The following is a 115343-nucleotide window of genomic DNA, read 5'->3' as shown; positions in this document are numbered from 1 at the left end:
CTGCGTCAGGCAGAGTTGGTTCGATCAAGGTCCGCCTTCATCGTACAGGGGTCAACGGCTGGTGCACCTGTGAAAACGAGCACCCTGGGCCTGTTCGCCTGTGATTGACGGCGGTGTGAACCGTATGAAACACACCCTTAACGCTCCGCCCCGGCGCCGTTCACGCCCAGCCAGCCCGCCAGCTTGCCGCCGCGGCCCACCGCGCGCAGTCGCCGCTCCGCCGCGTCCCGGACCGGATCCGTGGCCACCACGAGGAGTTCGTCGCCGCGCTGCAGCACCGTCGTGGGCAAGGGCACGAAGGATGTGCCCTCCCGCACGACGAGGGTGACCGCGGCTCCGGCCGGCAGCCTCAGCTCGTTGATCTCGACTCCGTGCATCTTCGACTCGGTGGGGATCGTCACAGAGAGCAGATGCCCGCGCAGTTGCTCCAGGGGTGCCGATTCGATCCCGAGGTCGGCGGCCCCGGACTCGTCGCCCAGGTGGAGTTTGCGGGCGACCCAGGGCAGTGTCGGCCCCTGGAGCAGGGTGTAGACGACGACCAGGACGAAGACGATGTTGAAGATCCGGTCGCTGTCCTCGACATCGCTGACCACGGGAATCGTCGCCAGGATGATGGGCACGGCGCCGCGCAGCCCGGCCCAGGACATGAGGGTCTGCTCCCGCCACGGCACTCGGAACGGCAGGAGGCAGAGCACGACGCTCAGCGGGCGGGCCACCATGGTCAGCACGAGCCCGATGACGAGCGCGGGCACGATGTCGTCGCCTATCTCGTGCGGGGTGACCAGCAGACCGAGCAGGACGAACATGCCGATCTGGGCGATCCAGCCGAGCCCGTCGGCGAACCCGCGCGTGGCGGGCCAGTGCGGGAGCCGTGCGTTGCCCATCACCATGGAGGCGAGGTAGACGGCGAGGAAGCCGCTGCCGTGCGCGAGCGCGCCCGCCGCGTACGCCGTGACCGCGATGGCCATGACGGCGATCGGATAAAGGCCGGAGGCGGGCAGGGCCACGTGTCGCAGCCCCCACGAGCCCAGCCAGCCCACCGCGAGACCGATGGCCGCGCCGATGGCCAGCTCCAGCGTTATCTCGCCGATCAGCACGTACCAGTGCTCGATCGGGCCGACGGCGGAGAAGGAGACCACCAGGATGACGACGGGAGCGTCGTTGAAGCCGGACTCGGCCTCCAGCGTGCCCGTCACGCGCGCGGGGAGCGGGATCTTCCGTAGTACGGAAAAGACCGCCGCCGCGTCCGTTGAGGAGACGACCGCCCCGATGATGAGCGCCTGACGCCACTCCAGTCCGACGAGATAATGCGCGGCTGCAGCTGTGATTCCGACGCTCGCGGCGACCCCGGCCAGAGCCAGCGAGGTCGCGGCCGGCAGGACCGGTTTGATCTCCTTCCACTTCGTGCCCAGGCCGCCCTCGGCCAGGATCACCACCAGAGCCGCGTACCCGATGACCTGGGTCAGCTCGGCGTTGTCGAAGTGGATGCCGCCGATCCCGTCCTCGCCCATGAGGACGCCGATGCCCAGGTAGACGAGCAGGCTGGGGAGCCCGCTGCGCGAGGAGATCCGGACCGCGGCCACGGCGACGAGCAGGACGATCGAGCAGACGAGCAGGAGCTCATTGAGGTCGTGGATACTCAGCGGCCGTTCCCTTCCCTGGTGCAGTTACTTTGTTACCTTACCTAACTCTTGACGATTTCTTGACGCTTGCCAGGGCAAGATCGAACGTCCGTCCGTGCTGGTTCCCCAGTCCGCGTCAAGGCCCGTCGGGCCCTGCGCCTATGGTTGCTCCAGCGCTCATTCAAAGTCACAGCCCGACCTGCCGCTCGCGTTAGGACAGCAAGGACAGCGATGCCCCCCAACACCACCGCTCCAACGGGTCAGCAGCCCGGCAAGTCCGGCAGGAAGAAGGGGCGCAAAGCCCGTCTTATCGTGCTCGTGCTGGTGCTGGCCGTCGTCGGCGGCGTCGCGGGCGGGGCGTACTGGTCCGTCAGCACCGTCCGTGCATCCTTCCCGCAGACGAAGGGTTCGATCACGCTGGACGGCCTGTCCGGGCCCGTCGACGTCAAGCGGGACGGGCATGGCATCCCGCAGATCTATGCCTCCTCCGACGAGGACCTGTTCATGGCGCAGGGCTTCGTCCAGGCGCAGGACCGGTTCTACGAGATGGACGTACGCCGTCATATGACCTCCGGGCGTCTGTCGGAGATGTTCGGCAAGGACCAGGTCGACAACGACGAGTTCCTGCGCACCCTGGGCTGGGACCGGGTGGCGAAGGAGGAGTACGACACCAAGCTGTCCGCCGCCACGAAGAAGTACCTGCAGGCGTACGCCAAGGGAGTCAACGCCTACCTGGAGGGCAAGGAAGGCGAGGACATCTCCCTGGAGTACGCGGCCCTCGGCTTCGCCAACGACTACAAGCCGCAGCAGTGGACGCCGGTCGACTCGGTCTCCTGGCTGAAGGCGATGGCCTGGGACCTGCGCGGCAACATGCAGGACGAGATCGACCGCTCCCTGATGACCAGCCGCCTCGGCCCCCAGCAGATCGGCGAGCTGTACCCGCAGTACCCGTACAGCCGGAACCAGGTGATCGTCCAGCAGGGCCAGTACGACGAGCTCACCCAGACGTTCGACGGGGGCGACGACGCCGACGGCGGCTCCACGGACGGCACGGCCGCCGGCAGCGGTGCCGCGGGCGGGACTGCCTCGTCGGCGCTGCAGAGCCAGCTGTCGGGCCTCTACGAGGTCCTGGAGGACGTCCCGACGGCCGTCGGCGTGAACGGCAACGGCATCGGCTCCAACTCGTGGGTCATCGACGGAGCGCACACGATCACCGGCAAGCCGCTGCTGGCCAACGACCCGCACCTGTCGGCCTCCCTGCCGTCCGTCTGGTACCAGATGGGCCTGCACTGCCGCACGGTCTCCGACAAGTGCCAGTACGACGTCTCCGGCTACACCTTTGCGGGCATGCCCGGCGTGATAATCGGCCACAACCAGGACATCTCCTGGGGCATGACCAACTCCGGCGCCGACGTCACCGACCTCTACCTGGAGAAGCTCACCGGCGACGGCTACCTGTACGACGGCAAGGTGAGGCCCTTCGACTCCCGCGAGGAGACCATCAAGGTCGCCGGCGGCACCTCGAAGAAGATCGTCGTCCGGGAGACCAACAACGGCCCCCTGCTCTCCGACCGCGCCGACGAGCTCGTGAAGGTCGGCAAGAAGGCCACCGTCGACACCGCCGCCCCCGACCGCGGCGACGGCTACGGCATCGCCCTGCGGTGGACCGCGCTGGAACCGGGCACCTCCATGGATGCCGTCTTCGCGTTGAACAAGGCGGCCGACTGGAACGACTTCCGCGCGGCGGCCGCCCTGTTCGACGTGCCCTCGCAGAATCTCGTCTACGCCGACACCCAGGACAACATCGGCTACACGCTGCCCGGAAAGATCCCCACGCGCGCGAAAGACCACGACGGCTCGATCCCGGCCCCGGGCTGGGACGCCAAGTACCGCTGGACCGGCTACATCGACCAGGACGAACTGCCCTACGAGTACAACCCGGACCGCGGCTACATCGTGACCGCCAACCAGGCCGTCGTCGGCGAGGACTACCCCTACACGCTCACCACGGACTGGGGCTACGGCGCCCGCAGCCAGCGCATCGCCGACCTGATCGAGTCCAAGATCAAGGGCGGCGGCAAGGTCTCCACCGAGGACATGCGCCAGATGCAGCTGGACAACTCCAGCGAGATCGCCAAGCTGCTCGTGCCGCAGCTGCTGAAGATCGACGTCGGTGACAAGGACGTCCGCGAGGCGCAGAAGCTCCTCGAGGGCTGGGACTACACCCAGGACGCCGACTCCGCGGCGGCCGCCTACTTCAACTCGGTCTGGCGCAACGTCCTCAAGCTCGCGTTCGGCCACAAGCTGCCCAAGGAGCTGCGCGTCAAGGGCCAGTGCCTGTGGGTCGAGCCGGTCGACACCACCGGTCCCGTGGACGAGGAGCGCCGGGTGCGCGAATGCGGGGCGCGTGACGCCGACCAGGCGCAGCCGGACGGCGGCGACCGCTGGTTCGAGGTCGTGCGCAGCCTCATGGACGACGAGGACAGCGACTGGTGGAAGACGCCCGCCTCGCTCACCCGCCCCGGCGCCGACAACCGCGACGACCTGTTCAAGCGCGCCATGATCGACGCCCGCTGGGAGCTGACCGCCAAGCTCGGCAAGGACATCGACACCTGGAGCTGGGGCCGGCTGCACCGTCTGTTCCTGAAGAACCAGACCCTCGGCGCCGACGGCCCCGGCTTCCTGCAGTACGCCCTCAACCGCGGCCCCTGGAAGCTCAGTGGCGGCGAGGCGACCGTCAACGCGAGCGGCTGGAACGCCGCCGGCGGCTACGGCGTCGTCTGGGTGCCGTCGATGCGGATGGTGGTCAACCTCGACGACCTCGACAAGTCGAAGTGGATCAACCTCACCGGAGCCTCGGGGCACGCCTACAACGCCCACTACACCGACCAGACGAGCAAGTGGGCCAAGGGCGAGCTGCTGGACTGGTCCTTCTCCCGGCAGGCGGTCGACGAGAGCACCGGCGACACGCTCGTACTGAAGCCGTGAGCCGCTGACGGCGAGCGACGCCAAGGGCCCTCCACGCGCGCGTGGAGGGCCCTTTCGCCTGACGATTGCTACGAGTCGCCGGTGAAGCGGCGGACCCCCGACGGCGTCACCACCGCGTGCACCGGCCGGTCGTGCGCCTGAGCGGGGACACGCTCGACGACCTCGGAGTCGTACAGGAGCACCACCAGCGCCGGCCGGGCGCCCGCGTCCTCCAGGCGTGCGAGCACGCGGTCGTACGAGCCTCCGCCGCGCCCCAGACGCATCCCGCGGGCATCGACCGCGAGCCCCGGCAGCAGGACGACGTCGGCGGCGGTCACCGCGTCCGGTCCGAGGCGCTCACCGACGGGCTCCAAGAGGGCCATTTTCCCGCCGTGTTGGACGCGCGCGAGGGAGCCCTCCCCGGCGTATGCGCCCCAATCCAGGTCGTTGTCGGGCAGAAGCACCGGAAGCAGGACACGTACGCCCCGGGAGTGCAGGGCGTCGAGCAGGGCGAGCGTTCCGGGTTCGCTCCCCACGGAGACGTACGCCGCCACGGTGCCTGCCTGCGCCAGTTCGGGCAGATCCAGCGCACGCTGGGCCAACGCGGCCGATACCGCCTGTACGTCATCCGCAGGCAACCTGCTTCTCACTGCGAGGATTTCTCGTCGCAACGTTTGCTTGTCAGGCTCGGCCGCACGTCCGATGTGACTCATGAGTTGCTCCCGTACCGTCTTCAAAGTGCCCATATGAGAGCCAATTAACCGGAGCTACAGATTCCGCACAAAGGCACCGGATATGGTTGCGGGCATGACTCAGTCGCACCTCAGGATCAGCAAGGCCGTCATTCCCGCAGCAGGCCTCGGCACCCGCTTTCTGCCGGCCACCAAGGCCACTCCCAAGGAGATGCTGCCGGTTGTCGACAAGCCTGCGATCCAGTATGTGGTCGAGGAGGCCGTGTCGGCCGGTCTCGACGACGTTCTCATGATCACGGGCCGCAACAAGCGTCCCCTTGAGGACCACTTCGACCGCAATTACGAACTCGAGTCTGCTCTGCAGAAGAAGGGCGACGCCGGGCGGCTCGCCAAGGTCCAGGAGTCCAGCGACCTCGCGACGATGCACTACGTGCGCCAGGGTGACCCCAAGGGCCTGGGACACGCCGTCCTGTGCGCGGCCCCGCACGTGGGCAACGAGCCCTTCGCCGTCCTCCTCGGCGACGACCTGATCGACCCGCGCGACCCGCTCCTCAAGCGGATGATCGAGGTCCAGGAGCAGCGCGGCGGCAGCGTCATCGCGCTCATGGAGGTCGCGCCCGAGCAGATCCACCTCTACGGATGCGCGGCCGTGGAGACCACCGAGGACAGCGACGTCGTCAAGGTCGGCGACCTGGTGGAGAAGCCGGACCCGGCCGACGCCCCCTCCAACTACGCGATCATCGGCCGGTACGTCCTCGACCCGCGCATCTTCGACGTCCTGCGCAAGACCGAGCCCGGCCGCGGTGGCGAGATCCAGATCACCGACGCCCTCCAGCTGCTCGCCCAGGACGAGAAGGTCGGCGGCCCCGTGCACGGCGTCGTCTTCAAGGGCCGCCGCTATGACACCGGCGACCGAGGCGACTACCTGCGTGCCATTGTCCGACTCGCGTGCGAACGTGAAGACCTGGGCCCGGACTTCCGGACCTGGCTTCGCAGTTACGTCACCGAGGAGATGTAGCCACCTTGAGCACCGCCGCGCCCCGCGCCACCGGCCAGGACCACCTGTGGTCGGTGGACGAACACCTGGAGGACATCCTCGAGACCGTCCGCCCCCTCGAACCCATCGAGCTGCAACTCCTCGACGCCCAGGGCTGCGTCCTGGTCGAGGACGTCACGGTGCCGGTCTCCCTGCCGCCGTTCGACAACAGCTCCATGGACGGGTACGCGGTGCGGGTCGGGGATGTCGCGGGCGTGAGCGAGGAGTTCCCGGCCGTCCTCGAGGTCATCGGGGACGTCGCGGCCGGCCAGGCGGACCTGCTCCAGGTGGGTCCCGGCCAGGCCGCCCGCATCATGACCGGCGCCCCGCTCCCGCCCGGCGCCGAGACGGTGGTCCCCGTCGAGTGGACCGACGGCGGCCTCGGGGAGGGCCCCGTCACCGGGATGCGGGCGCGCAGCCTCGCCCCCGAGGGCGCCACCGGGCACGTGCGCGTGCACCGGCCGGCCGAGGCACGCGCGCACGTACGCGCGAAGGGCAGCGACGTGAAGGCCGGCGACCGCGCCCTGGAGGCCGGCACCATCCTCGGCCCGCCGCAGATCGCCCTGCTCGCCGCCATCGGCCGCGGCACGGTACGCGTACGCCCGCGCCCGCGCGTGGTCGTGCTGTCCACCGGCAGCGAACTCGTCCAGCCCGACGAGGAACTGGGCAGCGGCCAGATCTACGACTCCAACAGCTTCGCCCTCACCGCGGCCGCCCGGGACGCCGGCGCCATCGCCTACCGCGTGGGCGCCGTCGCCGACGACGCCGAGACCCTGCGCACCACCATCGAGGACCAGCTCGTCCGCGCCGACCTCATGGTCACCACCGGCGGCGTGAGCGTCGGAGCGTACGACGTCGTCAAGGAGGCGCTGTCGCACGTCGCCGACGAGGACGAACCGGGCAGCGGCATCGAGTTCCGCAAGCTCGCCATGCAGCCCGGCAAGCCGCAGGGCTTCGGCTCCATCGGCCCCGACCACACCCCGCTGCTGGCCCTCCCCGGCAACCCGGTGTCGTCGTACGTCTCCTTCGAACTGTTCGTCCGCCCCGCGATCCGCACCCTCATGGGGCTGGAGGACGTCCACCGGCCCAGGACCCGGGCGACCCTGACCGCGGACAAGGCGCTGACCTCGCCGAAGGGCCGCCGGCAGTTCCTGCGCGGTACGTACGCCGACGGCAAGGTGACCCCCGTCGGCGGCGCCGGCTCCCACCTGGTGGCCGCCCTCGCGCACGCCGACGCGCTGATCGTGATCCCCGAGGACGTCGAGTCCGTCGCGCCGGGCACCGAGGTCGAGGTGATCCTGCTCGGCTGAGCGCCCCAGGTTGGCGGTACCGTGTCGCGCACAGCAGGCCCGTGCGCTGCACCGCGACGGGCCCGGACCGGGAGCGCCACACCATGACCGTGCCTTCCCGGGGGGAGACCCCCGGACCCCCTCAGGACCGACTGACGCACATCGACGACGCGGGGGCCGCCCGCATGGTCGACGTGTCGGACAAGGACGTCACCGCGCGCACCGCGCGCGCGAGCGGACGCGTCCTCGTCTCGCCCCGTGTGATCGAGCTGCTGCGCGGCGAAGGCGTGCCCAAGGGCGACGCCCTGGCCACCGCGCGGATCGCGGGCATCATGGGCGCCAAGCGCACCCCGGACCTGATCCCGCTGTGCCACCCGTTGTCGGTGTCGGGTGTGACACTGGACCTGTCGGTCGCGGACGACGCCGTGGAGATCCTGGCCACGGTGAAGACGACGGACCGCACGGGCGTCGAGATGGAGGCCCTCACCGCGGTCTCCGTCGCCGCGCTCACCGTGATCGACATGGTCAAGGCGGTCGACAAGGGAGCGGTCATCACGGACGTACGGGTGGAGGAGAAGACGGGCGGCAAGTCGGGCGACTGGAGCCGGGCATGACGTATCGCGCTCTTGTGGTCACCGCCTCCAACAGGGCTGCCGCCGGCCTGTACGAGGACAAGGGCGGCCCGCTGATCGCCGAGGGCCTCAAAGGCTTCGGGTTCGCGGTCGACGGACCGCAGGTCGTCCCCGACGGGGACCCCGTGGAGGCCGCCCTGCGCGCCGGTGTCGACGCCGGGTACGACGTGATCGTCACCACCGGCGGCACCGGTATCTCGCCCACCGACCGCACCCCCGAGGCGACCCGCGCGGTGCTCGACCACGAGGTGCCGGGCATCGCCGAGTCCATTCGCGCGTTCGGACGGGAGAAGGTACCGACCGCCGCGCTCTCCCGGGGGCTGGCCGGGGTGGCGGGGCGGACACTGATCGTCAACCTGCCGGGCTCCTCCGGCGGGGTGCGGGACGGACTGGCCGTCCTGGAGCCCCTCCTGATCCACGCCGTCGACCAGCTGCGCGGCGGCGACCACCCCAGACCCAGCAGTGGGGGTGCGAGCTGAACAGCCCGTCCTGGCCCGTCGAACTGGTGGAGGGCGATGTCGTCCTCCGGCCGATAAAGCTGCGCGACCAGCGGGCCTGGCGTGAGGTCAACCGGCGCAACCGTGACTGGCTGCGCCCCTGGGAGGCGACCATTCCGCCGCCCGCCCCCGGCGGGCCGGTCGCGCACCGGCCGACCTACCGCCAGATGGTGCGCCATCTGCGCTCCGAGGCGAACGCGGGCCGGATGCTGCCGTTCGTCATCGAGTACCAGGGGCGGCTGGCCGGGCAGTTGACGGTGGCCGGGATCACCTGGGGTTCGATGTGCTCGGGGCACATCGGTTACTGGGTGGACGAGTCCGTGGCCGGACGCGGTGTGATGCCGACGGCCGTGGCGCTCGCCGTGGACCACTGTTTCCGGACCGTCGGGCTCCACCGCATCGAGGTCTGCATTCGCCCCGAGAACGCACCCAGCCGCCGCGTCGTGGAGAAACTCGGATTCCGCGAGGAGGGCCTCAGGCCCCGTTATCTCCACATCGACGGAGCCTGGCGCGACCACCTCGTCTTCGCCCTCACCGCGGAAGAAGTGCCCGACGGACTGCTGAGCCGCTGGCGGCGGAACCGGCTGCGGAACACGGGCGAGAGCGGGCAGAGCACGCCGCGCAACCCGCAGAGCCTGCCGTGGAACCCGCAGAACGCCCCGGGCAATCACGCGTAACCCCGGAATTGAATAAATGTTCGAAAATGATCGGACGGTGACCACTCCGGGGCGTTGAATTCGCGACCTCGGTGACCTACTGATCGCATCGCTCACAAAAAAAGCTCGAAATATCAGCCAGATCGTGCGACACACCGGCCCAATTGGCAGATGGCCTCACGCAAACCCCTCTACCGTGTGAGGCGTGAGCAGCAGCGGCCTCATCTACGCAGTCATTGTCGGGGCCTGGGCCGCCTACTTGGTGCCCATGTGGCTCCGTAGGCAGGACGAGCTGAACGAGGCCCGTCCGACGGAGCGCTTCAGCACCGCCATCCGGTTGCTGTCCGGACGGGCGGCCATGGAGCGCCGGTACGCCAAGGACCTGCAGGCGCGCTCCACCGACGAGGGGGAGCCCGACCCCGACGACCCGGACGCCGTCACCGACTCGGTGGACGTCCGGGCCTTCGCTGTGTCTCCGGCCAGGCCCCGGACGCAGGCGACGGTCCAGGCGCAGGGCGCGGAGCAGACGCAGCCGGCACGCGAGCCCGCGGGCGCGTCCGCGCGGGAGCCGGACACTGTGCCCGCGCGGAAGTCCGGTGACGCGCCCGCGCACGCATCAGGAGCCGCGCCCGCCCGCGAGGGTGCCTCGGCGTCGACGGGCGACCGGGTGCCGTCCGCCCGGCGCGGGCCCGCCGCGGAGGCGGCCGCGGCGCGCGCCCAGCGCTCGAAGGTGCTCGCGCGCCGCCGGCGTACGACAGTGGTGCTCTTCTTCGCGTTCACGCTCGGCGCGATCGTCGCGGCCGTGGGCGGGCTCGCCTTCCTGTGGGCGCCCGGTGTGCCCGCAGTGCTGCTCAGCGTGTACATCGCGTATCTGCGCACCCAGGAGCGCCGCCGCTTCACCTACCAGATGGACCGCCGCCGGGCGGAGGCCGCAGCGCAGCACCTGCGCGAGCGGGCACGCCAGCCCCGTCGGCAGGCGGCCGCCGAGATCGACGCCGGCGACTCCGACGAGGGGCCCGAGCCGGAGGCCGACCCCGGGCTGTCGGCGCTCGCGGCGGACCGGCGGGCGCTCGTCGAGCAGACCGATCACGCGGAGTGGGTCGACCAGCAGCGGGAGCGGCAGCGCGGGCCGGGGCGGGGTGAGAGCTGGGAGCCGGTGCCGGTGCCCCTGCCGACGTATGTGACGGCGCCGGTCGCCCCGCGGGCCACGCCCGATGTCGATCTGGGGGCACCGGACGCGTGGAGTTCGGCGCGGTCGAGCTCCGTCGCACGGGACCAGGAGGCCGGGGACGGGGTCTCCACGGCCTCCCCGGAAGGCAGGGAGACGGCGGAGCCGGACGAGACGGCGGACCGTACGGACGGTGACGACCGCAGCGACGCCCGGCGCGCGGCCTCGGCCCGCCGGGCACGGGAACGAGGGCGTACGCCCCTGTTCGACCAGTACGAGGACGGGGAGCGACCGCGGGCGGCCAACGAGTAGGGCGCCTCGGCCCTCACGGCAACGGATTTCCGAGCAGGCCGATCGGGGTGCTAAAGTTTCACTCGTTGCAAGGGCCTGTGGCGCAGTCCGGTAGCGCACCTCGTTCGCATCGAGGGGGCCAGGGGTTCAAATCCCCTCAGGTCCACGCAGCTCAAAGCCCCTGTTGGTGATTACCAACAGGGGCTTTGGCATGCCGTACAGCAGCGAAGTACAGCAACTACTTCCGATCTTGCTTCCCAAGGTGCTTGCCGAGCTTGCGAAGTGCCCGGCGGGTCGCCTCGGACGGGACGTGCGTGTACACCTCCATCGTCACCGCGATCTTGCTGTGGCGAAGGATCTGCATCGCGATCCGGGGGTGTACGTCGAGAGCGGCGAGCAGCGAGCCGCACGTGTGCCGGGTGTCGTGCAGACGGATACGGCGGACGCCCGCCCGCTCCGATCGAGCGACGAACAGCCGGTTGAAGTTGCGGGGTTCGTACGGCGTGCCGTAACGCGTCGTGAACACGAAGTCGGATTCCGTCCACAGCTCACCGGCGGCTTGCTTCGCCAATCCCTGTTCTTTCAGCCGGAGTTGGAGCGCCGTGACGCAGATCTGCGGCAACGGGAGCGTGGCCGTGGACGCCTCGGTCTTGGTCTCGTCATGAACCAGGCGCCGGTTGATCCGCTGTAGCTGCATCTGCACCGTGATCTCTCCGGAGTCCAGGTTCACGTGCTCCCAAGTGAGGCCCAGCACCTCACCGCGCCGGAAGCCCAGCACCAGGATGAGCACGTAGGCCGCGTACAGCGGGTCACGGGCCGTGCTGGCCGACTCAAGGAACTGGCGAGCCTCTTCCACGGACCACGGGTGCCGCTTCTTCTTCCGCGCCGACCGCACCTTGACCAGACCCGCCACGTTCTTCGAGATCAGTTCTTCCGTCATGGCGTTGGTCAGGGCCGACCGCAGGACCGCGCGAGCATCCTGCACCGTGCGACGTGACGGGATGCGCTCGCAGCATTGGCCGGCGGCGCAGCAGCGCGGTTCGTCCCGATTCGCGTCCAGGCCCTGAGCGCAGCACTGGCACTGATCCAGGAGGGCGTTGACCCAGTTCCGCACGTCGCGCACGGTGAGCTTGTCGAGCCGCTTCGAGCCCAGTCCCGGCACGATGTACAGCCGGACATGCATGGCATACGTCTCGGCGGTCTTGGGCTTCAGGTCGGGCCCCACGACCTCCTTCAGCCACCGCGCGAGGTACTGGGCCAGGGTCGGTGTCGACGTAACCACCGGCCCTTCCTTGGCCTCAGAGTGGAGTTTGATCCACTTGTCGTGAACCTCGTCACGGGTCTTGCCGTAGACGTACTTGCGCTTGCGGTTGCCTTCCGGGGTGGTGACCCAGACGTACGCGGCGAAGCCGTTCTTGTATGGGTAGATAGAGCCCTCGCCGTTGCCGCGCTTGCCACTCATGCCGACCACCCCTGTTCGGCTTCCTGGGCACGGCGTTCGATGTACTCGTCGACGTAGCGGGGCAGGATGCGGCGGTTGCGGCCGTCCTTGATGGAGCGGATCTCCCCGGTGAGGATCAGCATCTTGGTCTTGGAAAGGCCATAGCCGAGCATCTCAGCGACCTCCCGCGTGGTGTACCACTTCCGTTCGATCACTGTGGTGGTCATGCTGCGGCTCCTTCCAGGGCGAGTTGGTCTTGCAGGGCTTCGCGAGCGGTTTCTCGGTTGAGCTGGAGATCTCGGGCGATCGATGCGGCGAGGGCGGATTCGCCGGGGGTGTGGCCGTGGCCGGCGTACTGCCAGTCGGCAAGGACGAGCACGGTGTCCGGCTCGTGTTCGTCGAGGCCGCGGGAAGCGCGTTCTTGGGCGGCGCGGTAGTCGGCGCGGGCCTGGCGGAGGGCGCCGAGGGTGGTGGAGTAGCGGCGCGACTTGGAGCTGAAGTGGCCGCGGAAGCCGAGCATGTGCGCCCAGGCCCACAGCCGCCGGTCCGGGTAGAGCGGGTCGAGGTCGCGGCATGCGGTGATCAGGCGGCGGGCGTGGTCGGGGACGCCGTGGCGGTCGAGTTCGGCGAGTTCGCCGATGCGGCGGTCGAGGGTGCCGGTGTTCTCGGCTGCTTTGGTGGCGTACTTGGCGACATAGGCGGCCACCTTCTGTTCTGTGATGTCGGAGCGGTCGCCGAAGGCCTTCACGGGCCGGATGTCGAGCTGTCGGCCCCAGCGGAAGACGCGAGCAGGTTGGTCCCCGGCGGCGGGGATGCTGACGGTCGTGTACGGGTGGCAGGCGGCGGCGCGGATGGCGTCGGTGAGCAGGCTCGTGCTGGCCCAGGACGGCGGCGGCGAGTCGGGGCCGTCCGGGCCGTCGAGACGGATCACGGCGTGGAAATGGATGGCGCCCCGCTTCTGGAATTCGGCGACCTTGCCGTACGACACGCGGCAGGCGTCGGCGAGTTCCCGCTGTGTCAGCCCGGCACGCTTGGCGATCTCGCGGCGGAGCCGGTTGACGAGGCGCACCCACAGCTCGCCCGCATGGTTGTTGAACAGCACCGCGCCCGCGTAGTCGTACGAGGCGGGATCGAGCGCAGTGCCCAGGGCGGGATCGTCAGCGGTGTGCCGTACCCCGCAGCAGCAGACACCACGGTCGGGCCGGTTGTGGACCGGGCCGAACGAGGGGGCGGTGAAGGTGGCGAACACCCGGGGGTGATCCTGCACGGTGGCGGGGATGTCCTTGCCTGGGTCTCCGGCGAGTCCGGCGCGGATCAGGTGGTAGGTGTCCCCGGCGTAGGTCCAGGCGCAGGCCGGGCAGCGGGAGGCACGCCGGTTGCCGCACGCGACGCGCAGGCGCCCGCCGGGCTCATGTTCGGTGGAGTAGTGGTGCAGCAGTTCGCCGGTCGTCTTGTCTTTGTGCAGGACCCAGCCGCGCAGGTGGATGGGGTCGGCGCAGCCGCCGGTGCGGCGGATCTGGTCTTGCCAGCGGTCAAAGCCCGAAGACCCGGCCACCCGCAGCGCGTCGCCGAGGGTGATCGGGTCTAGGCCCGCGAAGGTCGCGGTGTCGGTCACGCGGCACCCTCCTGCATGGCGGCTGCCATCTGGTCGAGGACACGGGCGGCTTCGTCGGCGGCGCGGGCGAGGGTGCGCAGGGCTTCGGAAGTGCCGGGGCGGGCGATCAGCGCGATGTCGACGAGGTCACCGCCGAAGCGAAGGCTGACGAAGCATCCGCCGCGGTCGGTGTTGCCGAAGACGTCGACGCGGCAGCGGGTGTCCGGCTCGATGTGCGCGGAGGTGGTGAGGCTCTTCACGCGGCTACCTCCCATGCCGTGGCGGGCAGCCGACGCACGGGCGTGGTGCCGGTGCCGTGGCAGACCGGGCAGTGAGCGGTGATGGTGCGCAGGTGGCCGCGGGCATCGCGTCCGCCAAGGGTGACCTTGACGGCGGCGAAGCCATCGCAGTTCGGGCAGATCCGCGCGTTGCTGGTAGTAGCCGGGTTGGGGCCGGTCATGATGGAGGTCCTTCCGGTTCAGTGGATCGGACAGGGACGGCGCCCGGGCGGCGGAGACTTGGCGGTTTCAGGGCCGCCCGGGGGCCGGTCAGCGTCGCTTGCTCTCGGAGGCGAGCAGGGAGCGGAGGACCACGGCGCAGATGGCGACCGAGGCGCCGGTGATGGCGACCGCGAGGAGCATGGAGACCAGGACGGCGCCGACGACCAGGACCACGGCGGTGCCACCGCCGACGAGGGCGAGCGCGGTACCGGGCGTGAGCTGGACCACCGGCCCGGACTGCGCAGCGGACGCCGGGGCAGGCGGCGGGGTCTGGACACTCGGGACGACGGCGGTCGGCTCGATGACGGCGGGCGGGGTGACGTGGCCGGTCGGGGTGGGCATGGTGGGGATCTTCGGGCGGAGCATCGGTGATCTCCCCTCTGGGATGGGCTACTTGACGAAGGTGTTGATGGCGGGGGCCAGGACGCTGTCGGCGAGGAGGAAGCCGCCGAGCAGGAGCACCGCGATGAGCCAGGCGGGCGGGCGGATGAGCTTGACGCCGAGGTAACCGACGACGAGCAGGGCGAGCCAGAGCGGGACTTCCATGGCGGTGGCCTCCTAGCGGACGCGGCAGCGGTGGGTGCGGGCGGCGAGCTGGGCGGCGGTCTGGCTGGTGTAGTCGGCGGACCAGCCGCAGCGGTCGGCGGTGCATACGGCGGCGTGCTTGGTCTGGCCGTGGCGGTCGCGGTGGGTGCCGATCTGCACGGGGCCGATCTGCATCAGCGAGTGGAAGTGGTCGCGGGCAGACATGGCGGGTGGTTCTCCTCTCGGGTCAGGCGAGTTGGGCGGCGATGGCGTCGGCGAGGTGGGGCGGGATGCCGAGGCGGGTGCGCAGGGTGTCGGTGTCGATCGGGGTTCCGGTGCGGGCCTGGTGGTCGGCGGCGACCTTGCGGGCGTGCTCGACCAGTGCGGCCGGGACCGGCGGAGCAGCGGGAGCCGGAACAGGCTCGACGGCCGGAAGGGCCGGCGTGTCGTCGACAGCCGGGACCGGCTCAGGCTCCGGGTCGGACGCGGGGAGCTGCTCGGGGTCCGGTTCGGTGGCCGGGTCTGCGGATGCCGGCGGGTCCGGCACCCGGTCGGTGGCGGAGTGGGCGAGGAGCGTGCCGCCCATGAAGGCCAGCGCGGGCCAGGCGGCGACGAGGATGCGCAGCCAGTCCGGGACGTCGGTCAGGTCGAGGAGTCCGGCGGTGGCGACGTTGGCGCCGAGGGAGGCGACCAGGGCGACGAGGAACCAGCACCAGGCCAGCCGGGACGGCCCGTCGGAGCGGAGCCGTCGCCAAGCGGCGACCAGGAGCAGGTCCACGCTGATCGGGTAGGCCCAGGCTTTCCAGCCGGACTGCCCGGCTGCGGCGGCGAGGTCGTGCAGGTGGGCGAAGGACAGGGCTCCGGCGATGACGGCCTGGACGAGGACGGCATCGGGGCGCAGGCGTCCGGTGGGCCGGGTCATGCCCGCCTCCGGGGAGCCCGGCCCAGCGCACGGGCCACGGTCTCGCAGTCGGCCGGGGTATAGGCGGTGCGAACGCCGGAAATTGACAGTCCGGCCGCCTCAGCCAGCGAGGCCAGCGTGTACGGACGGGGACCGGTGAACTCCCGCGCGTAGGCCAGGCAGGCACGGATGTGCCGATCGATCTGTTCTCGCTGATCCCGCAGGGCAGCGAGCTGACGCAGGAAGTCATCCGCAGTGAGATCGTCCAAGGCAGTCAGCGGCTGAGACATGGTGAGGCGTCTCCTTTCTCGTGATCGGGCCGGGGCCGGAGTGGGCGGATCGGTGTCCGGCCGCCCACCCCGGCGTTGTCTAGTCGGCGGGGGCTTCGCCGGTGCCCCAGCAGGTCAGGCACACGGCGGTCTGCTGGTCAGCGGTGGCCCGGTGCTTGCGGGCGCCCACCCGGACGGCTTCGGTGATCTCGCCGTTGCCGTCGCAGTCCGGGCACTTCGCGGCCGCAGGCTTGGCGGTCTTGCGGCGGGTGGCGGGCCGTTTCGCGGTGGCCACGGTCACCACCCCGCGCCGGGGTACTCCGGGCCCTCGTTCGGGTCGTAGCCCGGCGGGAAGGTGCCGGGAGGCGGCTCGGGCAGCGAGGCCGCCAGGCACGGGCCCACGGTGTCGATGAAGTCCTGGTCGGCGCCGGTGGTGTCGGCGTAGAGGGCGAGTTGGCCGAGCATCACCACAGTGCGGGCGAAGTCTTCGCAGTCGGGGCACATGGCGGGTGATCTCCTTGTTTGAGGCATGGCTCGGGTAGGGACCTGGCGCGAAGGCGGTCACGCCGACCGGAGAGCGGGAGTGATCAGGTGGTGGCCGGGATGGACTCCACGGCCGGGGCATCCGCAGGCTTCGGGATGCCGAGCGCGGGCCGGAACGGGGCCAGGGCGGGCAGGTCCGGGGTCAGGTCGGCGTACCGGTTGCAGGTGTTGACGGCCTGCCGCAGGGACGTGTGCGGGGCGCGGATGCGGGCCCAGCCGCCGGTGGAGTCGCCGGTGATGGCGACGCCGGGCATGTCGGTGGGGATCTGGATCGCGGCCAACACGGCATCGGGGGCGATGTCGGCGAAGGCCATCTTGGCGGAGGACTCGTCGTTGACGCGGTGGGCGGTCCGGCCGGTGAGCTGGGCGCGGAGCATGGTGATGCCGTCTCCGAGTTCGGAGCCGAAGCGCTGCCCGCAGATCTCCAGGTAGATCCCAGCGGCGCGGCCGAGCTGGGCGAGGCGGACCAGGGCCTTGACGATCCGGTCCCGGCGCGGGTCGTTCCTCTTGGCGCTGAGCGTGAGTTCGGCGACCTCGTCGACCAGGACCACGATGGGCACCGGCCGCAGGTCTTCGGGCAGGTTCCAGATGTCGGCGGCGATCTCGGCATCCGGCACGTCCGCGGTGATGCGCTGCTCGGCGCGGATGAGCTGGTAGACGTCCTGCATGTGCGCCACGAGCGCATCGAGCAACTCGGCGGCGGTGTCGGGGTTGTCGGCCAGCGCGGAGAACCGGCGGGCCAGCGGGAACAGCTCCACTCCTTCCTTGCAGTCGATGCCGACCAGGGCGACCTTCTGTGAGGCGAGCGCGGCCACCAGGTTGCGCTGGTAGACGGACTTGCCGGACTCGGTGGCGCCGAGGGTGAGGGCGTGCGGGACGGCGCGGTAGTCGCGGTAGTGGATGGCGCCGTCTTCGCGCAGGGCGACCGGGACCCGCATCGGGCAGGTGTCGGTCTTGGCGGGCATCTGCACCCGCTTGAGCACGTCGTAGCCGGTCATCCGCACCTCAACGACGCCGGAGCGCAGTTCGCGGGAGGTGACGCCGTACAGGGCGAACGAGTGCCGCAGCCGGTCACACGAAGCGGCGACGTCGAAGGCGTCCTGACCGGGCCGAAGCCCCAGCCGCAGGACCAGGCCGGTCCGGGTCGGCCGTATCCGCAGGATCCGCGGCGCGCGGGGGCCGGGGGCGGGACGGTTGGCGGCCCGGGCCAGGGCCAGGCGCCAGCGGGAGGGCGGGACGGTCAGCCCGCAGGCGTCCATGACGGAGGCGTAGCGGACCAGGACCCGCAGCGTGGCGAGGGTGACGCCGAAGGTCATCCAGTACCAGGCGGGGCGGCGCCACCGCAGGAGACCCGCGGTGACGACGACCAGCAGCAGAGCGACGGTTAACCAGGTCACGGCTCAGGCTGCCTTCGGCGTCGAAGCACCAGCAGCCAGCGACGTGACAGCGATCGCGCGGAAGCTGATGCCGTGCCGCTTCTGACCGTTGAACTCGTTCTCCCACGGCCGGGCGACCAGGCCGGTAATCGCGATCGGGGTGCCCATCTCCAGGTCACCAGAGATGTCCGGCTCGGCCACAGTCACGGTGACGACCTCCGCGTTGCCGTTCATCACGAACAGCACATCCACCGTCACGAGGGTCTGACCAGTGTCGGTGTCGGTGGCGATCACGCCGTTCCGCTTGTCACGCATCTTCGTCTGCGGAGGCTGAGCAACCATCAGGGTGGCGCCGGAGGTGTCGACGGGGATCTGACGCATGATGGAGTCTCCCTTTTGGGATGAGCCCCGGGCTGCGTTGTGATCTTGGCGGATGGCACGCAGCTCGGGGCGGCTTGTTGGTGCGACACTATCGAAGCTACTCGCAGAAAAACTGCGAGTCAACAGAAAAACTGCGACTAGTAGGGGAACTCCGAGTCTGGGAGACTGAGTGCGACAAGAAGGAGGAAGGAATGGGCAACTATGGTCTTTTTGTCCGCTTCACGCTGCGCGCCGGGGCCGGCGAGGCGTTTGACGCACTGATTCGAGAGACCGCCGCAGGGATCCAGGCACACGAACCCGGGACGCTGGTCTATGCGTGCCATGAGGTCGAGGGCGCGCCCAATGAGCGGATCTTCTTTGAGCTGTACGCCGATCGCGCTGCCTTCGAGGAGCACGAACGTCAGCCGCACACGCGTCACTTCCTGGCCGAGCGTTCCAAGTACGTCGAGAAGACCGAGGTTGACCGCCTTCATCCGTACGTCGGCAAGTACCCCACCGGAGCCGAAAAGTGACGGTGTCCGAGACCAAGACCGTTGGCCAGCGGGTGAAGGAGCTGCGCCGCGCCGGAGGCATGTCACAGAGTGACCTTGCTGCCGCGATGGGGCGCTCTGAGAGCTGGGTGTCGCAGGTCGAAAGAGGCGTACAGCCTGTCGAGCGGCTGTCGGTTCTTCAAGCGCTTGCCGATGCGCTCAACGTGCCTGTGCGCGAGCTACGGCTGGATGCTGCTCCGGCGGAGGAAAGCGAGCCAGAGCAGCAGACGAAGAGCAACGACCTCGATGGTCTACGGGTAGCTCTTACAGGTCACCCCGCGCTCGGCAGCCTCTTCCAGCAGCCCCCGGCTGAACCGACTCCATCGCTTGCCGACTTCCGTCAGCAAGTAGACGAGGCGTGGACTCTCGTGCATGCATCGAGCTACGCGGCGCTGAGCGATCATCTCGCCAAGCTTCTCCCGAGCATTGAGGCCGCAGTACGCCATGCACCAGCAGGCGAACGCGCACAGCTCCACGCCCTGCGCGCCAAGGCGTACCAGGCGACCGCGGCGAGCTTCACCCGGCAAGATCAGGCGGATGCGGCGTGGGTCGCCGCCGACCGAGCACTGCAGGCGGCCGAACTTGCAGGGCAGCCGTTGGAAGTCGTCGCAAGTCTGTTCCGAATGGCGCACGCCTTCATGCGGCAACAGCACATGGAGCAGGCCGAGCAGGCAGCACAATCCGCTGTGACCGTCATGGGTCCGAGGACGGAGGCCCCGGCGTGCCCCCCGGAAGAGCTCTCGCTCTTTGGCGCCATGAACCTCGTCCTTGCAGTGATCAACGCAAGGGAGGGCAACCGAGGGCGGACCCACGAGCACATCGACCGAGCACGCGGAATCGCAGCGCGGTTGGGCGGGGACCGCAACGACTTCGACACCGAGTTCGGGCCGACGAACGTCGAGATCCACGCCGTAAGTACGGCAGTGGAGTTGGGAGACGCAGGACATGCCCTAGAGGTGGCCCAGCATGTTGACGCATCGGGCCTTTCGCCAGAGCGGCAGTCACGTTTCCTGCTTGACGTGGCGCGGGCACACGCGCAGCGGCGACACGTCGGCGAGGCCACAGCCGCACTCATGGAGGCCGAGGCCCTGGCGCCTGAACAGATCCACGACCACCACTTGGCCCGCGAGGTCATCCGCGACTTGATCCAGCTTTCGGACCCTCGCATCCCCGAGTCGCTGCGCAACTTGGCCGAGCGAAGTGCCGTCATCTAGGCACCCGAAGCCCTCTGCGGTGGAAGTTTCCCTACATCATCAAGACCCCGCGCACGGCGCGGGGAGCGCGCCGCCTTTGCGGCGCGGCCTGCCTCCTGTCTTCGCCCCGGCTGGCCGCGCCCGGCGGCGCGCCGCGTGCAGGGGGCAGGTGGGAGCAACCCGTACAGCCCATGGAGAGGGGCGGCATCGCTGAGCGGTTTACGTGGCACGAGCGCCGCCGACTGCGGCCAAGGCCGTTGTGCTGTCGATCAGGCAAGCAGCGGAAGGGGTGGCGCCGGGGCCGGGCGACCAGGCCGGGCAGAAAAGGCCGGCGTAACCGGGCCGCCGTACCGCCGCCGTCACGGATGCGACAGCGTGAACGGACCAGCGCCGGGAGATGGGTCGAGGGGGAGCAGCTGCTGCCGCGATGTGGCCGAGCCCGTCATGGGCGCTCCGCTAGATGCACCACCATCGTGGCTAAGCGTTCGGCTGTCGGGCCGTCCCTGAGCCGCACCGGGCCGTTCTCACTGCTCAGACTTCCTGCGTGCGGATCGACGTCCACCAGGCGGTGAGGCGGTCCGCCATTCCATCCACGTCGTAAGGGTGGCTCAAGCCGAAGTGCTCCGTCAGCTCGCTGCGCTCGCGCGACGGCGTTCGGGAGCTCCCGCCCGCCGCGTGCTTCCGGGCCGACTCAGACCTAGCCTGCCCGACGGGTCGGCACAGTCCCTGCGACTCTCCCGGCCACGCTCGCGCGGGAGCGCCCCGCAGCGCGTGGCTGCGGGGCGCCTTGTGGGGTTTAGTCGACCGCCTGGCCGTCGTATATACCGCCCACGCAGGGGTTGCCCGGCAAGTCGATCCGGGGCTCTCCGCCGCCCTGCCTGCACTGCTCAGGGCTGACGACGGATGGGGCACCCTGTGCGGTGGCGGCGGTGGCGGTGGCGGCGCCTGTGAGGCCGAGTCCGGCGAGGGCTGCCGTGGCGATGACGGTGGCGAGGATTCGTCGAATGCGCATTTGGTTCGCCTTTCACGGATTGCCTCGGTTGGGGCACTAATCAGCTTGATGTTCACCCATATGGGTGGCACGTCGTGTTGGGCCATTCGGGTGACATGACTGTCGGGTGCGGGGTCGGTGACGCGACCCGTCGGACAGGCCCTAGTCGAGCCTCTCCCCGTTGTGCGTACCGCCCTCGCAGGTGCTGTCCGCCAGATGGGGCGTTCCGCCGCCCTGCTGGCACTCAGAAGGGGTGACGTCGGATGGGGCACCCTGTGCGGTGGCGGCGGTGGCGGTGGCGGCGCCTGTGAGGCCGAGTCCGGCGAGGGCTGCCGTGGCGATGACGGTGGCGAGGATTCGTCGAATGCGCATTCGGTTCCCCTCTCACGGATTGCCTCGGTTGGGGCACGAGTCAGCTTGTGCCTCGCCGAACAGGTCGGCCGCTCCGCGCACGGCGAGCCGCTGTTCCGCCTCGCTGGCAGCGACTCTCCCGGCTACGCTCGCGTGGGAGCGCCCCGCAGCGCGTGGCTGCGGGGCGCCTTGTGGGGTTTAGTCGATGAGGAACCGCCCGTCGTACGTACCGCCCTTGCAGGTGAAGTCCCTAAAATCGGGCGTTCCGCCGCCCTGCCTGCACTGCTCAGGGCTGACGGGGTTTGGCTGTGCGGTGGCGGTGGCGGCGCCTGTGAGGCCGAGCCCGGCGAGGGCTGCCGTGGCGATGACGGTGGCGAGGATTCGTCGAATGCGCATTTGGTTCGCCTTTCACGGATTGCCTCGGTTGGGGCACTAACCAGCTTGATGTTCACCCATATGGGTGGCACGTCGTGTTGGGCCATTCGGGTGACAGTGCTGTCGGGTGCGGGGTCGGTGACGCGACCCGTCGGACAGGCCCTAGAACGAAGAGACCACCCCGGCCGGATGGGTGGTCTCTTCGTTGTTCCGAAGGGGGCAGCGCACGCAACCGGCCCAATGCTATGAGCCGTGTTGACCTGCGGAAACGCGCCCTTTGTAGCGGAGGGTGGCCGGACGCTGCGGGACGCTACACATTCTGTTTAGCGTCCGCCAGCGAGCCGCATACCCGGCCCTTGGGCGGCCGGAAGGAACTCCTCAAGCGGTGGTCAGCATGGTTGCTGTACAGCACGGAAGTACAGCAACCACCGCAACCAGCCCCGAACACCAACGGCCCTGAGTGACCGTCTGACGTGCCGTCCAGACCTCTGCGACCACACTGCCCATAGTTCGCATCGAGGGGGCCAGGGGTTCAAATCCCCTCAGGTCCACCGCAACAACTGCCCCGGGGAAACCCGGAGTCGGTTGACAGGAGCCCGCCCGATCGGTTGATCGGGCGGGCTCCTTTTTGGTGCCTGCCCCCGGCCCGGCTGATGCCGGGTCAGGCGAGGGGCTTCGCGTAGCAGCGGCTGTTCTCGTGGAAGCGGTAGTAGCCGAACTTGGTGCACGGCTCGTAGCCGCTGGAGGTGTAGAGGGCGATGGCCTCCGGCTGCTCTGTGCCGGTCTCCAGGACCATGCGGACACGGCCTGCCGCGCGGGCGTCGTCCTCCAGGGCGGTGAGCATACGGCGGGCGAGGCCGCGGCCACGCAGCTCCCTGATCACGTACATCCGCTTGAGCTCGGCGTCGCCGTCCTCGTTGCCCTCGCCGTTCCGGTCCCGGCTGCGCCAGCCGCCGGTGGCGACGGGGCGGTCGGACTCGTCGTAGGCGATCAGGTAGACGCCGTTCGGCGACCGGAAGTCCGACGGGTCGAGGACGGTGGCGTCGCCGCCGTCGCCGTAGCGCTCGTGGTACTCGGCCTGGACCTCGTCGTTGAGCTTGACGGCGTCGGGGTGGTCGAAGGGGACGCGGCGTATATTCATGCTGGTTATCGTACATCTATGCGGTAATCGAATCCGGACTTTCTCCAGTGTGCCGGTATCGTGCCCGGGTGCTCACTGTGACCTCTGTGAACGTGAACGGGTTGCGGGCCGCCGCGAAGAAGGGCTTCGTGGAGTGGCTCGCCGGAACGCAAGCCGATGTGCTCTGTCTGCAGGAGGTGCGCGCCGAGCCGCAGCAGCTGCCCGAGCAGGTCCGCGCGCCGGAGGGCTGGCATGTCGTACACGCCCCCGCCGCCGCCAAGGGGCGCGCCGGCGTCTCGCTGTACAGCCGGCGTGCGCCGGACGCCGTCCGCATCGGATTCGGGTCGGCCGAGTTCGACGACAGTGGGCGCTACGTCGAGGTCGACCTGCCCGGTGTGACGATCGCCTCCCTCTATCTCCCCTCCGGCGAGGTCGGGACCGGACGGCAGGACGAGAAGGTCCGGTTCATGAGTGAGTTCCTCACCCATCTGAAGGGCCTGCGCGAGCGGGCCGCCGCCGACGGGCGTGAGGTGCTCGTCTGCGGCGACTGGAACATCGCCCACCAGCAGGCCGACCTGAAGAACTGGCGTGGCAACACGAAGAACTCCGGCTTCCTGCCGGAGGAACGGGATTGGCTGGGGCGGGTCTTCGACGCCGGGGACGGCGGGTACGTCGACGTGGTGCGGGCGCTGCATCCGGACGTGGCGGGGCCGTACACCTGGTGGTCGTACCGGGGGCGGGCCTTCGACAACGACACGGGCTGGCGTATCGACCTGGCGGTGGCGACGCCCGGGCTCGCCGGACGCGCCGTCAAGGCGGTCGTCGAGCGGGCGGCCACGCACGGGGAGCGGTGGTCGGACCATGCGCCGGTGACGGTGGTCTTCGAGCACTGATCGAGCCTGCGGCTACGGCTTCTTCCGCAGCCGCCGGTCCATGGCCAGCGACAGCTCCGCCTCCACCACGCTGCGGGCCAGCGGGCGCAGGCGCGGCAGGTCGTCCTCGGTGGCGTGGCGCAGGACCAGGTCGGCGAACAACTCCGCCAGCGCGTCGGCGTGTTCGCGGACCCGTTTGCCCGCCGCCAGGACCTCCGCGAGCGGGATGCCCTCACGCACCAGTGCGGCGGACACCTCCAGCAGGCGGCGGCTGATGTGGACGATCTCGTCGCCGTCGGTGCCGAGGTAGCCGAGTTCCATTGCGGCGGCGAGGTTCTCGGAGGTGGCCTGGCCCGCGAAGTGGTCGGCGAGTTCCTCGGGGGTGAGGCGGACGGGGGTTTCCTCGGTGGGGGCGCCCAGGCCGAGAAGGTCGCCGACGTCGCGGCCGTTGTCGAAGGCCTCGGCCAGTTCCGCTATGCCGCTCAGGGTGTGGCCGCGTTCGAGGAGCGCTCCGATGGTGCGCAGCCGGGCCAGGTGGTGGTCGTCGTACCAGGCGATACGGCCTTCCCGGCGCGGTGGTGGGATCAGCTTGCGTTCGCGGTAGAAGCGCAGGGTGCGCACTGTGATGCCGGCCAGCCGGGCCAGCTCCTCCATGCGGTACTCACGCTTGTCTGCCACGAACGCACCCTAAGTCGTACTGCCGGTAACTTTCCTGACGCGCGCCCCCTACCCATCAGTACGGAGCTGCCCTACCCTCCCATTGCGCCAGTGTTCACTGGCGGAGTCGCGAGCGAAGCGTGGAGGCGGAATGGCCGAGCACGAGCACGAACATGTGCGGGTCGCGGTGGTCGGGTCCGGGTTCGGCGGGCTCGGGGCGGCCGTGCGGCTGCGCCGGGAGGGGATCACCGACTTCGTCGTCCTGGAACGGGCCGACAGCGTCGGCGGCACCTGGCGGGACAACAGCTATCCGGGATGCGCGTGTGACGTACCGTCGCATCTCTACTCGTTCTCCTTCGCGCCCAACCCGGACTGGCCGCGCACCTTCTCCGGGCAGGAGCACATCCGCGCCTACCTGGAGCGCGTCACCGATGTCTTCCGGCTCCGCCCGCACCTCCGCTTCAACTCGGAGGTGAAGAAGATGACCTGGGACGGCCAGGAGCTGCGCTGGGAGATCGAGACCAGCTCCGGCCGGCTCACCGCCGACTTCGTCGTCTCGGCGACCGGCCCCCTGTCCGACCCGAAGGTCCCGGACATCCCCGGCCTCGACACCTTCCCCGGCAAGGTCTTCCACTCGGCCCGCTGGGACCACGACTACGACCTGCGCGGCAAGCGGGTCGCCATGGTCGGCACCGGCGCCTCCGCCATCCAGATCGTGCCGGCCATCCAGCCCGACGTGGCGAAACTGGTCCTCTTCCAGCGCACCCCGCCCTGGGTGATGCCCCGCATCGACCGCGCCATCAGCGGCGCCGAGCGCCGGCTGCACCGCGCCGTTCCGCTGACGACCCAGCTCCGGCGTGGACTGCTCTGGGGGATCCGCGAGTTGCAGGTCCAGGCCTTCACCAAGCACCCCGACGAGCTGGGCCTGGTCGAGCAGTTGGCCAAGCGCAACATGGCCCGAGCCATCAAGGATCCGGCCCTGCGCGCCAGGCTCACGCCCGACTACCGCATCGGCTGCAAGCGGATCCTGCTGTCGAGCGACTACTATCCGGCGCTCGCCCGGCCCAATGTGGACGTCGTTGCGAGCGGGCTCAGCCGGATCGACGGCTCGAAGGTCATCGCTTCCGACGGCACCGAGGCCGAGGTCGACGCGATCGTCTTCGGCACCGGCTTCCACGTCACCGACATGCCGATCGCCGAGCGGGTCGTCGGGGCGGAGGGCCGGACGCTTGCGGAGGTCTGGAAGGGCGGCATGGAGGCCCTGCGCGGCGCCTCCGCGGCGGGGTTCCCCAACTGGATGACGATCATCGGGCCCAACACCGGCCTCGGGAACTCGTCCATGATCCTGATGATCGAGTCCCAGCTGAACTACATGGCCGACTTCGTACGGCAGTTGGACGTGCTCGGCGGACGTGTCGCCCTCGACGCCCGCCCGAGCGCCGTGCACGCCTGGAACCGGCGGGTGCAGGAGCGGATGAAGCGCACGGTGTGGAACACCGGCGGCTGCACCAGCTGGTACCTGGACGCGGCCGGCCGCAACACCACCATCTGGCCCGGTACGACAGGGGAGTTCCGGCGCGCGACACGGCGGGTGGATCTCGCTGAGTACGCGGTGCTGCGGCCCGGAACCGAGGTCAGTACCGGCGAGCAGGACACCGTGGAGGCCGCCGTATGAGCCGCCTGATGCACGTCTCATCCGGCCCCTACGCCCCACCCGTCCCCGCCCGCGAACTGACCGTCACCTCCGCCGACGGCTCCCGCCTGCACGTCGAGGTGCACGGCCCCGAGCAGGCACCGCCCGTCGTCCTGGTCCACGGCTGGACCTGCTCCACCGCCTTCTGGGCGGCGCAGATCCGGGCCCTGGCCGCCGACCACCGGGTCATCGCCTACGACCAGCGCGGCCACGGACGCAGCCCGGCGAGCCCGGCGTGCAGTACCGAGGCGCTCGCCGACGACCTCGAAGCCGTGCTCGCCGCGACGCTCGCGCCCGGCGAACGGGCGGTGATCGCCGGACACTCCATGGGCGGCATGACGGTGATGGCCGCGTCCGCGCGCCCCCGCTTGCAGGCGCACGCGGCGGCCGTCCTGCTGTGCAGCACGGGCAGTTCACGGCTGGTCGCCGAGTCGACGGTGCTGCCGCTGCGCGCGGGCCGGCTGCGCACCGCGCTGACGCGGCGTGTCCTCGGCTCCCGGGCGCCGCTCGGCCCGGTCACGCCGCTCGCCCGGCGGATCCTCAAGTACGCCACGATGGGTGCCGGTTCGGCCCCGCACATGGTGGAGGCCTGCGCACGTATCGTGCACGCCTGCCCGCGCAAGGTGCGCCACGCCTGGTCGCACGTACTGGACCTGCTCGACCTCGACCACGGGGTACGGGAGTTGGCGGTACCGACGGCGGTGGTCGTCGGGTCGCACGACCGGCTCACTCCGCCGGTGCACGCGCGGGCCCTGGTCGCCGCACTGCCGCAGTGCGTCGGGCTCACCGAGCTGCCCGGGCTCGGGCACATGACACCGGTGGAGGCGCCCGAGCTGGTCACCGGCAGGATCCGGGAACTCGTCACCACCTACGTGAACAGCGCGGCGGACACCGACGTCAAGGAGGGCGCATGAGCAGGGTGAGCCTGCAGGGGCAGGTCGCGGTCGTCACCGGGGCCGCGCGGGGCGTCGGTGAGCTGCTCGCCCGGAAGTTGTCGGCGCGCGGCGCCACGGTGGCGCTGGTCGGGCTGGAGCCGGACGCGCTCAAGGAGGTCTCCGCGCGGCTGCACGGCGACAGCGACCACTGGCACGCCGACGTCACCGACCACGAGGCCATGGCGAGGGTGGCCCGCGAAGTCAAGGAACGCTTCGGCAAGGTCGACATCGTCGTCGCCAACGCCGGTGTCGCGACCGGCGGTCCCTTCGTCGACTCCGATCCGCAGGCGTGGCGGCGGGTCATCGAGGTCAACCTGATCGGATCCGCGGTGACGGCCCGGGCGTTCCTGCCCGTGCTGGTGGAGAGCCGGGGCTATCTGCTCCAGATCGCCTCCCTCGCCGCGATCACGCCGGCGCCGATGATGACCGCGTACTGCGCCTCCAAGTCGGGCGTCGAGGCGTACGCGCACAGTCTGCGGGCCGAAGTCGGGTACCAGGGTGTGAAGGTGGGCGTCGCGTATCTGTCGTGGACCGACACCGACATGGTGCGTGGGGCCGATCAGGACGACGTCATGCGGGAGTTGAGGCAGCGGCTGCCGTGGCCGTCCAACAAGACGTATCCGCTGGGGCCCGCGGTTGACCGGATCGTCGCCGGGATCGAGCGGCGGTCGAGCCATGTGTACGGGCAGTGGTGGCTGCGCGGGATGCAGGGGGTCCGCGGGTATCTGCCGGGAATCATCGGGACGGTGGGACAACGGGAGATGCGGCGGTTCGCGGACCGGCTGCAGGGGATGCGGACCGGGCTCGTCGGTGCGGGCGGCGCCGCTGATGAACAGGCCCGCGCTACACAGCGTAGTTGATCGAAATGCGTGCTTAGTCCGTCCGTGTAAATCTGGTCGAGGCCCGATCCCCTCACCCACAACGGGAGTGAATCTCATGGGCATGAAGGACCAGTTCCAGGACAAGGCCGAGCAGATCAAGCAGCAGGCCAAGCAGAAGCGCGGTCAGCAGGACGAGCGTGAGCGCGAGCGCGGCGAGCGCGGCGAGCCGATGGGCGAGCGCAGCCGGCGGGAGACGGAGCGCGAGCAGCGCGAGGCGGAGGACCGCTTCGACCAGGACTACGACGTGTGACGTCCGTCAACTTGTCCTCGGCCTCGGCCGATTGACGCGGGGTGCCCTGGTGAGGGCGCCCCGCGTTCCTTCGTTCACGGGGGCGGCGCTCAGATCCGCGGCGGGAGCTTGGGGCGGGAGCGGTCCGGGATGTCGCCGTGGTCCGGGGGTGTGGCCGCCGGATTGGTCGTCAGGAGTTCCAGGGCCAGCCGGACTGCGTCGTCGAGTTGGGCATGACGGCCCTCCGCCCAGTCGAGGGGGGTGCGCAGTGCCTCCAAGTCAGGGGCGACACCGTGGTTTTCGACGGACCAGCCGTAGGCGTCGAACCAGGCCGCGTTCATCGGGACCGTGATGACGGTGCCGTCGCCCAGGCGGTGCCGGCCGGTCATGCCGACGACTCCGCCCCAGGTGCGCTGCCCGACGACCGGGCCCAGGTTCAGGAGTTTGAAAGCGGCCGTGATCATGTCGCCGTCCGAGGACGTGGCCTCGTCGGCCAGCGCCACCACCGGCCCGCGGGGCGCGTTCGAGGTGTACGACACCGGCTGTGCGTTGCGGGTGAGGTCCCAGCCGAGGATCGTGCGGGTCAGCTTCTCGATGACGAGTTCGCTGATGTGCCCGCCGGCGTTGCCGCGCACGTCCACGATCAGCGCGGGCCGCGAGACCTCCATCCGCAGGTCGCGGTTGAACTGGGCCCAGCCGGAGCCGCCCATGTCGGGGATGTGCAGATAGCCGCAGCGGCCGCCGCTCAACTCCCGTACCACCGCACGGCGTTTGGCCACCCAGTCCTGGTAGCGCAGCGGCCGTTCGTCGACGAGCGGGATGACGGCGACCCGGCGGGAGCGTCCCTCGCCCCCGGACGGGGTGAACGTGAGCTCCACCGTCGTACCGCCGGCGCCCGCGAGGAGCGGGTAGGGGCCGGCCACCGGATCCACCGGGCGTCCGTCCACATGGGTCAGGATCGCCCCCTCCCGGATCCCCGAACCGGCGAGCGGGGAGCGGGCCTTGGAGTCGGAGGAGTCGCCCGGCAGGATCCGCCTGACCGTCCAACCGTCGTCCCGGCGCACGAAGTTGGCGCCGAGCAGGCCCTGCCAGCGCTGGTACTGCGCCGGCCCCTCGTTGCGGCGGGCGGCGGAGACGTAGGCGTGCGAGGTGCCCAGCTCGCCCAGCACTTCGCGGAGCAGGTCGGCGAACTCGTCCGGCGACGCCACCCGGTCGACCAGCGGCCGGTACTGCTCCAGGACCGCGTCCCAGTCGATGCCGCACATCCCCGGGTCCCAGAAGTACGCGCGGATGAGCCGGCCCGCCTCCTCGTACGACTGGCGCCACTCGGCACCCGGATCCACCTCGTGCATGATCCGGCGCACGTCGATCCAGGTCGTCGTGTCGCTGTCGCCGGACTCCGTGGACGGCACCGCGCGCAGGTCGCCCTCGTCGGCCACGACGAGCCGGGTGCCGTCGCCGCTGACCGCGAAGAGGTCGAGGTGCTGGACGAGTTCGGACTTCTTCGCCTTGGTGATGTTGAAGTACTCGAGGGTGGGGCGGCCGCTGGTGTCGTCCGGGTTCACGAACGTCTCGCCGAGCGCGCCCGAGATCGGCCAGCGCAGCCAGACCAGTCCGCCGCCCGCGACCGGGGCCAGCGCCGAGTACTTGGAGGCCGCGACGGGGAACGGGGTCACCCGGCTCTCCAGGCCCTCGATCTCCACGGTCACCGCGCCGGCCTCGCCGGGCTCCTCCTCCTCGACCGGGTCCAGGCCCCCGGCGGCCGGGCGGCCGTCGGGGCTCAGGGCGAAGGGGGACGGCGTGGCGGAGGAGAGCGGGACCAGGTACGGGCGGCAGCCCAGCGGGAAGGAGAGGTCACCGGTGTGGACGTCGTAGACCGGGTCGAAGCCGCGCCAGGAGAGGAAGGCGAGATAGCGGCCGTCGCGGGTGAAGACCGGGTTCTCGTCCTCGAAGCGGCCGTTGGTGACGTCGACGATGAAACGGTCCTTGATGCGGGCCATCTTGATCTGGCGCAGGGTGCGCCCGATCCCCGGGTGGGACCAGGTCAGCCACGCCCCGTCCGGCGAGAACGCCAGGTCCCGTACCGATCCGTTGATCGACCGGATCAGCTCGGTCACTTCACCGTTCGAGTCCTCGGTCGCATCGATCAGCAGCAGCCGGCCGTCGTGCGCGGCGATCGCGAGCCGCTCGCCCTGCGGATCGCAGACCATCTCCAGGACGCGTCCCAGCTCGCCCTGTGCCAGCCGCCGCGGCTCGCGGTCGCCGGTGGCCCGCGGCAGATAGGCGATCTCGATCGCGTCCTCGCCCTCCGCGTCCGTGATGTAGGCGACCTGGCCGCCCGAGCCGAGCATCTCCGGGAGCCGGACCCGTACGCCGGGCGTGTCGGTGAGCGTGCGCGCCGGTCCGTCCCGGTGCGTCAGCCAGTACAGACTCCCGCGTACGACGACCGCGCTCGCGCGGCCCGTCTCGTCGACGGAGATGCCGTTCACGTGCTGGGCGGCGGGCACCTGGTACGTACGCCGGCCCGCGCGCGGCCCGCTCAGGCGTACGTCGAGACGGCGCGGCGCCGAGTCCGCGGCCAGGTCGTCGACGATCCACAGGTCGCCCGCGCACTGGTACACGACCCGGGTGCCGTCGCTGGAGGCGTGCCGGGCGTAGAAGGCGTCGTGGTCGGTGTGGCGGCGCAGGTCGGAGCCGTCGTAGGCGCACGAGTAGAGGTTGCCGACGCCCTCGTGGTCGGAGAGGAAGGCGATGCGGCCGCCGACGAACAGGGGGGAGTGCAGATGGCCGTTCAGGTCGGCGAGCAGGCGTTGCCCGTGCAGCCACAGCCGGCCCGTCGCCCCGCCCCGGTAACGCTTCCAGGAGGCCGGTTCGTGGGGTGGGGTGCCGGTGAGGAGAAGTGTCCTGCGCTCCCCCTCGATGTCGGCGACCTGGATGTCGGAGACCGGCCCCCAGGGCAGCTTGCGGCCCGGATCGCCGTCGGGGGAGACCTTGTAGGCCCAGGTGAAGTGGGAGAAGGGCTCGCCGTGCGAGGCGACGGCGAGGATGTCGCCGTCCGGGGTCCAGCCGCAGACCTGGGTGTCCGCGCTGCCCCAGTAGGTCAGCCGGCGTCCCGCACCGCCCTCCACCGGGACGAGATGGATCTCCGGGACGAGGCTGCGCCAGCTCGTGTACGCGAGGTGGCGGCCGTCGGGCGAGAAGCGAGGATGGCCGATCTTGGTGCGGTCGACGGTGAGCCGCCAGGCGCGGCCCGGGCCGTCGAGCGGGGCGAGCCAGAGGTCGTCCTCGGCGACGAAGCACAGCAGGTCACCGCTGAGGTGGGGCAGACGCAGATAGGTCACCTTTCCATGCTTTGTCCGGGAACCAAACGGAGCAAATCGTGAAAAACTGACGGTACGTGATGCAGGACACGTACGAAACGGTTTCGTTTCGTAGATGGGCTGCGCTATCTTCGTCGTGTACGAAACCGTATCGTTCGGAAGTCGGTTCAATGTGTCGTTCGGGACAGGAAGGTGAGCGGAATGGCTGAGGTCGCAACGCCGCGGCGCAGTCGTATCACTCCCGAGCGCGCGGCCGAGTTGTACGAGGCCGTGCTCGACCTGCTCCGTGAAGTCGGCTACGACGCCCTCACCATGGACGCCGTGGCCGCCAGGACACGCTCCAGCAAGGCCACGCTCTACCGCCAGTGGGGCGGCAAGGCCGAGCTGGTGGTGAAGGCCATCCGGCACAACAAACCCGGTTCCTTCGCCGGCGTCGACACCGGCTCGCTCCGGGGCGACCTGCACGCCCACATGGAGCTGGCGGACGACTGCCAGATGGAGCAGAACGCCGCGCTCATGCGGGGTCTGGCCATGGCGGTGCACAACAGCCCCGACCTGCTGCGGGAATTCCGGGAACAGCTCATCGAGCCGGAGATGACGGAGTTCCGTCGCGTGCTGCAGCGTGCCATCGACCGGGGTGAGATCCGTGCGGACAACCCGGCGCTGGAATTCGTGGTGCACATGATGATCGGCGCATTCGTCACCCGGGGGCTGATCGAGGATCAGCCGCCGACCCGGGCCTTCCTCACCTCGTACATCGACGCCGTGGTCCTCCCCGCCCTCGGCGCGCCCACCACCTGAGCCGCATCCCCCTCAGTCAGTACCCGACCAGTACCCCACCAGTACCTGACGCGACCGCTCACGTCGTCGGGCCGATCACCCCTGCCACCCACCGGGTTGATCAACCCTGCCCCTGAACACCCCACGACCTGACCGGGAGACGCCCTCGTGGCCACGTTCCTCTACAAACTCGGCCGGCTCGCCTTCCGGCGACGGCATTTCGTCGCCCTGATATGGGTGGCGTTGCTGACGCTCGCCGGTGTCGGCGCCGCCAGTGCCCCCGCCGCCGGCACCACCTCCTTCTCCATCCCCGGCACCGAGGCCCAGAAGGCCTTCGACCTGCTGGAGGACCGCTTCCCCGGCATGAGCGCCGACGGAGCGACCGCCCGGGTCGTCTTCAAGGCGCCCGCCGGCGAGAAGATGACCGACGCCGAGAACAAGGCGACCGTCAAGGAGACCGTCCGGGAGCTGTCCGACGGCTCCGAGGTCGCCTCCGTCGCCGACCCGTACAAGGCGAAGGCCGTCAGCAAGGACGGCACGGTCGCCTACGCGGCGGTGAGCTACGACGTCTCCGGCATGGAGCTGGCGGACTCCACCAAGGAAGCCCTGGAGGAGGCCGCGCAGAACGCGCGGGACGCCGGGCTGACCGTGGAGGTCGGCGGTGACGCGCTCCAGGCCACGCCCGAGACCGGCACCACCGAGATCATCGGTATCGCGGTCGCCGCGGTCGTCCTGGTGATCACCCTGGGCTCGCTGGTCGCGGCCGGACTGCCGCTGCTGACGGCGATCATCGGCGTGGGCATCGGCGTCGCCACCATCACGGCCCTCGCCAACACGCTCGAACTCGGCTCCACCACCTCCACGCTGGCCATGATGATCGGCCTCGCCGTCGGCATCGACTACGCGCTGTTCATCGTCTCCCGCTACCGGGCCGAACTCGCCGAGGGCCGCGACCGCGACGAAGCGGTCGGCCGGGCGGTCGGCACGGCGGGCTCCGCGGTGGTCTTCGCGGGCCTGACGGTCGTGATCGCCCTGGCCGGTCTCGCGGTCGTCAACATCCCGATGCTGACCAAGATGGGCCTCGCGGCGGCCGGCACGGTCGTCATCGCCGTACTGATCGCCCTCACCATGATCCCGGCGCTGCTCGGCTACGCGGGCCGCAAGATCCAGCCGGCGGGTGCGAAGAGCAAGCTGCTCGGCGGTGGCCGTAAGTCTTCCAAGGACCAGAGCACCCAGAACAGCCAGCCCAAGCCGAACATGGGCACGCGCTGGGCGAGCTTCGTCGTCCGCCGTCCCGTCGCCGTCCTCCTCTTCGGCGTCATCGGCCTGGGCGCCGCCGCGGCCCCGGTCGGCTCGCTCGAACTGGGCCTGCCCGACGACGGTTCGCAGCCGACGTCGACGACCCAGCGCCGCGCCTACGACCTGCTGTCCGAGGGCTTCGGGCCCGGCTTCAACGGTCCGCTGATGCTGGTGGTCGACGCCAAGTCCAGCGACGATCCCCAGGAGGCCGCCGCCACGGTGACCGACGAGATCAAGGACCTGGAAGGCGTCGTCAGGGTGACCCCGGCGGTGCCCAACAAGGCCGGTGACACCTACACGATCACCGTGATCCCGGACTCCAAGCCCTCGTCGACCGAGACCGAGGACCTGGTCCACGGCATCCGTGACGCGGGCGCGGACATCAAGGCCGACACGGACGCGGAGGTGCTGGTCACCGGCACCACCGCCATGAACATCGACTTCTCGCAGAAGATGAACGATGCGCTGATCCCGTACCTGGCGCTGGTGGTGGGCCTTGCCTTCCTCCTCCTGATCGCGGTCTTCCGCTCGATCCTGGTCCCCCTGAAGGCGGCCCTCGGCTTCCTGCTGAGCGTGCTGGCGGCGCTGGGTGCCGTGGTCGCGGTCTTCCAGTGGGGCTGGATGGCCGACCTGATGGGCGTCGAGGAGACCGGCCCGATCATGTCGATGATGCCGATCTTCATGGTCGGCGTGGTCTTCGGCCTCGCGATGGACTACGAGGTGTTCCTCGTGACGCGGATGCGGGAGGCGTACGTCCACGGTGAGAAGCCCAGCCAGGCGGTCGTCACGGGCTTCAGGCACGGCGCGCGGGTGGTCACGGCCGCGGCGGTGATCATGATGGCGGTGTTCGCCGGCTTCATCGGCTCCAGCGAGTCGATGGTCAAGATGATCGGCTTCGGCCTCGCGATCGCGGTCTTCTTCGACGCGTTCATCGTCCGCATGGCGATTGTCCCGGCGGTGCTCGCCCTGCTCGGCAGGAAGGCCTGGTGGCTGCCGAAGTGGCTGGACCGCGCCCTGCCCAACGTCGACGTCGAGGGCGAGGGGCTGCGCACCAAGTCCGACGACGACCGCAAGGACGCGGACCCGGACGAGGAGCGGCAGCTGGTACGCGTCTGACGCGACGGCTTCCCTGAAGACCAGCCGGTGAGGGTTCCGTGGGGACGGGGCTGCCCTCACCGGCTTCCTTCGTGCAGCGTGTGCGTGCGGTCGCTGTCCGGCGTTTGTCCCGTGCTGTCCCGGCTGTCTTGGGAGTTGTACGGGTACGAGTGCGCGTCGGAGGTGGGTGGCCGTGAACGACGGTGTGGACGAAGCGGGTTGGGACGTCGAACCGGGGGACGAGATCGAGCCGGTGGTCCAGGCGGTGGGGCGTCTGCTCAAGGTCTGCCGGGAGGGGGCCGGGAGGGGGCCGGGAGGGGGCCGGCGTAGGTCCGGCACTGTCCTCGACGCACCCTTCGACGTGACCGTCGGGGCCGCCCGCTTCTTGGTCAGTGTCGTGCTTCCGCGAGCCGAGTAAAGGGCGCTTCGCGTCGGCTGCGCCGATCGGCCTGCGGCCGACCCTTGACTCGCCTCGCTCCAGCACGGGTGAGAAGCGAGCGAGCGGCCCGGAAAGGCGGGTGGCCGAGGCAGGCGGTCACCTCCGTCGGCTGCGTCGGCGTCCGGGGTCGGCGGGCGCGGTCGCGCCTCGCATGCACGCCGGGCGGGCTTGGCGGCCTGCGGGTGGTGGGTGGTGGGTGCGCATCGGCGCGGCGGGGAGGCCGGGTGGGTTTGGCGGCTTGCGGTCGGTGGGTGGCGGGGTGGGCGTGTCAGCGGGGTGGTGGCACGCCGGGCGGGCTCGGCGGCTGGCGGTGAGTGGGTGGCGGGGTGCGCCAGGTTGTCCGGTTTGCCGGGTGGTGGCACGCCGGTCGGTTCGGCGGCCATGGCGCCGGGGGGTGGCGGTGGTCCGCCCTCGGATTGCTCCGATCACGGGCAAGGAGCAGTGAGTGGAGGATTTGTGCCACCCACCGGGAGAAAGCCCAGGTCGTGGGTGCCTGCTAGTGGCACAAATCCTCCAATCACCTGCAGGAGTGGGGTCGGTGAGGCTCGTGTGCCAGTGATGTGAGTTGCGTGGCCTGCCCCACCAACCCGCCGCCTCCACCCCCGCCATCCACCCACCGACCGCGAGCCGCTGAGCCGGCCCGGCGTGCCCCCATCCCGCTGACGCGCCCGCCCCCGCCATCCACCACCCGCAGGCCGCCGAGCCGACCCGGCGTGCATGCGAGGCGCGACCGCGCCCGCCGACCCCGGCCCGCTCCGCAGCCGACGGAGGTGACCGCCTGCCTCGGCCACCCGCCTTCCCGGGCCGCTCGCTCGCTTCTCACCCGTGCTGGAACGGACCGAGTCAAGGGTGGCCCGCAGGGCCATCGCCGAAGGCGACGCGAAGCGCCCTTTACTCGGGCCGTGGAAGCACGACACTGACAAAGAAGCGGGCGGCCCCGACGGTCACGTCACCAGCCGACCTGGCCGCCAACCCCGGCACACCGGCACCCCGCCAACCCACCAAGAACCGGCCCCATCCCATCCCCCGTAACCCAGTCGCATGCCCCCTACACCCACCGCTAGCGTGCCCTGCATGACGAATCCCGCCACTGACCTCAAGGACGACGGCTCCGAAGCCCACCCCCGTTTCGCCGAGGCCCTCGATGCGCTGGGGATCGGTGAACTGCGCGGTCGTGTCCGCCGGTTCCCGGAAGCGACCCGTACCGCCGCCGAGGCCGCCGCCGCTATCGGGTGCGAGCTGAGCCAGATCTGCAAGTCGCTGGTCTTCGCGGCGGATGGGGTCCCGGTGCTCGTCCTCGTGGACGGGGCGTCCCGGGTCGACGTGGAGCTCGTGCGGCGGGAGCTCGGAGTCGAGAAGGTGACGCGGGCCGGCGCCGATGTCGTAAGGGACACGACGGGGTATGCCATCGGGGGCGTACCGCCGTTCGGGCATCGGACGGCGACGCGGGTGCTTGCCGATCGGTCACTGCTCGATCACGACGTCGTGTGGGCCGCCGCCGGGACGCCGTACACCGTGTTCCCGATGGAACCGAAGGCCCTGATCGCCCACGCCGGCGGCACCCTGGTGGACGTGCGCGAGCGGGCTGCGTGACGCCGCTGGTCACCGCGGCCGTGCTGTTGGCCGCGATCACCCACGCGAGCTGGAACGCGATCGCGCACCGCATCACCGACAAGCTGGTAGGGTTCGCGCTCATCTCGGGCGGAGGTCTGGTCATCGGGCTCGCGCTCGTGCCGTTCGTGGCCTTCCCGGCTGCGCGGGCGTGGCCGTATCTCTTCGCCTCCGCCGCCATCCACATCGTCTACTACGCGCTGTTGATGACGTCCTTCCGGCTCGGTGACTTCGGGCAGGCGTATCCGATCGCGCGCGGCAGTGCGCCCCTGGCCGTCACCGTGCTCGCCGCCGTCTTCGCACACGAGGTGCCGAACGGCTGGGTCGTGGCCGGTATCGCGCTGAGCTGCGCGGGGCTCACCGGCGCCGCGCTGTGGGGGCTGCGCGAGCGGCGGCCGGACTGGGCGGCGATCGGGGCGGCGCTGGCGACCGGGCTGTCGATCGCGGTGTACACGGTGGTGGACGGGCTGGGGGTGCGGGCGTCCGGGTCGCCCCTCGGGTACACCGCGTGGCTGATGGCGGTGCAGGGGGCGGTGATTCCGGCGTACGCCGTGTACCGCTGGCGTGCGCAGACGCCCGCCCGCCTGCGGCCGTTCCTCGGGCTCGGACTGCTGGGCGCGGGGCTGTCCGTGGGGGCGTACGCGCTGATCCTGTGGGCGCAGACCCGCGCGGAACTCGCACCCATCTCCGCACTGCGCGAGTCCTCGGTCATCGTCGGCGCGGCCATCGGAGCGGTGGTGTTCAAGGAGCGGTTCGGTACGCCACGGATCGTGGCCGCCGGGCTGCTGATGGCCGGGATCGGGTTGATGCTGCGGTGAGTTGAGGGTTGATGCTGTGGTGAGTCGAGGGTTGATGCTGTGGTGAGTTGAGGAGGGTAACCGGCCGTTCGGTCTTGTTCGTCGGTCAGTGGTGTCGGCCTGCGGCTCAGGCCGCGGTGAGCCGGCCCGTCGCCGGGTCCCGGGGTGCCGGGCGGGTGATGCCGGACAGGTCGTGGGCGCGGACGCTGTTGCGGTCGGTGACCGAGCGGCCGAGCGCGTAGTGCGGCCACAGCCCGCCCGCCACCCGGCGGCTGCGTTCGGCCCAGGCGCGCGCGGGGGCGTCGCGGGGCGTGTAGTGGTTGAGGGCGTAGCCGCCGGAGTGGAGCCGGAGCAGGCTGAAGCCGCCCGGGTAGTCCTTCACGGCACTGACCTCCTGGAAGGTGACATGCGGGGCCTGCGGCAGCACCGTGCGTTTGTTGCGGTGGGTGTGGCCGGCGTGGTGCAGGAAGACGCCGCGCGCGCCGGCGTACGCGGTGAGGATCGCGCGCGCCTCGCGCCGGGACAGGCGCTGGCCCGCACTCACCGGGAAGAGCGAGTCCCGCACGGTCAGCGGATGGTGGCCGAAGACGAGCGTCGGCTGTTCCCTCGCCTCCCGCAGTCGCGTCCGCAGCCATGACAGCTGTTCCGCGCCCATCCCGCCCGAGTCGGCGCCGGTGCCCGCCTTCGTGTAGGTGTCGAGGCCGATGATGCGCAGTCCGCCCAGGGCATGGGCGAAGTAGGGGAGGCCGGGGAAACCCGTCCGGAACGTGTCGCCGTCGGGTCCGGAGCGGTCGTGGTTGCCGCGTACGACGAAGTAGTCGCGGCCGAGGACGCCGAAACCGTCCAGGATGCGGCGGGCCGTGGCCAGGTCGCGGGGCGCGCCGCCCGCCGATATGTCCCCGGCGGCCAGCAGGAGGTGCGCACCGCGGCGCTGTGCCTCCGTCACCACCGCCCGGGTCGTGATCTCCGGGTACGGCGCTCTGCCCGGGGCCTGGGAGACCCCGCGCAGCAGGGGCAGGCCGGCCACCAGACCGGCCGTGGTCTCGCCGAGGTGAAGGTCGTTGCAGAGGGCCAGGGAGAGCAGGTGGCGGCCGGGCGGGGGCTGGGGAGTGGTGAAGGAGTAGGGGCCGCCGGGGGAGCCGAGGCCGTGCCGGGAGGTGCCGACGGCGTTGCCGCCGGTCAGGTGGAGCGGGGTGGGTGTGGCGGCGACGCCCCGGGAACGGGCCTGGTAGTAGTACGTCTGGCCGGGCTCCAGGCCGGTGAGTTCGACGTGATGGTGGGCGGTGGGGCGGTCCTCGCCCGCGACCCGGTTCAGCCGCGCGGGATGGGTGCCGTACACCACCTCGCCCTCGGTGATCGCCGGCACCATCCGGCCGAGGCTGTCGTCGGTGCCGGGCACGCCGGTGAACCAGGTGAGGACGGCGTGGTCCTCGGTGAGGGTGACCAGTTCCAGGTGGACGGCGGCGACGGCGTCGGGGTGCCGGGCGTGGGTGGGGGCCGGGGTGCGCAGGCCGTGCAGGAGGACGGGGGTGAGCAACGCGGCGGAGCGCAGGACGTGATGGGGAGCGGGGAGCGCAGACAGGGCGGACAGAGCGGAGAGGCAGCAGCGCATGCCGTCCTCGTGCCCTACGGCAGTGAACGGCGGCCGTGGTCACGGCGGCGGCATCGGGTCCGGAGCGCGGCAAGTGCGATGGAAGCGCGACAACTCGGGCATCGAAGGGGCACCCTGGAAGCAGCCCTGGAAACACGGGTTCCGGAGGAGATCGTCATGATGCACACCGCTGTGGGATGGCATGTCGAGCTGGAGTTCCAGGAGGACGACACGCACACGAAGGCAGCCGCGTTGGTGCGCTTGCCCGACGGAAGTGAGGTTCGGGCCCACGGGCACGCCAGCAGGCACCACACCGACCCTAATCAGCCGAGGGTGGGCGAGGAGATCGCTGGGGCGCGGGCGCTCAACGAGCTCGCGATGCAACTGCTCACCAAGGCGCACGGCGAGATCGACTCGGTGTCCGGGCGGACGTCGCACCCGATTCACGTCTGATCGCCGTACGTCCTAGTCGTACGTCTCGGCGGTTACGTCCTGACCGTACGCACAACCGGAGGTGGCCGTCAGGTCGCCCGACCGGGGGAAAGGCCTGGTCAAACGGGCTCAGGGCGGTTCACGAGAGGCGGCGACGCGGCACGATCGGCGCATGACGCAACAGCCTCTGAGCCGACGCCGTGCGCTCGGCACCGTCGCCGCCACCAGTCTGGCCGCCCTGTTCACCGCCGGTGCCCCCCGGGCGGCGGCCGCCACGAGCCGGCCGGCGCCCCTGGCCGGCGGGACCTACACCATCGCCAAGAACCCCGGGCAGCTCCTCACCGCCCAGGGCGTCGACGAACCCCTCGTCATCCTGCCGCCCGGTGCGGCGCCGGGCGCCCAGGAGTGGGAGGTGGTGCGGCTCACCCACGGCAACATCGCCCTGCGCAACATCCGGCAGAACACCTACGTGGGCCATCAGGGCACGTTCCGGCCGCACCGGTTCGCCGTGACGACGAGCACCCCGTACGAGTGGGGGCTGAGCCCGGCGCTGCACACGGGCAGGGGCTTCCTCGCCTTCCACCTCCAGGCTCCCGACAGCGAACTGGTCCTCGACCGGAGCCCGTTGGCGGTCTACCCGCCCCGCGTCGACCTTCAGCTCCCCCGGAAGGGCGACGTGCGTCAGGCGTGGCAGTTCCGGGCCGTCACGAAGTGACCCACCAGTGGTCGCTACGCGATCGCCTGGCGTACCGCGCGTACCAGTGCCTGGGCCCTCGGGTCCGCCGTGACGCTCTTGCGGAAGCCGTTCGTGACATAGCCGAAGGCGATGCCGGCCTCCGGGTCGGCGAAACCGAGGGCGCCGCCGCGGCCCGGGTGGCCGAAGGAGGCCGGGGAGAGCAGCGGGGAGGCGGCGCCGTCCAGCATGTAGCCGAGGCCGAAGCGGGTGGTGACGACGAGGGTGCGGTCGGGGCCCGCGGACTGCTCGGCGCGGGCGAGTTCGGCCGTCTCCGGGGTGAACAGGCGCTGTCCGCCGTCCACGTTGCCGATCAGCGCGGCGTAGAAGCGGGACAGGCCCTCCGCCGTGGCGATGCCGTTGGAGGCGGGGAGGGCGGCGGCGCGGTAGGCGGGGTCGTTCTCGTCGGGCAGGGGCGTGATCGCGGCGAAGGCGCGCCGGGTGAGGGACGCGGGGTCGGCGTAGGCGTCGGCCACGGCTCGTTTGGGGCGCGTCTTCAGTGCGCCGGCCGCCTCCGGGGGCGCCACCTGCCCGACGCGTCCGACCCGGGCGGCCCGGTCCGCGGGGAGCCCCAGCCACAGGTCGGCGCCGACCGGGCCCGCGATCTCGTCCGCGATCCACTCACCGACCTCACGCCCGGTGACCCGCCGTATCAGCTCGCCGACCAGCCAGCTGTACGTCTGCGCGTGGTACCCGTGGTCCGCTCCCGGCTCCCACACCGGCGTCTGCGCGGCGACCGCCGCGGCGCCGAGGTCCGGGTCGGCCGCCTCCGACGGGGTCAGCGGACGGTCCAGGACCGGCACCCCCGCGCGATGGGTGAGCAGATGCCGTACGAGGGTCCGCTCCTTGCCGGCCGCCTTGTACTCCGGCCACCACTCGCCGACCCGCGCGTCCAGGTCCAGCTCGCCGCGCTGGTGCAGCAGCAGGAGTGCGGCGGCGGCGACGCCCTTGGTCGCCGAGCGCACGATCTGTGCGGTGCCCTGCTCCCACGGCTCACTGCCGTCGACGTCCTTCGTGCCGCCCCACAGGTCGACGACCTTGTGCCCGTCGCGGTGGACGACCACGGCCGCGCCGCGGTCGCCGAGCGCCTCGAAGTTCCGTACGAACGCTGCCCTGACCGGCTCGAAGCCCTCGGCAACCGTGCCGTGCACATCCACGTCCGTACTCCGTTCACTCACGCCTGTGACGGTGGGTCCAGCGCGGACGTACGGCCTGCGATTCCCTGGTTCCGGGTGGTTTTCGTCACCCCATTCGTCATCCCAGCAGAATCGTGACGTCGATGTTGCCGCGGGTCGCGTTCGAGTACGGGCAGACCTCGTGGGCGGCGTCGACCAGCTTCGTGGCGATGTCCGCGTCGAGGACGGGCAGGGAGACGCTGAGCGCGACCGCGAGGCCGTAGCCGCGCTGCTTGTTGGGGCCGATGCCGACCTTCGCGGCGACCGCGGAACCCGTCAGGTCGTAGCCCGCCCGACGGCCGACCAGGACCAGCGCGTTGTGGAAGCAGGAGCTGTAGCCGGCCGCGAACAGCTGCTCCGGGTTGGTGCCGTTGCCGTCGCCGCCGAGTTCCGGAGGCATCGCCACCTTCAGTTCGATCTGGCCGTCCTGACTGGTGACATAGCCGTCCCGGCCGCCGTGCGCGGTGGCCTCGGCGACATACATGATCTTCGTCGGGCGGGTGTCGAGGACGGTGTCGACGGCGGTCTCGACAGCGGTGTCTTCGGTCACGGCAGGACCTCCCCCAGAGCGGACACAACGGCAGACAGCACAGCAGCGTGCAAGTACATCGTGCACAAGGTACTGGCGGGTAGGGCTTGTTGGGCTACTGGGGGGTAGTGACCGGAGGTAACACCGTGCGCGGTGCGCTGTGTGCGTCGTCAGCGGGCGCTCTCGGCCGCCGCTCCCGCCCGCTGCGCGAGCTGCCACAACTCCTCGCGCAACCGTGCGACCTCCGCCGCGCCGAGCCCCGTCGTCGCGAGCAGCGCGCCCGGCACGCGAGTCGCACGCTCCCTCAGTTCCTCCGCGCGCTCCGTGCAGGCAACCAGCACCGAGCGCTCGTCGTGCGCCGCACGCTCCCGGCGTACGAGCCCCGCCGCCGCAAGCCGCTTGAGCAGCGGTGACACCGTGCCGTAGTCGAGCCGGAGCGCCGCCGCCAGCTCCTTGACCGTGGTCTCGCCGCGCTCCCACAGGACGAGCAGCACGAGGTACTGCGGGTAGGTCAGACCGAGCTCGTCGAGGAGCGGGCGGTACGCGGCCGTCACCGCGCGCTGGGCGGCGTACAGCGCGAAGCACAGCTGCTCGTCCAGCAGCAGCGACCCGGCGTCCTCGTGTTCCGTCACGCGCCCATTGTCACGGACGCCGGGGGACGGCGGTCACGGAAACGCGTCACGCGGGCCCCGACCCGGCCGGCACCGACCGTGGGTCGAAGCCGAAGGGCAGCTCCAGACGGTGCGCCCGCATGAGCTCGTCGTCGCCGAGCAGGTCGCCGGTCGGACCGTCGGCGGCGATGACGCCGTCGCTCAGGATCAGCGAGCGCGGGCACAACTCGAGGGCGTACGGCAGGTCGTGGGTGACCATGAGCACGGTCACGTCCAAGGAGCGCAGGATGTCGGCCAGTTCGCGACGGGAGGCCGGGTCGAGGTTGGAGGACGGCTCGTCCAGGACGAGGATCTCCGGCTCCATGGCCAGCACGGTCGCGACGGCCACCCGGCGCCGCTGCCCGAAGGACAGATGGTGCGGGGGCCGGTCCTGGAAGCCGGCCATCCCCACCTGTTCCAGCGCCCGCTGCACGCGCGCCTGGAGTTCCGCCCCCGTCAGCCCCGCCGCGGCCGGCCCGAAGGCGACGTCCTCGCGGACGGTCGGCATGAAGAGCTGGTCGTCCGGATCCTGGAAGACGATGCCGACGCGGCGCCGGATCTCGGCCATGTTCTTCTTGCCGACGGGCAGCCCGGCCACCCGCACCGAGCCCGTGCCGCCGCTCAGGATGCCGTTGAGGTGCAGCACCAGCGTGGTCTTGCCGGCCCCGTTCGGCCCGAGCAGCGCGACCCGCTCCCCGCGTTCGACCCGGAAGTCCACGCCGAACAGAGCCTGGTGGCCGTCGGGGTAGGCGAAGGCGAGGCCCGAGACCTCCAGCGAGGCAGAAGCAGTCACAGCACCCATCCCAGCAGACAGACGACAAGAGCGGCACACGGCAGCGCGAGGGCGTACGACCACTGTGCCCGGGACGCGGTCACCTCGTCGATCACCGGCATCACACCGGCGTAGCCACGGCTGACCATCGCGAGATGCACGCGCTCACCGCGCTCGTAGGAGCGGATGAACAGGGCCCCGGCGGACTCCGCCAGCACCCCCCAGTGCCGTATGCCGCGCGCCTCGAAGCCCCGTGACTCCCGCGCGATGCGCATCCGCCGCATCTCGTCGGTGATGAGATCGCCGTACCGGATCATGAACGAGGCGATCTGCACCAGCAGCGGCGGCAGCTTCAGCCGCTGCAGGCCGAGCAGCAGCTCCCGCAGTTCGGTGGTGGAGGCCAGCAGCACGGACGCGGCGACGCCCAGCGTGCCCTTGGCGAGCACGTTCCAGGCGCCCCACAGTCCGCTGACGCTCAGCGACATGCCCAGCACCTCGGTGCGCTCGCCCTCCGCGACGAACGGCAGCAGCACGGCGAACGCGACGAACGGCACCTCGATCAGCAGCCGTTTGAGCAGAAAACCGGCGGGCACGCGCGCGACGGCGGCGACGACGCCCAGCAGCACGGCGTACGCCCCGAACGCCCACATCGCCTCCCGCGGTGTGGACACCACGACCACGACGAAGGCGAAGCCGGCGGCGAGCTTGGTGTGCGGCGGCAGGGCGTGCACGGGTGAGGACCCCGCCCGGTAGAGCTTGTGGGCGTGGCCCGCACCCATGTCAGACGCCCGTGTTCGTGTTCGTGGGTGAGGCGGGCGACACGTCGGTTCCCTCGTCGCTGCGCCGGCGGCGCACCGCCCAGAAGATGCCGCTGCCCGCGACGACGGTGACGCCGACGCCGATCACACCGGCGAGACCGCCGGACAGACGGGCGTTGTCGATGTCCTTGACGCCGTAGTCGGCGAGCGGGGAGTCGGCGATGTCGTGTTCCTCGGCGGACTCGGCGAAGCCCTTGTCCTCGGCGACCTTCTCCAGGCCGTCGGGGCTGGCGGAGGCGTAGAAGCTGACGAAACCGGCGAGGACGAGGGAGGTGACGAGGCCGGCGAGCCAGACCTTGCGGTGAGAGCGCGCGGCGACCGCGACCGGTTCCGCGGCGGGCGCGTCGACGAGTTCGCCGCCGACCCGCAGCTTCAGCGGCCGGCGCAGGTCACGGGCGCCGTACACGAGGTCCGGCCGGACGGCGACGACGGCGCCGACGGTGAGCGCGGTGATCGCGGCCTCGCCGATGCCGATGAGGATGTGGACGCCGACCATGGCGGTGGTGACCTTGCCGATGGAGACGTCGGTGGTGCCGCCGATCGCGTAGAGCAGCGTGAAGGCGAGGGCGGCGGCCGGCACCGACACCAGGGCGGCGACGAAGGAGGCCGCGGTGATCGAGCGCCGGCTGTGCGGCAGCACCTTCACCAGGCCGCGGAAGACGACGTAGGCGACGACGACACCGACGATCGCCATGTCGGTGATGTTCACGCCCAGTGCGGTCAGGCCGCCGTCCGCGAAGAGGATGCCCTGCATCAGCAGGACCACGGATATGCACAGGACGCCGGTGTAGGGGCCGACGAGTATCGCGGCGAGGGCGCCGCCCAGCAGATGTCCGCTGGTCCCGGCCGCGACCGGGAAGTTCAGCATCTGCACCGCGAAGATGAACGCCGCCACGAGACCGGCCAGCGGCGCGGTGCGCTCGTCGAGTTCGCGGCGCGCGCCGCGCAGACTGACGGCGACGGTGCCCGCGGCGACGACGCCGGCCACGGCGGAGGTGGGGGCGTTGATGAATCCGTCAGGTACATGCACCGTTCGATGATAGTGGCCTAATGCGAATGCCTTGCAAGAGCGAGTCGGTCTCCTGTTGTTCTATGCGTGCGCATGGGACATCGCCCGTCCGGCGAGCATAATCCTGAAAATATGGCACATTGGGGGTGGAAGCGGATTCATAGCTTTCGCACAGCTCACGCAGGGTGAAGGGGCCGTCCGATGTCTGTAGTCGAACAGTACGCGCGAGCCCAGATCGTCACGGACGAGGACGTCCAGGTACTCGAGGAGAAGGGAGCGGTTCCGGTCGTTCTGCGCTACGACCCCGACATCGACCCGCGCGCGGTCCGCATACGTCTGCCCGGCCCGCACGAGTGGTCCTTCTCCCGGTCCCTGCTCGAACAGGGCCTGCGCGCACCGGCCGGCGACGGCGAGGTACGGGTGTGGCCGTGCGGGCGGGTGCAGGCCGTGGTCGAGTTCCACTCCCCGCAGGGCACGGCGGTCGTGCGGTTCGAGATGAAGACCCTGATCCGCTTCCTGCACCGGACGTACCTGGCGGCTGCGACGCCGGTACACAGCTGAGCAGGTCGGGCGGAGTGCCCTGAAGGGGCGCGGGGCACTGCGCGACCAGCCACGAGGGCGCCACAGACGACCGACGGCCCATGCCGGCACTCCCGGCGGAGCGCTTGCGCGTCAGCCGCCCTGCTTCAGCAGCGCCGCCACGATCGGTCCGGCCGTCTCCCCGCCGTGCCCGGCCGACTGGACGACACCCGCGGCGGCCAGGTCACCCCGGTACGCGGTGAACCAGCCGTTGGGCTTCTTCTGACCGTCGACCTCGGCGGATCCGGTCTTCGCACCGACGTCACCGGTGACTCCCGCCATCGCCTCCGCCGCCGTACCGTACGCCGCTGTGTAGGCCATCAGCTCCCGCAGCTGCGACAGGGCGGACGCGGACAGCGTGCGCGAGGCCGTGGCCAGCTTGCGCCCGTCCACCGACGGGGCGACCAGGTACGGCTGGTGGAAGACGCCCGACTTGATCGTCGCCGACACCGACGCCATGTTCAGCGGGTTCATCCGCACCCCGCCCTGACCGATGAGCGACGCCGCCATCTGGGCGTCGGACTGCACCGGCACGGCACCGTCGAAGGTCGGTACGCCGACCGACCAGTTGTTCTGCGACAGGCCGAACACCTGCTGCGCCTGCTTGGTCAGATCGTCGTCGGCCAGTTCGGGCGCCTGGCTGATGAACGCCGTGTTGCAGGACCGCGCGAAGCTCGCCTTGAACGTCCCGCCCTTGATCTGGAACTTGTCGTCGTTCTGGAACTTCCAGCCGCCGTACGAGAAGTACTTGGGGCACGGATGCTGCTTGTCCGAGGACGCCAGCCCCTTCTCGATCAGCAGTGACGACGTGATGACCTTCATCGTCGAACCGGGCGCCAGCGAGCCCTGGAAGGCGGTGTTGAAGCCGCGGGAGGCGTTCGCGACCGCCAGGATCTCGCCCGTCGAGGGCCGCAGCACGACCACCGACGCCCGCGCCTTCGAGGCGACCTGGTCCTCCGCCGCCGCCTGCATCGACGGGCTGAGCGTCGTCTTCACCTTGCCCGGTGTGCCCTCGCTCAGCTCCAGCAACGTCTTGTCGGACAGCTCCTTGGCCTGGGAGGCCTTCCCGCGGATCACCTGGAGCTCGACGCCCGCCTTGCCGCCCGCCGTCTTGCCGTACTTCTCGCGCAGCCCGTCCAGCACCGGCCCCAGCGACGGGTACTCCTTCGTCGTCAGCTCCCCGCCGTCCCGGTCCAGCGCCGTCACCGGCGGGGTCCCGGACTCGCCGGTCACCAGCCGGTCGCCGTCGCGCAGGTCGGGGTGCACGACGGACGGCTCCCAGGCGACGATCGGCGTGCCGTCCGTGTCCTGTCGTACGACCTTCAGTGAACTGTCGTACGACAGCGGCTTGCTGACCCCCTTGTACGACACCGTGCCCTTCACGGTGAACGGGAGCCGGTCGCCCGTGCGGGTGCCGGGGGTGAGCGTGACGTCCTCGATGTGGGCGTCCTTGGCGTAGGCGGTCAGCAGGGTCTTCGCCGCGGTGGCGTCGTCCGTGGCGGCCGCGGCCTGCGGCACCCGGCCCTGCTGCCAGGCCGTGAGGAACTCCCGGGCGGCGGTGGTGACCTCGGTGGCCGACAGCGGGCCGGTCTTCACGGACTTCTTCCCGCCGGCGGAGGTCGCCGACGTGCCGTCCTCGGCCGCGGCCCCGCCACCGAACAGCGCGTAGGCGCCGATCCCGGCACCGCCGACGACCACGGCGATCATCCCGCCGATGACGGCGGGCTTCGTCTTCCGTCGCTCGGCGACGCGCCTTCTCTTGCCCACTGCTTCCCGATCCTCCGCGCATTCCCGGGTCCCGCCGCCCCGCATGGCCGGCTACGACCCGTGCGGCCGTACCGGCCTCGTAGCACTCACAGTCCCCAACGACGGCCCCACCCTAGAGTCCCGTCCTGTGCGGGTGAGATGTGGGTGACATCAGCCACCCGCCCGCAGGACGGCCGCCACGATCGGACCGGCCGCGTCACCGCCGCGACCGCCCTGCTGGGCCATGGCCGCCGCCGCAACGTCGTTGCGATAGCCAGTGAACCAGCTGTTGGCCTTGGCCTGCCCGTCCACCTCCGCCGAACCGGTCTTCGCCCCGATGTCGCCGCCCAGCCGGGACATCACACCGGCCGCGGTGCCGCTGGTGGCGGTGCGGTTCATCATGGCGCGCAGCTGGGCGACGGTGCCGCCCGACAGGCCCTGCGCCCGGGCCAGTTCACGGTCGTCGAGGCGCTGCGGCACGATCACCGGCTGCCGGAACGTACCCGTCATCGCCGTCGACGTCACCGAGGCCATGTTCAGCGGGCTCATCTGGACCTGGCCCTGGCCGATCATGTTGGCCGCGGTGTCCGGGCCGCCGGCGGCGGGGACCGAGCCGTCGAAGGAGGGGATGCCGACCTTCCAGTTGTCCTGGCCGAGCCCGAAGCGTTCCTGCGCCTCCTTGGTCAGGGAGTCCACCTGCACCTCGTCCGCGAACTTGATGAAGGCCGTGTTGCAGGAGCGGGCGAAGCTCTCGGAGAGGGTCGCGTTCTCGTTGGGCGTCATGCCGGTGATGTTGTGGAAGGTCTGGCTTTCCGAGATCGCCGAGTCGGGACAGGGCGCAGGACCGTTCATGCTGGTGAGCCCGTTGTCGATGAGCATGGCCGCACTGAGGATCTTCATCGTGGAGCCGGGCGCCACCTGGCCGAGGAACGCCGCGTTCCAGCCGTCCGTGCGGTTGTTGGCGACCGCCAGCACCTCGCCGGTGCTCGGTTTGACGGCGACCACGGACGACTCGTCGTACTCCTTGACCGCCTTCTCGGCCGCCGCCTGCACGCTCGCGCTGAGGGTCGTCGGCAGTCTGCCCGGCTTGCCCTCGGACAGGGTCAGCAGCGAGGTGTCGGCCGCCTCGCCCGCCGTGTGCCGGACGGCGAGTTCGACGCCGGGGGTGCCGCCGGCCTTGTCGCCGTAGCGGGCGCGCAGCTCGTCCAGGATGGGGCCCAGCGAGGGGTGCTTCTCCTTCGTCAGGACGGTGCCGTCGCGGTCGACCGCCTCGATGGGCGGGTTCGCCGCCTCCTCGGTGACGAGGGTGTCGCCGTCCTTCAGGGCGGGATGGACGACGGACGGCTTCCAGTCGACCAGCGCCCGCCCGGTGGTGACCCCGCGGACGACGGTGAGGCGGCTGTCGTACGCGAGCGGCTTGGACTTCCCGTCGTACGACACCGTCGCCTTCACCGAGAAGGGGACCGTACGGCCGGTCGCCTCACCGGGCGTGATCTTCACGGCGGTGAGGTGCGCGTCCTGCCCGAAGGAGGTCAGCAGCGGCTCGGCCTCCGACGCGTTGTTCGTGTACGACGCCGCCTTCGCGCCCTGCGCCTTCTCCCACGCGGCGAAGAACGCGCGGGTCGTCTCCTCGACCTCCGCACTGCTGGGCGGCCCGGTCTTGACGGCCTCCTGGCCGGCCGAGTCGGCTGAGCCGTCACCGTTCAGCGCGGACACGAGGTTGAAGGCGCCGTACCCGGCCCCTCCCACCATCACGGCGAACACACTGCCGACGACGGCAGCCTTGACCCCCTTGCGCACGATGCGCCCCCTCCCCCTGCTCGATCTCCGCACTCTAAGCGGGAGCTGTGAAGGGAGGGGTGGGTGTTTCTCAGATTGTTAGACCGGTCGTCAGACCCAGGTGTCCAGCCACATCCGTGAACGCCAGTCGTCGATCGGGATCGCCTGTCCGGTGTAGATGGGCCAGAAGTAGATGAAGTTCCACGCGATCAGCAGCACCAGTACGCCCGCACCCGTCGCGCCCGCCACCCGGCGGGTGTCGCTCGAGCGGGCCGGGCCGATCAGCGCGCCGGCCAGCATCGCCACTGCCAGACAGAGGAACGGCACGAAGACCACGGCGTAGAAGAAGAAGATCGTCCGCTCCTGGTACATGAACCAGGGCAGATAACCCGCCGCGATCCCGCAGGCGATCGCGCCCGCCCGCCAGTCGCGGCGGAAGAACCAGCGCCACAGGACGTACAGGAGCGCGAAGCAGGCCACCCACCACAGCATCGGCGTGCCCAGCGCCAGCACCTCGCGGGCGCACTTCTCGCCGGCGTCGAGCGGGCAGCCGTCCTTGCCGGGGGCCGGTGACTCGTAGAAGTACGACACCGGGCGGCCGGTGACGAGCCAGCTCCACGGGTTGGACTGGTACGTGTGCGGCGAGGAGAGGCCGACGTGGAACTCGTACACCTGGTGCTCGTAGTGCCACAGGCTGCGCCACCAGTCCGGGAAGAGCCAGGACCAGCTGCTGTTCTTGCCGTCGGTCGCGGCCCAGTTGCGGTAGTAGCCGCCGGAACCGTCGGTGGCGGAGAGGATCCAGCCGGTCCAGGAGGCGAGGTAGGTGGCGACGGCGACCGGCACCGTGCACAGGAACGCCCAGCCCAGATCGCGCTTGATCACCGCCATGTACGGGTGACGGGCGCCCGCCACCTTGCGGGAGCCGATGTCCCACAGGACCGTCATGATGCCGAACGCGGCCAGGAAGTACAGGCCGTTCCACTTGGTGCCGAGGGCCAGGCCCAGCATCAGACCCGCCGCCAGCCGCCAGGGGCGCCAGCCGATCCGCGTGTTCTCCGCCGTGTCCGCGTCCGGGCGGACCCTGCCGTCGGCGTCCGCCGGGAGCGCGGCGGCCAGTTTCTCCCGCGCCTTGTCGCGGTCGATCAGCAGGCAGCCGAACGCCGCCAGCACGAAGAACATCAGCACACCGTCGAGCAGCGCCGTACGGCTCATCACGAAGTGCAGACCGTCCACCGCCACCAGCGCGCCCGCGAGGCAGCCGAGGAACGTGGAGCGGAAGAGGCGGCGGCCGATGCGGCAGAGCATCAGGACGGAGAGAGTGCCCAGCAGTGCGGTCATGAACCGCCAGCCGAACGGGTTGAACCCGAACATCAGCTCGCCGAGCCCGATGACGTACTTGCCGACCGGCGGATGCACGACATACGCCGCGTCCGTCGGGATCGGGACGTTCCCGTTCGAGGAGAGGATGAGGTCGTTGACGTTCTTGTCCCAGTTGACCTCGAACCCGCGGTGGACGATCGCCCACGCGTCCTTGGCGTAGTACGTCTCGTCGAATATCACCGCCTTCGGGTTGCCCAGGTTCCAGAACCGCAGCACGCCCGCGAACAGCGTCACCAGCAGCGGACCGCCCCAGCCCGACCAGCGGACGAGCCGTTCGGCGAGCGTGTGCCGGATGCCGAGGCTCGCCCACAGCCGCGGGGAGGGCTCGGTGTACGGCGGCACCAGCCGGTCCCGGACATCGCCGCGGGATCCCGACGGCACGTATCCGAAACGGCGCAGCCGCTGCTGCCACGAGGGCCGCTGCTCGTGGGGGGTCTGCTCCTGCCGGGTGTCCGTGGAGGACGCGGTACTGGTCACCGCGCCATCGTAGGGAACAGGTCTGTGGGAGTCCCGTGGACCGCCCCTGCGAGGATGGAAACGTGACTGGAACCCTTGTACTGGCAGGCACCCCCATCGGCGACATTGCGGACGCCCCGCCCCGGCTCGCCGAGGAGCTGGCCGGGGCCGACGTGGTCGCCGCCGAGGACACGCGGCGGCTGCGGCGGCTCACCCAGGCGCTGGGTGTCACGCCCAAGGGGCGCGTCGTGTCGTACTTCGAGGGCAACGAAGCCGCCCGTACGCCGGAACTGGTCGAGGAACTGCTCGGCGGCGCGCGCGTGCTGCTGGTGACGGACGCCGGGATGCCGTCGGTGTCGGACCCGGGGTACCGGCTGGTCGCGGCGGCCGTGGAGAAGGACATCAAGGTCACGGCCGTGCCCGGTCCGTCCGCCGTGCTCACCGCGCTCGCACTGTCCGGGCTGCCCGTGGACCGGTTCTGCTTCGAGGGGTTCCTGCCGCGCAAGGCGGGGGAGCGGCTGTCACGGCTGCGGGAGGTCTCCGGCGAGCGCCGGACGCTCGTCTACTTCGAGGCCCCGCATCGGCTCGACGACACGCTCGCCGCGATGGCCGAGGTGTTCGGGGCGGAGCGGCGGGCCGCCGTGTGCCGGGAGCTGACCAAGACGTACGAGGAGGTCAGGCGGGGTTCGCTGGGGGAGCTCGCGGAATGGGCCGCGCAGGGGGTGCGGGGGGAGATCACCGTCGTGGTCGAGGGGGCACCGGAGAAGGCCGAGGCTGTCGACGCGGAGGAGATGGTGCGGCGGGTGCGGGTGCGGGAGGAGGCGGGGGAGCGGCGCAAGGAGGCGATTGCTGCGGTGGCGGTGGAGGTGGGGGTGCCCAAGCGGGTTGTCTTCGACGCGGTGGTTGCGGCCAAGCGCCAGTGAGGGGGGAACGTGGGCGGCTGCGGGTTCGGTGTGGCTTGTCGCGCCCACGGTGGGGGTCCCCCCGCTCGAGCGAAGCCGAGAGTGGGGGAGGAGCCGCATATCGTCACAGCCCCGCGCCCCTTTGGGGCGCTGTCCCACGCGTGGGTAAAGAGCGCGGGCGTTTTGGCAAGGTACGGCCAAGTCCGGCCCAATACTGGACAGGTTTCGTGCGTTCGCTCTCGCCCGGGAGTCCACTGGGTGGCGGGACGTAATCCGTCCCTCCAGCGGACAACAGGAGCTGGTGATGAGCGAGATCACTGGACAGACCGGCCTTCGCAACGGGGCGACCGCCGTGGTCGACGAGTCGTATTCCTTCGCCTGCATGCGCTGCGGGCACGGCTGGGAGCAGTCGTACGAGATCGAGCACCACACGGACGCGGAGAGCCGCGAGTTCGTGATGTACATGGCGGACGGGCGGGTGGTGCCGTCGCCGCTGAGCCGGCCCACGTGCCGGAACTGTGACGGGCATGTGGTGCGCATCATGCGGGCCGGGCAGGTGTCGTCGGTCCGTGATGCGGCGCGCCGGCGCGGGCCGGTCCCTCCGGCGAGGTCCGCCGAGGCGCCGACGGGTGACGGGGAGCACCGCCACCACTGGCACCTGTCCGATCTCCTGCACCCGTTCCAGCGCCGGGCGAGCTGAGACGGCCGGCGGCTCGGGGGAGGCATGGCCCTTTCGTAGGATCGGGGCATGCCTTCCCCCGCCGAAGCCCCGCCCCTGCCCGAACCCCTCCGGGTCCCGGTCGCCGACTCCCACACCCACCTCGACATGCAGTCCGGCACGGTGGAGGAGGGTCTCGCGAAGGCCGCGTCCGTCGGTGTGACGACGGTCGTGCAGGTGGGGTGCGACGTGAACGGCTCCCGGTGGGCGGCCGAGACGGCGGCGACGTACGAGAACGTCCACGCGGCCGTCGCGCTGCATCCCAACGAGGCCCCGCGCATCGTCCACGGGGATCCGGACGGCTGGTCGCGGCAGGGGGCGCGCGAGCCGGGCGGTGACGCCGGGCTCGACGAGGCGCTCGCCGAGATCGACCGGCTGGCCGCGCTGCCGCACGTGAAGGCGGTCGGCGAGACGGGACTGGACTACTTCCGCACCGGGCCCGAGGGCAAGGAGGCGCAGGAGCGGTCCTTCCGTGCCCACATCGAGATCGCCAAGCGGCACGGCAAGGCGCTGGTCATCCACGACCGAGAGGCTCATGCGGATGTGCTGCGGGTCCTGAAGGAGGAGGGCGCGCCCGAGCGGACCGTCTTCCACTGCTACTCCGGTGACGCGGAGATGGCGGAGCTGTGCGCCCGCGCCGGCTACTACATGTCCTTCGCCGGAAACGTCACCTTCAAGAACGCCCAGAACCTGCGGGACGCGCTCGCCGTGGCCCCGCTGGAGCTGGTGCTGGTGGAGACCGACGCGCCGTTCCTGACGCCGGCGCCGTACCGCGGACGGCCCAACGCCCCGTATCTCGTTCCGGTCACGGTGCGCGCGATGGCTGCCGTGCGCGGCATCGACGAGGACGCACTGGCGACGGCCCTCGGCGCGAACACGGCGCGTGCCTTCGGTTACCGACCCATAACGCACCACGCTGTGTAGTCGCGTCGTTTTGGAGAGTGACGACCGCTCGGCTAGGTTCTGGGGGCCCGATCCGGACCCCTCCGGCCCCTGGAGCGTGTCGGTGTGAGCAACTCGCAGTTCGAGATGTACAAGCCGTATGAGCCGTATGAGACATATGAGCCGTACGGGCCATATGAGACCCACGAGGCGTATGGCACCTATGAGCCGTCGGCGTACGCCGGTTTTGATGTGCACAGTGCGCCGACGCTGGCGTATGGCGCCACGTATGACACATACGACACATACGACACGGACGGTGACACGTACCGGCCCGCTTACGAGAGGCCCGATCCTGTGCTGCCCCGGCAGGGCGGGTCGCGCGCCGGAGTGGAGCGGCGGGGTGGGCGCCGGCGCAGGGGGCGGTACGCCGAGCGCGCGGAGGGCTCCATGCGCCGCCTGCTCCCGCAGGCACTGGTCGTCGCCTTCCTCGCCGGCGGCACCACCGCGTTCGTCGCCGAGGACAAGGCCGTCGAGCTGAGCGTCGACGGCGAACCGCGCCGGCTGCACACCTTCGCCGACGATGTGACCGAGCTGCTCGTGGAGGAGGGCGTGGAGGTGGGGGCGCACGACGTGGTCACACCCGCCCCCGGCACGGAACTCGCCAACGGCGACGAGATCGCCGTGCACTACGGGCGCCCCGTCCGGCTCACCCTCGACGGCGAACGGCGCGAGGTGTGGACGACGGCGCGCACGGTGGAAGGGGCGCTCAAGCAGCTGGGGGTGCGTGCGGAGGGCGCGTACCTGTCCACGTCGCGCTCCCGGCGTATCGGGCGTGCGGGCCTCACGCTCGACGTACGCACCGAGCGGTCCGTGACGATCATGGCGGACGGCCGCGCCCGCACCATCCGCACCAACGCCGCCACCGTGGGCGAGGTCGTCGACGAGGCCGGGATCACCCTGCACGGCCAGGACACGACCTCCGTCCCGGCCGACAGCTTCCCGCGCGACGGGCAGACGGTCAGCGTGCTGCGGATCACCGCCGCGAGGGAGGTGATCGAGGAGCAGATCCCGTTCCAGGTGCGGCGGATCGAGGATCCGACGGTTTTCCGGGGCACGGAGGTCATCGAGCGGGCCGGGCAGCCGGGCCTGCGCCGGATCACATACTCCGTGCGCAGCGTGAACGGGGTCCGGCAGAAGCCGCGGCGGATCGGCTCCGAGGTCGTGCGCGAGCCGACCACGCAGGTGGTGAAGGTGGGGACGCAGCCGTTGCCGACGTCCGTGCAGAGCGCCGACCACCTCAACTGGCAGGGCCTCGCGGCATGTGAGTCCGGGGGACGCCCCGGCGCGGTCGACACCTCGGGGACGTACGGCGGCCTCTACCAGTTCGACACCCACACCTGGCACAGCCTGGGCGGCACCGGCCGCCCCCAGGACGCCCCGGCTACCGAACAAACCCTCCGGGCAAAGAAGCTCTACGTACGCCGAGGCACGGCCCCCTGGCCCCACTGCGGGGGCCGCCTGCACTCGTAACGCGACACCCAGCTGCGGGCAGTCGTGCCTCCCCCAGTGCCTTAAGGGCCTGGGAGGTGCCCCCAGGGCGATGGGGGTCCCCCGCTCGAGCGAAGCCGAGAGTGGGGGAGGGTGGGCGCAGCGGCACCCCGTCACGCCGGGCTGCGACCCTCCCCCGCGGCCGGCACCCCCACCCCCGAGCAACCGAAACACCCGACCCACCCACCGCCCCGTACCCTTGTCGGGTGACCAGCCCCACCCCCGACGCCCTCCTGGGCCCCGCCGACATCCGTGACCTGGCGGAAGCCCTCGGCGTACGCCCCACCAAACAGCGCGGCCAGAACTTCGTCATCGACGCCAACACGGTCCGCCGCATCGTCCGCACCGCGGACGTCCGCCCCGACGACGTGGTCGTCGAGGTCGGCCCGGGGCTCGGCTCGCTCACCCTCGCCCTGCTCGAGGTCGCCGACCGCGTCACCGCCGTGGAGATCGACGACGTACTCGCCGCAGCACTGCCCGCGACGATCGCGGCCCGCATGCCGGACCGCGCGGAGCGCTTCGCGCTGGTGCACTCCGACGCGATGCACGTGACCGAGCTGCCGGGCCCGCCCCCGACGGCGCTGGTCGCCAACCTCCCCTACAACGTCGCCGTGCCCGTCCTGCTGCACATGCTGGACACCTTCCCGAGCATCGAGCGCACCCTCGTGATGGTGCAGGCCGAGGTCGCCGACCGGCTCGCCGCGGCGCCCGGCTCGAAGGTGTACGGCGTGCCGTCCGTGAAGGCGAACTGGTACGCCGAGGTCAAGCGGGCCGGCGCCATCGGCCGCAATGTCTTCTGGCCCGCGCCCAACGTCGACAGCGGGCTCGTCTCGCTCACCCGCCGCCCCGAGCCGCTGAAGACCACCGCCACGAAGCGCGAGGTGTTCACCGTGATCGACGCGGCGTTCGCCCAGCGCCGCAAGACCCTGCGGGCCGCGCTCGCCGGATGGGCGGGTTCGGCGGCGGCCGCCGAGGCGGCGCTCGTCGCGGCCGGGGTCTCGCCGCAGGCGCGTGGCGAGGCGCTGACCGTCGAGGAGTTCGCCCGTATCGCGGAGCACAAGGAAGCCGGCGCCCAGCACAAGGAGTCCGAGTAAGTGAGCGCGAGCGTCACCGTACGTGTCCCCGCCAAGGTCAACGTCCAGCTCGCGGTCGGCGCCGCCCGCCCCGACGGCTTCCACGACCTGGCCAACGTCTTCCTGGCGGTCGGGCTGTACGACGAGGTCACGGTCACCGCGGCCGACGAGCTCCGCGTCACCTGCGAGGGCCCGGACGCCGGCCAGGTCCCCCTGGACCGCACGAACCTCGCGGCCCGCGCGGCCGAAGCGCTGGCCGTGCGGTACGGCCGCACCCCGGACGTGCACATCCACATCGCCAAGGACATCCCGGTGGCCGGCGGCATGGCGGGCGGCAGCGCGGACGGTGCGGGTGCGCTGCTGGCCTGCGACGCACTGTGGGGCACGGGCGCCTCCCGTGCCGAACTGCTCGACATCTGCGCCGAGTTGGGCAGCGACGTGCCGTTCAGCCTGGTCGGCGGGGCGGCTCTGGGTACGGGGCGCGGCGAGAAGCTGACGACGCTCGAAGTCGGCGGCACCTTCCACTGGGTGTTCGCGATGGCGGACCGGGGGCTGTCGACCCCGGCGGTCTTCCGGGAGTTCGACCGGCTCGGCGCGGGCATGGACATCCCCGAGCCGGTCGCCTCCCAGGCACTCCTCGACGCCTTGGCCAAGGGTGACCCGGACGCGCTCGCCGCCGCCGTGTCCAACGACCTCCAGCCGGCCGCCCTCTCCCTGTTCCCCGAGCTCGCCGGCACCCTCGCGGCCGGCCGCGCCGCCGGCGTCCTCACCGCGCTGGTCTCCGGCTCCGGTCCGACGACCGCGTTCCTCGCCCGCGACCCCGAGTCCGCGGCGAAGGTGGCCGAGGCGCTGAGCGCGTCGGGGACGTGCCGGACGGTGCGTACGGCTTCGGGGCCGGCGCCGGGGGCGACGGTGCTCGGCTGACCACGGCGACGGTGCCTGGCAGCCCCTGACCGCCGGCTGCGCGACCGGCGAGGACGGCGGTACGGCGCTCGTCGCGGCCGACGCCGACCCGGCGGCCACCGTGCGGGGCATCCACGAGGGCCGCCACTCCGGCGACGACGGCCTGCTCACCGCGGTCCGCGTGGCAGCGGCACCCCGCTGACCTGCGCGTATCGGTCACCTCCCGGCGCGGACTACGCTGGGAGGCTGACCGATCCCCGCGAGCAGGAGCGAAATGGCCGTCAATCTGGTCAATGTCGAGAACGTCAGCAAGGTGTACGGCACCCGCGCCCTTCTCGACGGCATCTCCCTGGGCGTCTCGGAAGGGGACCGCATCGGCGTCGTCGGCCGCAACGGCGACGGCAAGACCACGCTGATCCGGATGCTCGGCAAGCTGGAGGAGGCCGACACCGGCCGGGTCACCCACTCCGGCGGCCTGCGCATGGGCGTGCTCACCCAGCACGACTCCCTCGACCCCGAGGCCACCGTCCGCCACGAGGTGATCGGCGACATGGCCGACCACGAGTGGGCGGGCAACGCCAAGGTCAGGGACGTGCTCACCGGACTGTTCGGCGGGCTCGACCTGCCGGGGTTCCCGAAGGGCCTCGACACGGTCATCGGGCCGCTCTCCGGCGGTGAGCGGCGGCGTATCGCGCTCGCCAAGCTGCTCATCGACGAGCAGGACCTGATCGTCCTCGACGAGCCCACCAACCACCTCGACGTCGAGGGCATCTCCTGGCTGGCGCAGCACCTGCGCGAGCGCCGCTCGGCCCTGGTCTGCGTCACCCACGACCGCTGGTTCCTCGACCAGGTCTGCACCCGCATGTGGGACGTCCAGCGCGGCGCGGTGTACGAGTACGAGGGCGGCTACTCCGACTACGTCTTCGCCCGCGCCGAGCGCGAGCGGATCGCCGCGACCGAGGAGGTCAAGCGGCAGAACCTGGTCCGCAAGGAGCTGGCCTGGCTGCGCCGCGGCGCCCCCGCCCGTACGTCCAAGCCGCGCTTCCGCGTGGAGGCCGCCAACGAGCTGATCAAGGACGTACCGCCGCCCCGGGACAGCTCCGAGCTGATGAAGTTCGCCTCCTCCCGGCTCGGCAGGACGGTCTTCGACCTGGAGGACATCACCGTCCAGGCCGGTCCCAAGGTGCTGCTCAAGCACGTCACCTGGCACCTCGGCCCCGGCGACCGCATCGGCCTGGTCGGCGTCAACGGCGCCGGCAAGACCTCCCTGCTGCGCGCCATGGCCGACGCGGCCCGCACGGAGGGCGAGGCGCAGCCGGCGGGCGGGCGGATCGCCGTGGGCAAGACGGTCAAGCTCGCGTACCTGTCGCAGGAGGTCGCCGAGCTGGACCCGAACTGGCGGGTCCTGGAAGCCGTCCAGCGGGTGCGCGAGCGCGTCGACCTCGGCAAGGGGCGCGAGATGACCGCAGGCCAGCTGTGCGAGACGTTCGGCTTCAACAAGGAGAAGCAGTGGACGCCGGTCGGCGACCTGTCCGGCGGTGAGCGCCGCCGCCTCCAGCTGCTGCGCCTGCTCATGGACGAGCCCAACGTCCTCTTCCTCGACGAGCCGACCAACGACCTCGACATCGAGACCCTCACCCAGCTCGAGGACGTCCTCGACGGCTGGCCCGGCTCGATGATCGTCATCTCCCACGACCGGTTCTTCATCGAGCGCACCACCGACCGCGTGTACGCCCTCCTCGGCGACGGCACGCTGCGGATGCTGCCGCGCGGCATCGACGAGTACCTGGAGCGGCGCCGGAAGATGGAGGAGGCGGCCGCCGCGTCCGCCCCGGCCGCCCCGGCGAAGCCCGTGGCCGAGAAGAGCGCCGCCGACCAGCGGGCCGCCAAGAAGGAGCTGCAGAAGATCGAGCGGCAGCTGGACCGGATCTCCGAGAAGGAGACCAAGCTGCACGCCCAAATCGCCGAGAACGCAACGGACTTCGCAAAGGTGGCCGAACTCGACGCCGAGCTGCGGCAGTTGACGGGGGAGCGCGAGGAGCTGGAGCTGCGCTGGCTCGAACTCGCCGAGGACGCCTGAGTACCTGCGCGCGGGGCGCGCACGCCTCGTGAAGGGGGCGTGAAGGCGCGTAACGAGGGCATCACGGGCCGGTCCTCCCTTGGGAACAGGGCAGGATCCGGCCCCGTGCTGTGTCGGTCCCGGGTGATAGAAATGCCGTCTGAGAACCGTCTGAGAAGCATGGATGTGGCGGAAACACAGCGCCACCGGGCGCGGGCCACATCGGGCACATGCTCATCAGCCACAAGGGGGAACCGCTGATGACCCAGCCGCCCAACCAGCCGCCGAACGGCGGCTTCGGCGCGCCACAGGACCCGCCGCCGGGCGGCTTCGGCGCACCACAGGACCCGCGGCAGGGCACACCCCCTCCGCCCGCCCAGCCGCCCCAGACGCCGCCGCCCCCGCAGGGCGCCCCGCAGCCGGGTTACGGCTATCCGCAGCAGCAGCCCGGTCCGTACGCCCAGCCGGGCCCGTACGGCACCCCCGGCCCCTACGGGCAGCCGAACGCCCAGGGCCCGTACGGCCAGCCGCAGCAGCCCGGCCCGTACGGCCAGCAGCCCGGCTACGGCTACCCCCAGCCCCAGTACCCCGGCGCCCAGCCGCCCGGCTCCGGCTCGCGCAACCCCTTCAAGGGCCGGACCGCCCTGGTGATCGGTGCCGCGGTGGCGGCGCTGCTCGTCATCGGCGGCACCGTGTTCGCGGTGACCAGCGGCGGTGACGACGACGGGAAGAAGAAGCCGGTCGCCGGGCCGAGCGACGACGCCGAGCCCACCGCCTCCGACGACCCGGTCAACCCCGGGGACGGAAGCGGTGACGGCGGCGAGGACCCGGAGGACCTCAACGCGGGCCGCCAGGCGGGCGAGGCGAAGGTGCTCTGGTACAAGGAGGCGCCCGACGCGCCCGGTTCCGGCGCCGACGCCCCCGGCATGTGGATCACCGACAAGACGGCGGTGAAGGCGGCGTACAAGCAGCTCCTCGCCTTCAACGTCGGTGACGGCAACCCCGCTTGGGACCCCATCACCTTCCCGCAGAAGATCTGCGCGGCCACCCCGCAGAAGACGGCCGACGACAAGATCGTCGTGGCGTACATGAACGGCGCCAGCGACCGCGCCAAGTGCAACCAGATCCAGCAGGTCGACCTCAACACCGGCGCGAAGGGCTGGAGCGGTGAGGTCGCCGACGGCGCGCTGTTCGACAGCGCGCTCACCATCGAGCTGTCGCTGACCGGCAACACGCTGATGGTGGGCCGCTCGCAGTCCGGCACGGCGTACGACATGGCCAGCGGCAAAAAGCTGTTCGACAAGAAGAGGTACGGCGACGCCTGCTTCCCGTCCGCGTTCGCGGGCGGCAGCCGGCTGATCTCCGTCGCGTCCTGCGGGGCGGCCACGTCGAACGAGCACGACGAGATCCAGGAGCTGGACCCGCGCACCGGCCGGGTCCTGTGGACCCAGAAGTTCGACAAGGGCTGGCGGGTCGCCCGCACCTACTCCGTGGACCCGCTGGTCGTCTACAGCACCAACGAGGACAAGGACGCGTGGAACATCTCCACGCTCGACGCCAAGGGCGGGTTCCGCTCCCAGGTCGGCGTCGACGAGGACTTCGCCCCCGATTGCGGCTGGTCCGTCCTCCAGCGCGACCTGACCGGCTGCGGGGGCGTCGCCGCCGACGCGAACACGCTCTACCTGCCCACCGAGGCCACCGGCGGCGCCAACGAGATCGTCGCGATCAACCTCGCCAACGGCAAGGAGAAGTGGCGCGTCAAGTCCCCCGCGGACGAGTCGATGCTGCCGCTGAAGACCGAGGGCGGCAAGCTCATCGCCTACGTCGAGGCGTCGTACGACGCCGGCGGCCAGATCGTGTCCATCCCGACGACCGGCAGCAGCCACAAGCCGGCGAAGCTCCTGCAGAACCCCGCCGGCGCGGCGGACGTCGAGGACAGCTTCTTCTCGCGGGACATCGACTGGGTGGACGGCCGCTTCTACGTCTCCTCCACGCGCCTGTCCGGCGACGACGAGGCGAAGGAGAAGCTGATGCTCGCCTACGGCAAGTGACGCGCTCCCCCGACTTCCTCCGTCCCCGTATCTCCGAGGTACCCACGTCATGACCCAGCCGCCGCCCCCGCCGCCCAACCAGCCCCCGCAGGGGGGAGGTTTCGGCGCCCCGCAGTCCCCCCAGGACCAGCCCCCGCAGCAGCCGCCCGGCTTCGGCGCGCCCCAGTCCCCGCAGACGCCCCCGCCGCCGGCTCAGCAGCCCCCGCAGCCTCCGCAGCCTCCGCAGGGACAGCCCGGCTACGGCTACCCGCAGGCGCCCGCCGCCGCACCGCAGCCGCCTCAGGGCCCGCCGCAGCCCCCGCAGGGCACTCCGCCCCCCGGCTACGGCTATCCCGGCCAGCAGCCGAGCCCGTACGGCTACCCGGGCCAGCAGCCGAACCCGTACGGCCGGCAGCCCGGTTACGGCTATCCGCAGCAGAGCATGCCGATGCACGTACAGGCCGGCGGGCCGGCCGGTGGCGGCCGGAAGCCGAACGCGCAGCTGCTCATCATCGTCGCGGCCGTCGTCGCGATCGCCGTGATCATCGGCGGCGGCGTCTGGTACGCGAACTCCTCCGGCGACAAGGGCAAGGACGACACCGCGAACTCCAGCGGCGGCACCGGCGGCGACGACAAGGGCGGCTCCTCCTCAAAGGGTTCGGAGAAGGTGCCGTCCGACCCGAGCTCCAAGGTGCTGTTCCAGATCCCGCAGCCCGAGGTCGCCAAGGACGACAGCGTCGTGGTCGAGGGCTCCTGGCTCACCGACAAGGTGTACGCCAAGAGCGGCATCGCCGAGATCGTCGGCTACGACCCCGACAAGGGCACCAAGCTGTGGACGATCCCGCTGCCCGGCCCGGTCTGCGAAGCCAGCCGGCACGTCTCCCAGGACAACAAGACGGCCGTCCTCTTCCAGCCGAAGATGCCCGCCAAGAACTCCTCCGAGGGCTGCAGCCAGGTCGCGGCGATCGACCTCGACACGGGCAAGAAGCTGTGGACCAAGACCGCCACCTCCGGTGACCAGCCGATCAGCTTCGACAACGTCACCGTCAGCGCGAACACGGTCGCCGTCGGCAGCTCCAGTGGCGGTGCCGCCTTCGACCTCGCCACCGGCGACGCGCTGTGGAAGCCGAAGCCGGCGGACACCTGCTACGACTCCGGGTACGGCGGCGGCGCCAAGCTCGTCGCCGTGCGCAAGTGCGGTTCGTACGACGAGCGCGAGCTGCACATCCAGACCATCGACCCGAAGTCCGGGAACGTCATCTCCGAGTACAAGATGTCCAGGGGCATCGAGTACGCCAGCGTCGTGTCGACCGACCCGCTGGTCGTCGCGGCCGACGTGGGCGACTCCGCGGGCGACGGCAGCGGCATCTCGGACTTCTTCTCCATCGACAACAAGACCGGCAAGCTGCTCACCCGTATCTCCGCGCCGGGCGACAACTACGCCGCCGAGTGCGACGGCATCACCCGGATCGAGGACTGCTCCGGTATCGCGATCGGCAACGACCGGCTGTACCTGCCGACCGAGGAGCACGACGGTTCCGGCGAGTACAGCCGGACCAACGAGATCGTCGTCTTCGATCTGGCCACCGGCAAGCAGACCGGCCAGCGCGCCGACGCGGGCGACGGCTACACGATCACGCCGCTGCGTATGGACGGCGGCAACGTGATCGCGTACAAGCGTCCGCCGTACGACAAGGGCGGGCAGATCGTCAGCATCGACGGCGGCAGCTTCAAGCAGACGACGCTGCTGGAGAACCCGGCGACGGACTCGGTGCGGGACGTGGAGACCACCATGTCTCCGGAGTACTCGGAGATCCTCTACGCACAGGGGCACCTGTACATGTCCGACGTGTACGCGAGCGGATCGAGCTCGGGCAGCCAGGAGTACCTGGCGATCGCGTTCGGCACGAGCGGCTGAGCGCGACGAGCTGTCGTCACGGCCCCGTCCCTGCTCAGGGGCGGGGCCGTGCGCGTACCGCTCAACACCCTCGAATGAGAGGAATTTCGGCGATCCGGGGCACTTCTCACCGGTAGGGGCAGCGCAACGTCGAACAAGCGTGTAGCTTCCGGGGGCATGAAGGCGCAGTGCCGGGGGGCCTGCGTGCTCGGGGTCTGTCCGTGGGGACCTGTGGGCATCCATAGTGGGCGTCCATCGGGGGGACTGGGGGGTTGATGGGAGTGCGGCTCATGGTGGTCGACGACCACCGATTGCTCGCGGAGGCACTGGCCTCGGCGCTGAAGCTGCGGGGGCACCGGGTGCTGGCCGCGGCGGCGCCTGCCGCGGGGGCGGCGGAGCTGGTGATCGCCCGGGCGCCGGAGGTGTGCCTGCTGGGTACGGCGACACCGGCCGAGCCGGGGGCGTTCGACCCGGTGGTACGGATCAAGCGGGAGCGGCCGCAGGTGGCAGTGGTGGTGCTGGGCCCGGTACCGAGCCCGCGCGGAATAGCCGCGGCCTTCGCGGCGGGCGCGTCCGGCTACGTCCGTCACGACGAGCGCATAGAGGGCGTCGAGCGGGCGATCATGAAGGCGAGGGGAGGCGAGGCGGCCGTCGCGCCGCAGCTCCTGCAGGGGGCGTTCAGCGAACTGCTCAACCCCGCGGCCCAGCCCGACGACGAGGGCCAGCGGCTGCTGCAGATGCTCACGCCGAGGGAGATCGAGGTCCTGGTCCGTGTGGCCGACGGCGAGGACACCCGCCTGATCGCCGCGGGCATGGGCATCGCCCCCTCCACCGCCCGCACCCACGTCCAGCGCGTCCTGATGAAGCTGGGCGTCGGCTCCCGCCTGGAGGCCGCGGCCCTGGCAGCCCGCACCGGCCTGCTGGACCGAGCAACCCCGACCCTCCAACACCCGCCACCACAGAACAGCGCACCGGACACCGAGCACTGAGAACCACCCACCGCCCAGCCGCCGGGCGTGCCGCAACCACCCCGCCAAGCCGCGGGCAGTCGTGCCTCCCCCCCAGTGCCTTAAGGGCCTGGGGGGACCCCCAGGGCGGCACGGGTGGGCGCGGGCGGCCCCCCCCGCCGCGCCGGGTCACCGAAACAGCTCGCCGACGTTCACTGCTCCTTCGCCCGATCGTCCGGCGGGACAGCCGCCGGCGGAGCCAGCGGCCGCAGCTTCAGCCACGCCAGGAAGAACAACCCGAGCAGCAGCATCCCCACCCCGGTCCACAGGTTGACGTTCACCCCCTCCGCCTTGGCGATCGCCGCGTCATCGTCGGTCAGCCCGGCGATCGTGACGATGACGCCGTAGATCACGAACAGCGCACCGATGGTCCGACGGATGTCGAACAGCCGTGCGGCGGTAGCGGACTTGCCCTCCAGCTCGGTGACTTCCCGCTGGACGTCCTTCTCGGAGAATCCGTGGTCCTCGGACATGGTCTCTCAATCCTCCCGCGGTCAGAACGAGAACGGGATGTAGCAGACGGCGGCCAGAATCACGGCACCCCAGCCGAGCAGCGCCGGCTTGCGGTACCACGCGTCGTCGCCCACGGCGGGCGGCTCGGCCACACCGGGAGCCCGGGTGCCGTAGACCAGCCCCTGGAGTTCCTCCGCGGGCTTCGGCGCGGTGAAGAGCGACACGGCCACCATGACCACCGCACCGGCGACGAACCCTGCGATCGCGGAGACGAAGTTGGCGCCCTGGTCGGTGGGGATGCCGATGACGCCCTGCTTGTAGAAGACGAAGTAGTTCACCATCGCGGCGGTGGTGCCGGCGAGCAGACCCCAGAAGCCGGACTTCGCGGACGCCCGCTTCCAGAACATGCCGATGATGAAGGCGACGAACATCGGGACGTTGAAGAAGGAGAACAGCGTCTGGAGGTACGCCATGATGTTCGAGAACGACGAGGCGAGGAACGCCGTGCCGATGGACGCGAGCACACCGATCGCCGTGATGAGCCGCCCGAACCGCACGTAGTACTCGTCCTCGCGGCCCTTCACCACGTACTTCGCCCAGATGTCGGACGTGAAGACGGTGTTGAAGGCCGAGATGTTGGCCGCCATGCCCGCCATGAAGGCCGCCAGGAGACCGGTGACCGCGATGCCCAGGACGCCGTTGGGCAACAGGTCCTGCATGAGGTACGGGATCGCGTCGTTGTACTGCAGGCCCGACTCGGGCGTACCGATCTGCGGCACCAGCGCCGCGGCGACCAGGCCCGGGATCATCACCAGGAAGACGATGAAGATCTTCGGGAACGCGGCGATCAGCGGCGTACGCTGCGCCGCGGACAGGTTCCTCGCCGACAGCGCGCGCTGCACCTCCGCGAAGTTCGTCGTCCAGTAGCCGAACGACAGCACGAACCCCAGGCCCAGGACGATCGTCAGCCAGTTCGCGCCGAGCGGGTTGTCGTGGCCGATGCCGGTGCCGCCCCACGCGGTCATGAAGTTCTCGCCGCGGCGTTCGGTCAGTGTGTCGGACAGCCCGTCCCAGCCGCCGACCTTCTTCAGGCCGAGCACCGAGATCGGGATGAGCGCGGCGAGGATGACGAAGAACTGCAGCACCTCGTTGTAGATCGCCGACGACAGACCGCCCAGGGTGATGTACGCCAGCACGAAGAAGCCGGCGATCACGATCGCCACCCACTGCGGCCAGCCGAGCAGCGCCTCGACGACGATCGCGAGGGCGTAGAGGTTGACGCCGGCGATCAGGATGGAGGCGCAGGCGAACAGGATCGAGCTGAGCAGGTGCGCTCCCTTGTCGAAGCGCAGCAGCAGGAACTCGGGAACCGAGCGGACCTTGGAGCCGTAGTAGAACGGCATCATCACCAGGCCGAGGAAGACCATGGCGGGGATGGCACCGACCCAGTACCAGTGGGTGGTGTAGACGCCGTACTGCGCGCTGTTGGCGGCCATGCCGAGGATCTCGGTGGCGCCGAGGTTGGCCGCGATGAACGCCAGACCCGTGACCCAGGCGGGCAGGGAGCGGCCGGACAGGAAGAAGTCGAGGCTGGTCTTGACCGATCGGCGGGCGGCGAAGCCGATGCCGAGGACGACGACGAAGTAGATGCCGAGGATCGTGTAGTCGAGCCAGTTGGTGGGGAGCCGTAGCTCGGCGGCCAGGTATGTGGGGGTTTCCATGCGCACTCGCTTCGTTGCGGGACTTCGTTGCGGGAACTGAGCCGAACCGGTTCCTGAACTGATCCAGAGCGGAACCTACGCCTCCGCGTTCGCCAATTGAACACGTCAGATGTCGAACTCTGATTGATTGTGATGTTGACTGTCGTGGTGAGTTGTGTTTTGGTGTGTTGAGTTCTGTTGATTGCTTGGGTGGCTCGAATGAGGAGTCCGCGGTGAAGAAGACCTCGACCCGTCTCGCCGACGGTCGTGAGCTGATCTACTACGACCTGCGCGACGACGCCGTGCGCGACGCGGTCGACCGCCGTCCGCTGGACCGGACCGTCACGACCTCCGAGATCCGCCGTGACGAGCTGCTCGGCGACGCGGTCGCCATCGCCTCCCACCGCCAGGGCCGCACCTACCACCCGCCGGCCGACGAGTGCCCCCTGTGCCCGACGCAGGGCGACCGGCTGAGCGAGATCCCCGACTCGTCGTACGACGTCGTGGTCTTCGAGAACCGTTTCCCCTCGCTGGCCGGCGACTCCGGCCGCTGCGAGGTCGTCTGCTTCACCTCCGACCACAACGCCTCCTTCGCCGACCTGAGCGAGGAACAGGCCGGGCTGGTCCTGGACGCGTGGACCGACCGCACCTCCGAGCTGTCCCATCAGCCCTCCGTGGAACAGGTGTTCTGCTTCGAGAATCGCGGTGCCGAGATCGGCGTCACGTTGGGTCACCCGCACGGGCAGATCTACGCCTACCCCTTCACCACCCCCCGCACCGCCCTGATGCTCCGCTCGCTCGCGGCCCACAAGGAGGCGACGGGCGGGGAGAACCTCTTCGACGCCGTCCTGGAGCGTGAACTCGCCGACGAGCGGATCGTCCTCGCGAGTGAACACTGGGTGGCCTTCGTGCCGTACGCCGCCCACTGGCCGTACGAGGTCCACCTGTACCCGCGCCGCCGGGTGCCGGATCTGCTCGGGCTCGACGAGGCGGCGCGTTCAGAATTCCCCCAGGTTTATCTGGAACTCTTGAGGCGCTTCGACCGGATCTTCGGCGAAGGTGAACCGCCCACGCCGTACATCGCGGCCTGGCACCAGGCCCCGTTCGGCCAGCTGGAGGAGTTCGAGGGCGTCAGCCGTGACGACTTCGCGCTTCACCTGGAGCTTTTCACCATCCGCCGTACGTCCGGCAAGCTGAAGTTTCTCGCGGGTTCCGAATCCGGCATGAGCGTGTTCATCAACGACGTGCCGCCGGAGCGCGCGGCCGAGCGACTGCGAGAGGTAGCGAGTTCATGAGCGGGAAGTACCTGGTCACGGGTGGTGCGGGATACGTCGGCAGCGTGGTCGCCCAGCATCTGCTGGAGGCCGGTCACGAGGTGACGGTCCTCGACAACCTCTCGACCGGTTTCCGCGAGGGCGTGCCCGCCGGCGCCGCCTTCGTCGAGGGCGACATCCGGGACGCCGCCAAATGGCTGGACTCCTCGTACGACGCCGTGCTCCACTTCGCCGCGTCCTCCCAGGTCGGCGAGTCGGTCGTGAAGCCGGAGAAGTACTGGGACAACAACGTCGGCGGCACGATGGCCCTGCTCGGCGCGATGCGCGAGGCGGGCGTACGCAGGCTGGTCTTCTCCTCCACGGCGGCCACGTACGGCGAACCGGAGCAGGTCCCGATCGTCGAGACCGCGCCCACCGCCCCGACGAACCCCTACGGCGCCTCCAAGCTCGCCGTCGACCACATGATCACCGGCGAGGCGAAGGCCCACGGCCTGGGCGCGGTGTCGCTGCGCTACTTCAACGTCGCGGGCGCCTACGGCGCGTTCGGCGAGCGCCACGACCCCGAGTCGCACCTCATCCCGCTGGTCCTCCAGGTCGCCCAGGGCAGGCGCGACGCGATCTCCGTCTACGGCGACGACTACCCGACGCCCGACGGCACCTGCGTCCGCGACTACATCCACGTCGCCGACCTGGCCGAGGCGCACCTGCTGGCCCTGACGGCGGCGACCCCGGGCGAGCACCTGATCTGCAACCTCGGCAACGGCAACGGCTTCTCCGTCCGCCAGGTCATCGAGACGGTCCGGCAGGTCACCGGCCACCCGATCCCCGAGGTCGTGGCCCCGCGCCGCGGCGGCGACCCGGCGGTCCTGGTGGCGTCGGCCGACACGGCCCGCGCCCGCCTCGGCTGGAACCCGTCCCGCGCGGACCTCGCGGGAATCGTCGCGGACGCGTGGGACTTCGCGCAGCGGCACGGCAAGTAGAACGTACGGAAGGTCAGGGGTCAGGGGTATGAGCAGCGAGGCCGGCGAGATCGCCGCAGGGACTGTCGCCGAGCGGTTCAAGGAGTTGTACGGGGCCGAACCGGACGGCGTGTGGGCCGCACCGGGCCGGGTCAACCTCATCGGCGAGCACACCGACTACAACGACGGCTTCGTGATGCCGTTCGCGCTGCCGCACACCGCGGTCGCCGCGGTCTCGCGCCGCGACGACGGCGTACTGCGTCTGCACTCGTCGGACGTCGAGGGCGGCGTCGTCGAACTGGACGTCGACGCCCTGGGGCCGGAGTCGGACCGGAACTGGACGGCGTACCCGGCGGGCGTGGTCTGGGCGCTGCGCGCGGCCGGCCACGAGGTGAGCGGCGCGGACGTCCACCTGACCTCCACGGTCCCGGCGGGCGCGGGCCTGTCGTCGTCGGCGGCGCTGGAGGTGGTGATCGCCCTCGCGCTCAACGACCTCTACGAACTGGACCTGAAGGGCTGGCAGTTGGCCCGTCTGTGCCAGCGCGCCGAGAACGTCTACGTCGGCGCCCCGGTCGGCATCATGGACCAGACGGCCTCCGCCTGCTGCACCGCGGGCCACGCCCTGTTCCTGGACACCCGCGACCTCTCCCAGCGCCAGATCCCCTTCGACCTCGCGGCCGAGGGCATGCGCCTGCTGGTCGTCGACACCCAGGTCAAGCACGAACACAGCACCGGCGAGTACGGCAAGCGGCGCGCGGGCTGCGAGAAGGGCGCGGCCCTGCTGGGCGTCGACGCCCTCCGCGACATCCCCTACGCCGAACTGGACGCGGCGCTGGCCCGCCTGGGCGACGAGGAGGAGGTCCGCCGCCTGGTCCGCCACGTGGTCACGGAGGACGAACGAGTCGAGCGAGTCGTCGCCCTGCTGGAATCGGGCGAGACCCGCGCGATCGGCCCGGTCCTCACCGAGGGCCACGCCTCGCTGCGCGACGACTTCCGCATCTCCTGCCCCGAGCTGGACCTGGTCGTCGACACGGCTCTTTCCGCGGGGGCGTTGGGCGCCCGCATGACGGGCGGCGGCTTCGGGGGTTCGGCGATCGTGCTGGCGGATGTCGCCGACGTGGACACCATCACCAAGGCGGTGGAGGAGGCCTTCGCAGCCGCCGGCTTCACCGCGCCACGGGTGTTCGAGGCGGTGCCTTCGGCGGGGGCGCGGCGGGTGCGCTGACGCCGGAGCGGCGGTGCCGGTTTCAGAACCCGGTCCCGCCGCCCGCGAACCGGACGGGCGACACGAGGGCGATGCGGATCTCGGTGACGGCCGCGGCGACAGCCGTGTCGAAGTCGGGATCCTGGCGGGCGACGACCCGGCCGCGGAACTCCTCGGCGAGGCGGACGACGCCGGTGAGGCCGACGGGGTCGGCCCGTCTCAGCCCAGCCGCTTGGTCAGCGTGAACTCCGTGATCCCCGGCGGATAGTCCGGGATCGCGCACACCACGTCGTACCCCTGTTTCTCGTAGAACTTCGGCGCCTGGAAGTCCCACGTCTCCAGCCGGGACGCCGAGCAGCCCCGTTCCGCCCGCGCCACCCGCTCCGCCTCGGACAGCAGTCGCGAACCCAGCCCCGCACCCCGGTGGCGTTCGTCGACCCACAGGTACGTCACGTGCAGCCACGCCGCCCACGTATGCCCCACCAGCCCGCCCGCCAGGGCGTCCGAGCCGTCCAAGACCCACACGTGGAGGGGGACTTCGCGTTCGGCGGGGGTTCCGCGCAGGTCGCGCAGGACGGGGGACGCGGTCGTATTGCTGTTGCGGAGCCGGGTGCGGAGAAGATCGCGCCGGGATTTGTCGACTTCTGTCTCCATACGAAACATGCGGCTCACCATAAACGCGTCGGACAACCAGTTCTGCAAATTACCTTCCGCTCCTGGCACCCGGCCGTACCCTGATGAACGGCACCGGTGGGGGCCGGTGCTGTTCAGGGGGCGAGACAAGTCGGGTACGACGCCCGAAGTGGGGGTAGCAGTGTCTGCACGGCGGCGGCCGTGCGGCTGCGGCGACCCTGTCCTGGGGAACGGCAGAAACAACAACCCGGGAGCGCTTCGGGCGTCGTATCCGCACCGGTCGGCGGCTCCCGACGATGGATCCCCTGCTCTTGGAGAGCGTGGGGAAGGGGGTTTTGTGGTTCGCATCCGAGTCCTGGTCGTCGACGACCACCGCATCTTCGCCGAGTCCCTCGCCGCGGCCCTGGCCGCCGAGCCCGACGTCGACGTCTCCGCGGCCGGCAGCGGTCCCGCCGCGCTGCGCAGCCTGGAGCGCGCGGCCGCCGAGGGCCGCCGGTTCGACGTACTGCTCGTCGACGCCGATCTGGGCGGGAACGTACCCGCGGTGCGGCCCGCCGTGCCCGTGCCCGTGCAGGAGGGCGGCGTGGACGGGGTGGTGGACGGGATCTCCCTCGTCACGGCGGTCCGGTCGGCGCAGCCCGCGGCGCGGATCGTCGTGCTCGCCGAGAAGGACGATCCGCGGCGTGCCGCACTCGCCCTGCAGGCGGGGGCCGGCGGGTGGGTCGCCAAGGACTGTTCGCTGTCCCGGCTGCTCACGGTCATACGAGGTGTGCTGCGCGACGAGACGCATCTGCCGCCCGCCCTGCTCACCGGGGTGCTGCGCGAGCTGACGGCCGCCCGGAAGCACCGCACCGAGAGCGAGCGGCTGGTGGAGTCCCTCACCCCGCGGGAGCGGGAGGTGCTGCGGTGCATGGTCGCGGGGCTCGGGCGCAAGGCCGTCGCCGAGCGGCTGTATCTGTCCCCGCACACCGTGCGGACGCATATGCAGAACGTCCTCGGCAAGCTCGGCGTCCACTCCACCCTCGCCGCCGTCGCACTGGCGCGTAGAGCGGGGGTCGGGCCCGTGGACCTGGGGCCTGCCGGGCGGATCGGGGTGGAGGAAAGCAGCAGTGCCTGATCAGTGCCGGTGAGCGGGGTCTGGGGCGTGCAGCTGCAAGGCGGAGGAGGGAGTCGATGCGATGGGGGTCCCCCCGCTCGAGCGCAGCCGAGAGTGGGGGAATCGGCGACCGACGACAACGCCGCAGATGTGCGTGCCAGACCCCGCGTCTCCGCCACGATCCGCCCGGCAGGCCATCAGCCGGGGATGTTGTCGAACGGGGCGGTCAACTGGCGTAGCAGCGCCGCCAGTTCGCTGCGCTGGGCGTGGGACAGTTCCGCGAGGATCGCCCGCTCCTGGTCCAGCAGGCCCGCCAGTGCCTGGTCGGCGCGGTCCCGGCCCTCGTCGGTGAGGCGGACCAGGACGCCACGCCGGTCGCTGGGGTCGGGCAGGCGTTCCACCAGGCCCTTCTTCGCCAGGCGGTCGATACGGTTTGTCATCGTGCCCGAGGTGACCAGGGTCTGGGTCAGCAGCTGTCCGGGGGAGAGCTGGTACGGGGTGCCCGCACGGCGCAGTGCCGTCAGGACGTCGAACTCCCAGGGCTCCAGGTGGTGCTCGGCGAAGGCCAGCCGGCGTGCGCGGTCCAGGTGCCGGGCGAGTCTGCTCACCCGGCTGAGCACCTCGAGCGGTTCCACGTCGAGGTCCGGGCGCTCCCGGCGCCATGCTGCAACCAGCCGATCGACCTCGTCCTCCATGGCGATCAGTGTAGTGGTTGTGTCGACGTGAAGTCTCTTGACGTCAAGATACCTTGAGAGGCAAGCTGGGGCCGACCTACGGTGACTTCAAGGAAGGCCCGCCATGTCTGCCGCCGCCACCTGGGACCCCGCCCAGTACCTGCGTCACGCCGGCCACCGCGCCCGCCCCTTCGCCGACCTCCTCGCCCACGTCCCGGACCTCCCCGCCGACCGGCCCCGCATCGCCGACCTCGGCTGCGGCCCCGGCAACGTCACCGCCCTGCTCGCCCGGCGCTGGCCCACCGCGCACATCACCGGCTACGACAACTCCCCGGAGATGCTCGCCGACGCCCGGGCCCAGGCGGGCCCCACCCCGGCCGGCGGCCGCCTCGACTTCGCCCCCGCGGACGTGCGCACCTGGACGCCGACGGAGCCGCACGACCTGATCATCAGCAACGCCACGCTCCAGTGGGTGCCCGGCCACGCCGACCGCTTCGGCGACTGGATCGCCGCCCTCGCCCCCGGCGGCACCTTCGCCTTCCAGGTCCCCGGCAACTTCGACGCCCCCAGCCACCGCCTGATGCGCGACCTCGCCGCCGCCCACCCCCGCCTCTCGGGTGTCCTGCGCCACGACGAGGCGGTCCTGGCGCCCGAGGCCTACCTGGAGCACCTCACCGCCCTCGGCTGTACGGCCGACGTCTGGGAGACCACGTACATCCATCTGCTGACCGGCGAGGACCCCGTCCTGGACTGGGTGAAGGGCACCGGCCTGCGCCCCGTCCTCACCGCCCTCGCGGACGACCCCGCGGCGAAGGACGAGTTCCTGAACGACTACCGGGCCGCCCTGCGCCGCGCCTACCCGGCCGGCAGGCACGGCACCCCGTTCCCCTTCCGCCGCATCTTCGCCGTCGCCCGCAAGGAGACGTGATGATCACCGCCGTCGGGCGGCCCCCGGATCAGCTCTTCCGGTGCCCGATCAGCCGCGGCTTCTGCTCCAGCCCGTCCAGGCCGTGCCACGCCAGGTTCACCAGGTGGGCCGCCACCTCCGCCTTCTTCGGGCGGCGTACCTCCAGCCACCACTGGCCGGTCAGGGCGACCATGCCGACCAGGGCCTGGGCGTAGAGGGGAGCGAGCTTGGGGTCGAAGCCGCGGCTTTTGAACTCGCGGCCCAGGATGTCCTCCACCTGGGTGGCGATGTCCGAGATGAGAGACGCGAAGGAGCCGGTCGACTGCGGGATGGGGGAGTCACGGACCAGGATGCGGAAACCGTCCGTGTACTCCTCGATGTAGTCCAGCAGCGCGAACGCCGCCTGTTCGCACAGCTCACGCGGATGGCCTGCGGTCAGCGAGCTGGTCACCATGTCCAGCAGGCGCCGCATCTCGCGGTCCACGACCACCGCGTACAGGCCCTCCTTGCCGCCGAAGTGCTCGTACACCACCGGTTTCGAGACGCCCGCCTTCGCGGCGATCTCCTCCACCGACGTGCCCTCGAAGCCCTTCGCGGCGAAGAGGGTGCGACCGATCTCCAGCAGCTGCTGGCGACGCTCCGCACCGGTCATACGGGTACGGCGCGTGCGCCGCGGCTTCTCGTTGCTGGAAGTGCTGCTGGAGTCGGTCGCCACGCCGTCAATCATGCCGCCTCGGCGGTCTCCCGCCCGCGCCGGGAGCTGTCTCCCCCGGTGTTCCGGCGGGAATCGATACGCGAGCGTGACGGCCAGCGCACGTCGTAGGCCCACCCGGCCAGCTCGAACCAGCGGATCAGCCGGGCCGAGGAGTCGATCTGGCCGCGCTCCACACCGTGCCGCGCCGAGGTCGGGTCGGCGTGGTGCAGGTTGTGCCAGGACTCGCCGCAGGACAGGATCGCCAGCCACCACACGTTGCCCGAGCGGTCACGCGACCTGAACGGGCGCTTGCCGACCGCGTGGCAGATCGAGTTGATCGACCACGTCACGTGATGCAGCAGCGCCACCCGGACGAGTGAACCCCAGAAGAACCCGGTGAACGCGCCCCACCAGGACATCGTCACCAGGCCGCCGATCAGCGCCGGCAGGGCCAGGGACACCACCGTCCACAGGATGAACTGACGGGAGATGTTCCGCAGCGTCCGGTCCTTGATCAGGTCCGGCGCGTACTTGTCCTGCGGCGTGCGCTCCTCGTCGAACATCCATCCGATGTGCGCCCACCACAGGCCCTTCATCAGGGCCGGCACGGTCTCGCCGTAACGCCACGGCGAGTGCGGGTCGCCCTCCGCGTCGGAGAACTTGTGATGCTTGCGATGGTCGGCCACCCAGCGCACCAGGGGGCCCTCGACCGCCAGCGAGCCCGCGATCGCCAGCGCGATCTTCAGGGGCCGCTTGGCCTTGAACGAACTGTGGGTGAAATGGCGGTGGAAACCGATCGTGATGCCGTGACAGCCGAGGAAGTAGAAGAAGACCAGCAGGCCGAGGTCCAGCCAGCTCACGCCCCACCCCCACGCCAGCGGCACCGCCGCGATCAGCGCGAGGAACGGGACGATGATGAAGAGCAGAAGCGCGATCTGCTCCGCCGAACCCTTGCGGTCACCGCCCAGGGTGCCGGCCGGCTGGGAGGCGGAGATGTCCTGGGAGGTCGCCTTCGGGGCGTCGTCGATCACATCGGAGCTCGTGGTCATGGGGCGTCCCCTGTGGGGTTTCGAGGGTTGAGATAGGTGCCGTGGCTGGGGGAAGTCCGCGAGAGGGGCTCGAAAGAGCCTTTCCTACGGTTCCGTAACCTACGGCGTCGTAAGTATGTCAGTGCGCCGCCCGGCGGCAAGAGCCCGTGAGCTGCGCGTCCCGGCCGACACCTATCCTGGAGTCGGTCGGACAGCGCGGTCCGCTCTGTTTACTTCCCGGATGATCCGGCCCGTATGCGGCACCCCGCCGCGCGAACGGGTCACCGGGTTCCCTCCCTCACGAGCTTCAGACGAGCTTCAACACTGCAAGGAGCCGCACCTGTGAGCAGTGCCGACGACCTGACTACGCGCACCACGGCGACCAGCACCGAGCTGCGTGCCGACATCCGCCGGCTGGGCGACCTCCTCGGTGAGACACTCGTCCGCCAGGAGGGCCCTGAGCTGCTGGAACTCGTAGAGAAGGTGCGCCGCCTCACCCGCGAGGACGGCGAGGCCGCCGCCGAACTGCTGCGCGGCACCGAACTGGAGACGGCGGCCAAGCTGGTCCGCGCCTTCTCCACGTACTTCCACCTGGCCAACGTCACCGAGCAGGTCCACCGCGGCCGTGAACTGCGCGCCAGGCGCGCCGCCGAGGGCGGACTGCTCTCCCGTACGGCGGACCGGCTGAAGGACGCCGACCCGGAGCACCTGCGGGAGACGGTCCGCCACCTCAATGTTCGTCCGGTGTTCACGGCCCACCCCACGGAGGCCGCCCGCCGTTCGGTCCTGAACAAGCTGCGGCGCGTCGCCGCGCTGCTGGACACCCCCGTCATCGACGCCGACCGGCGCCGCCACGACATCCGTCTGGCCGAGAACATCGACCTCGTATGGCAGACCGACGAACTGCGGGTCGTACGCCCCGAACCGGCCGACGAGGCCCGCAACGCGATCTACTACCTCGACGAGCTGCACGCGGGCGCCGTCGGTGACGTCCTCGAGGACCTCACCGCCGAGCTGGAGCGCGTCGGCGTCAGGCTCCCCGACGACACCCGCCCGCTCACCTTCGGCACCTGGATCGGCGGCGACCGCGACGGCAACCCCAACGTGACCCCCGAGGTCACCTGGGAGGTGCTGATCCTCCAGCACGAGCACGGCATCAACGACGCCCTGGAGATGATCGACGAGCTGCGCGGCTTCCTGTCGAACTCCATCAGGTACACGGGCGCCACCGAGGAACTGCTGGACTCCCTCCAGGCGGACCTGGAGCGGCTCCCCGAGATCAGCCCCCGCTACAAGCGGCTGAACGCCGAGGAGCCCTACCGCCTGAAGGCCACCTGCATCCGGCAGAAGCTGGAGAACACCAAGCAGCGCCTCGCCAAGGGCATCCCGCACGAGGCGGGCCGCGACTACCTCGGCACCAGCGAGCTGCTCCACGACCTCAAGCTGATCCAGACCTCCCTGCGCGAGCACCGCGGCGGACTGTTCGCCGACGGCCGCCTGGACCGCACCATCCGCACGCTGGCCGCCTTCGGCCTCCAGCTCGCCACCATGGACGTACGCGAACACGCGGACGCCCACCACCACGCCCTCGGCCAGCTGTTCGACCGGCTGGGTGAGGAGTCCTGGCGGTACGCGGACATGCCGCGCGACTACCGTACGAAGCTGCTCGCCAAGGAACTCAGGTCGCGCAGGCCGCTGGCCCCGACGCCCGCGCCCGTCGACGCGGCCGGCGAGAAGACCTTCGGCGTCTTCCGGACGGTCAAGCGGGCCCTGGAGGTGTTCGGGCCCGAGGTCATCGAGTCGTACATCATCTCGATGTGCCAGGGCGCCGACGACGTCTTCGCGGCGGCGGTGCTGGCCCGCGAGGCCGGCCTGATCGACCTGCACGCCGGCTGGGCGAAGATCGGCATCGTGCCGCTGCTGGAGACGACGGACGAGCTCAAGGCCGCCGACTCCATCCTCGAGGACATGCTCGCCGACCCGTCCTACCGGCGCCTGGTCGCCCTCAGGGGCGATGTGCAGGAGGTCATGCTCGGCTACTCCGACTCCTCGAAGTTCGGCGGCATCACGACCTCGCAGTGGGAGATCCACCGCGCCCAGCGGCGGCTGCGTGACGTCGCCCACCGCTACGGCGTGCGGCTGCGTCTCTTCCACGGCCGCGGCGGCACCGTCGGCCGTGGCGGCGGCCCCACCCACGACGCGATCCTCGCCCAGCCCTGGGGCACCCTGGAGGGCGAGATCAAGGTGACCGAGCAGGGCGAGGTCATCTCCGACAAGTACCTGATCCCGTCGCTGGCCAGGGAGAACCTGGAGCTGACGGTGGCCGCGACCCTGCAGGCCTCCGCCCTGCACACCGCGCCCCGCCAGTCCGGGGAGGCGCTGGCCCGCTGGGACGCGGCGATGGACGTGGTCAGCGACGCGGCGCACGCGGCGTACCGCAGGCTGGTGGAGGATCCGGACCTGCCGGCGTACTTCTTCGCCTCCACGCCGGTCGACCAGCTCGCCGATCTGCATCTGGGGTCGAGGCCGTCCCGCCGCCCCGACTCGGGGGCGGGCCTGGACGGACTGCGGGCCATCCCGTGGGTGTTCGGCTGGACCCAGTCCCGGCAGATCGTCCCCGGCTGGTTCGGCGTCGGCTCCGGCCTGAAGGCGCTGCGCGAGGCGGGCCTGGACACCGTGCTCGACGAGATGCACGAGCAGTGGCACTTCTTCCGCAACTTCGTCTCCAACGTCGAGATGACGCTGGCCAAGACGGACCTGCGGATCGCCGGGCACTACGTCGACACCCTCGTCCCCGACGAGCTCAAGCACGTCTTCGACACCATCCGCGCCGAGCACGAACTGACCGTGCGGGAGATCCTCCGCATCACCGGCGAGGACGAACTTCTCGACGCCCAGCCCGTCCTGAAGCAGACCTTCACCATCCGCGACGCCTACCTGGACCCCATCTCCTACCTCCAGGTCGCCCTCCTGAAGCGCCAGCGCGACGCAGCGGCCGCGGGCGCCGAGCCCGATCCGCTGCTGGCGCGGGCCCTGCTGCTGACGGTCAACGGCGTCGCCGCCGGCCTGCGCAACACCGGCTGACCGGCTGGCTCGGACATGACGGTGCCCCCGTGCTGTACGAGCACGGGGGCACCGCCGGTTGTGCTACGGCCGTCAGCTCTGGCTGGTCTTCCGGCGCCGGAAGACCAGGTAACCGCCGGCGGCGAGCAGCGCGGCGGCGGCGCCGGACAGCAGGCCCACCGGGGCACCGTTGCCGGTCTCGGCGAGATCGCCCCCGGCGGTGCCACCCTGGGCGGACGGCGAGGAGGACGCGGTGGGAGCGGCACCCTCCTCGGCGGACGCGCTCGGGGAGGCAGCCGGATTCTCGGTGCCCTCGACCGTCTCCGACGGGGTGGCGGACGGTGTCGTGTCGTCGTTCCCCTCCTCGCAGTCCGTCCAGAACACCTTGTGCTTGGCCGAGCCGTGCTCGCCGTCGAAGTTCCAGAACAGCTTGTAGTGCCCGTCGGGCAGCGACATGTCGTTCGTACGGCCGTGACCGTCGGCGTCGAGGGTGAGGGCGCCGGCCGTCACCGTCTCGCCCTTGGTGGCGGCGGTCGGGGCCCAGGCCTCGATGTGCCAGTCGATCTGCTGGCCGGCGTCGAAGCCGAAGGCGTCCAGGTAGAACGTGCACACGTGCGGCTCGTTCTTGCGGAGCTCCTCGCCGGTGGTGGCGTCGTGGATCTTGACGGTGCCGTTGTCGCCCGGGGCGGTCGCGTGGGCGACGGCCGGGGAGGCGAGGAGAGCAGCCGCGGCGACGGCGGACAGGGCGCCGGCGCGAGTGAGGGTACGCATGAGGCAGTCCATCTTCGAGAAACCAATGGGGAAGATGTGGAGGGGGCGGCTCAGCTTCCAGCATGGCCGCCGACGGAACAAGCACGAACAGGCAACGCTCTGACCCTTCACACATGTGGAGGTCGGCGATACCCGCTCAGATCACCAGAAAAGCCGCCGTGATCAGCGCGAACCCCGACCCGGCCATGACCCACGCCGCCCGCGTCCGCCCCAGCCCGCCCGCGACCACCACCGACGCGAGCAGCAGCGCTCCGCCCAGCGGCACCCAGGAGTAGAGGATCCCGGCGGGACCGGACCGGACGACCTCGCTGCTGCCGGGTTTCATCACGACGGTGTACGTCTCGCCGTCCGCCACGGCGGCCGAGTTCTCGATCACGACCCGCTTCCGGGCCTGCGACCCCGCGGAGATCGGCGCGTAGGGCCCGGTGCAGGTGTCCGCACCGCACCCCGTCACCTCGATGGTCCCGCTCTCCCGGCCCTTGGTGAGCATCACGTACTGGGCGGAACTCCAGGACGCCCACACCCCCGCGATCAGGATCAGCGCGGCGATGACCCCCATCGCCGCGAGCCGCCCGAACCGCAGCACCGTGAACGCGCCCTGAGTGGAGACGACGGCAGTAGGCATGGCCGCGATCCTTGGCCATTGCCTTGCCCAAAGTCAATCTCGGCCGGACGGGAACCAGGGACAGGGGAGTCCAACGTTCTTAAGGTGAAGGGGAGATGGGATCCGGGCAACACGAGGGGGGAGCGGGATGACCGCGCTGCTGTTCGTTCACGGGACCGGCGTGCGCCGTGAAGCGTACGACGGGACGCTGGGGCTGCTGCGGGAGGGCCTCGCGCGCGTCGATGCGCAGCTGGGGGTCGAGGAGTGCTACTGGGGCGACATCTTCGGCGTCCCCTCCGGAGTGGGCGGCGCCGCACTGCCCGGCGTCGTCCCGGCCACCGAACTGGACACCACCACCGCCACCGACCTCAGCGAGACCGACCAGGACGCCGTGCTGTGGGGCCGCCTCTACGAGGACCCGTGGCTGGCGCTGCGCGCCCCCGACGACCCCGACGACAGAGGGCGGCCCGCCCTCGGCGAACGCATGGGCCCCGAGGTCGAGGCTCGCGGCCGCACCCTCGCCCAGGCGGCCGAACTCCCGGCCGACCTGCGGCCGTTCCTCCCGGACGAGCAGGCCCGCACCGAGTTCGGCGCCGCCCTGACAGCCGTGCTCGACAGCCCGGCCGGCCGCCACGCCCTCACCCACGGCGCCGGCCGCGGCCGGCTGCCCCTCGCCATCGCCACCGCCACCGTCGCCTCCCACCTCGGCGGCATCCTCCAACGCGGCCTGCCGCTGCCCTGGACACCGCAGGAACGCGACGACGTCGTCGGCATCGTCACCCGCGAACTCGGCGGCGAGGCCCGCGGCGTGGGCCGCCACATCTTCCGTACGTCCCTCTGGGCGGCCCAGCGGCTCGGCGTCATGCGGCTCGCCGACCGGCACCGCGCCGACCTCATGACCAAGGCCCACCCACAGGCCGGCGACGTCCTCAAGTACCTCGCCCGCGGCGACGGACTGCGCGCCGTCATCCGACAGCGCGTCGCCGAGACCGCCGACGCCCACGGCCCCGTCGTCCTCCTCGCCCACAGCCTCGGCGGGATCGCCGCCGTCGACCTGCTCACCCTCGAGCACCTCAGCGGCGTACGCCACCTCGTCACCGTCGGCTCCCAGGCCGCCCACCTGCACGAGATCGGCGCGCTGCCCGGCCTCGCCCCCGGCAAACCCCTGCCTGAGCACTTCCCCACGTGGACCAACATCTACGACCGGCGCGACCTGCTCGGCTTCGCCGCCGCACCCGTCTTCCGCGACCCCCGCGTCCAGGACCGGGAGTTCAGCTCCGGACAGCCCTTCATCGCCTCCCACAGCGCGTACTTCCGCAACCCCGACGTCCACACCTTCCTCGCCGGCCTCCTGCGGGACGTACCGTGACGGCACTGCCCCGAGGCGCCTTACCGCAGAACACGTTCGCCGTCCTCGTCGGCGTCGAGGAGTACGAGTCCTCGTCCTTCCCCACCCTCAAGGGCGCCGCCGCCGACGCCCTCCGCCACGCCGAATGGCTGCGCCGGAGCGGGGTGCCGCCCGCCCAGATCCGGCTGTGCGTGTCACCCGACCACAGCCCCGACGTCCAGAACGCCGCCCGCAGCCTCGGCCTCACCGTCCGGCCCGCCCACCAGGCCGACGTCGAGGGACTGCTGAAAACCGAACTGCCGCAGTGGGAAGGCGACCTGCTGTGGCTCGCCTGGTCCGGACACGGCGTCACCGACCCCCGCACCCGCGAACTCCTGCTGCCCTTCGGCGACGGCACCGACTACGCCGAACAGACCCTCGCCGCCACCAGCCTCCAGGACACCCTCCTCCACCACCCGCACTACCAGCGCATCCCGAAAAAGATCTTCTTCATCGACACCTGCCGCCTGCACGAACGGGTCGCCGAACACTACGGCGTCCTCAAACTCCCCGCCGCCCCCCACGCCACCACCGACACCCGACTCTCCGTCCTCTACGCCACCCAGGACGACGACTACGCCGCCAACGGCCGCCTCGGCTTCACCCAGGCCCTCCTCGACGAACTCAACGGCACACCCAGCCCCTGGCCCCCGGACGTCGACACCCTCGCCACCACCGTCCAGAAACGACTCGAACGCACCGGAGCCGGCACCCAACGCCTCCAACTGCACGTACGCAACTGGCAAGGCCACCGCCGCGACTACGAGATCGGCGACCGCCGCGACCGCCCCGCCTGGCTGCGCACCCACGCCAAAATGCTCACCAGGCTCGACAGCAGCTACCACAACGACCACCTGCCCTACGTCACCCCCCAAGGAGCCGCACACCGGCCGGAAACCCTCCTCGCCCGGCTCGAGAAGAACATCGACCCCGACACCGGGCTGCTCCTCGTCGGAGTCGCCGGCGCCGGCAAAACCCGCACCTGCCTCGAAGTCGCCGGCCTCGCCGCCACCCGACGCTGGACCGTCCTCCACGTCAGCCCCGACACCGACCTGACCGAACCCGTCCTCACCGAGCAGATCCGCCACGAGATCGACCACCGCCCAGGCCGGCCCCTCCTGCTCGTCCTCGACTACCTCGACCGCTACAACCAACTCGACCTGAAAGAACTCGCCGCAGGACTACGCGGCGAAACCGGCGCCGGCGCACGCGTCGCCTGCCTGGCCGCCGTCCGCCCCGGAGCCCTGCAAAGCGTCCTCGACCGCGGCAGCGCCGACCTGTTCACCCCCATCGACATCGACAAGGACGAACAGCACCAGAAAAACATCACCCAGGCGATCTTCACCTCCTTCGCCAAAGAACCCCTCGACACCTGGGGATTCGACGAGATGGCCGACATCTGCACCACCCGCCCCGGCATGGCCCGCCTCCTCGCCATCGCCGTCGACAAACGCTTCCAGCAGATGAAGACCAACGGCGACGACGTCTCCAGCCCCCCGGCATCCATCCCCCGCGACGGCCTCGTCGGCTGGCTCCGCCGCCGCACCCAGGAAGACCTGCCCGCCGACGGCCCCGACCGCACCCTCCTGCACGCCGCCACCGTCACCGCCCTCAGCTGCCCCCACCCCCGCCCCACCGTCGAACAAACCGTCGACCGCTACCTCGCACACCACGCCCCCGGCGACCGCGCCGCCGACACCCTCGCCGAACTCGAAGCCATCGGCTGGCTACGCCACGACACCGACGACACCGTCGACCTCGTCCACGACAGCGTCACCGACGCCTTCCTCGACCGAGCCTGCCGCAGCCCCCGCTCCACCCTCGACTCAAGCGCACTCCGCGCCTTCCTCGACGCCCTCCTCGGCAACCTCCACACCTACCGCCAGAGCATCGCCCACCTCGGCCGCTTCGCCGCCGACCTCCCCGAACACGACCACCTCGCCCACCGCCTCCCCAGCGAATGCGCCACCTGGCTGCGCGAACGCAAGCAGACCGTCCTCACCACCCTCCTCACCGAACCCCGCGAAGGCCTGCGCACCCTAGTCGCCATGGTCTCCGCCCCACCCTGGCGGCAAGCCGTCATCGACACCTGGACCGACCTCGCCCAACCCTGGATCGACGCCACCACCCCTACCGACCCGGCAGCCGTCCGCATCCTCCTCATCGACGCCGTCCGCAACCGCCCCGGACCCCTCCCCGACGTCCTCCTCGACGCCGCCCGCACCTGGCTCGACCAGCACACCACCACCGACATCAACTCCCTCGCCCTCATCACCGCCCTCCTGCGCTCACCCGGCCTCCACCACCACAACCCCGCACACCACACCCACCGCACCCACCTCGAAGAACGCGCCCAGACCTGGCTGCGCCAATACGGCAGACGCCGTGACGGCCTCGCCCGCCACCCCCTCCAAGCCCTGCTGCGCGCACCCGAATGCGGCCCCGCCGTCCTACGGCCCGCCGCCACCACCGCCCTCGCCCTCGTCTCCCGCACCCCCCGCAAACGCGAGAACGAATGGCTCCTCTCCGCGCTGCTCCGCTCCCACCACCTGCCCGACGAAGCCTGGCCCCGCCTCGCCGAAACCACCCGGACCTGGCTCGCCGAACACGTCCCCCTGCGCTCAGCCACCTACGTCATCGACCGGGCACTCGAACAGCCCGCCATCCCCACCCCGAAAGCACAACAGATCGCCGACCTCGCCCTCACCTGGCTCACCCACAACAAAGAGGACGAAGCCGCCGACTTCGTCCTCTCCGCACTCCTCAAACGCGAAGGCCTCACCGACCCCACCGTCCGACAAGCCATCACCCACATCCACGCCTGGCCCACCTGGCGCAAAACCGCCCTCCGCGCCTCCTTCGTCCTCGCCCCCCTCCTCCACGAAAGCTGCGTCAGAACCGCCCCCGACCTCACCCCCACCAGCGTCGACCTCGCACTCCAATGGCTCACCGAGCACGAAACCAAACCACAGGCCGGCTTCGTCCTCGCCCCCCTCCTCCGACAGCGCGACGCCGCCACCCACGACCAGGACGCCGCCACCGTCAAACAACTGGCGATCAACGCCGCCCTGCGCTGGCTCGACCCCGACCGCCCCTGGGACCGCCGCCTGATCGGCTCACTCCTCGCCCAAGGGCCCCACATGAGCCCCGACCAACGCAACAAAGCCGCCGCCGCAGCCGTACACCGCATGCAAGCCGGCCTCCAGGACACCGCCGCCGACACCGACCAGCACACCAGGCCCGGAACCCACCTCGACGACAGCTTCGTCCACCGCGAACTCCTCGAAATGCAAGGCCTGCCCCCCGGACTCCAGAACCCCGCCTTCACCCACGCCCTGACCTGGCTCGACCTCCACGGCGACGAAGCAAGAGCCACCTTCGTCATCGCCCCACTGCTCTACCGAACCGCCGCCTGCCACGCCGGCCCACAACTCAGCGCCGCCGCCGACCACGCACTGCGCTGGCTCCACACCCACGCCCCCGCCAAAGAAGCCGACTACGTCCTCAGAAACCTCCTCGTCGCCCCCGCCACCCCAGCCGGCGACCTCGAACCCCACACCGTCGCCCACCGCACCCTCGACCACGCCCTCACCTGGCTCGCCGCCCACGGCAGCAACTCCGTCATCGACTGCATCAACGGCACCGCCACCTGGGGCGCATCCGTACTCGGCCACGTCCTCGACCGCAAGGACGACCTCACCACCGACCAGGCCACCACCCTGCTCGACATCATCACCAGGCACCTCGGACAACACCCCCGCACCCCCGACACCGCCCACGAGGAGAACCACCTGCTGCGCCGGCTCCTCCGCTTCCCCCTCACCACCCCGCCCGCCGAAGCCCGCACCACCCGCTGGGCACTCGACCGACTCGGCCCCGAGCCCCACCTGCCCGGCGACGACCTGACCATCAGCGCACTCCTGCGCCGCCTCAACAGAACCGGCACCCACGAACCCGAAGCAGTCCGCTCCGCACTCCACTGGTTCGCCACCCAGCCCCCGAAACCGGAGGACTGCTACCTCCTCAGCCGCCTCCTCGAAGCCCCCCACCTCGAACCCCGAGAACGCCGGACCACCGAACAGCACGCAGCCAACTGGCTCAGGGACTACGGCACCACGCCCGAAGCCTCCTTCGTCCTGGCCGGCCTGCTGATCTCCGCCCGCACCACCGGCACCCCGGACCCCCACCTCGTCCACGCCGCCCACGACTGGCTGACCCACCACCCAGACCTGGAAAGCGCCCCACACGTCCGCGCAGCCCTCGACACCGACAGCCCCCCGCAGCGGCCACCCAGCCCCGACGACCACCAGGAACTGACCAGCAGAAGCTGACGATCAGCAGCCGACCGTCAGGAGTTGTACGTCCCCTGCGCCCGCTCCAGCCCCTCGATCACCAGACACTCCACCGCATCCGCCGCCCGGTCCACGAAGTAGTCCAGCTCCTTGCGCTCCGCGGCCGAAAAATCCTTCAGCACAAAATCCGCGACCTGCTGACGACCCGGCGGACGCCCGATCCCGAACCGCACCCGGTGATAGTCCGACCCCATCACCTTCGTCATCGACTTCAGACCGTTGTGCCCGTTGTCACCACCCCCCAGCTTCAACCGCAACACCCCGTAACCGATGTCCAGCTCGTCATGCACCGCCACGACATTCGCCACCGGCACCTTGTAGAAATCACGCAGCGCGTTCACCGGACCACCCGACAGGTTCATGTACGACATCGGCTTCGCCAGAACCACCCGACGGTTCGCCGGCCCCGGCGGACCGATCCGGCCCTCCACCACCTGCGCCTGCGCCTTCCCCGCCCGCTTGAACCTGCCCCCGACCCGCTCCGCCAGCAGATCAGCCACCATGAACCCCACGTTGTGCCGGTTCATGGCGTACTCCGGCCCGGGATTCCCCAGCCCCACGATCAGCCAGGGCGCACCCGCATCGGTCGTCACGTTCATATCTCCTTGATACGCGCCAGCCGCTGCCCCCACAGGGAACAGCGGCTGACAAAACGAGAAAAGTGAGGATCAGGCCTCGGCAGGCGCCTCCGCGCCCTCACCCTCGGCGCCCTCCGCACCCTCCGGAGCCTCCTCGGCCTGCGCGGCCAGCACCTGCAGGACAACCGCGTCCTCGTCGACGGCCAGCGTCACACCGTTCGGCAGGGTGATGTCCTTCGCCTGGATCGAGGCACCGGCCTCCAGACCCTCCACCGACACCGTGACGGCCTCGGGGATGTGGGTGGCCTCGGCCTCCACCGGCAGCGCGTTCAGCACGTGCTCCAGCAGGTTGCCGCCCGGAGCCAGCTCACCCTCGGTCTGCACCGGAATCTCGACGTTGACCTTCTCGCCACGCTTCACCAGCAGCAGGTCGACGTGCTCCAGGAAACCCTTCAGCGGGTCACGCTGCACCGACTTCGGAATCGCCAGCTCGTTGCTCTTGCCGTCGATGTCCAGCGAAATCAGAACGTTCGGCGTACGCAGCGCCAGCAGCAGGTCGTGACCCGGAAGGGTCAGGTGCAGCGGCTGCGAACCGTGACCGTACAGAACGACGGGAACCTTGTTGTCGCGGCGGATACGGCGGGCGGCACCCTTGCCGAACTCGTTGCGCGTCTCGGCGGTGAGCTTCACCTCGGACATGATCACTCCTCGTAGAGGTCAGAAACGGACGGGGTCACCCGGCCACGAACGGCCTGCTACGAAGAGCGCGTCGATAACGGACCGCCGTACCCCGTCCCAGAGAACGGACCACGGCCTCCCTCGCCGAGCAACTGCAACAGAGTACTCGCCGAAGAAGGCCGCAGTGAAATCGATCAGGTGTGAACCGATCAGGCGTAAGAGGTCTACTGCTCGTCGAACAGGCTCGTCACCGAACCGTCCTCGAACACCTCACGCACCGCACTCGCAATCGTCGGCGCGATCGACAACACCGTGATCTTGTCCAGGTCCCCGCTCAACTCACCCGGCGTGGGCAGCGTGTTCGTGAACACGAACTCACTCACCCGGGAGTTCTTCAGCCGGTCCGCCGCCGGACCCGACAGCACACCGTGCGTCGCCGTCACGATCACATCCTCCGCACCGTGCGCGAACAACGCATCGGCCGCCGCGCAGATCGTGCCACCGGTGTCGATCATGTCGTCCACCAGCACACACACCCGGCCCCGAACCTCACCGACCACCTCGTGCACCGTCACCTGGTTCGCGACGTCCTTGTCACGCCGCTTGTGCACGATCGCCAACGGCGCGCCGAGACGATCGCACCAACGGTCGGCCACCCGCACCCGGCCCGCGTCCGGGGAGACCACCGTCAGCTTCTCCCGGTCCACCTTCGCGCCCACGTAGTCCGCAAGCAGCGGCAGCGCGAACAGATGATCCACCGGACCGTCGAAAAAGCCCTGAATCTGATCCGTGTGCAGATCCACCGTCAGGATCCGGTCCGCACCCGCCGTCTTCATCAGATCCGCGATCAGACGCGCCGAGATCGGTTCACGACCCCGGTGCTTCTTGTCCTGCCGCGCGTAACCGTAGAAAGGCACGATGACCGTGATGGAGCGGGCCGACGCACGCTTCAGAGCATCGATCATGATCAACTGCTCCATGATCCACTGATTGATCGGAGCCGTGTGGCTCTGAATCACAAAGCAGTCCGCACCACGCGCCGACTCCTGGTAACGGACATAGATCTCACCGTTGGCGAAGTCGAAGGCCTTCGTCGGGACAACCCCGACACCCAGCTGGTGGGCGACCTCCTCGGCAAGCTCGGGGTGGGCGCGGCCGGAGAAGAACATCATCTTCTTCTCGCCGGTCGTCTTGATCCCGGTCACAGCACTGTCTCCTCAGAGGTGTCTCAGCTGGGTGTTGACACGACGTCTCAACTGGACGAAAGGCGTCGTCTCAGCTGGTGGGGTGCGGGTGTGCACTTATCACGGTACGCCGTCCCAGACGCACCTGTTTCCGGTCAGCCCTCACCATCCGGCTTCCGGGACGCCACCTCGGCCGCCTTCGCCGACGCACTCCCCGGACGCTTACGAGCCACCCAACCCTCGATATTCCGCTGCTGACCACGGGCCACAGCCAACGAACCGGGCGGCACATCCTTCGTGATCACAGACCCGGCAGCGGTGTACGCACCGTCCCCCACCGTGACAGGAGCCACAATCATGTTGTCCGCTCCGGTCTTGCAGTGCGACCCGACGGTCGTGTGGTGCTTGCTCTCCCCGTCATAGTTCACAAACACACTTGCAGCGCCGATGTTCGTGTACTCACCGATCGTCGCGTCACCGACATACGACAGATGCGGCACCTTCGTGCCCTCACCGATCGAGGCGTTCTTCGTCTCGACGTACGTACCGATCTTGCCCTTCGCACCAAGACGGGTACCGGGACGGAGATACGCGTACGGCCCCACGGACGCGTTCGGCCCCACCTGCGCACCGTCGGCCACGGTGTTGTCCACCCGGGCACCGGCATCGACACGCGTGTCCTTGAGCCGGCTGTTCGGCCCCACCTCCGCCCCCTCGCCCAGGTGGGTGGAACCCTGCAACTGGGTGCCCGGGTGGACGACCGCGTCCTGCTCGAAGGTGACAGTGACATCGATCCAGGTGGTCGCCGGGTCGATGACAGTGACGCCCTCGAGCATGGCGCGGGTCAGGAGCCGGTCGTTGAGAATCCGGCGCGCCTCGGCGAGCTGCACACGGTTGTTGATACCGGCGATCTCACGATGATCAGCAGCCACGGAGGCACCGACGCGGTGACCGGCCTCACGGAGAATCCCCAGGACGTCGGTCAGGTACTCCTCGCCCTGGCTGTTGTCGGTACGGACCTTCCCGAGAGCGTCCGCGAGCAACTGCCCGTCGAAGGCGAAGACGCCGGAGTTGATCTCCCGGATCGCCCGCTGGGAGTCGGAGGCGTCCTTGTGCTCGACGATCGCCGTCACGGCACCGGAGACGTCGTCCCGGACGATCCGCCCATAGCCGGTCGCGTCCGGCACCTCGGCGGTCAGCACGGTGACGGCGTTCCCGTCCTGCGCGTGGGTCGCGGCGAGCTGCTTGAGCGTCTCGCCGGTCAGCAGGGGAGTGTCACCGCAGACGACCACGACGGTCCCGTCGACGACACCGCCCAGCTCCTCCAGGCCCATCCGGACCGCGTGCCCGGTCCCGTTCTGCTCCGCCTGGACAGCGGTACGTACGTCCGGGGCGACCTTCGCGAGATGCTCGGTGACCTTCTCCCGGGCGTGCCCGACGACCACGACGAGGTTCTCCGGCTTCAACTCACCGGCGGCGGCGAGCACATGCCCCACGAGACTGCGGCCGCAGATCTCATGCAGGACCTTCGGTGTGGCCGATTTCATACGGGTGCCCTCACCCGCTGCGAGTACGACGACGGCTGCCGGGCGAATGGCGCTCACGGGATGCCCTTCGGCTGTGGAGGGGGTGGGGTGGACATCCGCAGGATACCGGGGTGGTTGTGGGGGGAGATGAGAGCGGGCCCCGACTTGGCAGTCAGGGCCCGAACCGAGGTCTTGTGTGCTGTGGCTCCCCCGCAAGGATTCGAACCTTGTCCTGCTAGATCCAAAATCTAGTGTGCTGCCTGTTACACCACGGGGGACAGCGCTTCAGACCTTACCGGAGACGTGCTTGCGCGTGGGTGACGATCCCCCTCCACCAGCCCTCGATGCGGTTGTACAGGCCCGCGCTTCTTGCCACTCCGATGACCAGACAGCCGTGATAGTCGTCGCCGGTGTTCTTGCGGACGGTCTTCGGGTTGTGTTTTTTGAGCGTCGGCTTCGCGAAGACTGAGACGTCGACGTCGGCGATCTCTGCCCAGTAACGGTGCGCTTCGTCGACGTCTGCGGACTCGTGGATGAGTACGCGGAAGTGCAGGCGCTCCCGATCCACGTCCAGCAGGTCGAGCCAGGCCAGGTACACCTGGATCACGCCGGGATCGCTGTTGACGAAGATAGCGCGCTCGCGTCGGTCGTAGGGCTTGCTCTTGGAGCCCTCGGCCCAGTACAGCGCGACCCCTGCCATGAACAGCTCGCGGTCCGTCAGCTCCCCGATCTCCTGGTGCGCTGCGAACTTGGTCTTCTTGCGTTCCTCGTCCTCTGCTGCACGGCGCCTTGCCAACCCTTCCCGCATGAGGGCTCGCTGTTCTTCGGGCGTGTAGCGCGGCTCAGGCTTCGGCAGGTCCCGTACCCAGAGTGACACCGAACTCCTGGAGCAGCCCAGCTCCGCCTCGATCTGGTCGTATGTCCAGCCCTGGAGTCGCAGTTCCCGTGCCTTCGCCCGCAGATCGTCCTTCGCGTTCGGTCGCTTCGTCCACTCCGGCGGCGGTTCCCCCTTCACCAGCTGGTTGAGGATGTCGTTGTTGAAGATCTTCAGCTCGTCGCGGATCTGCCGAAGGCTGTAGCCCCGCCGCCGCAGCGCCACCGCCTGCTCTCGCAGCCCCTCAAGGTCGGCGTATTTGCCGTGTGGATGTGCCATAGGCATACCGTCCGGCCGGAATGATCGGTTCCGAGGTCGAACGGTGAGCGATTCAGCAGTTCGAGGGATACCAGCCGGTTTCGCTGTTATTCGATTACGGAGTGTGGTGTGAGCCGGTCGTTGAAACTCGCCGGAAAAGCGCATGCCCCCGCCCGTAGGCTGGAGGCATGACCACGACGGGGGAAGACGACACCAGGGCCTTGACCGGGCCCTGGTGGTGGGCCAGATGGCGTAGCGCGGTGCTCGACGGGTGCCTTGCGTTGGTGTCCGCGGTGGAGTGTGCGGCCGAGGGGATTCCGTTTGCGCGGGATGCGGGGATTCCGCTGGCCGCGGGTGTGGTGTTCGGTGTGGCGGCGGGTTCGACGTTGCTGTTGCGTCGGATGTGGCCGATTGTCGTCGTTCTGGTGTCGGTGGCGATCGCGCCGGCGCAGATGGGTTTTCTGCTGACGGTCGTCGGGCTGTACACGCTGGCCGCGTCGGAGCTGCCGCGTCGGATCATTGCGTCGCTGGCGGGGATGTCGCTGGTGGGGACGTTGGTGGTGACGTTCGTGCGGGCGCAGCAGGACATGACGCGCGGCGAGTGGGACATGGGGGACTGGTTCGTCCCCTTTATCTCCATTACCGCGTCTCTTGGTGTGACCGCGCCGCCTCTGCTGCTGGGTCTGTATGTGGGTGCTCGGCGTCGGCTGATGGAGAGTCTTCGGGAGCGGGCGGACAGTCTGGAGCGGGAGCTTCAGTTGCTTGCGGAGCGGGCGGAGGAGCGGGCCGAGTGGGCGCGTAATGAGGAGCGGACTCGGATCGCGCGGGAGATGCATGACGTGGTCGCGCATCGGGTGAGTCTGATGGTGGTGCATGCGGCGGCGCTGCAGGCGGTGGCCCGGAAGGATCCCGAGAAGGCGGTGAAGAACGCGGCGCTGGTGGGGGACATGGGGCGGCAGGCGTTGACCGAGTTGCGGGAGATGCTGGGGGTGCTGCGCAGTGGGGATGCGGGGGTGGCGCGGGAGCGTGCGGCGGTGCCGTTGGCGGCGGTGAAGGTGGCTGCGGCTGCGGCTGCGGCTGCTTCGCGTGTGGCGGGCGAGGGGGGCGGTTCGGCGGAGGGGCCGTGTCTGTCGGAGTTGGAGGAGTTGATCGGGCAGTCGGCGGCTGCGGGGATGGTGGTCGATCTGTTGGTGGAGGGGGAGGTGCGGTCGTATGCGCCGGAGGTGGAGCAGACGGCGTATCGCGTGGTGCAGGAGGCGTTGACGAACGTGCACAAGCATGCGGCGGGGGCGAAGACGCGTGTGCGGTTGGCGCATCGGGTGTCGGAGATCGCGATGCAGGTGGAGAACGGGCCGCCGCCGGAGGTGTCGTCGGCGTCGGCGGCGCGGTTGCCGTCCGGGGGGAACGGGCTGGTGGGGATGAAGGAGCGGGTTTCGGCGTTGGGTGGGGTGTTTGTGTCGGGGCCGACGGATGCGGGGGGGTTTCGGGTGTCGGCGGTGATTCCGGCGTCGTAGGCCTGGCGGGGGCCGTGGGTGTCAGCCTGCGGTGAGGCGTATGGGTTCTGTGCCGGAGATGAGGCCGGTGAGGGCGTGGTCGATGGTGGGGCCGAGGTACCAGTCGCCGGTGTGGTCGAGGGCGTAGATGCGGCCTTCGGTGTCGATGGCGAGGATGGTCTGGGTGTCGGGTTCGGCGCCGAGGGGGCTGACGTCGGTGTCGAGGGCGCGGCCGAGGTCGGCGAGGGTGCGGGCCATGTGGAGGCCGTGGAGGGGGTCGAGGTGGAGGGTTGCGGGGGCGATCTGGCGGCCGGGTCCGGTGGGGGTGATGTGGAGGCTGCCGAATTCGGCCCAGGCTTCGACGGCGGCGGGGAAGACGGCGTGGCGGTGGCCTGCGGGTGAGGTGTGTTCGCGGAGGGTGTCGGCCCAGATTTCGGCTTGTTTGATGTCCCAGCGTCCGGGTTGCCAGCCGGCGGCGCGCAGGGCGGCGTCGATGGGTACGGCGAAGCGGGTGGTGGAGGTGCGGTCGGCGTGCATCTGCCCTCTATCTTGCGTTTGTTCGGGGTGGGGGTCAGGCGTCGGTCGCTGTGGGGTCGATGATGCGGACGCCGAAGCGGGCGCTGAGGGCGGTGCAGGCGCGGCAGGGGGTGGCGAAGCTGCCGTGGAGGGGGTCGCCGTCTTCGCGGATGCGGCGGGCGGTGAGTTTGGCCTGTTTGAGGGCTTTGCGGGCTTCGCCGTTGGTCATGGGTTTGCGGGCGGCGCGTTTGCTGCGGGCGGCGTCGGTGTTGGCGATGTGCCGGGAGATGAGGATGGTTTCGGCGCAGCGGCCGGTGAAGCGGTCGCGTTGGGCGCTGGTGAGGGTGTCGAGGAAGTCCTGTACGAGTGGGTGGAGGGTGGGGGGCTGGTCGCCGCGGGCGGCGGTGCCGGTGAGGGTGGCGCCGCGGACGGAGAGGGCGGCGGCGACGGTGGGGAGTATGCCGTCGCGGCGGTGGCGGAGGGTGGGTGCCTGGTGGGTTTCGGTGGCGCTCCAGCCGATGCGGGGGTCGCCGGATGTGCTGGTGTGTGGTCCCGTTTGCGTCGTGTTCATGATCGTATTTCCCCTCCCGTGCATCCCCCCGGCGGACACAGAGTGCCAAATGCCGTGGCTGGTGCGGAAGCTGGGGCGCTGCGACACGCCCGTGTTCGGGCTGGCTGTCACGGGAGGGTGACTGCTGGTCACGGTGGGCGGAGGGTGGGTTTCCGGTGCTGTGACCGGCGCCGGTGACCGGTTTCGTCGTACCGCATAGGCTGTCGGCACCGCGATGCGCGCGGTCAACGCGTTGGAGAGACAGTCGATACGGGGCGTAGTGGGCCTTAGGGGTTGCTACGGGTCGTACCAGAGTGCCGCAGGGGGCTACCGCCATGACGACAGGTCGGCTCGGGCAGCAAGCCGCGCCGCCGAACGCGGCCTATGCCGGGCAGGTCGTGCATTTCCCGGATCCGGTTCGGGCGGCCCGTCATCCGAGAGGGGTGCGGGTGGATGAGCACGGTTACCCGGATTTCTCGCCCTATGCGCGTGCGGCGGTGGAGATTGCGGAGCCGCCGGAGGGTTTCGGCGTGGACGAGTTGCGGTTGACGGACTATGTGTCGGCGAACGCGGCGCTTGCGGCTTCGGGGCATGAGTTGTGGGACACGGTGCCGTCGGTGGCGACGCCGCACGGCTGGACGTGGCATCACGTGGTGGGGTCGCGGCGGTTGGAGCTGGTGCCGGTCGAGGTGAAGGCGTTGCTGCGGCATCACGGCGGTGTCGCGACGGCGGCGGTGGACCAGGGCAAGCGGGGGACGCGGCCGTTGCAGGAGACGCGGCCTGCGCATTTCGGGTTGCCGAAGTCGGGCGTGGCGGTGAGTGAGTCGCAGGTGCTGGGGGTCGAGGAGGACCTGGGGTACCGGCTGCCGGGTGCGTACCGGTCGTTTTTGAAGGCGGCGGGTGGGTGTGCACCGGTGGGGACGGCGTTGGATGCGGAGTTGGGGCTGCTGATCGATCAGCCGTTCTTCACGGTGCGGGACGAGGCGGCGGTCAATGACCTGGTGTATGTGAACAAGTGTCTGCGCGACCATCTGACCAAGGATTATCTGGGTGTTGGGTTTGTGCAGGGCGGGTTGCTGGCCGTGAAGGTGAAGGGTGACCGGCTCGGATCGGTGTGGTTCTGCGCGTACGACGATGCGCGGGATGTGGATCCTGCGGTGCCGCCGGCGGAGCGGGTGGAGCGGTTGTTGTTGCCGTGCGGTGAGGATTTCGACGCGTTCTTGGCGCGGTTGGCGGGTTCTCCGCCGGAGTTGGAGACCGTGGCGAATCTGATGGTGGACGGTGGGTTCGCGCAGGTGGTGCCCGTCTCTTCGGCCGTGACTGCCGTGGGGGAGTGAGCTGGCGATGGTGACGTTCGCGCAGGCGCAGGAGCGCGCGGAAGAGTGGATCAACGGGGATGTGCCGTCGTACCAGCATCGTGAGGTGCGGGTGCGGGAGTTCGGGCTCGGGTTCGTGGTGTGGGCCGAGGACCGTGCGGACGGGCCGCGTTCGGACGGGGGTGCGCAGCGGCTGGTGATCGCGCGGGACAGCGGTGAGGCGACGTTGTGGCCGTCGCTGCCGGTGGGTGAGGTGATCCGCCGGTACGAGGAGGAGTACGGGGGGCGTGCGGACGCGGCCGCGGATGCGGCGCCGGCTGTTGCGGCTCGGGTGGATCTGAATCAGACGTCGTTCTTGTTGAGTCCGCCGGAGTGGTTGCAGGAGGCGGCGGACCGGTTGGGGATTCCGGAGCGGCGGACGGGTGCGGGTTCCGGTGCCGCTGCGAGTGCCGGTTCCGGTGATGGTTCGGGTGCCGGTGCCGGTGCTGGTGCGGCTGGTAGTGGTACGGCGTGGCCGGCGGCCGGCTCCGGTGGTGACGGTGAGGCGGGCGCGGGGGCGCGTGCCGAGGGTGCCGGGGTGCCGGGTGTGCCTGCGGGGGCGACTCCGTGGGCCGGGACGGACACCAACGCGGATGCGGGTGAGGACCGTTCCGTGCCGTTGCCGGAGACGGTTTTCGCGCCGCCGTTGAGTGACGCGGACGTTGGCGAGACGCCGCCCGCGGCGGCGCCGGACGCCAAGACGGCGCTGATGGCGGGGGGCAGCGGACTTCCGCCGACGGCGGTCGCGCCGGCCCTCGACGATGCGCCGGCGCCCGGCGCGCAGGGTTCGCAGGGGTCGGGTGCGCCGGGTGGCGTCCCGCAGGGCAGCACGCCGCCGCCGGGGCCGGGTGCGCCGGCTTACGGGTATCCGCAGGGGTTGGGTGCGGCAGGGGTTCCGGGGACGCCGCCGCCGGGGCCGTCGACTTACGGGTATCCGCAGGGTTCGGGTGCGGGGGCTGTTCCGGGGACGCCGCCTCCGACGCCGGGAGCGGGTACGCCGCCGCCGGGTGGTGCACAGGCGTACGGGTATCCGCAGGCGCCGGGTGCGCCGCAGCCGCCGGCCGCTCCGGGCGGACCGGCCGGGCAGCCGCTCGCGCCGAGCGCCGGGGACATCGCCGATGCCGCGACGAGCAAGGCGGCGCCTCCGCCACGCCGTGCGCGGGGCGGCGGCGTGACGCCTCCGCCTCCGCCGGGGGCGCCCGGTGTTCCGGGTGCGCGGTCTGGGAGCACGCCTCCGCCGTCGGGTACGCCGGGTGGGCCCGGTGCGTCGGCAGGCGGGTATGTGCCGACACAGCTCGTGTCGGCGATCGGGCCCGACGGTCCTGAGGTGCCTGGCGGGCCGGGCGCGCCGCAGCCGCCGGGTACCCCGACTCCTCCGGGTACCCCGACTCCGCCTGGGGCTCCCCATCCGCCCGGGGCGCCGGGTGCGCCGGGCGGTACGCCTCCCGGTGGTGTCCACCACGCCGCCACGGTGCTGGCCGATCCGGCCCGGATGGGCCCGGGTGGAGGCGCACCGCAGCCTCCGGGTGCCCCTGGTGCGCCGGGGACCCCGCAGCCGCCCGGAACCCCCGGTGCACCGCAGTCTCCCGGCACCCCGGGTACACCGCAGCCCCCCGGCGCGCAGGGCTCCGCAGGCGGCGCGCGAGGTGCCGTGCACCACGCGGAGACCGTGCTGGCCGCGCCCCCGGTCGGCGGCCCCGGTGCACCTCCCGCGGGCGGCCCCGGTACGCCCCCGCCGCCAACTCCCGGCGCACCCGGCGTTCCAGGCGCCCCCGGCATGCCCCCCGGCGCCCCGCAGCCGATGCCCCCGGCACCGGGTGCGGTCGCGCCGCCCCCCGGCCAGCCCATGCCCGGCGTGCCTGGCCACCCCGTACCTGGCCAGCCCATGCCCGGCCAGCAGCCGCCGGCGTACGGCTACCCGCAGCCGGGCGGTCAGCCGACCGTGGGCCCCGGTTATCAGGCCGTGCTGCGCTACCGCGCGCAGGACGGCTCCGAGCAGCAGCTGATCCGGCGTTCCGCGCCGGGTACGCCGCACCCGGAGTGGCAGATCTTCCACGAGCTGCGGGCGATGAACGTGCCGCCGGACCAGGTGCTCGAGCTGCACACCGAGTTGGAGTCGTGTGAGCTGCCGGGTGCGTACTGTGCGCGGATGATCCGGGAGCAGTGGCCGCAGGCGCGGATCACGAGCATCGCTCCGTACGGTACGGATCACGCGAGCCGGCAGCAGGGCATGCAGCAACTCCTTGCCCACCAGGGCGAGTTGCACCAGGTGGCCGATGGGCCCGCGCGCCCCGCCCCGGTACGGGCGCCGCTTTTGCCGGTGCAGCCGGCGCCGCCGGTTCCGCCGGAGGGTGTGGCGCAGGAGCTGGCGGGGGCGTTCGGGCCGGGGGTGTTCCGGTTCGAGCAGGCGGCGGTGTCCCGGCAGGGGGTGCCGCCGGTGGTGGCGCAGACGCTGGTGATGGCGGGGCTGCCGCTGGACATGGGCCCGTTCTTCTGGGCGCAGGCCCAGCCGGGGCGGCCGGTGCCGACGCTGGCGGAGCTGGCTGCCGAGCGCGGGGTGCAGCCGGCGTCGGACGCGGGCTCGTACCTGGTGATGGGCAGCGATTTCGGCAAGGCGATCTGTGTGCAGTACGGCACGGCGAACATCGTGGCGGTGCCGGTGGAGGCGGGGCCGGGTGGTGCGCCGGTGCCGCCGCAGTTCGTGAACACCGGGCTGCCGGAGTTCGTGCGCTGTCTGGCGCTGCTCGGGCGGATGTGGCGGCTGCGGTTCGGGCTGAACCAGGAGCAGGCGGGCCGTTGGACCGTCGACTTCCAGGCCCAGTTGGCCTCACTCGATCCGGCGGCGCTGGGTTCGCCGGAGAGCTGGTGGTCGGTGCTGCTGGAGCAGATGTGGGACGGCCTGCTGTGACCCTGGGGTGACGACAGGACGTGTGAAAGGGCCGGGCCCGGTCGTGTGACCGGGCCCGGCCCTTTGTTTACGTACCTTGTGCACGGAGTGTCGCGTTATGAACGCTTCCGCATGATCCATCAAGATGTGCGCGACATGGACGTCCTTCAAGGGGTTCGAGGGGTTCTGGAATGAGCAGCGCATCGGTGTCGTCGCATGGCTTCGTGACCGTCCGGGGGCGCGGTTATCGCCCCGAGCAGGTCGACGCGTATGCCTTCGCGCTCTCCGTGGATCGCGACGCCGCCTGGGAACGTGCGGCCCGCCTCACCGTGCTCGCCCGGGAGATGGAGACGGAGGTGGAGCGGCTGCGGGAGACGGTCGAGCAGCTCCCTCCGCAGACGTACGAGGCGCTCGGGGAGCGCGCCCGGCTTCTTTTCCAGCTCGCGCAGGAGGAGGCGGCGGTCCTGCGCGAGGAGGCGCGGAGTGCGGTGGACGGGTGGGTTGCGGATGCCGAGGCGCACGCCCTGGAGGTGCGCCGGGCCGCGCAGGAAGAGGCCGATGCGCTGCGCGCGGACGCCGAGGAACACGCCCGTCAGCGCTTGCTCGCGGCGCAGGCCGAGGCCGACGAGCTCCGGGGCACTGCCCGGCGTGAGGTGAAGGAGAGCCGTAAGGAAGCCGTCGCCGCGTTGCGTGAGGTGCGGCAGCGCACGGCGGCGATGCTGGCCGGGCAGGAGAAGGAGCACGCCCAGCGGTGGGCGTCCGCCGAGCAGGAGGCCGAGGACCGTACGGCAGCGCTGGATGCGCACTTCGCCGAACGGATGGCCCGCGCCGAGGCCGCGCTGTCCGAGGCGGAACAGGACCTGGCCGCCGCCGCGGAGTCCGCCCGGCAGTGGCAGGAGCAGGCCCAGGCCCGGGCCGAGGAGGTTCTCGCCGAGGCCCGGGCCGAGGAGGACCGTATCGAGCGGGAGACGGAGGGGGTGCTGCGGGAGCACGGGGAGCAGTGGGACAAGGTGCAGGCGCACATGGACTACGTACGCAGCAGTCTCGCCAAGCTGATGGGGAACCGTGCGCAGGCGGAGTGACGTGGGGGCCGGCTGGTCTCACCCCCTGCGCCGCACCGCGCCGGCCAGGATCCACCCCTCCACCGCCTCGTACTGCCGGCGCTGCTCGTCCGACTTCTGCCGGCCGGAGGCGAGCGTTCCCAGCCAGCCGAAGGCGAAGCCGAGGGGGACGGAGATCAGGGCGGTCGTGGTGAACGGGAAGTAGTTGAAGTCGGCCTCGGGGAAGGCGGAGGCGGGGGACCCGGAGACGAGGTTGGTGCCCGGCATCAGCAGCAGAACGGACAGGGAGCCGCCGATGAGGGTGCTCAGCAGGCCGGTGCGGGTGTAGCGGCGCCAGAACAGGCTGTAGACGAGAGCGGGGGCGAGGGCGGAGGCGCCCAGGGAGAAGGACAGTGTCACCAGGGGTTGCAGGCTGCGGTGCTGGACCAAGGTCGCCAGCAGGATGGCCGGGACGCCGACGGCCAGGGCGGAGATGCGGGCGAGGGCCATCTCGCGGCGGGGCGACATCTCCTGTACACGGCCGGCGAAGACGTCGTGGGCCAGGGAGTTGGCGCAGGCGAGGATCATGCCCGCGACCGAGGCGAGCACCGTCAGGAACACCGCCGTGGTGATCGCTGTGAACAGGAACGTCTCGGCCGTGGACACCTCCGCGCCGAACGCGGCCTGGGAGCCCAGCAGATACGCCGAGTTCCCCTGAGGGTCCGCCCCGGCGATCGTCTCGCGGCCGATCAGCGCGGTCGCGCCGACGCCGACGACCGTGATGATCAGGACGAAGACGACGACACTCGACACCGCCCAGGACATGGACCGGCGCACCTGGCGGGCGCTGGACGCCGTGTACATGCGCATCGTGACGTGCGGCAGGCAGGCCGCGCCGAGGACGACGGCCAGCTGGGAGGTGATCATGTCGAGGCGGGGGGCCGGGCCGCCCGCGAACTGCAGCCCGGAGCTGAGGAAGTCGGACCCCACCCCGCTCTGCTGCGCTGCCCGGTCGAACAACGCGGCCGGATTCCAGTCGAACTTGTTCAGGACGAGTACGGCCACCACCGCGCCGGACCCGAGCAGCATCACCATCTTCAGTGTCTGGATGAGAGCGGTGCCCTTCATCCCGCCGATCGCCGCGTAGCTGATCATCAGGACGCCCAGCCCGATGATGCAGCCCGTCTTCAACTCCTCGCCGGAGAAGCCCAGCAGAAAAGCCATCAACTGCCCTGTACCCGCGAGCTGCACCAGCATCATCGGCATCAGCGCGGCCAGCGTCACCGCACAGGCGGTCACCCGCACACACCGCCCCGGCATACGGCGCGCGAAGGCATCGCCCATCGTGAAACGCCCCGCGTTCCGCAGAGGTTCCGCCAGCAGGAACATCAGCAGCATCAACGACAGCGCCGTACTCAGCGCGAGGACGATCCCGTCGTAGCCGTACAGCGCGATCACCCCGCCGGTGCCCAGCACGGTCGCGGCGGAGATGTAGTCGCCCGCGATCGCCAGGCCGTTGCGCATGGGGGACAGAGAGCTGTAGCCGGTGTAGAACTCGTCGAGGTCGTCCCGGTCCGGGCCGGTCATCACGCACAGCAGCAGCGTGATCGTGACCACCGCGGAGAAGGCGACGAGGGACATCGTCTCCGCCGACTCGCTGAATCCGGTCATCGTGCCGTCCCTCGCTTCGCGTCCAGCCGGGCCTGGTGGCGGATGCGCTCCGCGAGCGGGTCGACGCGGCGCCGCGCGGTGTGCTCGTACAGCCATATCGCCAGGCAGGTGACCGGCAGTTGGGCCAGCCCGAGCAGCAGCCCGACCGGCAGACCGCCGATCCCCTCGCTCGTCATGAACCCCGGCGCGTACGCCGAAAGGACCAGGAACAGCACGAAGTAGCCGAGCGCGGTGAGCGTCGCCACGCGCCGCTGCCAGCGGTAGGCGCTGCGCAGGATGCGCAGGTCGCTGTGGTGCCCCAGCGGGGCGTGGACCGGCCTTCGCCGGGGCTCGGGTTCGGGTTCGGGCGGGGCGGCGGGTTGCCACGGGTACGTCGGGGACGAGTACCGGGGCGGGTGCGGGGGGTTCGTCGGATACGGGGACTGGGGCAGGTGCGAGCGGTGCGGCGGGTACGACGAGTACGGGTCGGACGACATCCCGTTGCTCCTTGCAGGCTCGGGTCCGTGGCGGCGGACCGCAGGGAGTGGGGGTGAGCGGGCCACGCACGCTACTCGGAGGGGCGGGGACGCGCGACGCTTTGGGCAAACTGAGTGGTCGGTATGCGCTTACTTCGATGAACTGCACGGTTCCCCAGGTTGTTACCCGCGTTAACTCCGACTTTTGCCGGCCGGGGCGAGATCCTGAACGAGCGAGCCGGATGTCTTCAGTGGTCCTTGAGGACCGGGAAGCGGCGCGGCGCCAGCACCAGCAGGACCAGGAAGGCGAGCGCCGCCGCGCACGCCGCGCCCAGATACACCGCGTGGACCGCGTCCGCGACGGCCCGTCGGGTCGTTTCGGACGCGGCGCCCGTGCCGAGGCCGTGGGCGACGGCGTCGAGGTCGCCGGCGTCGCCGAGGCGGCCGGCGAGGACGCCGTTGGCGACGGCGCCGAAGACGGATGCGCCGAGGGTCTGGCCGGTCTGCCGGCAGAAGAGGACGGACGCGGTGGCCGTGCCGCGTTCGTCCCAGCCGACGGTCGACTGGACGCCGACGATGAGGGGGAGCTGGAAGAGGCCGAGTGCGGCCCCGAGAAGGAGCATCAGGAGGGCCGGCTGCCAGGCCTCGCCGGGGTACGGCAGCAGGGGGAAGGCCAGCAGGATCAGGGTCGCCGTGCCGATGCCGAGCATCGCCGTGTTGCGGAAGCCGATCCTGCGGTACACATGCTGGCTGAGCGCGGCGGAGACGGGCCAGCTCAACGTCCAGACGGACAGGACGAATCCGGCGGCCACGGGGCCGAGGCCGAGGACGGACTGCGCGTACGTCGGCAGGAACACGGCGGGCGCCACCATGAGCAGGCCCAGCGCCCCGAGGGCGAGATTGACCGCGGCGATCGTACGGCGGCGCCAGACCCAGCCCGGGATGACCGGTTCGGCAGCCCGGCGTTCGACGAAGAAGACGAGGACGACGAGGGCAAGTCCCGTACCGAGCAGGGCGATCGACGGCGGCGACAGCCATGCCCAGGCGACTCCGCCCTGCACCAGCGCCGTGAGCAGGACTCCGCCGCACGCGAACACCACAAGGGCGCCCGCCCAGTCGACACGCGCGCGTGCGTCCGTTTTCCGTTGCGGTTCGTGCAGGTGGCGGACGATCAGCCAGAGGGCGAGTCCGCCGATCGGCAGGTTGACGAGGAAGATCCAGCGCCAGTCGGCGTACGCGGCGAGGACACCGCCCACGGCGGGGCCGGCGACCGCGGACACCGCCCACACCGTGGAGAGCTTGGCCTGGATCTTCGGGCGTTCCTTCAGGGGATAGAGGTCGGCGGCGAGCGTCTGGACCGTGCCCTGGAGTGCGCCGCCGCCGAGGCCCTGGACGATACGGAAGGCGATGAGTGCCCACATGTTCCAGGCGAGGGCACACAGCAGGGAGCCGAGCAGGAAGACGCTCGCGCCCACCACGAGGACCGGTTTGCGGCCGAAGGTGTCGGAGAGCTTGCCGTAGACGGGCAGGGTGACGGTGACGGCCAGCAGATAGCCGGAGAAGAGCCAGGAGAAGACGGAGAAGCCGCCCAGGTCGCCGACGATCTGCGGTACGGCCGTGGAGACGACGGTGGAGTCGAGTGCCGCCAGTGCCATCGACAGCATCAGCGCGGCGACGACGGCTCCGCGCCGGTCGGTCCCGGTGCGCTGTGCCGTGCCGCGTATCGCGGGTCTGGTGCTGCCCACGCAGATTCCTTCCCCTTGCAGCTATCTGCCGTCGGACAGCTTCCCACTTGACCTTCACGCAGCGGGAGGGTGGAGGCTGAGTGGGCCGATGGGTGGAGTCGACCCTGAGAAGGACTCCGCCTGAGGGCGGACTGCCCCTAGGGGTACCTCCGTACCAGGGCTTGGGGAGGGTTCGTACCGGCGGAGGACGAGGCGGTACGGGGGTCGTCCTTAACCTGGCTTTACGCCGCGGGGGAGGTGCGCCGCACCTTCGGGGGTGGGGTTTTCCTCAGTGCAAGACGGGGTTGAACACCATCGAACGTCACCCCTGCTTGCCGCGAGACTCATCGGCGTAGCACTTCGCTCGACTTCCCACGACTCAGCACGAGTCAACTGCTGACCGACATAGGAGACATACCGTGACATCGGCTGTAACCATTCCCAGGCACGGGGGCACTGGAGGGCGTACGGCCGTTGCCGCGCGGGCGCGGCAGGTCGTCAAGGCCTACGGGGCCGGGGAGACCCGCGTCGTCGCCCTCGACCATGTCGACGTGGACATCGCCCGCGGCCGGTTCACCGCCATCATGGGCCCGTCGGGGTCCGGCAAGTCCACGCTGATGCACTGCCTGGCCGGGCTCGACACCGTCACCAGCGGGCAGATCCATCTCGACGAGACCGAGATCACCGGTCTGAAGGACAAGAAGCTGACGCAACTGCGCCGGGACCGGATCGGGTTCATCTTCCAGGCGTTCAACCTGCTGCCGACGCTGAACGCGATCGAGAACATCACCCTGCCCATGGACATCGCCGGCCGTAAGCCGGACAAGGCGTGGCTGCAGCGGGTGGTGGAGACCGTGGGGCTCGCCGACCGGCTCAAGCACCGGCCGACGCAGCTGTCCGGCGGACAGCAGCAGCGCGTCGCCGTGGCCCGGGCACTGGCCGCGCGGCCCGAGATCATCTTCGGTGACGAGCCGACCGGAAACCTCGACTCGCGCGCGGGCGCCGAGGTGCTGGGCTTCCTGCGGCGGTCCGTGGACGAGTTGGGGCAGACCATCGTGATGGTCACGCACGACCCGGTGGCCGCCTCGTACGCCGACCGTGTGCTGTATCTCGCCGACGGCCGGATCGTCGACGAGATGTACAACCCGACGGCGGATCAGGTCCTGGACCGCATGAAGGACTTCGACGCCCGGGGGCGCACGTCATGACCGTGCTGAAGACGTCGATGCGCAACTTCTTCGCGCACAAGGGGCGCATGGCCCTGTCGGCCGTCGCCGTGCTGTTGTCGGTGGCGTTCGTGTGCGGCACGCTCGTGTTCACCGACACGATGAACACGACGTTCGACAAGCTGTTCGCGGCCACCGCGTCGGATGTCACGGTGAGCCCGAAGGGCGCCTCGGACACCGGTGAGACCACCGCCGACAACGGCAAGCCGCCGGTCATGCCGGCCTCCGTCGTCGACGAGGTCCGCAAGGCGGAGGGCGTGAAGTCGGCTCAGGGCACCGTCTTCTCGACGTCGGTGACGGTCGTCGACGCCGACAAGGACAGCCTCTCGCCGTCCGGCGGTGGGCCGACCATCGTCGGCAGCTGGAACTCCAACGAGGCCCGCACCATGAAGATCACCTCGGGTTCCGCGCCCGAGGGCGCCGACCAGGTGATGATCGACGCGGACACCGCGGACAAGCACGGCCTGGAACTCGGCGACGAGATCGGCGTCATCACCGCTGTCGGCACGCACCGGGCGAAGATCTCCGGCATCGCCGACTTCACCGTCACCAACCCCGGTGCCGCGATCTTCTACCTGGACACGAAGACCGCCCAGCAGACCCTCGTCGGTGAGACCGGCGTCTACACGAACGTCAACGTCACCGCCGCGTCCGGCTTCACCGACGCCCAGGTGAAGAAGAACGTCGCCACCGCCCTCGACGGCGGCTTCAAGGTGCAGACGGCCAAGGAGGTCGCCGACGCGAACGCCGAGGACGTCCAGGAGTTCATGGGCGTCATCAAGTACGCGATGCTCGGCTTCGCCGGGATCGCCTTCCTCGTCGGCGTCTTCCTGATCATCAACACCTTCTCGATGCTGGTCGCCCAGCGGACTCGCGAGATCGGCCTGATGCGGGCCATCGGATCCAGCCGCAAGCAGGTCAACCGGTCCGTGCTGGTCGAGGCACTGATGCTCGGTTTCGTCGGCTCCGTGCTCGGTGTGGGCGCGGGCGTCGGGCTCGCCGTCGGGCTGATGAAGCTCATGGGCGCCATGGGCATGAACCTCTCCACGGACGACCTGACGGTCGCCTGGACGACCCCGGTGGTCGGACTGGTCCTCGGCGTCGTCGTCACCGTCCTCGCCGCCTACCTCCCGGCCCGCCGCGCCGGCAAGGTCTCGCCCATGGCCGCCCTGCGCGACGCGGGCGCCCCGGCCGACGCGAAGGCGGGTGTCGTACGGGCCGTGCTGGGCCTGCTGCTGACCGGTGCCGGTGGGGTCGGGCTGTATCTGGCGGCCGCCGCCGACAAGGCGAGCGAGGGTGCGCTGTGGCTGGGCGCGGGCGTGGTGCTGTCGCTGATCGGCTTCGTCGTCATCGGTCCGCTGCTCGCGGGCGGAGTCGTCCGGGTGCTCGGCGCGATCGTGCTGCGGATGTTCGGGCCCGTCGGCCGGATGGCCGAGCGCAACGCGCTGCGCAATCCGCGCCGCACCGGCGCCACGGGCGCGGCGCTGATGATCGGGCTGGCCCTGGTGGCCTGTCTGTCGGTGGTCGGCTCGTCGATGGTCGCCTCGGCGACGGAGGAACTCGACAAGAGCGTGGGGACGGACTTCATCATCCAGTCCGACAGCGGGCAGCTGATCACGCCGCAGGCGGTCACGGCCGTGAAGGGCGCCGACGGCGTGGACCGCGTCACCGAGTACAAGTGGACCAAGGCCGACTTCAGGACCCCCGACGGGAAGACGTCCAAGGACACCGCCATCACGGCCGCCGACCCGACGTACGCGCAGGACCTGCGGGTCGAGACCGTCGCCGGCAACCTCGACGACGCCTACCGGCCCGACTCCATGTCCGTCCACGAGGAGTACGCCAAGGACCACGGCATCCGCCTCGGCTCCGAGATCGCCGTCGACTTCAAGGACGGCTCCACCGGCCGGCTGACCGTCCGCGCGATCACCAGCAGCGACGCGGTCATCGACCAGGGCGCGATGTACACGTCGATCGACACGCTGGCCACGTACGTCCCCGCCGACAAGGTTCCGCTCGACACGGTGCTGTTCGCCTCGGCGAAGGACGGCCAGGAGGCGGCGGCGTACACGGCACTGAAGACGGCGCTGGACGACTACCCGCAGTACACCGTGCGCGACCAGACCGACTACAAGGAGGCCCTGAAGGACCAGATCGGCCAGCTCCTGAACATGATCTACGGCCTGCTGGCCCTCGCGATCATCGTGGCCGTCCTGGGCGTCGTGAACACCCTGGCCCTGTCGGTGGTGGAGCGGACCCGGGAGATCGGCCTGATGCGGGCGATCGGCCTGTCGCGCCGGCAGCTGCGCCGAATGATCCGTCTGGAGTCGGTCGTGATCGCCCTCTTCGGTGCCCTGCTGGGCCTGGGGCTGGGCATGGGCTGGGGCGCCACGGCGCAGCAGCTGCTCGCTCTGGAGGGGCTGAACGTCCTGGAGATCCCGTGGCCGACCATCGGCGGGGTGTTCATCGGCTCGGCCTTCGTCGGCCTGTTCGCCGCGCTGGTTCCTGCCTTCCGGGCGGGCCGGATGAACGTCCTGAACGCGATCGCGACCGAGTAGCCACCGCATACGGGGGTTGCGGGGGAGGGCCCGGTGCCGGGGAGTCCTGGGGACTCCCCGGCACCGGGCCCCGCTTCATGCCCGCAGGAGCGGGACGTCGTACTTCCGGATCGAGGCGTCGCGGCAGTTCCAGGCACGCTCGGGCAGGTCGGGAGGGCCTTCGGTAGCCGTCGTCGTCCCCCTCACGTGGCCGGCGTCGTCACTCCCCCGGGTGACAATCGCGGCCGCGACGTACTCTGGAGACCCCCGGCCCGCCCCGCGTGTCGGGCCCTTCGCGTTGCCCACTCCCAGTCACCCCCTGTCATCCAGGACGGAAAGCCTCTCCATGAGCCTGCACGGTCTGCTCGACGCCGTCGTCAAGGACGCCGCACTCGCGGAAGCGATCAAGGCGGCCTCGGACGGCAACCGGATGCACGTCGATCTGGTCGGCCCCCAGGCGGCCCGCCCCTTCGCTCTCGCGGCCCTCGCCCGCGAGAGCGGACGCCCGGTGCTGGCGGTGACGGCGACCGGGCGCGAGGCGGAGGACCTGGCGGCGGCGCTGCGCTCACTGCTGCCGCCGGAGGGAGTCGTCGAGTACCCGTCCTGGGAGACGCTGCCGCACGAACGGCTGAGCCCGCGCAGCGACACCGTGGGCCGGCGCCTCGCCGTGCTGCGCCGACTCGCCCACCCCCGCCCCGACGACCCCGAGACCGGCCCGGTCTCCGTCGTCGTGGCCCCCGTGCGATCCGTGCTCCAGCCCCAGGTCAAGGGCCTGGGCGACCTGGAGCCGGTGGCGCTGAGGACCGGGCAGACCGCCGATCTGAACGAGATCGTCGACGCCCTCGCCGCCGCCGCGTACGCGCGCGTGGAGCTGGTCGAGAAGCGCGGCGAGTTCGCCGTACGCGGCGGCATCCTGGACGTCTTCCCGCCCACCGAAGAGCACCCCCTGCGCATCGAGTTCTGGGGCGACGACGTCGAGGAGATCCGCTACTTCAAGGTGGCCGACCAGCGGTCGCTGGAGGTCGCCGAGCACGGCCTGTGGGCCCCGCCCTGCCGTGAACTTCTGTTGACGGAAGACGTCCGCACGCGCGCGCGTGCCCTCGCCGAGGCGCACCCCGAGCTGGGCGAGCTGCTCGGCAAGATCGCCGAGGGCATCGCGGTGGAGGGCATGGAGTCGCTCGCGCCCGTCCTCGTCGACGACATGGAGCTGCTGCTCGACGTACTGCCGAAGGGCGCCATGGCCGTCGTATGCGATCCGGAGCGGGTACGCACGCGTGCCGCGGATCTGGTGGCGACCTCGCAGGAGTTCCTGCAGGCCTCCTGGGCGGCGACCGCCGGCGGCGGGGAGGCGCCGATCGATGTCGGCGCGGCCTCGCTGTGGTCCATCGCCGACGTCCGCGACCGGGCCCGCGAGCTGGACATGATGTGGTGGTCGGTGTCGCCGTTCGCCGCCGACGAAGAACTCGACGCGGACACGCTCAAGCTCGGCATGCACGCCCCGGAGACCTACCGCGGCGACACCGCCAAGGCGCTCGCCGACACCAAGGGCTGGCTCGCCGACGGCTGGCGCACGGTCTTCGTCACAGAGGGCCACGGCCCGGCCGCCCGCACGGTCGAGGTGCTCGGCGGTGAGGGCATCGCCGCCCGCCTGGACGCCGACCTGGGGGAGATCTCCCCCTCCGTGGTGCACGTGGCGTGCGGCTCGATCGACCACGGCTTCGTCGACCCGGCGCTCAGGGTCGCGGTGCTCACCGAGACCGACCTGTCCGGCCAGAAGGCGGCCGGCCGCGACGGCGCCCGCATGCCCGCCCGCCGCCGCAAGACCCTCGACCCGCTCACCCTGGAGGCGGGCGACTACATCGTCCACGAGCAGCACGGCGTGGGCCGCTACATCGAGATGGTGCAGCGCACCGTGCAGGGCGCCACACGCGAGTACCTCGTCGTGGAGTACGCCCCCGCCAAGCGCGGCCAGCCCGGCGACCGCCTCTACATCCCCACCGACCAACTGGAACAGATCACCAAGTACGTCGGCGGCGAGGCGCCCACGCTGCACCGCCTGGGCGGCGCGGACTGGACGAAGACCAAGGCACGCGCGAAGAAGGCCGTCAAGGAGATCGCGGCGGACCTCATCAAGCTGTACAGCGCGCGCATGGCGGCCCCCGGGCACACCTTCGCGCCGGACACCCCGTGGCAGCGCGAGCTGGAGGACGCCTTCCCCTACGTGGAGACGCCCGACCAGCTGACGACCATCGCCGAGGTCAAGGAGGACATGGAGAAGTCGGTCCCGATGGACCGACTGATCTGCGGCGACGTCGGCTACGGCAAGACGGAGATCGCGGTCCGCGCCGCCTTCAAGGCCGTACAGGACGGCAAGCAGGCCGCGGTCCTCGTACCGACGACGCTGCTGGTGCAGCAGCACTTCGGGACGTTCAGCGAGCGGTACGCGCAGTTCCCGGTGAGCGTGAAGGCGCTGTCCCGGTTCCAGACGGACACCGAGGCGAAGGCGGTCCTGGAGGGACTGCGGGAGGGCTCGGTGGACGTCGTCATCGGCACCCACCGCCTCTTCTCCTCCGAGACGAAGTTCAAGGACCTCGGTCTCGTCATCGTCGACGAGGAGCAGCGGTTCGGCGTCGAGCACAAGGAGCAGCTGAAGAAGCTGCGGGCCAACGTGGACGTGCTGACCATGTCGGCCACGCCGATCCCGCGGACCCTCGAGATGGCGGTGACCGGCATCCGCGAGATGTCCACGATCACGACCCCGCCGGAGGAAAGGCACCCGGTGCTGACCTTCGTCGGGCCGTACGAGGAGAAGCAGATCGGCGCGGCGATCCGGCGTGAACTGCTGCGCGAGGGCCAGGTCTTCTACATCCACAACCGGGTGGAGTCCATCGACCGCGCGGCGGCCCGGCTCCGCGAGATCGTCCCCGAGGCGCGCATCGCCACCGCGCACGGGCAGATGTCGGAGTCGGCGCTGGAGCAGGTCGTCGTCGACTTCTGGGAGAAGAAGTTCGACGTGCTCGTGTCGACGACGATCGTCGAGTCCGGCATCGACATCTCCAACGCCAACACGCTGATCGTCGAACGAGGGGACACCTTCGGTCTGTCGCAGTTGCACCAGCTGCGCGGGCGCGTGGGGCGTGGGCGTGAGCGCGGGTACGCGTACTTCCTGTACCCGCCGGAGAAGCCGCTGACGGAGACCGCGCACGAGCGGCTCGCCACCATCGCCCAGCACACCGAGATGGGCGCGGGCATGTACGTGGCGATGAAGGACCTGGAGATCCGGGGAGCCGGAAACCTCCTCGGCGGCGAGCAGTCGGGGCACATCGCGGGCGTGGGATTCGATCTGTACGTCCGGATGGTCGGCGAGGCGGTCGCGGACTACCGGCGGCAGCTGGAGACCGGCGAGATCGAGGAGGAGCCGCCGCTCGAGGTCAAGATCGAACTGCCCGTCGACGCCCACGTACCGCACGACTACGCGCCGGGTGAGCGCCTGCGGCTGCAGGCCTACCGCTCCATCGCCTCCGCCAACACGGAGGAGGACATCAAGGCCGTACGGGAGGAACTCGTCGACCGCTACGGCAAGTTGCCGGAACCGGTGGAGAACCTCCTCCTGGTGGCGGGCCTGCGCATGCTCGCACGCGCGTGTGGCGTCGGTGAGATCGTCCTCCAGGGCAACAACATCCGCTTCGCACCGGTGGAGTTGCGGGAGTCGCAGGAACTGCGGCTCAAGCGGCTGTACCCGGGGACGGTCATCAAGCCGGCGGTCCACCAGGTGCTGGTGCCGCGCCCGAAGACCGCGAAGGTGGGCGGAAAGCCGCTGGTCGGGCGGGAACTGCTCGGGTGGGTCGGGGAGTTCCTGGCGTCGGTTCTGGGGTCTTAGGGGCGAGGCGCAGCCCTGATCGAGGGGCGAAGGGCGCACGAAGCCGTCCGCGGGTGGTGGAGTACCGCGGACGGCTTCTGTTCCAAGGTGGTTCAGCGGGCCGCCGTCAGGGAGTTGTGCCCCGTGGCCGGCCAGGTGTCCTCCGTGGGTCTCCGGCCTACGGCTGCTCGGGCGGCCGGTCGCGGTCCATGCCGAGCTGACCCTCGATCTTCTGCTGGGCAGTGTCGACTTGGCCCTCGTACTTGTTGCCCGTCTTCTCGTTGACCTTCTTCTCCGCGGCGTCGGATGCCTGCTTGGCCCTGTCCTGAGCCGCCTTGCTCCTGAACCTGTCGAAGATGCCCATCCAGAGCTCCTTCCGGAGGTGATTCAGAACCGACGATACGCCCGGCTTGCGAGGAATGCAGGGTTTGAGGTAACTGTGGTCTGGACCTCTCGGCCGCTACTGTGGCACCAGGCACCACCCGCCCGTACGGGCGGCCAGGGCAGGCAAGGAGAGGGGCGCACCGTGACGCGTCTGAGGGAGGGGGCCGCGGCCGCCGCTGTGGCGCTGGGCGCCGGGGGAGCAGGGAACGCGCGCTTCTTCCGCGCGGCGACGGTGCTGGCAGCTGCCGTGCTCCTCGTCTCGGGATGCGAGGGTCTCGGCGAAGACGACTCCTCGGCGGGATCCGGACGGGCTGCGCAGGCCGGGCAGGCGGTCAGTCCGCTCAAGAATCCGGACGGTACGAAACCAGGGCTCGCGCCCCTGACGACGGACGTGGACAAGGCCGCGGCCCGCAACCTCATCGAGGAGCTGTCCACGAAGGGGCGGGGGCCGAGGACAGGCTACGACCGTGACGAGTTCGGCTACGCGTGGATGGACACGGCCGATGGTGTGCCGCTGGCGAGGAACGGCTGCGACACGCGTAATGACTTGCTGAAACGCGATGGTCAAAGCATCCAGTTCCGGGCCGGTTCCGACTGCGTGATCGTCTCGATGAAGCTGCACGACCCGTACACGGGCAAGGACATCGCCTGGAAGAAGTCGAAGGCCACCGAGGTGCAGGTGGACCATGTCGTGCCGCTGTCGTACGCCTGGCAGATGGGTGCGGCTCGCTGGGACGAGGAGAAGCGGCAGCGGGTGGCCAACGACGCGCTGAACCTCCTGCCGGTCTCGGGCTCCACGAACTCCGCCAAACGCGACTCGGGACCGGCGTCCTGGCTGCCGCCCAGCAAGGCGATCCGCTGCTCGTACTCGGCGCGGTTCGCGCAAGTGGCGCTCAAGTACGAGCTGCCTGTCACGGCGGCGGACAAGAACATGATGCTCCAGCAGTGCGGCGCCTGAGCTTCCACCTGTTTCGCGGCCTGCGGGCACCGCTGTCAGAGCGGTGTGGAACGGTGTGGGTCAGGGGCGAACTGGGGGAGCAGGTCGACGACCAGGATCGGGTGCTCGTTGTGGGCTCGGTGCACTGAGGCGGTACCTCCTCGACTTCCCCACCGGGGGCAACCCCCCGAAGGCGCCACCCCACTTCCACACAAACTGAGTGAAGCCGGAGTGCGCGAAAATGCGTTCCGCTGCCACCGGGCCGCCGCCTAGCGTGGCCGTATGGAGCTGAAGATATCGAGCCTCGCCGAACGGCCGGACATGCTCGGCCGGGTGGCCGGGATGGCCAACACCTGGCCGGAGTTCGTCATCAACGATCCGGTGGGGGACGCCTACTATCCGCAGATCGCCGCTGAACTGCCGCAGTTCGTGCAGTTCGCCGAGGACGAGAACGCTGAGGTCGTCGCGCACGCACACAGCGTTCCCTTCGCGCTCGCCGCCGAGGGCCGTGGTGAACTGCCCGCCCGTGGCTGGGACGAGGTGCTCCTGTGGGCGTTCGCCGACCTGCGTCACGGTGTCCGCCCCGACACGGTCAGCGCGATCTCGGTCACCATCACCCCGCACGCCCAGGGCCTCGGCCTGTCCGGCCGCATGCTCACGGCGATGCGCGACAACGCCCGCGCCCTCGGCTTCAACGAGGTCGTCGCCCCCGTGCGCCCCAGCGCCAAGCACCTGGAACCCCGTACGCCGATGGAGGAGTACGCCCGCCGGGTGCGCCCCGACGGGCTCCCGCACGACCCCTGGCTGCGCGTCCACGCCCGGGCGGGCGCCACCGTCCACTCCGTGGCGCCGGCGTCGATGGCGGTGGCCGCCTCGCTGCACGACTGGCGCCGCTGGACCGGGCTGCCCTTCGACACCGCAGGCGACATCGAGGTGCCCGGTGCCCTGGTGCCGGTGCGCTGCGAGCCGGAGCACGGGTTCGCGGTGTATGTCGAGCCCAACGTGTGGATGCGGCACCGACTGTGAGCGGCACGGGCCGGCGCGTGGTTCGCGGCGGACCTGTTCACCGGCGAGTGGTTCGCGGCGGACCTGTTCAACGGCAGTGATCAGTGCCACAACGGTATTGATCAGTGCGACAACGGTTCGGTACAACCCGGGACCGCTTGTCGGTGTCGACCTATACGCTCGAAGCGACAATCGCACGACTGGCGTTGCCCGACGCCGGCCGGCCTCGTACGCCCACCTCAGGCACCAGGAGCAGCCATGCATGGCCACGGCTACACGCAGCCGGTGAAGCAGCCGCCCCCGACGGCGTGGCTGGTCCTCCTGCGTGTGCTGTTCGTGGCGATCTCCGTCCTCAGCCTCGGGTTCCTGACCTGGACGATGCTGCTGCGCCTGGCGATCGTCACCCGCAGGTCGCTGGACTGGGGCCTCTTCGTGGCGGTGCTGGCCATCGACATCCTGGCCGTGGTGCTGCTCGGCAGCGAACCCGGCGAGGAGATCCACACCGCGGGCGGCTGGACCGGCCTCGCACTGCTGCTGGGCACGCTCGTGGCGGTGATCGCGTACTACCTCGCCGCGGACGTACGCCACTTCCACCAGCTCCGCTACGGCGGCGGCTACGCCCCGCAGCCCACCGCGGCGTACGGCTATCCGCAGCCGCCGGCCCAGGCTTCGTACCACACGGCCACGACCGCCCCGCAGCCCCCGCTCACCCGTAGCGCGCACACCCCGCCTCCGATATCCCAGGCCGCCACGCCCGCCACCCCCGGCCCGCCGATACCCGCCCCGCCCCAGCGCCCCGCGCCGGCCCGGATCGACCAGGTGCGTGCCGAACTCGACGAGCTCAGCGACTACCTGCGCAAGCAGGGCGGCGGGCCCGACGGCAACCACGAGGGCGGACGGTGACCGGGACGACAGCACGCGTCGTCGCCGGCCGCTACGAACTGGCCACGCTCATCGGACAGGGCGGCATGGGCCAGGTCTGGACGGCCTACGACCAGCGGCTCGACCGGCGCGTGGCGGTGAAGCTGCTGCGCCCCGACAAGGTGGCCGGGCAGGAGGCCGACGAGTTGCGCCGCCGTTTCGTGCGCGAGTGCCGGGTGACCGCACAGGTCGACCACCCCGGGCTCGTCACCGTGCACGACGCGGGCAGTGCGGGCGAGGAGCTGTTCCTCGTCATGCAGTACGTCGACGGTGCCGACCTCTCCGACCATCTCGCCGAGCACACCCCGTACCCGTGGCAGTGGGCGGTCGCGGTCGCCGCGCAACTGTGCGCCGTCCTGAGCGCCGTGCACGCGGTGCCGATCGTGCACCGCGACCTGAAGCCGCGCAACGTGATGGTGAAGCAGGACGGCACGGTCACCGTCCTCGACCTGGGCGTCGCCTCCGTCATGGACACCGACACCACGCGCCTGACGCACACCGGTTCGCCCATCGGCTCGCCCGCCTACATGGCGCCCGAGCAGGCGATGGGCGGCGCGGTCGGCCCGTACACGGACCTGTACGCACTCGGTGTACTCCTGCATGAACTCCTCAGCGGCGACGTCCCGTTCGCGGGTTCCACGGCGCTCGGTGTGCTGCACCGGCACCTGTACGAGCCGCCGCTGCCCGTGCGCCGGATCCGGCCCGAGGTTCCCGAGGCGCTCGAAGCCCTCGTCCTGCGCCTGCTCGCCAAGGACCCGCAGCACCGGCCCGCCTCCGCGCAGGAGGTGTACGAGGACCTGGCGCCGCTCCTGCCCGCGCGCGGCACGCCCACCGGGTCGCCCCTCGACCCCACGCGCCCCTTCCTGCGCCCGCACGCCCCGTGGCCGGACCGCGCGCGCACGCCCGCTCCCCAGCCCGCCCCCGTCGCGCCGGTCGCCGAGCAGCCGGACGTCGCGAGCGCCGTCGACGAGGTCAAGCGTCTCCTGGGCGAGGGACGCATCACCCAGGCCGTGGACATCCTCGGCGCGATCCTGCCCGCCGCCGCGCAGCAGCACGGTGAGCACTCCCCGGTCGTCCGCACCCTGCGCAAGCAGTACGCGGCCACGCTCATGGACGACGGCCAGTACCGGCGCGCGCTCCCCGAACTGCGCCGCCTCGCCGACGAGCGCGCCGCCGAGGCCGGCCAGGCCGACCCGCAGTCCCTGCGGTTCCGCTACGAGGCCGCCCAGTGCCTCGAACAGCTCGGCGAACCGGCGGCGGCGCTCGCCGCGTACCGGGCACTGCTGCCGTACTACGAGAACCAGTACGTCTCCGGCGACCCCGAGCTCTCCCACGACGTCCGCCGCCGCATCGGCCACCTCCTCCTCGCCGTCGGCGACCGCCCCGCCGCGCACGACACGCTGGCCCGGCTCCTGCACGACGTCGAACGGCTGAACGGTCCCGGGCATCCGCTGGCGGTGGAGGTACGCCGGACGCTGCAGTGGCTGGGCCAGGTACGCGGGTAGTCCTCCTGCGGCCGGGTGGCGCGGCGGTGCCCGAAGTCCTGGTGAATCGTTGGTCGAATGGGTTGGCCAAAGCTGGGCCGCTGCCTACTATCGATCACCGCAAGACCTTGTGCACCGTCGCACAATCTCCTCGGGAGGTTTCCTTGCACCGCCGTCGTCGCACCGCGCTCCTCCTGTCCGCCGCGATCGCCGCGGCCCCGCTCCTCACCGCCTGCGGAAACGATGCGCACCCCGGTGCGGCGGCCGTCGTCGGCGGTCAGCGGATCACCGTGTCCCAGCTCGAGAGCAGGGTGAACGAGGTGCGCGCGGCGCAGCGGGCGGCGGTGAACGACGAGGCGCAGTACGCGCAGGCCATCGCCAACACCGGCACCCTGTCCCGCGACACCCTGCACAACATGGTCCTGGACCGGGTGCTGCACCGCGCCGCCCAGGACGCCGGCATCACCGTCAGCCGCAAGGAGGTCCAGGAGATGCGGGCCGGCCTGGAGGAGCAGGTCGGTGGCCCCAAGGCGTTGCAGACGGCCTGGCTGCAGCAGTACAGCATTGCGCCGGAGCGGCTGGACGAGAACCTCCGTCTCCAGCTCGAGGCCCAGAAGCTCGCCGCGAAGCTCGGCACCGACACCAGCCAGCCGGCCTTCTGGGACGCCCTGTCCAAGGCTTCCGAGAAGCTGAACGTCGACCTCAACCCGCGCTACGGCGCCTGGGACGTCGAGCGGAGCAGCCGCGTCGACCAGCAGGCGCCGTGGGTACGGGACGTCTCGACGGCGCAGGCGCAGCAACCGGCGTAACGGTGCGGCGGCCCGCCTGTGGACAACTCGGGGGCTTGTCGGCGACGTGGGTTACGTTCGGATCGTGAACGCAACCAGCTTCGAAGGCGCCCCGGACGCGAGCCCCGACCTCGCCCCCGGCCGGATCGTCCTGCTCACCACCAGTCACCGTGTCGCGCCCGGCCTGCTCTCCTGGCCGGCGTGGCAGGCGTTGCGCACCGCCGACCGGGTGCTCTGCGCGGACGGGGCACACCCGCAGCTGCCGTATCTGCGGGAGGCGGGGATAGCCGTGGACGAGGAATCCCCGACCGCCGAGGAACTGGTCGACGTGTGCGCCGACGGGCACACCGTGGTGGTCGTCGCCGCGGGTGAGGGCGAGCCCGCGCTGACCGACG

At 70.5% G+C, this 115343-nt stretch carries 103 protein-coding genes and 2 tRNA genes (1 of these 105 only partly in view); 54 read left to right on the top strand and 51 right to left on the bottom strand.

Going from position 1 to position 115343, the window contains the following annotated elements:
• Window positions 1-137: 137 nt before the first annotated feature.
• Window positions 138-1667: a potassium/proton antiporter gene (locus ACFV7R_RS11525; RefSeq protein ID WP_385262840.1), complete on the bottom strand. Its 1530-nt coding sequence runs from the start codon at window positions 1665-1667 to the stop codon at window positions 138-140.
• Window positions 1668-1853: 186 nt separating this feature from the next.
• On the opposite strand from ACFV7R_RS11525, the gene ACFV7R_RS11520 reads away from it, so the two are divergent.
• Entirely contained in the window at window positions 1854-4610 is a 2757-nt protein-coding gene (locus ACFV7R_RS11520; RefSeq protein ID WP_385262542.1) for a penicillin acylase family protein, read from the top strand.
• Window positions 4611-4678: 68 nt separating this feature from the next.
• Here ACFV7R_RS11520 and ACFV7R_RS11515 read toward each other — a convergent pair whose 3' ends face one another.
• Window positions 4679-5302 (bottom strand): 5-formyltetrahydrofolate cyclo-ligase, encoded by a 624-nt coding sequence (locus tag ACFV7R_RS11515; protein ID WP_385262540.1) that lies wholly within the window; start codon window positions 5300-5302, stop codon window positions 4679-4681.
• Between the two features lie 94 nt (window positions 5303-5396).
• Here ACFV7R_RS11515 and galU point away from each other — a divergent pair, with 94 nt between their 5' ends.
• The 7 genes from galU (at window position 5397) to ACFV7R_RS11480 (ending at window position 11016) form a co-directional block, all read left to right on the top strand.
• Entirely contained in the window at window positions 5397-6299 is a 903-nt protein-coding gene (gene galU, locus ACFV7R_RS11510; protein WP_385262538.1) for a UTP--glucose-1-phosphate uridylyltransferase GalU, read from the top strand.
• A gap of 5 nt (window positions 6300-6304) precedes the next feature.
• A complete protein-coding gene (glp, locus tag ACFV7R_RS11505) occupies window positions 6305-7627 on the top strand; it encodes a gephyrin-like molybdotransferase Glp (protein ID WP_385262536.1) in 1323 nt (440 codons plus the stop codon).
• A gap of 83 nt (window positions 7628-7710) precedes the next feature.
• Entirely contained in the window at window positions 7711-8220 is a 510-nt protein-coding gene (gene moaC, locus ACFV7R_RS11500; protein ID WP_385262533.1) for a cyclic pyranopterin monophosphate synthase MoaC, read from the top strand.
• Window positions 8217-8717, top strand: a complete 501-nt coding sequence (locus tag ACFV7R_RS11495; RefSeq protein WP_385262530.1) for a molybdenum cofactor biosynthesis protein B — start codon at window positions 8217-8219, stop codon at window positions 8715-8717. Before moaC ends, ACFV7R_RS11495 begins: the two co-directional genes overlap by 4 nt.
• Before the next feature lie 23 nt (window positions 8718-8740).
• A complete protein-coding gene (locus ACFV7R_RS11490) occupies window positions 8741-9412 on the top strand; it encodes a GNAT family N-acetyltransferase (RefSeq protein ID WP_385262837.1) in 672 nt (223 codons plus the stop codon).
• 184 nt (window positions 9413-9596) lie between these two features.
• Window positions 9597-10871, top strand: coding sequence for a gephyrin-like molybdotransferase receptor GlpR (gene glpR, locus ACFV7R_RS11485; protein WP_385262528.1), 1275 nt, complete (start codon window positions 9597-9599; stop codon window positions 10869-10871).
• Window positions 10872-10942: 71 nt separating this feature from the next.
• Window positions 10943-11016, top strand: a tRNA-Ala gene (locus ACFV7R_RS11480).
• A gap of 72 nt (window positions 11017-11088) precedes the next feature.
• Here ACFV7R_RS11480 and xerC read toward each other — a convergent pair.
• The 14 genes from xerC to ACFV7R_RS11410 all read right to left on the bottom strand — a co-directional run bounded on the left by xerC (window position 11089) and on the right by ACFV7R_RS11410 (window position 18380).
• On the bottom strand, window positions 11089-12312 hold the full coding sequence (gene xerC / locus ACFV7R_RS11475) for a tyrosine recombinase XerC (RefSeq protein WP_385262525.1): 1224 nt from the start codon (window positions 12310-12312) through the stop codon (window positions 11089-11091).
• Entirely contained in the window at window positions 12309-12518 is a 210-nt protein-coding gene (locus ACFV7R_RS11470) for a helix-turn-helix domain-containing protein (protein ID WP_385262523.1), read from the bottom strand. Before ACFV7R_RS11470 ends, xerC begins: the two co-directional genes overlap by 4 nt.
• Window positions 12515-13906 carry a replication initiator protein RepSA gene (gene repSA / locus ACFV7R_RS11465; RefSeq protein ID WP_385262522.1) on the bottom strand — a complete coding sequence of 464 codons (1392 nt, stop codon included), beginning with the start codon at window positions 13904-13906 and terminating at the stop codon, window positions 12515-12517. The genes ACFV7R_RS11470 and repSA overlap by 4 nt, the downstream gene beginning before the upstream one ends.
• Window positions 13903-14145: a hypothetical protein gene (locus ACFV7R_RS11460; RefSeq protein WP_385262520.1), complete on the bottom strand. Its 243-nt coding sequence runs from the start codon at window positions 14143-14145 to the stop codon at window positions 13903-13905. Before ACFV7R_RS11460 ends, repSA begins: the two co-directional genes overlap by 4 nt.
• Window positions 14142-14345 carry a hypothetical protein gene (locus ACFV7R_RS11455; protein ID WP_385262518.1) on the bottom strand — a complete coding sequence of 68 codons (204 nt, stop codon included), beginning with the start codon at window positions 14343-14345 and terminating at the stop codon, window positions 14142-14144. Before ACFV7R_RS11455 ends, ACFV7R_RS11460 begins: the two co-directional genes overlap by 4 nt.
• 88 nt (window positions 14346-14433) lie before the next feature.
• Window positions 14434-14751, bottom strand: coding sequence for a SpdD-like protein (locus ACFV7R_RS11450; protein ID WP_385262516.1), 318 nt, complete (start codon window positions 14749-14751; stop codon window positions 14434-14436).
• Between the two features lie 24 nt (window positions 14752-14775).
• Window positions 14776-14931, bottom strand: a complete 156-nt coding sequence (locus ACFV7R_RS11445) for a hypothetical protein (RefSeq protein WP_385262514.1) — start codon at window positions 14929-14931, stop codon at window positions 14776-14778.
• A 12-nt stretch (window positions 14932-14943) separates the two neighbouring features.
• Window positions 14944-15135 carry a mobile element transfer protein gene (locus ACFV7R_RS11440; protein WP_385262511.1) on the bottom strand — a complete coding sequence of 64 codons (192 nt, stop codon included), beginning with the start codon at window positions 15133-15135 and terminating at the stop codon, window positions 14944-14946.
• 22 nt (window positions 15136-15157) lie between these two features.
• Window positions 15158-15832, bottom strand: a complete 675-nt coding sequence (locus ACFV7R_RS11435) for a DUF2637 domain-containing protein (RefSeq protein ID WP_385262508.1) — start codon at window positions 15830-15832, stop codon at window positions 15158-15160.
• Entirely contained in the window at window positions 15829-16101 is a 273-nt protein-coding gene (locus ACFV7R_RS11430) for a hypothetical protein (protein ID WP_385262505.1), read from the bottom strand. Before ACFV7R_RS11430 ends, ACFV7R_RS11435 begins: the two co-directional genes overlap by 4 nt.
• Before the next feature lie 79 nt (window positions 16102-16180).
• Window positions 16181-16375: a hypothetical protein gene (locus tag ACFV7R_RS11425; protein WP_385262503.1), complete on the bottom strand. Its 195-nt coding sequence runs from the start codon at window positions 16373-16375 to the stop codon at window positions 16181-16183.
• Window positions 16376-16377: 2 nt separating this feature from the next.
• Window positions 16378-16584 carry a hypothetical protein gene (locus tag ACFV7R_RS11420; RefSeq protein WP_385262500.1) on the bottom strand — a complete coding sequence of 69 codons (207 nt, stop codon included), beginning with the start codon at window positions 16582-16584 and terminating at the stop codon, window positions 16378-16380.
• Window positions 16585-16667: 83 nt separating this feature from the next.
• The gene (locus ACFV7R_RS11415; protein ID WP_385262497.1) at window positions 16668-18020 is read right to left on the bottom strand and encodes an FtsK/SpoIIIE domain-containing protein; all 1353 of its coding nucleotides are present in this window, start codon (window positions 18018-18020) and stop codon (window positions 16668-16670) included.
• Between the two features lie 3 nt (window positions 18021-18023).
• Window positions 18024-18380, bottom strand: a complete 357-nt coding sequence (locus ACFV7R_RS11410; RefSeq protein ID WP_385262494.1) for a hypothetical protein — start codon at window positions 18378-18380, stop codon at window positions 18024-18026.
• Between the two features lie 191 nt (window positions 18381-18571).
• On the opposite strand from ACFV7R_RS11410, the gene ACFV7R_RS11405 reads away from it, so the two are divergent.
• The gene (locus ACFV7R_RS11405; RefSeq protein WP_385262491.1) at window positions 18572-18892 is read left to right on the top strand and encodes a putative quinol monooxygenase; all 321 of its coding nucleotides are present in this window, start codon (window positions 18572-18574) and stop codon (window positions 18890-18892) included.
• Window positions 18889-20124, top strand: coding sequence for a helix-turn-helix domain-containing protein (locus tag ACFV7R_RS11400; protein WP_385262488.1), 1236 nt, complete (start codon window positions 18889-18891; stop codon window positions 20122-20124). The genes ACFV7R_RS11405 and ACFV7R_RS11400 overlap by 4 nt, the downstream gene beginning before the upstream one ends.
• 1132 nt (window positions 20125-21256) lie before the next feature.
• Here ACFV7R_RS11400 and ACFV7R_RS11395 read toward each other — a convergent pair.
• The 3 genes from ACFV7R_RS11395 to ACFV7R_RS11385 all read right to left on the bottom strand — a co-directional run bounded on the left by ACFV7R_RS11395 (window position 21257) and on the right by ACFV7R_RS11385 (window position 22961).
• Window positions 21257-21466, bottom strand: coding sequence for a hypothetical protein (locus ACFV7R_RS11395; RefSeq protein ID WP_385262485.1), 210 nt, complete (start codon window positions 21464-21466; stop codon window positions 21257-21259).
• Between the two features lie 177 nt (window positions 21467-21643).
• Complete coding sequence (locus tag ACFV7R_RS11390) at window positions 21644-21841, bottom strand: hypothetical protein (protein ID WP_385262482.1); 198 nt, start codon at window positions 21839-21841, stop codon at window positions 21644-21646.
• A gap of 640 nt (window positions 21842-22481) precedes the next feature.
• Complete coding sequence (locus ACFV7R_RS11385; protein WP_385262479.1) at window positions 22482-22961, bottom strand: GNAT family N-acetyltransferase; 480 nt, start codon at window positions 22959-22961, stop codon at window positions 22482-22484.
• A gap of 68 nt (window positions 22962-23029) precedes the next feature.
• Between ACFV7R_RS11385 and ACFV7R_RS11380 the strand changes: the two genes are divergently transcribed.
• Entirely contained in the window at window positions 23030-23833 is an 804-nt protein-coding gene (locus ACFV7R_RS11380) for an exodeoxyribonuclease III (protein WP_385262477.1), read from the top strand.
• Window positions 23834-23845: 12 nt separating this feature from the next.
• Here the strand turns inward: ACFV7R_RS11380 and ACFV7R_RS11375 are convergent, their stop codons facing one another.
• On the bottom strand, window positions 23846-24490 hold the full coding sequence (locus ACFV7R_RS11375; protein ID WP_385262475.1) for a MerR family transcriptional regulator: 645 nt from the start codon (window positions 24488-24490) through the stop codon (window positions 23846-23848).
• Window positions 24491-24620: 130 nt separating this feature from the next.
• Between ACFV7R_RS11375 and ACFV7R_RS11370 the strand changes: the two genes are divergently transcribed.
• The 4 genes from ACFV7R_RS11370 to ACFV7R_RS11355 all read left to right on the top strand — a co-directional run bounded on the left by ACFV7R_RS11370 (window position 24621) and on the right by ACFV7R_RS11355 (window position 28228).
• Complete coding sequence (locus ACFV7R_RS11370; RefSeq protein ID WP_385262473.1) at window positions 24621-26144, top strand: flavin-containing monooxygenase; 1524 nt, start codon at window positions 24621-24623, stop codon at window positions 26142-26144.
• Window positions 26141-27076: an alpha/beta fold hydrolase gene (locus tag ACFV7R_RS11365; RefSeq protein WP_385262471.1), complete on the top strand. Its 936-nt coding sequence runs from the start codon at window positions 26141-26143 to the stop codon at window positions 27074-27076. Before ACFV7R_RS11370 ends, ACFV7R_RS11365 begins: the two co-directional genes overlap by 4 nt.
• Complete coding sequence (locus ACFV7R_RS11360) at window positions 27073-27957, top strand: SDR family oxidoreductase (protein WP_385262468.1); 885 nt, start codon at window positions 27073-27075, stop codon at window positions 27955-27957. The genes ACFV7R_RS11365 and ACFV7R_RS11360 overlap by 4 nt, the downstream gene beginning before the upstream one ends.
• A gap of 76 nt (window positions 27958-28033) precedes the next feature.
• Entirely contained in the window at window positions 28034-28228 is a 195-nt protein-coding gene (locus ACFV7R_RS11355; protein ID WP_385262466.1) for a hypothetical protein, read from the top strand.
• A gap of 89 nt (window positions 28229-28317) precedes the next feature.
• Here the strand turns inward: ACFV7R_RS11355 and ACFV7R_RS11350 are convergent, their stop codons facing one another.
• A complete protein-coding gene (locus tag ACFV7R_RS11350) occupies window positions 28318-31548 on the bottom strand; it encodes a S41 family peptidase (protein WP_385262464.1) in 3231 nt (1076 codons plus the stop codon).
• A 180-nt stretch (window positions 31549-31728) separates the two neighbouring features.
• Between ACFV7R_RS11350 and ACFV7R_RS11345 the strand changes: the two genes are divergently transcribed.
• From ACFV7R_RS11345 to ACFV7R_RS11325, 5 genes are all read left to right on the top strand, one after another.
• On the top strand, window positions 31729-32328 hold the full coding sequence (locus ACFV7R_RS11345; RefSeq protein ID WP_385262461.1) for a TetR/AcrR family transcriptional regulator: 600 nt from the start codon (window positions 31729-31731) through the stop codon (window positions 32326-32328).
• 147 nt (window positions 32329-32475) lie between these two features.
• The gene (locus tag ACFV7R_RS11340; protein ID WP_385262459.1) at window positions 32476-34722 is read left to right on the top strand and encodes an MMPL family transporter; all 2247 of its coding nucleotides are present in this window, start codon (window positions 32476-32478) and stop codon (window positions 34720-34722) included.
• A 172-nt stretch (window positions 34723-34894) separates the two neighbouring features.
• Complete coding sequence (locus tag ACFV7R_RS11335; protein WP_385262456.1) at window positions 34895-35119, top strand: hypothetical protein; 225 nt, start codon at window positions 34895-34897, stop codon at window positions 35117-35119.
• A gap of 1095 nt (window positions 35120-36214) precedes the next feature.
• Window positions 36215-36733 (top strand): YbaK/EbsC family protein, encoded by a 519-nt coding sequence (locus tag ACFV7R_RS11330; RefSeq protein WP_385262453.1) that lies wholly within the window; start codon window positions 36215-36217, stop codon window positions 36731-36733.
• The gene (locus tag ACFV7R_RS11325; RefSeq protein WP_385262450.1) at window positions 36730-37569 is read left to right on the top strand and encodes an EamA family transporter; all 840 of its coding nucleotides are present in this window, start codon (window positions 36730-36732) and stop codon (window positions 37567-37569) included. The genes ACFV7R_RS11330 and ACFV7R_RS11325 overlap by 4 nt, the downstream gene beginning before the upstream one ends.
• Before the next feature lie 106 nt (window positions 37570-37675).
• On the opposite strand, the gene ACFV7R_RS11320 is transcribed toward ACFV7R_RS11325, so the two are convergent.
• On the bottom strand, window positions 37676-39160 hold the full coding sequence (locus tag ACFV7R_RS11320; protein WP_385262448.1) for a metallophosphoesterase: 1485 nt from the start codon (window positions 39158-39160) through the stop codon (window positions 37676-37678).
• A gap of 156 nt (window positions 39161-39316) precedes the next feature.
• Here ACFV7R_RS11320 and ACFV7R_RS11315 point away from each other — a divergent pair, with 156 nt between their 5' ends.
• Both ACFV7R_RS11315 and ACFV7R_RS11310 read left to right on the top strand, forming a co-directional pair.
• Complete coding sequence (locus ACFV7R_RS11315; protein WP_129799945.1) at window positions 39317-39592, top strand: DUF1876 domain-containing protein; 276 nt, start codon at window positions 39317-39319, stop codon at window positions 39590-39592.
• 151 nt (window positions 39593-39743) lie between these two features.
• Complete coding sequence (locus ACFV7R_RS11310) at window positions 39744-40286, top strand: hypothetical protein (RefSeq protein ID WP_129799944.1); 543 nt, start codon at window positions 39744-39746, stop codon at window positions 40284-40286.
• 14 nt (window positions 40287-40300) lie between these two features.
• On the opposite strand, the gene ACFV7R_RS11305 is transcribed toward ACFV7R_RS11310, so the two are convergent.
• The 6 genes from ACFV7R_RS11305 to ACFV7R_RS11280 form a co-directional block, all read right to left on the bottom strand.
• The gene (locus tag ACFV7R_RS11305) at window positions 40301-41461 is read right to left on the bottom strand and encodes a serine hydrolase domain-containing protein (RefSeq protein WP_385262835.1); all 1161 of its coding nucleotides are present in this window, start codon (window positions 41459-41461) and stop codon (window positions 40301-40303) included.
• Between the two features lie 97 nt (window positions 41462-41558).
• Window positions 41559-42029, bottom strand: coding sequence for an organic hydroperoxide resistance protein (locus tag ACFV7R_RS11300; RefSeq protein WP_385262447.1), 471 nt, complete (start codon window positions 42027-42029; stop codon window positions 41559-41561).
• A 149-nt stretch (window positions 42030-42178) separates the two neighbouring features.
• Window positions 42179-42640: a MarR family winged helix-turn-helix transcriptional regulator gene (locus ACFV7R_RS11295; RefSeq protein WP_385262446.1), complete on the bottom strand. Its 462-nt coding sequence runs from the start codon at window positions 42638-42640 to the stop codon at window positions 42179-42181.
• A gap of 46 nt (window positions 42641-42686) precedes the next feature.
• Window positions 42687-43460: an energy-coupling factor ABC transporter ATP-binding protein gene (locus tag ACFV7R_RS11290; protein ID WP_385262444.1), complete on the bottom strand. Its 774-nt coding sequence runs from the start codon at window positions 43458-43460 to the stop codon at window positions 42687-42689.
• A complete protein-coding gene (cbiQ, locus tag ACFV7R_RS11285) occupies window positions 43448-44209 on the bottom strand; it encodes a cobalt ECF transporter T component CbiQ (protein WP_385262442.1) in 762 nt (253 codons plus the stop codon). Before cbiQ ends, ACFV7R_RS11290 begins: the two co-directional genes overlap by 13 nt.
• Before the next feature lies 1 nt (window position 44210).
• A complete protein-coding gene (locus ACFV7R_RS11280; protein ID WP_385262440.1) occupies window positions 44211-45278 on the bottom strand; it encodes an energy-coupling factor ABC transporter permease in 1068 nt (355 codons plus the stop codon).
• A 180-nt stretch (window positions 45279-45458) separates the two neighbouring features.
• Between ACFV7R_RS11280 and ACFV7R_RS11275 the strand changes: the two genes are divergently transcribed.
• Window positions 45459-45818, top strand: a complete 360-nt coding sequence (locus ACFV7R_RS11275) for an SsgA family sporulation/cell division regulator (protein ID WP_385262438.1) — start codon at window positions 45459-45461, stop codon at window positions 45816-45818.
• Window positions 45819-45929: 111 nt separating this feature from the next.
• Here the strand turns inward: ACFV7R_RS11275 and ACFV7R_RS11270 are convergent, their stop codons facing one another.
• The 3 genes from ACFV7R_RS11270 to ACFV7R_RS11260 all read right to left on the bottom strand — a co-directional run bounded on the left by ACFV7R_RS11270 (window position 45930) and on the right by ACFV7R_RS11260 (window position 51218).
• Window positions 45930-47603 (bottom strand): penicillin-binding transpeptidase domain-containing protein, encoded by a 1674-nt coding sequence (locus ACFV7R_RS11270; RefSeq protein WP_385262436.1) that lies wholly within the window; start codon window positions 47601-47603, stop codon window positions 45930-45932.
• Between the two features lie 150 nt (window positions 47604-47753).
• Window positions 47754-49382, bottom strand: a complete 1629-nt coding sequence (locus tag ACFV7R_RS11265) for a penicillin-binding transpeptidase domain-containing protein (RefSeq protein ID WP_385262434.1) — start codon at window positions 49380-49382, stop codon at window positions 47754-47756.
• A 90-nt stretch (window positions 49383-49472) separates the two neighbouring features.
• Complete coding sequence (locus tag ACFV7R_RS11260; RefSeq protein WP_385262433.1) at window positions 49473-51218, bottom strand: dolichyl-phosphate-mannose--protein mannosyltransferase; 1746 nt, start codon at window positions 51216-51218, stop codon at window positions 49473-49475.
• A 62-nt stretch (window positions 51219-51280) separates the two neighbouring features.
• On the opposite strand from ACFV7R_RS11260, the gene rsmI reads away from it, so the two are divergent.
• The 10 genes from rsmI (at window position 51281) to ACFV7R_RS11210 (ending at window position 64201) form a co-directional block, all read left to right on the top strand.
• Complete coding sequence (gene rsmI / locus ACFV7R_RS11255) at window positions 51281-52120, top strand: 16S rRNA (cytidine(1402)-2'-O)-methyltransferase (protein ID WP_385262430.1); 840 nt, start codon at window positions 51281-51283, stop codon at window positions 52118-52120.
• A 283-nt stretch (window positions 52121-52403) separates the two neighbouring features.
• Window positions 52404-52799: a hypothetical protein gene (locus ACFV7R_RS11250; protein WP_385262427.1), complete on the top strand. Its 396-nt coding sequence runs from the start codon at window positions 52404-52406 to the stop codon at window positions 52797-52799.
• 48 nt (window positions 52800-52847) lie between these two features.
• Entirely contained in the window at window positions 52848-53741 is an 894-nt protein-coding gene (locus ACFV7R_RS11245; protein ID WP_385262425.1) for a TatD family hydrolase, read from the top strand.
• 84 nt (window positions 53742-53825) lie between these two features.
• Complete coding sequence (locus ACFV7R_RS11240) at window positions 53826-55232, top strand: ubiquitin-like domain-containing protein (RefSeq protein WP_385262423.1); 1407 nt, start codon at window positions 53826-53828, stop codon at window positions 55230-55232.
• Window positions 55233-55456: 224 nt separating this feature from the next.
• Complete coding sequence (rsmA, locus tag ACFV7R_RS11235) at window positions 55457-56344, top strand: 16S rRNA (adenine(1518)-N(6)/adenine(1519)-N(6))-dimethyltransferase RsmA (RefSeq protein WP_385262421.1); 888 nt, start codon at window positions 55457-55459, stop codon at window positions 56342-56344.
• Window positions 56345-57247, top strand: a complete 903-nt coding sequence (locus ACFV7R_RS11230) for a 4-(cytidine 5'-diphospho)-2-C-methyl-D-erythritol kinase (RefSeq protein ID WP_385262419.1) — start codon at window positions 56345-56347, stop codon at window positions 57245-57247. It abuts the gene before it with no gap.
• A 253-nt stretch (window positions 57248-57500) separates the two neighbouring features.
• On the top strand, window positions 57501-59306 hold the full coding sequence (locus tag ACFV7R_RS11225; protein ID WP_385262417.1) for an ABC-F family ATP-binding cassette domain-containing protein: 1806 nt from the start codon (window positions 57501-57503) through the stop codon (window positions 59304-59306).
• Between the two features lie 239 nt (window positions 59307-59545).
• On the top strand, window positions 59546-61336 hold the full coding sequence (locus ACFV7R_RS11220) for a PQQ-binding-like beta-propeller repeat protein (protein WP_385262415.1): 1791 nt from the start codon (window positions 59546-59548) through the stop codon (window positions 61334-61336).
• A gap of 49 nt (window positions 61337-61385) precedes the next feature.
• On the top strand, window positions 61386-63233 hold the full coding sequence (locus ACFV7R_RS11215; protein WP_385262413.1) for a PQQ-binding-like beta-propeller repeat protein: 1848 nt from the start codon (window positions 61386-61388) through the stop codon (window positions 63231-63233).
• Between the two features lie 254 nt (window positions 63234-63487).
• Window positions 63488-64201 carry a LuxR C-terminal-related transcriptional regulator gene (locus ACFV7R_RS11210; protein WP_385262412.1) on the top strand — a complete coding sequence of 238 codons (714 nt, stop codon included), beginning with the start codon at window positions 63488-63490 and terminating at the stop codon, window positions 64199-64201.
• 170 nt (window positions 64202-64371) lie between these two features.
• Here the strand turns inward: ACFV7R_RS11210 and ACFV7R_RS11205 are convergent, their stop codons facing one another.
• Window positions 64372-64692: a hypothetical protein gene (locus ACFV7R_RS11205; RefSeq protein ID WP_385262410.1), complete on the bottom strand. Its 321-nt coding sequence runs from the start codon at window positions 64690-64692 to the stop codon at window positions 64372-64374.
• Between the two features lie 21 nt (window positions 64693-64713).
• On the bottom strand, window positions 64714-66393 hold the full coding sequence (locus tag ACFV7R_RS11200) for a sodium:solute symporter family protein (protein ID WP_385262409.1): 1680 nt from the start codon (window positions 66391-66393) through the stop codon (window positions 64714-64716).
• Window positions 66394-66605: 212 nt separating this feature from the next.
• On the opposite strand from ACFV7R_RS11200, the gene galT reads away from it, so the two are divergent.
• From galT to galK, 3 genes are read left to right on the top strand one after another with little or no spacing between them, the layout of a single operon-like run.
• On the top strand, window positions 66606-67667 hold the full coding sequence (galT, locus tag ACFV7R_RS11195) for a galactose-1-phosphate uridylyltransferase (protein WP_224735018.1): 1062 nt from the start codon (window positions 66606-66608) through the stop codon (window positions 67665-67667).
• The gene (gene galE / locus ACFV7R_RS11190; protein WP_385262407.1) at window positions 67664-68626 is read left to right on the top strand and encodes a UDP-glucose 4-epimerase GalE; all 963 of its coding nucleotides are present in this window, start codon (window positions 67664-67666) and stop codon (window positions 68624-68626) included. Before galT ends, galE begins: the two co-directional genes overlap by 4 nt.
• A gap of 28 nt (window positions 68627-68654) precedes the next feature.
• Window positions 68655-69830, top strand: a complete 1176-nt coding sequence (gene galK / locus ACFV7R_RS11185) for a galactokinase (RefSeq protein WP_385262405.1) — start codon at window positions 68655-68657, stop codon at window positions 69828-69830.
• A 198-nt stretch (window positions 69831-70028) separates the two neighbouring features.
• On the opposite strand, the gene ACFV7R_RS11180 is transcribed toward galK, so the two are convergent.
• The gene (locus tag ACFV7R_RS11180) at window positions 70029-70484 is read right to left on the bottom strand and encodes a GNAT family N-acetyltransferase (protein ID WP_385262833.1); all 456 of its coding nucleotides are present in this window, start codon (window positions 70482-70484) and stop codon (window positions 70029-70031) included.
• Window positions 70485-70779: 295 nt separating this feature from the next.
• On the opposite strand from ACFV7R_RS11180, the gene ACFV7R_RS11175 reads away from it, so the two are divergent.
• Window positions 70780-71559: a LuxR C-terminal-related transcriptional regulator gene (locus tag ACFV7R_RS11175; RefSeq protein WP_385262404.1), complete on the top strand. Its 780-nt coding sequence runs from the start codon at window positions 70780-70782 to the stop codon at window positions 71557-71559.
• A 176-nt stretch (window positions 71560-71735) separates the two neighbouring features.
• Here the strand turns inward: ACFV7R_RS11175 and tamR are convergent, their stop codons facing one another.
• Window positions 71736-72233, bottom strand: a complete 498-nt coding sequence (gene tamR, locus ACFV7R_RS11170) for a MarR family transcriptional regulator TamR (protein ID WP_129799922.1) — start codon at window positions 72231-72233, stop codon at window positions 71736-71738.
• A 103-nt stretch (window positions 72234-72336) separates the two neighbouring features.
• Here tamR and ACFV7R_RS11165 point away from each other — a divergent pair, with 103 nt between their 5' ends.
• Window positions 72337-73140 (top strand): trans-aconitate 2-methyltransferase, encoded by an 804-nt coding sequence (locus ACFV7R_RS11165; RefSeq protein ID WP_385262401.1) that lies wholly within the window; start codon window positions 72337-72339, stop codon window positions 73138-73140.
• A 28-nt stretch (window positions 73141-73168) separates the two neighbouring features.
• Here the strand turns inward: ACFV7R_RS11165 and ACFV7R_RS11160 are convergent, their stop codons facing one another.
• Together ACFV7R_RS11160 and ACFV7R_RS11155 are read right to left on the bottom strand one after the other, a co-directional pair.
• On the bottom strand, window positions 73169-73846 hold the full coding sequence (locus ACFV7R_RS11160; protein ID WP_129799921.1) for a TetR/AcrR family transcriptional regulator: 678 nt from the start codon (window positions 73844-73846) through the stop codon (window positions 73169-73171).
• Complete coding sequence (locus ACFV7R_RS11155) at window positions 73843-74862, bottom strand: acyl-CoA desaturase (RefSeq protein ID WP_385262400.1); 1020 nt, start codon at window positions 74860-74862, stop codon at window positions 73843-73845. The genes ACFV7R_RS11160 and ACFV7R_RS11155 overlap by 4 nt, the downstream gene beginning before the upstream one ends.
• Before the next feature lie 321 nt (window positions 74863-75183).
• Here ACFV7R_RS11155 and ppc point away from each other — a divergent pair, with 321 nt between their 5' ends.
• Window positions 75184-77925 (top strand): phosphoenolpyruvate carboxylase, encoded by a 2742-nt coding sequence (gene ppc / locus ACFV7R_RS11150; RefSeq protein WP_385262397.1) that lies wholly within the window; start codon window positions 75184-75186, stop codon window positions 77923-77925.
• A 72-nt stretch (window positions 77926-77997) separates the two neighbouring features.
• On the opposite strand, the gene ACFV7R_RS11145 is transcribed toward ppc, so the two are convergent.
• Both ACFV7R_RS11145 and ACFV7R_RS11140 read right to left on the bottom strand, forming a co-directional pair.
• Window positions 77998-78675 (bottom strand): LPXTG cell wall anchor domain-containing protein, encoded by a 678-nt coding sequence (locus tag ACFV7R_RS11145; RefSeq protein ID WP_385262394.1) that lies wholly within the window; start codon window positions 78673-78675, stop codon window positions 77998-78000.
• Window positions 78676-78811: 136 nt separating this feature from the next.
• On the bottom strand, window positions 78812-79300 hold the full coding sequence (locus ACFV7R_RS11140; protein ID WP_385262393.1) for a hypothetical protein: 489 nt from the start codon (window positions 79298-79300) through the stop codon (window positions 78812-78814).
• A gap of 127 nt (window positions 79301-79427) precedes the next feature.
• Between ACFV7R_RS11140 and ACFV7R_RS11135 the strand changes: the two genes are divergently transcribed.
• Window positions 79428-80648: a hypothetical protein gene (locus ACFV7R_RS11135; protein ID WP_385262391.1), complete on the top strand. Its 1221-nt coding sequence runs from the start codon at window positions 79428-79430 to the stop codon at window positions 80646-80648.
• Window positions 80645-84997, top strand: coding sequence for a caspase family protein (locus tag ACFV7R_RS11130; protein WP_385262390.1), 4353 nt, complete (start codon window positions 80645-80647; stop codon window positions 84995-84997). Before ACFV7R_RS11135 ends, ACFV7R_RS11130 begins: the two co-directional genes overlap by 4 nt.
• Before the next feature lie 17 nt (window positions 84998-85014).
• On the opposite strand, the gene pth is transcribed toward ACFV7R_RS11130, so the two are convergent.
• The 6 genes from pth to ACFV7R_RS11100 form a co-directional block, all read right to left on the bottom strand.
• Window positions 85015-85617, bottom strand: coding sequence for an aminoacyl-tRNA hydrolase (gene pth, locus ACFV7R_RS11125; protein ID WP_385262389.1), 603 nt, complete (start codon window positions 85615-85617; stop codon window positions 85015-85017).
• Between the two features lie 69 nt (window positions 85618-85686).
• Window positions 85687-86295, bottom strand: coding sequence for a 50S ribosomal protein L25/general stress protein Ctc (locus ACFV7R_RS11120; protein ID WP_385262386.1), 609 nt, complete (start codon window positions 86293-86295; stop codon window positions 85687-85689).
• A gap of 203 nt (window positions 86296-86498) precedes the next feature.
• Complete coding sequence (locus tag ACFV7R_RS11115) at window positions 86499-87479, bottom strand: ribose-phosphate diphosphokinase (RefSeq protein WP_129799914.1); 981 nt, start codon at window positions 87477-87479, stop codon at window positions 86499-86501.
• A 134-nt stretch (window positions 87480-87613) separates the two neighbouring features.
• On the bottom strand, window positions 87614-89062 hold the full coding sequence (glmU, locus tag ACFV7R_RS11110; protein WP_385262384.1) for a bifunctional UDP-N-acetylglucosamine diphosphorylase/glucosamine-1-phosphate N-acetyltransferase GlmU: 1449 nt from the start codon (window positions 89060-89062) through the stop codon (window positions 87614-87616).
• A gap of 124 nt (window positions 89063-89186) precedes the next feature.
• Window positions 89187-89262: transfer RNA gene (locus ACFV7R_RS11105), tRNA-Gln, on the bottom strand.
• A gap of 14 nt (window positions 89263-89276) precedes the next feature.
• Window positions 89277-90137, bottom strand: coding sequence for a helix-turn-helix domain-containing protein (locus ACFV7R_RS11100; protein WP_385262383.1), 861 nt, complete (start codon window positions 90135-90137; stop codon window positions 89277-89279).
• 167 nt (window positions 90138-90304) lie between these two features.
• Between ACFV7R_RS11100 and ACFV7R_RS11095 the strand changes: the two genes are divergently transcribed.
• Window positions 90305-91630, top strand: a complete 1326-nt coding sequence (locus ACFV7R_RS11095; protein ID WP_385262380.1) for a sensor histidine kinase — start codon at window positions 90305-90307, stop codon at window positions 91628-91630.
• 21 nt (window positions 91631-91651) lie between these two features.
• Here ACFV7R_RS11095 and ACFV7R_RS11090 read toward each other — a convergent pair whose 3' ends face one another.
• Window positions 91652-92146 (bottom strand): SUKH-3 domain-containing protein, encoded by a 495-nt coding sequence (locus ACFV7R_RS11090; protein WP_385262379.1) that lies wholly within the window; start codon window positions 92144-92146, stop codon window positions 91652-91654.
• A gap of 34 nt (window positions 92147-92180) precedes the next feature.
• Window positions 92181-92696, bottom strand: a complete 516-nt coding sequence (locus ACFV7R_RS11085; RefSeq protein ID WP_385262377.1) for a YwqJ-related putative deaminase — start codon at window positions 92694-92696, stop codon at window positions 92181-92183.
• Window positions 92697-93010: 314 nt separating this feature from the next.
• On the opposite strand from ACFV7R_RS11085, the gene ACFV7R_RS11080 reads away from it, so the two are divergent.
• The 3 genes from ACFV7R_RS11080 (at window position 93011) to ACFV7R_RS11070 (ending at window position 97999) form a co-directional block, all read left to right on the top strand.
• On the top strand, window positions 93011-94012 hold the full coding sequence (locus ACFV7R_RS11080) for an SMI1/KNR4 family protein (protein ID WP_385262375.1): 1002 nt from the start codon (window positions 93011-93013) through the stop codon (window positions 94010-94012).
• 7 nt (window positions 94013-94019) lie between these two features.
• Window positions 94020-96938 carry an SUKH-4 family immunity protein gene (locus ACFV7R_RS11075; protein WP_385262373.1) on the top strand — a complete coding sequence of 973 codons (2919 nt, stop codon included), beginning with the start codon at window positions 94020-94022 and terminating at the stop codon, window positions 96936-96938.
• Window positions 96939-97108: 170 nt separating this feature from the next.
• Window positions 97109-97999 carry a cellulose-binding protein gene (locus ACFV7R_RS11070; protein WP_385262371.1) on the top strand — a complete coding sequence of 297 codons (891 nt, stop codon included), beginning with the start codon at window positions 97109-97111 and terminating at the stop codon, window positions 97997-97999.
• An 18-nt stretch (window positions 98000-98017) separates the two neighbouring features.
• Here ACFV7R_RS11070 and ACFV7R_RS11065 read toward each other — a convergent pair whose 3' ends face one another.
• From ACFV7R_RS11065 to ACFV7R_RS11055, 3 genes are all read right to left on the bottom strand, one after another.
• Window positions 98018-99628 (bottom strand): cation acetate symporter, encoded by a 1611-nt coding sequence (locus ACFV7R_RS11065; protein WP_129799908.1) that lies wholly within the window; start codon window positions 99626-99628, stop codon window positions 98018-98020.
• Complete coding sequence (locus ACFV7R_RS11060; RefSeq protein WP_385262369.1) at window positions 99625-100104, bottom strand: DUF485 domain-containing protein; 480 nt, start codon at window positions 100102-100104, stop codon at window positions 99625-99627. The genes ACFV7R_RS11065 and ACFV7R_RS11060 overlap by 4 nt, the downstream gene beginning before the upstream one ends.
• Before the next feature lie 227 nt (window positions 100105-100331).
• The gene (locus ACFV7R_RS11055) at window positions 100332-101828 is read right to left on the bottom strand and encodes an MFS transporter (RefSeq protein WP_385262366.1); all 1497 of its coding nucleotides are present in this window, start codon (window positions 101826-101828) and stop codon (window positions 100332-100334) included.
• 398 nt (window positions 101829-102226) lie between these two features.
• Between ACFV7R_RS11055 and ACFV7R_RS11050 the strand changes: the two genes are divergently transcribed.
• From ACFV7R_RS11050 to mfd, 3 genes are all read left to right on the top strand, one after another.
• On the top strand, window positions 102227-103015 hold the full coding sequence (locus ACFV7R_RS11050; protein ID WP_385262364.1) for an ABC transporter ATP-binding protein: 789 nt from the start codon (window positions 102227-102229) through the stop codon (window positions 103013-103015).
• Window positions 103012-105591: an ABC transporter permease gene (locus ACFV7R_RS11045; RefSeq protein WP_385262361.1), complete on the top strand. Its 2580-nt coding sequence runs from the start codon at window positions 103012-103014 to the stop codon at window positions 105589-105591. Before ACFV7R_RS11050 ends, ACFV7R_RS11045 begins: the two co-directional genes overlap by 4 nt.
• Window positions 105592-105916: 325 nt before the next feature.
• Entirely contained in the window at window positions 105917-109450 is a 3534-nt protein-coding gene (mfd, locus tag ACFV7R_RS11040; RefSeq protein ID WP_385262358.1) for a transcription-repair coupling factor, read from the top strand.
• Between the two features lie 157 nt (window positions 109451-109607).
• Here mfd and ACFV7R_RS11035 read toward each other — a convergent pair whose 3' ends face one another.
• Window positions 109608-109793, bottom strand: coding sequence for an antitoxin (locus ACFV7R_RS11035; protein WP_385262356.1), 186 nt, complete (start codon window positions 109791-109793; stop codon window positions 109608-109610).
• Window positions 109794-109997: 204 nt separating this feature from the next.
• Here ACFV7R_RS11035 and ACFV7R_RS11030 point away from each other — a divergent pair, with 204 nt between their 5' ends.
• The 6 genes from ACFV7R_RS11030 to ACFV7R_RS11005 form a co-directional block, all read left to right on the top strand.
• Window positions 109998-110771 (top strand): HNH endonuclease family protein, encoded by a 774-nt coding sequence (locus ACFV7R_RS11030; protein WP_385262830.1) that lies wholly within the window; start codon window positions 109998-110000, stop codon window positions 110769-110771.
• A 261-nt stretch (window positions 110772-111032) separates the two neighbouring features.
• A complete protein-coding gene (locus tag ACFV7R_RS11025; protein WP_385262354.1) occupies window positions 111033-111776 on the top strand; it encodes an N-acetyltransferase in 744 nt (247 codons plus the stop codon).
• A 237-nt stretch (window positions 111777-112013) separates the two neighbouring features.
• The gene (locus tag ACFV7R_RS11020) at window positions 112014-112658 is read left to right on the top strand and encodes a hypothetical protein (RefSeq protein ID WP_385262352.1); all 645 of its coding nucleotides are present in this window, start codon (window positions 112014-112016) and stop codon (window positions 112656-112658) included.
• Window positions 112659-112696: 38 nt separating this feature from the next.
• On the top strand, window positions 112697-114181 hold the full coding sequence (locus ACFV7R_RS11015; RefSeq protein ID WP_385262828.1) for a serine/threonine-protein kinase: 1485 nt from the start codon (window positions 112697-112699) through the stop codon (window positions 114179-114181).
• A gap of 143 nt (window positions 114182-114324) precedes the next feature.
• Window positions 114325-114969 carry a SurA N-terminal domain-containing protein gene (locus tag ACFV7R_RS11010; protein ID WP_385262350.1) on the top strand — a complete coding sequence of 215 codons (645 nt, stop codon included), beginning with the start codon at window positions 114325-114327 and terminating at the stop codon, window positions 114967-114969.
• A gap of 64 nt (window positions 114970-115033) precedes the next feature.
• Window positions 115034-115343 carry the start of a nucleoside triphosphate pyrophosphohydrolase gene (locus ACFV7R_RS11005; RefSeq protein ID WP_385262347.1) on the top strand. The gene runs 746 nt beyond the window's last position, so the window shows 310 of its 1056 coding nt (coding positions 1-310); it begins with the start codon at window positions 115034-115036; its stop codon lies off the right edge, out of view.

Origin of the sequence: Streptomyces sp. NPDC059866, assembly GCF_042731325.1 — a bacterium.
Classification (GTDB): Bacteria; Actinomycetota; Actinomycetes; order Streptomycetales; family Streptomycetaceae; genus Streptomyces; species Streptomyces flavusporus.
The sequence above is the reverse complement of the archived record's forward strand: the minus strand, read 5'-3'. Positions and strand labels throughout refer to the sequence as shown.

Coding starts and splice junctions, on each gene's coding strand:
- ACFV7R_RS11410 (WP_385262494.1), bottom strand. CDS start 18,380: ATGCGTCAGATCCCCGTCGACACCTCCGGCGCCACCCTGATGGTTGCT.
- ACFV7R_RS11025 (WP_385262354.1), top strand. CDS start 111,033: ATGGAGCTGAAGATATCGAGCCTCGCCGAACGGCCGGACATGCTCGGC.
- ACFV7R_RS11075 (WP_385262373.1), top strand. CDS start 94,020: ATGGTGACGTTCGCGCAGGCGCAGGAGCGCGCGGAAGAGTGGATCAAC.
- tamR (WP_129799922.1), bottom strand. CDS start 72,233: ATGGAGGACGAGGTCGATCGGCTGGTTGCAGCATGGCGCCGGGAGCGC.
- ACFV7R_RS11385 (WP_385262479.1), bottom strand. CDS start 22,961: ATGAATATACGCCGCGTCCCCTTCGACCACCCCGACGCCGTCAAGCTC.
- ACFV7R_RS11405 (WP_385262491.1), top strand. CDS start 18,572: ATGGGCAACTATGGTCTTTTTGTCCGCTTCACGCTGCGCGCCGGGGCC.
- ACFV7R_RS11205 (WP_385262410.1), bottom strand. CDS start 64,692: ATGTCCGAGGACCACGGATTCTCCGAGAAGGACGTCCAGCGGGAAGTC.
- ACFV7R_RS11090 (WP_385262379.1), bottom strand. CDS start 92,146: ATGCACGCCGACCGCACCTCCACCACCCGCTTCGCCGTACCCATCGAC.
- galK (WP_385262405.1), top strand. CDS start 68,655: ATGAGCAGCGAGGCCGGCGAGATCGCCGCAGGGACTGTCGCCGAGCGG.
- ACFV7R_RS11065 (WP_129799908.1), bottom strand. CDS start 99,628: ATGACCGGATTCAGCGAGTCGGCGGAGACGATGTCCCTCGTCGCCTTC.
- ACFV7R_RS11330 (WP_385262453.1), top strand. CDS start 36,215: ATGACGAATCCCGCCACTGACCTCAAGGACGACGGCTCCGAAGCCCAC.
- ACFV7R_RS11315 (WP_129799945.1), top strand. CDS start 39,317: ATGATGCACACCGCTGTGGGATGGCATGTCGAGCTGGAGTTCCAGGAG.
- ACFV7R_RS11145 (WP_385262394.1), bottom strand. CDS start 78,675: ATGCGTACCCTCACTCGCGCCGGCGCCCTGTCCGCCGTCGCCGCGGCT.
- ACFV7R_RS11160 (WP_129799921.1), bottom strand. CDS start 73,846: ATGATTGACGGCGTGGCGACCGACTCCAGCAGCACTTCCAGCAACGAG.
- ACFV7R_RS11290 (WP_385262444.1), bottom strand. CDS start 43,460: ATGGGTGCTGTGACTGCTTCTGCCTCGCTGGAGGTCTCGGGCCTCGCC.
- ACFV7R_RS11140 (WP_385262393.1), bottom strand. CDS start 79,300: ATGCCTACTGCCGTCGTCTCCACTCAGGGCGCGTTCACGGTGCTGCGG.
- ACFV7R_RS11430 (WP_385262505.1), bottom strand. CDS start 16,101: ATGTCTCAGCCGCTGACTGCCTTGGACGATCTCACTGCGGATGACTTC.
- ACFV7R_RS11250 (WP_385262427.1), top strand. CDS start 52,404: ATGAGCGAGATCACTGGACAGACCGGCCTTCGCAACGGGGCGACCGCC.
- ACFV7R_RS11135 (WP_385262391.1), top strand. CDS start 79,428: ATGACCGCGCTGCTGTTCGTTCACGGGACCGGCGTGCGCCGTGAAGCG.
- ACFV7R_RS11085 (WP_385262377.1), bottom strand. CDS start 92,696: ATGAACACGACGCAAACGGGACCACACACCAGCACATCCGGCGACCCC.
- ACFV7R_RS11450 (WP_385262516.1), bottom strand. CDS start 14,751: ATGCTCCGCCCGAAGATCCCCACCATGCCCACCCCGACCGGCCACGTC.
- ACFV7R_RS11060 (WP_385262369.1), bottom strand. CDS start 100,104: ATGTCGTCCGACCCGTACTCGTCGTACCCGCCGCACCGCTCGCACCTG.
- ACFV7R_RS11035 (WP_385262356.1), bottom strand. CDS start 109,793: ATGGGCATCTTCGACAGGTTCAGGAGCAAGGCGGCTCAGGACAGGGCC.
- pth (WP_385262389.1), bottom strand. CDS start 85,617: ATGAACGTGACGACCGATGCGGGTGCGCCCTGGCTGATCGTGGGGCTG.
- ACFV7R_RS11155 (WP_385262400.1), bottom strand. CDS start 74,862: ATGACCACGAGCTCCGATGTGATCGACGACGCCCCGAAGGCGACCTCC.
- ACFV7R_RS11395 (WP_385262485.1), bottom strand. CDS start 21,466: ATGCGCATTCGACGAATCCTCGCCACCGTCATCGCCACGGCAGCCCTC.
- ACFV7R_RS11095 (WP_385262380.1), top strand. CDS start 90,305: ATGACCACGACGGGGGAAGACGACACCAGGGCCTTGACCGGGCCCTGG.
- mfd (WP_385262358.1), top strand. CDS start 105,917: ATGAGCCTGCACGGTCTGCTCGACGCCGTCGTCAAGGACGCCGCACTC.
- ACFV7R_RS11390 (WP_385262482.1), bottom strand. CDS start 21,841: ATGCGCATTCGACGAATCCTCGCCACCGTCATCGCCACGGCAGCCCTC.
- ACFV7R_RS11020 (WP_385262352.1), top strand. CDS start 112,014: ATGCATGGCCACGGCTACACGCAGCCGGTGAAGCAGCCGCCCCCGACG.
- xerC (WP_385262525.1), bottom strand. CDS start 12,312: ATGAGTGGCAAGCGCGGCAACGGCGAGGGCTCTATCTACCCATACAAG.
- ACFV7R_RS11495 (WP_385262530.1), top strand. CDS start 8,217: ATGACGTATCGCGCTCTTGTGGTCACCGCCTCCAACAGGGCTGCCGCC.
- ACFV7R_RS11080 (WP_385262375.1), top strand. CDS start 93,011: ATGACGACAGGTCGGCTCGGGCAGCAAGCCGCGCCGCCGAACGCGGCC.
- ACFV7R_RS11435 (WP_385262508.1), bottom strand. CDS start 15,832: ATGACCCGGCCCACCGGACGCCTGCGCCCCGATGCCGTCCTCGTCCAG.
- ACFV7R_RS11100 (WP_385262383.1), bottom strand. CDS start 90,137: ATGGCACATCCACACGGCAAATACGCCGACCTTGAGGGGCTGCGAGAG.
- ACFV7R_RS11345 (WP_385262461.1), top strand. CDS start 31,729: ATGGCTGAGGTCGCAACGCCGCGGCGCAGTCGTATCACTCCCGAGCGC.
- galU (WP_385262538.1), top strand. CDS start 5,397: ATGACTCAGTCGCACCTCAGGATCAGCAAGGCCGTCATTCCCGCAGCA.
- ACFV7R_RS11165 (WP_385262401.1), top strand. CDS start 72,337: ATGTCTGCCGCCGCCACCTGGGACCCCGCCCAGTACCTGCGTCACGCC.
- ACFV7R_RS11200 (WP_385262409.1), bottom strand. CDS start 66,393: ATGGAAACCCCCACATACCTGGCCGCCGAGCTACGGCTCCCCACCAAC.
- moaC (WP_385262533.1), top strand. CDS start 7,711: ATGACCGTGCCTTCCCGGGGGGAGACCCCCGGACCCCCTCAGGACCGA.
- ACFV7R_RS11365 (WP_385262471.1), top strand. CDS start 26,141: ATGAGCCGCCTGATGCACGTCTCATCCGGCCCCTACGCCCCACCCGTC.
- ACFV7R_RS11245 (WP_385262425.1), top strand. CDS start 52,848: ATGCCTTCCCCCGCCGAAGCCCCGCCCCTGCCCGAACCCCTCCGGGTC.
- ACFV7R_RS11180 (WP_385262833.1), bottom strand. CDS start 70,484: ATGGTGAGCCGCATGTTTCGTATGGAGACAGAAGTCGACAAATCCCGG.
- ACFV7R_RS11355 (WP_385262466.1), top strand. CDS start 28,034: ATGGGCATGAAGGACCAGTTCCAGGACAAGGCCGAGCAGATCAAGCAG.
- ACFV7R_RS11310 (WP_129799944.1), top strand. CDS start 39,744: ATGACGCAACAGCCTCTGAGCCGACGCCGTGCGCTCGGCACCGTCGCC.
- ACFV7R_RS11515 (WP_385262540.1), bottom strand. CDS start 5,302: ATGAGTCACATCGGACGTGCGGCCGAGCCTGACAAGCAAACGTTGCGA.
- galE (WP_385262407.1), top strand. CDS start 67,664: ATGAGCGGGAAGTACCTGGTCACGGGTGGTGCGGGATACGTCGGCAGC.
- ACFV7R_RS11440 (WP_385262511.1), bottom strand. CDS start 15,135: ATGTCTGCCCGCGACCACTTCCACTCGCTGATGCAGATCGGCCCCGTG.
- ACFV7R_RS11370 (WP_385262473.1), top strand. CDS start 24,621: ATGGCCGAGCACGAGCACGAACATGTGCGGGTCGCGGTGGTCGGGTCC.
- ACFV7R_RS11520 (WP_385262542.1), top strand. CDS start 1,854: ATGCCCCCCAACACCACCGCTCCAACGGGTCAGCAGCCCGGCAAGTCC.
- ACFV7R_RS11445 (WP_385262514.1), bottom strand. CDS start 14,931: ATGGAAGTCCCGCTCTGGCTCGCCCTGCTCGTCGTCGGTTACCTCGGC.
- ACFV7R_RS11420 (WP_385262500.1), bottom strand. CDS start 16,584: ATGTGCCCCGACTGCGAAGACTTCGCCCGCACTGTGGTGATGCTCGGC.
- cbiQ (WP_385262442.1), bottom strand. CDS start 44,209: ATGGGTGCGGGCCACGCCCACAAGCTCTACCGGGCGGGGTCCTCACCC.
- ACFV7R_RS11455 (WP_385262518.1), bottom strand. CDS start 14,345: ATGACCGGCCCCAACCCGGCTACTACCAGCAACGCGCGGATCTGCCCG.
- ACFV7R_RS11275 (WP_385262438.1), top strand. CDS start 45,459: ATGTCTGTAGTCGAACAGTACGCGCGAGCCCAGATCGTCACGGACGAG.
- ACFV7R_RS11320 (WP_385262448.1), bottom strand. CDS start 39,160: ATGCGCTGCTGCCTCTCCGCTCTGTCCGCCCTGTCTGCGCTCCCCGCT.
- ACFV7R_RS11470 (WP_385262523.1), bottom strand. CDS start 12,518: ATGACCACCACAGTGATCGAACGGAAGTGGTACACCACGCGGGAGGTC.
- ACFV7R_RS11120 (WP_385262386.1), bottom strand. CDS start 86,295: ATGTCCGAGGTGAAGCTCACCGCCGAGACGCGCAACGAGTTCGGCAAG.
- ACFV7R_RS11210 (WP_385262412.1), top strand. CDS start 63,488: ATGGGAGTGCGGCTCATGGTGGTCGACGACCACCGATTGCTCGCGGAG.
- ACFV7R_RS11070 (WP_385262371.1), top strand. CDS start 97,109: ATGAGCAGCGCATCGGTGTCGTCGCATGGCTTCGTGACCGTCCGGGGG.
- ACFV7R_RS11360 (WP_385262468.1), top strand. CDS start 27,073: ATGAGCAGGGTGAGCCTGCAGGGGCAGGTCGCGGTCGTCACCGGGGCC.
- ACFV7R_RS11045 (WP_385262361.1), top strand. CDS start 103,012: ATGACCGTGCTGAAGACGTCGATGCGCAACTTCTTCGCGCACAAGGGG.
- ACFV7R_RS11225 (WP_385262417.1), top strand. CDS start 57,501: ATGGCCGTCAATCTGGTCAATGTCGAGAACGTCAGCAAGGTGTACGGC.
- ACFV7R_RS11220 (WP_385262415.1), top strand. CDS start 59,546: ATGACCCAGCCGCCCAACCAGCCGCCGAACGGCGGCTTCGGCGCGCCA.
- ACFV7R_RS11215 (WP_385262413.1), top strand. CDS start 61,386: ATGACCCAGCCGCCGCCCCCGCCGCCCAACCAGCCCCCGCAGGGGGGA.